This window comes from Cellulosimicrobium composti, from assembly GCF_009711085.1.
GTDB classification, from domain to species: domain Bacteria; phylum Actinomycetota; class Actinomycetes; order Actinomycetales; family Cellulomonadaceae; genus Cellulosimicrobium; species Cellulosimicrobium composti.
The window spans coordinates 1-89,354 of record NZ_WMKA01000014.1; the positions used below are offsets into that span (position 1 = coordinate 1).

General features: G+C 74.5%; 77 protein-coding genes and 1 pseudogene. 54 read left to right on the top strand and 24 right to left on the bottom strand.

Annotated elements, in window-relative coordinates:
- Positions 1-9 precede the first annotated feature (9 nt).
- The 4 genes from GJV82_RS08085 to GJV82_RS08100 form a co-directional block, all read right to left on the bottom strand.
- Positions 10-963 (bottom strand): carbohydrate kinase family protein, encoded by a 954-nt coding sequence (locus GJV82_RS08085; RefSeq protein WP_155098878.1) that lies wholly within the window; start codon positions 961-963, stop codon positions 10-12.
- Positions 960-1,241 (bottom strand): exodeoxyribonuclease VII small subunit, encoded by a 282-nt coding sequence (locus tag GJV82_RS08090; RefSeq protein WP_115942238.1) that lies wholly within the window; start codon positions 1,239-1,241, stop codon positions 960-962. The genes GJV82_RS08085 and GJV82_RS08090 overlap by 4 nt, the downstream gene beginning before the upstream one ends.
- 61 nt (positions 1,242-1,302) lie before the next feature.
- Entirely contained in the window at positions 1,303-2,628 is a 1,326-nt protein-coding gene (gene xseA, locus GJV82_RS08095; protein ID WP_318657419.1) for an exodeoxyribonuclease VII large subunit, read from the bottom strand.
- A 79-nt stretch (positions 2,629-2,707) separates the two neighbouring features.
- Positions 2,708-4,123, bottom strand: coding sequence for a polysaccharide deacetylase family protein (locus tag GJV82_RS08100; RefSeq protein WP_155098879.1), 1,416 nt, complete (start codon positions 4,121-4,123; stop codon positions 2,708-2,710).
- Between the two features lie 213 nt (positions 4,124-4,336).
- Between GJV82_RS08100 and GJV82_RS08105 the strand changes: the two genes are divergently transcribed.
- Positions 4,337-5,389, top strand: a complete 1,053-nt coding sequence (locus GJV82_RS08105; RefSeq protein ID WP_115942241.1) for a 4-hydroxy-3-methylbut-2-enyl diphosphate reductase — start codon at positions 4,337-4,339, stop codon at positions 5,387-5,389.
- Positions 5,390-5,432: 43 nt separating this feature from the next.
- Here GJV82_RS08105 and rmuC read toward each other — a convergent pair whose 3' ends face one another.
- Positions 5,433-6,929 (bottom strand): DNA recombination protein RmuC, encoded by a 1,497-nt coding sequence (rmuC, locus tag GJV82_RS08110; RefSeq protein ID WP_155098880.1) that lies wholly within the window; start codon positions 6,927-6,929, stop codon positions 5,433-5,435.
- A gap of 131 nt (positions 6,930-7,060) precedes the next feature.
- Here rmuC and GJV82_RS08115 point away from each other — a divergent pair, with 131 nt between their 5' ends.
- The 6 genes from GJV82_RS08115 to GJV82_RS08140 all read left to right on the top strand — a co-directional run bounded on the left by GJV82_RS08115 (position 7,061) and on the right by GJV82_RS08140 (position 15,631).
- Positions 7,061-7,933, top strand: a complete 873-nt coding sequence (locus GJV82_RS08115; protein ID WP_155098881.1) for an ABC transporter ATP-binding protein — start codon at positions 7,061-7,063, stop codon at positions 7,931-7,933.
- Positions 7,915-9,501 (top strand): hypothetical protein, encoded by a 1,587-nt coding sequence (locus tag GJV82_RS08120; protein ID WP_318657420.1) that lies wholly within the window; start codon positions 7,915-7,917, stop codon positions 9,499-9,501. Before GJV82_RS08115 ends, GJV82_RS08120 begins: the two co-directional genes overlap by 19 nt.
- A 51-nt stretch (positions 9,502-9,552) precedes the next feature.
- Complete coding sequence (gene ychF / locus GJV82_RS08125; protein ID WP_318657421.1) at positions 9,553-10,638, top strand: redox-regulated ATPase YchF; 1,086 nt, start codon at positions 9,553-9,555, stop codon at positions 10,636-10,638.
- A gap of 323 nt (positions 10,639-10,961) precedes the next feature.
- Entirely contained in the window at positions 10,962-12,818 is a 1,857-nt protein-coding gene (locus GJV82_RS08130) for an ABC transporter family substrate-binding protein (protein ID WP_024841108.1), read from the top strand.
- A gap of 249 nt (positions 12,819-13,067) precedes the next feature.
- Entirely contained in the window at positions 13,068-14,597 is a 1,530-nt protein-coding gene (locus tag GJV82_RS08135; RefSeq protein WP_155098882.1) for an ABC transporter permease, read from the top strand.
- On the top strand, positions 14,594-15,631 hold the full coding sequence (locus GJV82_RS08140; RefSeq protein ID WP_024841110.1) for an ABC transporter permease: 1,038 nt from the start codon (positions 14,594-14,596) through the stop codon (positions 15,629-15,631). Before GJV82_RS08135 ends, GJV82_RS08140 begins: the two co-directional genes overlap by 4 nt.
- Before the next feature lie 71 nt (positions 15,632-15,702).
- Here GJV82_RS08140 and GJV82_RS08145 read toward each other — a convergent pair whose 3' ends face one another.
- On the bottom strand, positions 15,703-16,281 hold the full coding sequence (locus GJV82_RS08145; protein WP_155098883.1) for a PH domain-containing protein: 579 nt from the start codon (positions 16,279-16,281) through the stop codon (positions 15,703-15,705).
- 65 nt (positions 16,282-16,346) lie between these two features.
- Here GJV82_RS08145 and GJV82_RS08150 point away from each other — a divergent pair, with 65 nt between their 5' ends.
- From GJV82_RS08150 to GJV82_RS08190, 9 genes are all read left to right on the top strand, one after another.
- Entirely contained in the window at positions 16,347-18,179 is a 1,833-nt protein-coding gene (locus GJV82_RS08150; RefSeq protein WP_318657422.1) for an ABC transporter ATP-binding protein, read from the top strand.
- A 130-nt stretch (positions 18,180-18,309) separates the two neighbouring features.
- Positions 18,310-20,094: a BCCT family transporter gene (locus GJV82_RS08155; protein ID WP_155098885.1), complete on the top strand. Its 1,785-nt coding sequence runs from the start codon at positions 18,310-18,312 to the stop codon at positions 20,092-20,094.
- A gap of 159 nt (positions 20,095-20,253) precedes the next feature.
- On the top strand, positions 20,254-22,164 hold the full coding sequence (gene typA, locus GJV82_RS08160) for a translational GTPase TypA (RefSeq protein WP_024841114.1): 1,911 nt from the start codon (positions 20,254-20,256) through the stop codon (positions 22,162-22,164).
- Between the two features lie 13 nt (positions 22,165-22,177).
- Entirely contained in the window at positions 22,178-23,182 is a 1,005-nt protein-coding gene (locus GJV82_RS08165; RefSeq protein ID WP_318657423.1) for a PIG-L family deacetylase, read from the top strand.
- Positions 23,183-23,192: 10 nt separating this feature from the next.
- Positions 23,193-23,639 (top strand): hypothetical protein, encoded by a 447-nt coding sequence (locus GJV82_RS08170; protein ID WP_196217208.1) that lies wholly within the window; start codon positions 23,193-23,195, stop codon positions 23,637-23,639.
- Positions 23,640-23,715: 76 nt separating this feature from the next.
- Positions 23,716-26,988, top strand: coding sequence for a VanW family protein (locus GJV82_RS19990; RefSeq protein WP_225873207.1), 3,273 nt, complete (start codon positions 23,716-23,718; stop codon positions 26,986-26,988).
- Positions 26,989-27,023: 35 nt separating this feature from the next.
- Positions 27,024-27,929: a hypothetical protein gene (locus GJV82_RS08180; RefSeq protein ID WP_155098886.1), complete on the top strand. Its 906-nt coding sequence runs from the start codon at positions 27,024-27,026 to the stop codon at positions 27,927-27,929.
- Positions 27,926-28,876 (top strand): prephenate dehydratase, encoded by a 951-nt coding sequence (locus GJV82_RS08185; protein WP_318657424.1) that lies wholly within the window; start codon positions 27,926-27,928, stop codon positions 28,874-28,876. Before GJV82_RS08180 ends, GJV82_RS08185 begins: the two co-directional genes overlap by 4 nt.
- Complete coding sequence (locus tag GJV82_RS08190) at positions 28,873-29,871, top strand: prephenate dehydrogenase (protein WP_318657425.1); 999 nt, start codon at positions 28,873-28,875, stop codon at positions 29,869-29,871. The genes GJV82_RS08185 and GJV82_RS08190 overlap by 4 nt, the downstream gene beginning before the upstream one ends.
- 40 nt (positions 29,872-29,911) lie before the next feature.
- Here GJV82_RS08190 and GJV82_RS08195 read toward each other — a convergent pair whose 3' ends face one another.
- Entirely contained in the window at positions 29,912-30,202 is a 291-nt protein-coding gene (locus GJV82_RS08195; RefSeq protein ID WP_024841121.1) for a putative acetyltransferase, read from the bottom strand.
- 157 nt (positions 30,203-30,359) lie between these two features.
- Between GJV82_RS08195 and fdxA the strand changes: the two genes are divergently transcribed.
- The 3 genes from fdxA to GJV82_RS08210 all read left to right on the top strand — a co-directional run bounded on the left by fdxA (position 30,360) and on the right by GJV82_RS08210 (position 33,252).
- Entirely contained in the window at positions 30,360-30,677 is a 318-nt protein-coding gene (gene fdxA, locus GJV82_RS08200) for a ferredoxin (protein ID WP_024841122.1), read from the top strand.
- A gap of 19 nt (positions 30,678-30,696) precedes the next feature.
- A complete protein-coding gene (gene dapC / locus GJV82_RS08205) occupies positions 30,697-31,827 on the top strand; it encodes a succinyldiaminopimelate transaminase (protein ID WP_318657426.1) in 1,131 nt (376 codons plus the stop codon).
- A 126-nt stretch (positions 31,828-31,953) separates the two neighbouring features.
- Entirely contained in the window at positions 31,954-33,252 is a 1,299-nt protein-coding gene (locus GJV82_RS08210) for a citrate synthase (RefSeq protein WP_024841124.1), read from the top strand.
- 137 nt (positions 33,253-33,389) lie between these two features.
- Here the strand turns inward: GJV82_RS08210 and GJV82_RS08215 are convergent, their stop codons facing one another.
- Together GJV82_RS08215 and dapD are read right to left on the bottom strand one after the other, a co-directional pair.
- Positions 33,390-34,370: a hypothetical protein gene (locus tag GJV82_RS08215; protein WP_155098888.1), complete on the bottom strand. Its 981-nt coding sequence runs from the start codon at positions 34,368-34,370 to the stop codon at positions 33,390-33,392.
- Positions 34,371-34,398: 28 nt separating this feature from the next.
- The gene (gene dapD / locus GJV82_RS08220) at positions 34,399-35,391 is read right to left on the bottom strand and encodes a 2,3,4,5-tetrahydropyridine-2,6-dicarboxylate N-succinyltransferase (protein WP_051471756.1); all 993 of its coding nucleotides are present in this window, start codon (positions 35,389-35,391) and stop codon (positions 34,399-34,401) included.
- Between the two features lie 36 nt (positions 35,392-35,427).
- Between dapD and dapE the strand changes: the two genes are divergently transcribed.
- The 6 genes from dapE to GJV82_RS08250 all read left to right on the top strand — a co-directional run bounded on the left by dapE (position 35,428) and on the right by GJV82_RS08250 (position 41,525).
- The gene (gene dapE / locus GJV82_RS08225; RefSeq protein ID WP_312028563.1) at positions 35,428-36,555 is read left to right on the top strand and encodes a succinyl-diaminopimelate desuccinylase; all 1,128 of its coding nucleotides are present in this window, start codon (positions 35,428-35,430) and stop codon (positions 36,553-36,555) included.
- 10 nt (positions 36,556-36,565) lie between these two features.
- The gene (locus GJV82_RS08230) at positions 36,566-37,405 is read left to right on the top strand and encodes an LOG family protein (protein ID WP_034604596.1); all 840 of its coding nucleotides are present in this window, start codon (positions 36,566-36,568) and stop codon (positions 37,403-37,405) included.
- A gap of 13 nt (positions 37,406-37,418) precedes the next feature.
- Positions 37,419-38,405: a dihydropteroate synthase gene (gene folP, locus GJV82_RS08235; protein WP_155098889.1), complete on the top strand. Its 987-nt coding sequence runs from the start codon at positions 37,419-37,421 to the stop codon at positions 38,403-38,405.
- The gene (locus GJV82_RS08240; RefSeq protein ID WP_155098890.1) at positions 38,402-39,610 is read left to right on the top strand and encodes a hypothetical protein; all 1,209 of its coding nucleotides are present in this window, start codon (positions 38,402-38,404) and stop codon (positions 39,608-39,610) included. The genes folP and GJV82_RS08240 overlap by 4 nt, the downstream gene beginning before the upstream one ends.
- Before the next feature lie 121 nt (positions 39,611-39,731).
- Positions 39,732-39,899 carry a DUF3117 domain-containing protein gene (locus GJV82_RS08245; RefSeq protein WP_064506638.1) on the top strand — a complete coding sequence of 56 codons (168 nt, stop codon included), beginning with the start codon at positions 39,732-39,734 and terminating at the stop codon, positions 39,897-39,899.
- Positions 39,900-41,525: a leucyl aminopeptidase family protein gene (locus GJV82_RS08250; RefSeq protein ID WP_155098891.1), complete on the top strand. Its 1,626-nt coding sequence runs from the start codon at positions 39,900-39,902 to the stop codon at positions 41,523-41,525. It begins immediately after the preceding gene.
- Positions 41,526-41,571: 46 nt separating this feature from the next.
- Here the strand turns inward: GJV82_RS08250 and GJV82_RS08255 are convergent, their stop codons facing one another.
- A complete protein-coding gene (locus GJV82_RS08255; RefSeq protein ID WP_179151516.1) occupies positions 41,572-42,225 on the bottom strand; it encodes an O-methyltransferase in 654 nt (217 codons plus the stop codon).
- A 195-nt stretch (positions 42,226-42,420) separates the two neighbouring features.
- Here GJV82_RS08255 and sigE point away from each other — a divergent pair, with 195 nt between their 5' ends.
- The 7 genes from sigE to GJV82_RS08290 all read left to right on the top strand — a co-directional run bounded on the left by sigE (position 42,421) and on the right by GJV82_RS08290 (position 48,740).
- Positions 42,421-43,044, top strand: coding sequence for an RNA polymerase sigma factor SigE (sigE, locus tag GJV82_RS08260; RefSeq protein WP_155098892.1), 624 nt, complete (start codon positions 42,421-42,423; stop codon positions 43,042-43,044).
- A complete protein-coding gene (locus GJV82_RS08265; RefSeq protein WP_318657428.1) occupies positions 43,041-44,009 on the top strand; it encodes a zf-HC2 domain-containing protein in 969 nt (322 codons plus the stop codon). The genes sigE and GJV82_RS08265 overlap by 4 nt, the downstream gene beginning before the upstream one ends.
- Positions 44,006-45,493 (top strand): trypsin-like peptidase domain-containing protein, encoded by a 1,488-nt coding sequence (locus GJV82_RS08270; protein WP_155098893.1) that lies wholly within the window; start codon positions 44,006-44,008, stop codon positions 45,491-45,493. Before GJV82_RS08265 ends, GJV82_RS08270 begins: the two co-directional genes overlap by 4 nt.
- Positions 45,494-45,502: 9 nt before the next feature.
- The gene (locus tag GJV82_RS08275; protein ID WP_024841136.1) at positions 45,503-45,850 is read left to right on the top strand and encodes a twin-arginine translocase TatA/TatE family subunit; all 348 of its coding nucleotides are present in this window, start codon (positions 45,503-45,505) and stop codon (positions 45,848-45,850) included.
- 76 nt (positions 45,851-45,926) lie between these two features.
- Positions 45,927-47,012: a tryptophan--tRNA ligase gene (trpS, locus tag GJV82_RS08280; RefSeq protein ID WP_024841137.1), complete on the top strand. Its 1,086-nt coding sequence runs from the start codon at positions 45,927-45,929 to the stop codon at positions 47,010-47,012.
- A complete protein-coding gene (locus GJV82_RS08285; RefSeq protein ID WP_318657429.1) occupies positions 47,009-47,572 on the top strand; it encodes a 2'-5' RNA ligase family protein in 564 nt (187 codons plus the stop codon). Before trpS ends, GJV82_RS08285 begins: the two co-directional genes overlap by 4 nt.
- A gap of 10 nt (positions 47,573-47,582) precedes the next feature.
- The gene (locus GJV82_RS08290; RefSeq protein ID WP_187308646.1) at positions 47,583-48,740 is read left to right on the top strand and encodes a YihY/virulence factor BrkB family protein; all 1,158 of its coding nucleotides are present in this window, start codon (positions 47,583-47,585) and stop codon (positions 48,738-48,740) included.
- A gap of 204 nt (positions 48,741-48,944) precedes the next feature.
- Here the strand turns inward: GJV82_RS08290 and GJV82_RS08295 are convergent, their stop codons facing one another.
- From GJV82_RS08295 to sdhC, 4 genes are all read right to left on the bottom strand, one after another.
- Positions 48,945-49,712: a succinate dehydrogenase iron-sulfur subunit gene (locus GJV82_RS08295; protein ID WP_024841140.1), complete on the bottom strand. Its 768-nt coding sequence runs from the start codon at positions 49,710-49,712 to the stop codon at positions 48,945-48,947.
- The gene (gene sdhA, locus GJV82_RS08300) at positions 49,712-51,544 is read right to left on the bottom strand and encodes a succinate dehydrogenase flavoprotein subunit (RefSeq protein ID WP_024841141.1); all 1,833 of its coding nucleotides are present in this window, start codon (positions 51,542-51,544) and stop codon (positions 49,712-49,714) included. Before sdhA ends, GJV82_RS08295 begins: the two co-directional genes overlap by 1 nt.
- A 65-nt stretch (positions 51,545-51,609) precedes the next feature.
- Positions 51,610-52,068: a succinate dehydrogenase hydrophobic membrane anchor subunit gene (locus GJV82_RS08305; protein WP_024841142.1), complete on the bottom strand. Its 459-nt coding sequence runs from the start codon at positions 52,066-52,068 to the stop codon at positions 51,610-51,612.
- Positions 52,068-52,451: a succinate dehydrogenase, cytochrome b556 subunit gene (gene sdhC / locus GJV82_RS08310; protein ID WP_081772373.1), complete on the bottom strand. Its 384-nt coding sequence runs from the start codon at positions 52,449-52,451 to the stop codon at positions 52,068-52,070. Before sdhC ends, GJV82_RS08305 begins: the two co-directional genes overlap by 1 nt.
- A gap of 234 nt (positions 52,452-52,685) precedes the next feature.
- Here sdhC and GJV82_RS08315 point away from each other — a divergent pair, with 234 nt between their 5' ends.
- The 13 genes from GJV82_RS08315 (at position 52,686) to GJV82_RS08375 (ending at position 65,806) form a co-directional block, all read left to right on the top strand.
- Positions 52,686-53,834 carry a mannose-1-phosphate guanylyltransferase gene (locus tag GJV82_RS08315; RefSeq protein ID WP_155098895.1) on the top strand — a complete coding sequence of 383 codons (1,149 nt, stop codon included), beginning with the start codon at positions 52,686-52,688 and terminating at the stop codon, positions 53,832-53,834.
- Entirely contained in the window at positions 53,831-55,030 is a 1,200-nt protein-coding gene (locus GJV82_RS08320) for an amidohydrolase (protein ID WP_024841145.1), read from the top strand. Before GJV82_RS08315 ends, GJV82_RS08320 begins: the two co-directional genes overlap by 4 nt.
- Before the next feature lie 227 nt (positions 55,031-55,257).
- A complete protein-coding gene (locus tag GJV82_RS08325; RefSeq protein WP_024841146.1) occupies positions 55,258-56,352 on the top strand; it encodes a BMP family lipoprotein in 1,095 nt (364 codons plus the stop codon).
- Positions 56,353-56,508: 156 nt separating this feature from the next.
- The gene (locus GJV82_RS08330; protein ID WP_024841147.1) at positions 56,509-58,143 is read left to right on the top strand and encodes an ABC transporter ATP-binding protein; all 1,635 of its coding nucleotides are present in this window, start codon (positions 56,509-56,511) and stop codon (positions 58,141-58,143) included.
- 11 nt (positions 58,144-58,154) lie between these two features.
- Positions 58,155-59,468, top strand: a complete 1,314-nt coding sequence (locus GJV82_RS08335; RefSeq protein ID WP_115943583.1) for an ABC transporter permease — start codon at positions 58,155-58,157, stop codon at positions 59,466-59,468.
- A complete protein-coding gene (locus tag GJV82_RS08340; RefSeq protein WP_115942257.1) occupies positions 59,465-60,760 on the top strand; it encodes an ABC transporter permease in 1,296 nt (431 codons plus the stop codon). Before GJV82_RS08335 ends, GJV82_RS08340 begins: the two co-directional genes overlap by 4 nt.
- A gap of 7 nt (positions 60,761-60,767) precedes the next feature.
- Entirely contained in the window at positions 60,768-61,232 is a 465-nt protein-coding gene (locus GJV82_RS08345) for a cytidine deaminase (RefSeq protein WP_115942258.1), read from the top strand.
- Positions 61,233-61,276: 44 nt separating this feature from the next.
- On the top strand, positions 61,277-62,611 hold the full coding sequence (locus GJV82_RS08350) for a thymidine phosphorylase (RefSeq protein ID WP_318657433.1): 1,335 nt from the start codon (positions 61,277-61,279) through the stop codon (positions 62,609-62,611).
- A complete protein-coding gene (locus tag GJV82_RS08355; RefSeq protein WP_312028562.1) occupies positions 62,601-63,044 on the top strand; it encodes a YidH family protein in 444 nt (147 codons plus the stop codon). Before GJV82_RS08350 ends, GJV82_RS08355 begins: the two co-directional genes overlap by 11 nt.
- Positions 63,041-63,388 (top strand): DUF202 domain-containing protein, encoded by a 348-nt coding sequence (locus GJV82_RS08360; protein ID WP_162289596.1) that lies wholly within the window; start codon positions 63,041-63,043, stop codon positions 63,386-63,388. The genes GJV82_RS08355 and GJV82_RS08360 overlap by 4 nt, the downstream gene beginning before the upstream one ends.
- Positions 63,385-64,341 (top strand): hypothetical protein, encoded by a 957-nt coding sequence (locus GJV82_RS08365; protein WP_155098898.1) that lies wholly within the window; start codon positions 63,385-63,387, stop codon positions 64,339-64,341. Before GJV82_RS08360 ends, GJV82_RS08365 begins: the two co-directional genes overlap by 4 nt.
- 43 nt (positions 64,342-64,384) lie before the next feature.
- On the top strand, positions 64,385-64,624 hold the full coding sequence (locus GJV82_RS08370) for a hypothetical protein (protein WP_024841155.1): 240 nt from the start codon (positions 64,385-64,387) through the stop codon (positions 64,622-64,624).
- A 51-nt stretch (positions 64,625-64,675) separates the two neighbouring features.
- A complete protein-coding gene (locus tag GJV82_RS08375) occupies positions 64,676-65,806 on the top strand; it encodes an adenosine deaminase (protein ID WP_024841156.1) in 1,131 nt (376 codons plus the stop codon).
- Positions 65,807-65,872: 66 nt separating this feature from the next.
- On the opposite strand, the gene GJV82_RS08380 is transcribed toward GJV82_RS08375, so the two are convergent.
- From GJV82_RS08380 to GJV82_RS08400, 5 genes are read right to left on the bottom strand one after another with little or no spacing between them, the layout of a single operon-like run.
- Positions 65,873-66,805: an aldehyde dehydrogenase family protein gene (locus GJV82_RS08380; protein WP_155098899.1), complete on the bottom strand. Its 933-nt coding sequence runs from the start codon at positions 66,803-66,805 to the stop codon at positions 65,873-65,875.
- Positions 66,805-68,277, bottom strand: a complete 1,473-nt coding sequence (locus tag GJV82_RS08385; protein WP_024841158.1) for an aldehyde dehydrogenase family protein — start codon at positions 68,275-68,277, stop codon at positions 66,805-66,807. Before GJV82_RS08385 ends, GJV82_RS08380 begins: the two co-directional genes overlap by 1 nt.
- Before the next feature lie 18 nt (positions 68,278-68,295).
- Positions 68,296-69,357 carry a deoxyribose-phosphate aldolase gene (gene deoC, locus GJV82_RS08390; protein ID WP_155098900.1) on the bottom strand — a complete coding sequence of 354 codons (1,062 nt, stop codon included), beginning with the start codon at positions 69,355-69,357 and terminating at the stop codon, positions 68,296-68,298.
- A 58-nt stretch (positions 69,358-69,415) separates the two neighbouring features.
- A complete protein-coding gene (locus tag GJV82_RS08395; RefSeq protein ID WP_155098901.1) occupies positions 69,416-71,263 on the bottom strand; it encodes a phospho-sugar mutase in 1,848 nt (615 codons plus the stop codon).
- Position 71,264: 1 nt separating this feature from the next.
- Positions 71,265-72,116: a purine-nucleoside phosphorylase gene (locus GJV82_RS08400; protein WP_155098902.1), complete on the bottom strand. Its 852-nt coding sequence runs from the start codon at positions 72,114-72,116 to the stop codon at positions 71,265-71,267.
- Between the two features lie 119 nt (positions 72,117-72,235).
- Between GJV82_RS08400 and GJV82_RS08405 the strand changes: the two genes are divergently transcribed.
- A complete protein-coding gene (locus GJV82_RS08405) occupies positions 72,236-73,687 on the top strand; it encodes an NAD(P)H-quinone dehydrogenase (RefSeq protein WP_024841163.1) in 1,452 nt (483 codons plus the stop codon).
- Positions 73,688-73,737: 50 nt separating this feature from the next.
- Here GJV82_RS08405 and GJV82_RS08410 read toward each other — a convergent pair whose 3' ends face one another.
- Together GJV82_RS08410 and GJV82_RS08415 are read right to left on the bottom strand one after the other, a co-directional pair.
- Positions 73,738-74,211, bottom strand: a complete 474-nt coding sequence (locus GJV82_RS08410; RefSeq protein WP_155098903.1) for a hypothetical protein — start codon at positions 74,209-74,211, stop codon at positions 73,738-73,740.
- A gap of 49 nt (positions 74,212-74,260) precedes the next feature.
- Complete coding sequence (locus GJV82_RS08415) at positions 74,261-76,354, bottom strand: endonuclease/exonuclease/phosphatase family protein (RefSeq protein WP_155098904.1); 2,094 nt, start codon at positions 76,352-76,354, stop codon at positions 74,261-74,263.
- Between the two features lie 138 nt (positions 76,355-76,492).
- Here GJV82_RS08415 and GJV82_RS08420 point away from each other — a divergent pair, with 138 nt between their 5' ends.
- The 8 genes from GJV82_RS08420 (at position 76,493) to GJV82_RS08455 (ending at position 87,563) form a co-directional block, all read left to right on the top strand.
- Positions 76,493-78,037 carry a CoA-acylating methylmalonate-semialdehyde dehydrogenase gene (locus tag GJV82_RS08420; protein WP_404812946.1) on the top strand — a complete coding sequence of 515 codons (1,545 nt, stop codon included), beginning with the start codon at positions 76,493-76,495 and terminating at the stop codon, positions 78,035-78,037.
- A gap of 25 nt (positions 78,038-78,062) precedes the next feature.
- Positions 78,063-79,466, top strand: coding sequence for an aspartate aminotransferase family protein (locus GJV82_RS08425; protein WP_155098905.1), 1,404 nt, complete (start codon positions 78,063-78,065; stop codon positions 79,464-79,466).
- Between the two features lie 58 nt (positions 79,467-79,524).
- Positions 79,525-80,361 (top strand): nitrilase-related carbon-nitrogen hydrolase, encoded by an 837-nt coding sequence (locus GJV82_RS08430; RefSeq protein ID WP_024841168.1) that lies wholly within the window; start codon positions 79,525-79,527, stop codon positions 80,359-80,361.
- A 40-nt stretch (positions 80,362-80,401) separates the two neighbouring features.
- Positions 80,402-81,838 (top strand): dihydropyrimidinase, encoded by a 1,437-nt coding sequence (hydA, locus tag GJV82_RS08435; protein WP_155098906.1) that lies wholly within the window; start codon positions 80,402-80,404, stop codon positions 81,836-81,838.
- Between the two features lie 9 nt (positions 81,839-81,847).
- Positions 81,848-82,918 carry a TIGR03842 family LLM class F420-dependent oxidoreductase gene (locus GJV82_RS08440; protein WP_318657430.1) on the top strand — a complete coding sequence of 357 codons (1,071 nt, stop codon included), beginning with the start codon at positions 81,848-81,850 and terminating at the stop codon, positions 82,916-82,918.
- A 166-nt stretch (positions 82,919-83,084) separates the two neighbouring features.
- Positions 83,085-84,314 (top strand): hypothetical protein, encoded by a 1,230-nt coding sequence (locus tag GJV82_RS08445; RefSeq protein ID WP_318657431.1) that lies wholly within the window; start codon positions 83,085-83,087, stop codon positions 84,312-84,314.
- A gap of 2 nt (positions 84,315-84,316) precedes the next feature.
- A complete protein-coding gene (locus GJV82_RS08450; protein ID WP_318657432.1) occupies positions 84,317-87,142 on the top strand; it encodes a multicopper oxidase domain-containing protein in 2,826 nt (941 codons plus the stop codon).
- Positions 87,143-87,230: 88 nt separating this feature from the next.
- Positions 87,231-87,563 carry a DUF2249 domain-containing protein gene (locus GJV82_RS08455; RefSeq protein WP_024841173.1) on the top strand — a complete coding sequence of 111 codons (333 nt, stop codon included), beginning with the start codon at positions 87,231-87,233 and terminating at the stop codon, positions 87,561-87,563.
- Positions 87,564-87,638: 75 nt separating this feature from the next.
- Here the strand turns inward: GJV82_RS08455 and narI are convergent, their stop codons facing one another.
- The 3 genes and pseudogenes from narI to narY all read right to left on the bottom strand — a co-directional run.
- Positions 87,639-88,373, bottom strand: coding sequence for a respiratory nitrate reductase subunit gamma (gene narI / locus GJV82_RS08460; protein WP_155098907.1), 735 nt, complete (start codon positions 88,371-88,373; stop codon positions 87,639-87,641).
- Positions 88,370-89,092 carry a nitrate reductase molybdenum cofactor assembly chaperone gene (gene narJ / locus GJV82_RS08465; RefSeq protein WP_155098908.1) on the bottom strand — a complete coding sequence of 241 codons (723 nt, stop codon included), beginning with the start codon at positions 89,090-89,092 and terminating at the stop codon, positions 88,370-88,372. Before narJ ends, narI begins: the two co-directional genes overlap by 4 nt.
- Positions 89,089-89,354: pseudogene (gene narY / locus GJV82_RS19405) on the bottom strand (nitrate reductase subunit beta); the annotation flags it as partial. The gene narJ and the pseudogene narY, both read right to left, overlap by 4 nt.

The window sequence follows — 89,354 nt, forward strand, 5'->3', positions numbered from 1 at the left end:
GCGCCCGGCTCAGGCGGGGGCGAGCTCCGCGCGGCGCGGCGGGTTGGCGCCGGCGCGCGAGACGGTGATCGCGGCGACGGCGACGCAGCGCTCGAGCAGCCCGGCGAGCGTCGCCGCGTCGATCGCGCGCAGCGCGTCGCGGCGGTCCGCCCCGAGCAGGCCCGCGTCCCACAGCCCGTCGAGGAGCGCGCCCATGAACGAGTCGCCCGCGCCCACGGTGTCCACGACCTCGACGCGCGGCGCCGTCACGCGCTGCTCGCCGGCGGCGGCGACCGCGACCGCGCCCTCGCCGCCGAGCGTCACGACGACGAGCGCCGGGCCCAGCGCGAGCCAGTCGCGCGCGACCGCGACCGGGTCCGCGCCCGGCACGAGCCACGCCACGTCCTCGTCGCTGACCTTGACGACGTCGGCGAGCGCGACGAGCGCCTCGATCCGGGACCTCGCGTCGACCGGGTCGCCCATGAGCGCGGGGCGCGCGTTGGGGTCGTAGGTGACGGTCGCGGTGTCGCGGGCGGTCGCGACGAGGGCGCGCACGTCCGACGCGCCGGGCTCCAGGACCGCTGCGATCGAGCCCGTGTGCACCGCGAGCGTCCCGGCGTCGGCGGCGGTGCCCGGCGGGACGCGCCACTCGAGGTCGAACTCGTACGTCGCCGCGCCGTGGGCGTCGAGGTGCGCGGTCGCGACGCTCGTGCGGTCGGCGCCGGTGCTGCCGGGCGCGAGCGTCACGGCGGAGTCGTCGAGCCAGGCCCGCACCGCGGCGCCGTGCGCGTCGTCGGCGACCCACGTCGCGAGGCGCGCGTCGCGACCGAGCCGGCCCAGGGTCAGCGCGACGTTCGCGAGGCTCCCGCCCGGGTGCTCGTCCACGCTGCCGTCGGCGCGGTGCACGACGTCGATCAGCGCCTCGCCGACCACGAGCACGTGCCCGGGTCGCGCGGTTCCGGTCGGGGCGGGGGTGGTGCTCATCGGTCGTCTCCGGTGGTCTCGTCGGGGGTGTCCGCGCTCACGTCCTGGGCGCGCGCGGCGTCGAGGCGGGCGCGCGCGCCGTCGAGCCACTCCTGGCAGCGCGCGGCGAGCGCCTCGCCGCGCTCCCAGAGCGCGAGCGACGCCTCGAGCGGCTCGCCGCCGGCCTCGAGCCGGGCGACGACCTGCACGAGCTCGTCGCGCGCCTGCTCGTAGGACAGCGTCGACACGTCGGGCGTGACAGCGTTGTCAAAGGAAGTCACGGCAGTATTCAACCCCATCTGTGCGTCGTGGTCGGACCCGTCGTCCGGCCGGTGGACGTCCCGCGGCGCCGCGCGCGGCTCACGAGGTCTCCCCGACCGGGCCGGGAGCGGGAGCGTCGGCGTCGTGCAGCGCGGTCACCGTCGCGTCGAGAGAGCCGTGCGCGAGGCGCACGCGGACCGCGTCGTCGGCCGCGACGTCGGCGGGGGAGCGCACCACGTGCCCGTCCGCGCGCTGCACGACGGCGTAGCCCCGCTCGAGCGTCGACGCGGGGGACAGCGCGCGCACCTGCGCCTCGAGGCGACCCACGTCGCCCGCGGCGCGCACGAGGCGCGCGTCGAGCGCGCGGCGCGCCCGGTCGCGCAGCGCGCCGACCCGCTCCGCGCGGTCGGCGAGCATGCCGTGCGGCGCGGCGAGCACGGGCCGCGACCGCACGGCGTCGAGGCCCGCCTGCTCGCGCGCGACGGTCCCCGCGATCGCCGCGCGCAGGCGCTGCCGGCTCTGGGCCACCCGCGCGCGCTCCTCGGCGACGTCCGGCACGACGCGCTTCGCGGCGGCCGTCGGCGTCGAGGCGCGGACGTCGGCCACGAGGTCGAGCAGCGGGCTGTCCGTCTCGTGCCCGATCGCGCTGACGAGCGGCGTGCGGCACGCGGCGGCCACCCGCACCAGCGCCTCGTTGGAGAACGGGAGGAGGTCCTCCACGGCGCCGCCGCCGCGCGCGACGACGATCACCTCGACGTCCGGGTCCGCGTCGAGCGCGCGGATCGCGTCGCTCACCTGCTGGACCGCGTGCGCCCCCTGGACGGCGACCTCGCGGATCTCGAACCGGACCCGGGGCCAGCGGGCCCGCGCGTTGACGACGACGTCGTGCTCGGCCTTGGACTCCCGGCCGCACACGAGGCCCACGACCTTCGGCAGGAACGGCAGCGGGCGCTTGCGCTCGGCGTCGAACAGACCCTCGGCGGCGAGCACGCGCTTGAGGTGCTCGATGCGCGCGAGCAGCTCGCCCACCCCGACCGGGCGGATCTCGCGCGCCTGGAGCTGGAGCTGGCCGCGCCGCGTCCAGTACACGGGCTTGGCGTGCACGACGACGTGCGCCCCCTCCTCGAGCGTCGCGCCGCGCAGCACGCGCGTCGCCGCGGACACCGGGAGCGACATGTCGAGGTCCGTGTCGCGCAGCGTGAGGAACGCGGTCGACGTGCCGGGGCGGCGGTTGAGCTGGACGACCTGCCCCTCGACCCACACCGGGGCCATGCGCTCGACGTACTGCTCGATCTTGCGCGCGAGGAGCCGCACGGGCCACGGGTGCTCCGCGCTCGTCTCGAGAGCGCGCGCCGGGAGCGGCCCGCGCTCGGCGGGCCGCACGGGACCGCCCGGGTCGTCGGGCAGCGGGAACGTCGCGGTCACGGGTCCAGCCTGCCCCACCCCACCCACGTCCACCCGCCGCACGCCGGCCGCCGGGGCGGGCTGCCGGTCCCGCCCGCGCTCAGGGGGTCGGCTCCGGGGCGAGGAGGTCGACGGTGACGAGCCGGTAGCCCTCGGCCCGCAGGTCGTCGATGATCCCGGGCACCGCGTCGACGGTCGCGGCGTGGATGTCGTGCATGAGCACGACGCTCCCGGCGCGCGCCCCCTCGACCGTGCGCCGCCTCGTCTCGGCGGCGTCGCGGGTCTTCCAGTCGAGCGTGTCGAGGTTCCAGAGCACGACCTGCAGGCCGGTCCGCGTCGCGACGGACCGCACGCGGTCGTCCACGTCGCCGTACGGCGGGCGCAGGATCGTCGGGGTCGTGCCCGACGCGCGCGCGATCGCGTCCTGCGTGCGCTCGAGCTCGTCGCGCACGGCGTCGTCGTCGAGCGTCGTGAGCTGCGGGTGGTCCCACGTGTGGTTGGCGAGCAGGTGCCCGGCCGCGGCGGTGTCGCGCACGACCTCGGGCCGCTTCTCGACGTTCTCGCCCACGAGGAAGAACGTCGCCGTGACGTGCTTCTCCGCGAGGATCTCCAGGAGGCGCGGCGTCTGCGTGCCGGGCCCGTCGTCGAACGTCAGGGCGACGCACCGCTCGACGGCGCAGTCGACGCCCGTGGCCCGGGCCGCGTCGCGGCGCTGCTCGAGGAGCAGCGCCAGCCGGTCGGCCCACACCGTCTCGGTCGTGGCGAGCACCGCGTCGTGCGCCGCGACGCTGCGCGCCACGGGGACGCCGCCCACGCCGGCGTCGAGCGCGGCCGCCGCCTCGTCCAGCGCCGCGGACAGCGCCGTGCGCGTGCCCTCGTCCGAGACCAGGCCCGCCGACTCGGTGAGGACCGGCCGGCCCTCCGCGACCGCCGTCTCCAGCGCGTCGAACGCCCACTCCTGCTGCGCGCGGGCGAGGTCGGTGGTCGTCGTCGCGACCGCGGCCGCCGCCGCGTCGAGCGCGTCGGCGGACGGGACCGACCCCGTGACCACCGCGACGTCGCGCGCCGGTCGCGAGGCCGGGAAGAAGGGGTTCGGCCGCGTGAGCGCCGCCACCGTCCGCTCCGCGAGGGGGTACTCGACGCGCGTCGTGCGCAGGTCGGCGGCGTCCCCCAGCGCCGCGGCGAGCGGGTCGCGCAGCGACGGGTCGTCCACCTGGCCCTCGCTCCCGGACAGCACCGCCGCGCCGACCGTCTCGGCGGCGACCAGCGCGCCGAGCCGCGGCCCGTAGCCGGCGACCGCCCGGGCCCGCGCGAGGTCGGCGTCGCGCGTCGCGTCCGCGACCTCCTCCTCGTAGGCGGCGACGGCGTCGAGCCACCGCTCGTGCTCCCACGCCCCGACGGCGAGCACGCCGCCGGCGAGCAGGACGAGCGCCGCCGGGACCGCCCACCACCACGCGCGAGGACGCCGGCGGGGCGACTCCGGCGGCGACGGGGCAGGGCCGGGGGAGTCGGTCATGCTGTCGATCTTGCGTGGCGCGGCGAGGCTCGGCGACCCGGCGCGCGCGGGGTCCCGGGTGAAGTCGCGCGACGTGCGGAGGGAGTGTGGACCCCTCGCGCGCGGGGCGTGACGACGCCGCGACCAGGCCGTGCGTGACCGGCCTCACCGGGGTCGGCGGGCGGGTGCTCGCCTAGACTCGGGGGCGTGACCGCTCACCCTGCCGGCCCGTCCGTGCGCCCGTCCGACCGCCCCGCCGCGACCCCGGCCGGCGAGGCGCCCCGCAAGCGCGTCCTGCTCGCGGCGCCGCGCGGCTACTGCGCGGGCGTGGACCGCGCCGTCGTCGCCGTCGAGAAGGCGCTCGAGCACTACGGCGCCCCGGTGTACGTGCGCAAGGAGATCGTGCACAACAAGTTCGTCGTCGAGACGCTCAGCGAGCGCGGCGCGGTCTTCGTCGACGAGACGGACGAGGTCCCCGAGGGCGCGCGCGTCGTGTTCTCCGCCCACGGCGTCTCGCCGGCGGTCAAGGCCGCCGCGGCGGCGCGCAACCTCGACACGATCGACGCCACGTGCCCGCTCGTGACGAAGGTGCACAAGGAGGCCGTCCGCTTCGCCAAGGACGACTACGACATCCTCCTCATCGGCCACACCGGGCACGAGGAGGTCGAGGGCACCGCCGGCGAGGCCCCGGACCACGTCCAGGTCGTCGACTCCCCGGACCACGTCGACGACGTCGTCGTGCGCGACCCGGACAAGGTCGTGTGGATCTCGCAGACCACGCTGTCGGTGGACGAGACCATGGAGACCGTGCGGCGCCTGCGCGAGCGGTTCCCGACCCTCCAGGACCCGCCGAGCGACGACATCTGCTACGCGACGCAGAACCGCCAGGTCGCGGTGAAGAAGCTCGCGCCCCAGGCCGACGTCGTCATCGTCGTGGGGTCCGCGAACTCGTCGAACTCGGTGCGCCTCGTCGAGGTCGCGCTCCAGGCCGGGGCCGGGGCGTCGTACCGCGTCGACCGCGCGAAGGAGATCGACCCCGCGTGGCTCGACGGCGCGACGACCGTCGGCGTGACGTCCGGCGCGTCGGTGCCCGAGATCCTCGTCGAGGACGTCGTTGCCTACCTCGCGGAGCGCGGGTTCGGCGAGGTCGAGGAGGTGCGCACCGCGACGGAGGACCTCATGTTCTCGCTGCCGCGCGAGCTGCGCGCCGACCTCAAGGCCTCCGGCTCCGAGGGCGGCCGTCCCGCCCGCGGGGGCCGCACCGCCCTGTCGGTCCAGCCCGTCTGACGGGTTCGGCCCCGGCCCGGAGCGACAGGGAGGCGCCCGCCGCTCAGGCGCTCGCCCCGCCCGCCGCGCCGCCCTCGCGGGGCTCGGCCCGCTCGTCGATCGCCACGACCGACTCGTTGACCGACGCCAGGAGCTCGGGCGCGCTGATCGCGCTGAGCCGCGGGTTCACCGTGGCCGGGCTCGCGAGCTCGTCGTCCACGACGTGCAGGTCGGCGAACCGGCGCGCGCTGACGAGGACGCGCGTCTCGAGCGAGCCCACCGTACGGTTGTAGGCGTCCGAGGCGTTCTGGAGCTGCCGCCCGAGCTTCGCGAGGTGCGACCCCATGACGGCCAGACGCCCGTGGAGCTCCTTGCCGAGCGTGAGCACCTGCTGGGCGTTCGTGGCCAGCGCGTCCTGGCGCCACGCGTAGGCGATCGTGCGCAGCATCGCGACCATCGTCATGGGCGTCGCGATCACGACGTTCTTCGACACGGCGTGCTCCAGCAGCGACGGGTCCTGCTCGACGGCGGCCGAGAGGAACGCCTCGGCGGGCACGAACATCACGACGAACTCCGGCGCGGGGGCGAACTGGTCCCAGTAGCGCTTCGCGCCGAGGTCGTCGACGTGCTTGCGCATGTGCCGGGCGTGCGCCGCGAGCCGGTCCGCGCGCACGGCCGGGTCGGTCGCGCCCTGCGCGTCGAGGTAGCCGAGGAAGGCGACCTTGGCGTCGACGACGACCTGCTTGCCCCCCGCGAGCCGCACCACCATGTCCGGGCGGAGCGCGCCGTCGTCGGTCGAGACCTGGTCCTGCTCCACGAAGTCGACGTGGGGGAGCATGCCCGCGGCCTCGACCACGCGCCGCAGCTGGAGCTCGCCCCACGCGCCCCGCACCTGCGACGAGCGCAGGGCCGTGACGAGCTGCGACGTCTCGGCGCGCAGCAGCTCCGAGGCGTCGCGCACCCCGCGCACCTGCTCCGCGAGGCTGCCGTGCGCGGCGAGCCGCGCGCGCTCGGCCTCGGCGACCTCGGCGCGCACCTTCTCGAGCGCCCCCGCGAGCGGCTCGACGAGGTGGCGCACGGCCTCCTCGCGGCGCGCGAGCTCGGCCGCGCCCTGCTCCTGGCTGCGGCGCAGGCGCTCCTCCGCCTGCACGAGGAACTGCTCCGTCCCCGCGGCCAGCACCTTGCGCGACAGCGCCTCGAACTGGGCCTCGAGGCGACGGTGGTCGCCCTGGATCTCCTCGACGCGGCGGTCCGCGGCGGCGCGGAGCTCGGCGAGCTGCTGCTCGTGGGTCGCGCGCGCGAGGTCGAGCCGCTCGTCCGCGCTGCGCTGCGCCGCGCCGAGCTGGCGCGCGAAGCCCTCGCGCTCGGCCTCGAGCCGCTCGGCGAGGCCCGCGGCCCGCGCCGCCTCCTGCTGCGCCTGGCCCAGGAGCTGGGTGAGCCGGCGGACCTCCGCCGCGGCGGCGTCGGGCGACGCGCGCCGCACGCCGAGCACGAGCGCGCTGCCGCCCACAAGCCCCAGCACGAGACCGACGGCGAAGAGCAACCACCCCGAGATGTCCATGGCCGCACCCTGCCACGGGGAACCGACACCCCCGCCGCGCGACACGGCGGCGCGGGGCGCGGTCGGCCCGCCGGAACACCTCGTGACAAAACGCACCACGCGCGGGCGCACGGCTCGGTTACGGTGACGCCATGGTCGATCCCGTCCCCGTCCCAGCCCCCGTGCCGTCCGGTGCGCCCGCTCCGGACCCGACCCTCCGGTCCGCCACGGCCCCCGGTCCGCAGCCCGGTCCGCCCGCGCCGCCGAACCCCGCCGCCGCGCTCTCGCTGCGCGGCCTGTGGAAGCGGTTCGGCCAGAAGATCGCGGTCGCCGGGATCGACCTGGACGTCCCGGCGGGCTCGTTCTACGGGCTCGTCGGACCCAACGGCGCCGGCAAGACGACGACGCTGTCCATGGCCACCGGGCTCCTGCGTCCCGACGCCGGCACCGCGCACGTGCACGGCACCGACCTGTGGGCCGACCCCGCCGCGGGCAAGCGCCAGCTCGGCGTGCTGCCCGACGGCGTCCGGCTGTTCGACCGGCTCACGGGCGCCCAGCTCGTCACGTACGCGGGCCTCCTGCGCGGCATGGACCGCGACACCGTGGCCGAGCGCACGGCCGAGCTCCTCGCCGCGCTCGACCTCGCGAAGGACGCGACGACGTTCGTCGTCGACTACTCCGCGGGCATGACGAAGAAGATCGCGCTCGCGACCGCGCTCATCCACGCCCCGCGCACGCTCGTCCTCGACGAGCCGTTCGAGGCCGTCGACCCCGTCTCCGCCGCGAACATCCGCGACATCCTCGCGGGCTACGTCGCGAGCGGGGGGACCGTCGTCGTGTCGTCGCACGTCATGGACCTCGTCCAGCGCATGTGCGACCACGTCGCCGTCGTCGCGGGCGGGCACGTCCTGGCCGCGGGGACCGTCGACGAGGTCCGCGGCGACCAGAGCCTCGAGGACCGGTTCGTCGAGCTCGTCGGCGGCCGCCAGAGCACGGAGGGCCTCGCGTGGTTGCGCAGTTCGTAAGGCTCAAGCTCACCCTCATGGGCAACGCGTTCCGCCGGAGCGTGTGGCAGACCATCGGGTTCGTCGTCGGCGCGCTCTACGGGCTGTTCGTCGTGGGGATGCTCGTCGTCGGCGCGATCGTGCTCGGCACGACCGACCCGGAGCTCGCGGGGACGGTCGTCGTCCTCGGCGGGGCGCTCGCGGTGCTCGGGTGGTGGGTGATCCCGCTCTTCGCGTTCGGCGTCGACGCGACGCTCGACCCCCAGCGCTTCGTCCTCTTCGGCATCCCGCAGCGCCGCCTGCTCGCCGGGCTCGCCGTCGCGGGCGTGGTCTCGGTCCCGGGCGTCGCGACCGCGCTCTCAGCGCTCGGCGCGTCGTTCGCGTGGTGGCGCACGCCCCTCGCGCTGCTGGCCGCGCTCGTCGGGGCGGTCGTCGCGGTCGCGCTGTGCGTCGTCGGCTCGCGCGCCACGACGACGGCGCTCGCGCCCCTGCTCGAGTCCCGCCGCTACCGCGAGGTCGTGACCGTCGCGGCCTTCGTGCCGCTCGTCCTCGTCGGCCCCGCGTTCGCGTGGCTCGGCGCGCAGCTCGGCGAGGGCCCCGTCGACGGCGAGGCCGTGGGCGGCATGCTGACGCGCCTCGCCGGCGTCGTCGCGTGGACGCCCTTCGGGGCGCCGTGGGGCCTGGGCGCCGCCGTGCACGACGGCGCGTGGGGCCTCGCGCTCGCACGGCTCGTCGTCGCGCTCGCGACCCTCGCGGTGGCGTGGGTCGTGTGGGACCGGGCGCTCGCCCGCGCGCTCGTCACCCCGCCCACGTCCGGGGGCGCCGGGCGGGCCAAGGGCCTCGGCTTCTTCTCGCGCTTCCCGGCCACGCCGACCGGCGCGGTCGCCGCGCGCACCGCGACCTACTGGCTGCGCGACCCGCGCTACTCCGGGTCCATCGCGGTCGTGCCGCTCATCCCCGTCGTCCTCCTCGTCGTCGGCGGGGGAGCGGGCTCCGAGATCTTCCTCGCCCTCGCGCCGTTCACGGCGTGGATCCTCGGGTTCTCCATCTCGGCCGACGTCGCGTACGACCACACGGCCTTCGCCCTGCACGTGTCGTCGGGCGTGCCCGGGCGCGCGGACCGCTGGGGACGCGCGCTCCCCGTGCTCGTCGCGGGCGGCGCGGTGACGGTCCTGTTCGCCGTGGTGTCCGTCGCGGTCGCGGGCCGCTGGGACCTGCTCCCGGCGATCCTCGGCGTCTCGGTCGGCGTGCTGCTCACCTCGACGGGCGTGTCGAGCGCGACGTCGGCGCGCCTGCTCTACCCGGTGCCCAAGCCGGGGGACAGCCCGTTCAAGCAGCCGCAGGGCGCCGCGATGGCGACGCTCGTCGCGCAGACGGTCGCGATGGTCCTCGTGCTCGCGCTGTCCCTGCCGTTCCTCGTGCCGGGTCTCGTCGCGGTCCTCGCCGACCTGCCGGTGGTCGGGTGGGTCACGCTCCTCGTGGGCGCGGTGGTCGGGGCCGTCGTCCTCGTCCTCGGCGTCCGGTGGGGCGCCCGCCGGTACGACCGCGGGGCGCCCGAGCTGCTCCAGCGCGTGCTGTCCTACGCCTGAGCCGCGGGGCCGGGGCCGCGCCGCGGCCCCGGCCCCGTAGACTCGGGCGACGTGGCTCTCACTATTGGCATCGTCGGCCTGCCCAACGTCGGCAAGTCCACCCTCTTCAACGCCCTGACGCGCAACCAGGTGCTCGCCGCGAACTACCCGTTCGCGACGATCGACCCGAACGTCGGCGTGGTGTCCCTCCCGGACCCGCGGCTCGACAAGCTCGCCGAGATCTTCGGCAGCCAGCGCATCCTGCCCGCGACCGTGTCCTTCGTCGACATCGCGGGCATCGTCAAGGGCGCGAGCGAGGGGGAGGGGCTCGGCAACAAGTTCCTCGCGAACATCCGCGAGGCCGACGCGATCTGCCAGGTGACGCGCGCGTTCTCCGACCCGGACGTCGTCCGCGTCGAGGGCTCGACGGACGCCGAGGGCGACATCGAGACCATCAGCACCGAGCTGATCCTCGCCGACCTCCAGACGCTCGAGAAGACGGTCCCCCGCCTCGAGAAGGAGGTCAAGATCAAGAAGGGCGACGCGGCCCTCCTGGACGCGGCCCAGAAGGCGCAGGCGATCCTCGAAGCCGGCACGACGCTCTTCCAGGGCGCGGCCGCGGCCGGGCTGGACCTCGCGGACGTCGCGAGCCTGCAGCTGCTCACGGCGAAGCCGTTCATCTACGTCTTCAACACCGACGACGCCGGCCTGGCCGACGAGGACATGCAGGCTCGCCTGCGCGCGCTCGTCGCACCCGCCCAGGCGATCTTCCTCGACGCGAAGTTCGAGTCCGAGCTCGTCGAGCTCGAGCCCGACGAGGCGAAGGAGATGCTCGCCGAGTCGGGGCAGGAGGAGGCGGGCCTCGACCAGCTCGCGCGCGTTGGCTTCGACACGCTCGGCCTCCAGACGTACCTCACCGCGGGGCCCAAGGAGGCCCGCGCATGGACCATCCGCAAGGGCTGGACCGCGCCGCAGGCGGCCGGGGTCATCCACACCGACTTCGAGCGCGGCTTCATCAAGGCCGAGGTCGTCTCGTTCGAGGACCTCGTCGAGACCGGCTCGGTCGCCGCCGCGCGCGCCGCGGGCAAGGCGCGGGTCGAGGGCAAGGACTACGTCATGGCCGACGGCGACGTGGTGGAGTTTCGCTTCAACGTCTGAGATCCAGGTCACAGCCCTGCGCCCGCCGCATCGTGAGACGCGGCGGGCGCGACGGCGTTCCCCGGGCGGAGGTTTCGCCCGTGTTTCCCGGGCGTCGCGGCGCGGAAACGTGTCCGTACCGGCCAGTATCAACTCGGTAACGATCGACCTCCGCAACCGGGCAAGGGGGAGATCCCTCGCAACTAGGTCTGTAGCGTGGGCTCAAACCGTGGTGGGCATGCCCGTCCACGCGCGCCGACACGATCCGGCCGCGCGGCGACGGGGCGGCCGGGGGGCGAACGACGCCTCGCCGTCCGCGCCCGCCATCCCTTGGAGGAGGAACATTGAAGATCAGGCGCACGAGTGCCGCGCTCGCCGTGACGGTCACGGGGGCACTGCTGTTCTCCGCGTGCAGCGGCACGTCGGGTGAGGGCGAGACCGACGGCGACGACGCGGGCATCAACACCGAGAGCGCGGTCACCGTCGCGTGGGAGGCTCCGCTCAACGAGCTGAACCTGAGCTCGGCGAACGGCAACGCGACCCAGAACGCGGTCATCAACTACATGCTGAACTCGGGCTTCAGCTACTACGACGCCGACCTGAACCTCGTCCAGGACGAGTCGTTCGGCACGTACGAGAAGGTCTCGGACGACCCGCTGACCATCAAGTACACGTTCGGCGACGACACGAAGTGGTCGGACGGCGTGCCGGTCGACGCGACCGAGCTCCTGCTCGACTGGGCCGGCCAGTCCGGCAAGTTCAACACCGTCGAGGCCGAGACGGACCCGGAGACGGGCGAGGTCATCAACCAGGACGAGGTGGACGCCGGTGTCTACTTCGACGGTTCGGACCCGGGCATCGCGCTGATCTCGCAGAACCCCGAGATCTCCGAGGACAACAAGTCGATCACGGTCGTCTACGACAAGCCGTTCGGTGACTGGGAGCTCAACTGGACGAACGAGTTCGTCCCGGCTCACGTCGTCGGCCAGCACGCGCTCGAGATCGAGGACCCGGAGGAGGCCAAGGCCGCCGTCCGCGACGCGATCCTCAACAACGACACGGCTGCGCTGTCGAAGATCTCGAAGTTCTGGAACGAGGGCTTCCAGTTCACGTCGCTCCCCGAGGACCCGTCGCTGTACGTGTCCAACGGCGCGTACGTGCTCGAGGACTACAAGGAGAACCAGTACCTCACCCTCAAGGCGAACCCGGACTTCACGGGCGAGCGCAAGGGCTCGGTCGACACCATCACGGTCCGCTACATCGACGACCCGATGGCCCAGGTCCAGGCGCTCGAGAACGGTGAGGTCGACCTCATCGGCCCGCAGGCGTCGGCCGACGTCCGCACCGCGCTCGAGGCGCTCGACGGCGTCGAGACCCACTCGGGCATCGAGGGCACGTTCGAGCACGTCGACCTGGTCTTCCAGAACAAGGGTCCGTTCGACCCGGCGACCTACGGCGGCGACGTGGAGAAGGCCAAGGCCGTCCGCCAGGCGTTCCTGCTGACGATCCCGCGCCAGACGATCGTCGACAACCTCATCAAGCCGCTCAACCCCGACGCCGAGGTCCGCAACTCGCAGATCCTCATCCCGGGTTCGCCGAACTACGACCAGATGGTCGAGGAGAACGGCTCGGTCGAGTACCCCGACGGTGGTGACATCGAGAAGGCGAAGCAGCTGCTCGCCGACGCTGGCGTCGCGACGCCGATCGACGTGCGCTTCGCGTACAACAACGAGAACACGCGCCGCGTGAACGAGCTCGCGCTCATCACCGACACCGCGTCGCAGGCCGGCTTCAACATCGTCGACACGGGCCGCCCGGCCGCCGAGTGGGGCACCCTGCTCGCGACCGGCCAGGACCAGTACGACGCGTCGCTGTTCGGCTGGCAGTCGACCTCGACCGCGGTCACCGAGTCGGACGCCAACTTCCGTTGGACGCCGAACCCGGGTGTCAACAACTACGGCCAGTACAACAACCCGGCCGTGGACGCCGCGCTCGACGAGCTCCAGGTCGCGACGGACCCGGAGGAGCAGTTCCAGCTCCAGCTCGAGGTCGAGAAGAACCTCTGGGCCGACGGCTTCGGCGTGACGATCTTCCAGTTCCCGGCCATCCAGGGCTGGGACGAGAACCTGAAGGGCGTCGAGTCGATCACGATCAGCCCGACGATCTTCCACGGGTTCTGGAACTGGACGTTCGAGGGCTGAGAGTCCTGAACACCGCCTGACGCGGCCCGTCGCCGCCCGAGAGGGCGGCGACGGACCCGTCCGGACGCAAGAGACCGGGGGTCTCGACGGCCCGTCCGTCGGGGCCCCCGGTCCTCGCGTGCTCCCGATCTCCGACGTCCCTCACCACGGCGTCCCGTGCCCCTCGGTTCACGATCACGCGAGACCCACGCGTAGAATCGACCGGCCCCAGACCCGGGGTCCCTACCGACCAGCGAGGTAAATCCTCCGATGTTCTCCTTCATCTCGCGACGTGTGCTGGCAGGGTTGGCGACCCTCCTCGTGTCCACGTTCGCGATGTACCTGCTCGTCGACGCCGCGATCCGGCCGTACATCTTCATGGATCTCGAGTCGAGCACGAAGCCCAACAAGGCGCAGCTCATCGCCCAGCGCACCGCCGAGCTCGACCTGGACACCCCGTCGGTGATCCGCTACTTCAAGTGGCTCGGCAGCTTCGTCACCGGTGACCTCGGGACGGCCTGGCAAAGTGGCCAGTCGGTCTCGACCCTCCTGCAGGGCGCCGTCATCTCGACCATCCAGCTCGTGGCCGCCGCGACCGTCCTCGCCGTGATCTTCGGTGTCATGGTGGGTATCGTCAGCGCGCTGCGCCAGTACAGCAGCTTCGACTACCTGACGATCTTCGTCTCGTTCGTGCTGTACTCGCTCCCGGCCTTCTGGGTCGCCGTCCTGCTCAAGCAGTGGGGCGCGATCGGCTTCAACGACTTCCTGCGCGACCCGAACCTCTCGCTCCTCGCCATCGCGATCATCGGCGTGGTGGTCGGCCTGTTCTGGTCGCTCGCCTTCGGGGGCACCGCGCGACGCCGTCTCACGGTGTTCGCCATGGGCTTCGCGGCGAGCGCGCTCGCCCTGCTCTACCTGCAGCTCTCGGGCTGGTGGGAGCGGCCGAACCTCGGCCCGGTCATCATCATCGTCACGGGGACCGCGCTCGCGTTCGCGATCACCGCGCTCGTGTCCGGCCTGAAGAACCGCCGCGCGCTCTACGCCTCGCTCAGCACGGTCGTGCTCGGCGTGATCGTCTACTACCCGATCCAGTCGGTGCTCCGCCAGGTCGACAACTGGTGGCTCGTGCTCGTCCTCGCCGTCGTCACCGTCGCGGTCGGCATCGGCGTCGGCTACGCGTGGGGTGGCCCCGACAAGGGCGTGTCGGCCCGCGCGGCCGCCATCACGGCGTTCCTCGTCGGGTCGATGATCTTCATCGACAAGGTGATGAAGGTCTGGCCCGCGTACTTCGGCGCGACGGCCATCAACGGCCGGCCCATCCCGACGATCGGCAACAGCACGCCGAACCTCGGCGGCAACTTCTGGGTGCAGGTCCTCGACCAGTACACCCACCTGCTGCTGCCGACCATCGCGCTCGTGCTCATCCAGTTCGCCGGGTACACGCGCTACTCGCGCGCGAGCATGCTCGAGGTCATGAGCCAGGACTACATCCGCACGGCGCGGGCCAAGGGCCTGCCGGAGCGGACGGTCATCATGCGGCACGGCTTCCGCAACACGCTCATCCCGCTGGCGACGATCGTCCCCATCGACGTCATCACGCTCCTCGGCGGCGCCATCATCACGGAGAAGGTCTTCGCCCGACCGGGCATGGGCCTGCTCTTCCTCAACTCGCTGCAACGAGGCGAGATCGACCCCGTCATGGCCTATCTCGTCATCGTCGCGGCCCTCGCCATCATCGCCAACATCGTGGCTGACCTCATCTACGCAGCCCTCGACCCGCGGATCCGGGTGAACGCATGAGCAACACACCGAACGACGCGTCGCAGAGCGGCGCGACCGAGAACCAGATCGAGCTGCTCGAGGTCGAGGGGCTGTCGCAGGGGCAGATCGTCCGCCGGCGCTTCTTCCACCACAAGGGCGCGGTCGTCGCGCTGATCTTCCTCGTCGGGATCGTCGCGCTGGCGATCACGTCCATCGGGATCGGCGGCTGGGACGGCTGGTACGCCTACAAGGCGTCGGGCCAGGGCTCCACGTACCCGCTCGTCGACGGGGGAGCGCCCTCGAGCCAGCACATCTTCGGCCAGGACGAGGCGGGCCGTGACGTGTTCGCGCGCGTCATGCAGGGCACGCAGACGTCGCTCCTCGTCGTCCTCGCGGTCGGCGTCATCGCGACCGTCGCGGGCGTCCTCTTCGGGGCGCTCTCCGGGTACTACCGCGGCGCCGTGGACTCGTGGCTCATGCGCTTCACGGACCTCATCATCACGATGCCGGTCATCGTCATCGGCGCGGTCCTCGCGCTCCTGTCGGGCGGCAGCAACGCGCTCATCCTCGGGGCGTTCCTCGGCCTCGTGCTGTGGCCCCCGCTCGCGCGTCTCGTGCGCGGTGAGTTCCTGTCCCTGCGCGAGCGCGAGTTCGTCGACGCGGCACGCGTCGCCGGCGCGAGCGACAGCCGGATCATCTTCAAGCACATGCTGCCCAACGCGGTCGGCGTGATCATCGTCAACGTCACGCTGCTCATGAGCTCGGCGATCCTCCTCGAGACCGCCCTGAGCTACCTGGGCGTGGGCATCCAGGCCCCGGCCACGTCGCTCGGCAAGCTCATCAGCGACTACCAGGAGGCGTTCGCGACGCGTCCGTGGCTGTTCTGGTGGCCCGGTCTGTTCATCGTCGCGATCGCGCTGTGCGTCAACTTCATCGGCGACGGCCTGCGCGACGCGTTCGACCCGCGCCAGAAGCGCATCCCCTCGGAGCGCAAGATGGCCCGCGCCCAGCGCGTCGCACGCCCCACGGCGACCGCCGCGCCGAGCGCGACCGGTGAGGCCGGGGCGAGCTGATGACCGCCGTCGTCGCCGTCCGCCCGGGAGGTCGTGCACCTCTCGGGCGGCACGGCGCGCCGCGGCCGCGGTCAGGCGGTGAGCGCGACGGCCGTCCCGACCACGAGGGCGCCCAGCACGGCGAGCTCCAGGACGTGCCACGTGGCGCGGGCGCCCGGTGCGCCCGGCACGGGGCGGTCGAGGTGTCCGGCGGCGGCGAGCAGCCCGTGGCGCTGCTCGACGGCCTCCGCGACGGCCTCGGCGCTCGCGCCGGCGACCACCTGGTCCTGGCCGGCCGTGCGCCGTCGGGAGCTGCGCAGCCAGCGGGCCGTGCCGCTCGACCGGGGCGCCGCCCAGGCGGTCACGCGACCGCCCGCGTAGCGCACCTCGAGCGAGTAGCGGGTCTCGACGCCCTCGTAGGCGGTCCACGGCACGCGGACCGTGCGGGTCACGTTGCGCACCTCGACGCCCCCGTCGGACACCTCGACGGCGGGACGCCAGAACAGCATCCAGACGAGGTACGTCACGAGCGCGGCGGGCAGCAGTGCGTCCACGACCGCGCGGACGTCCCCCGTCACGGCCGTGGTGACGCCCAGCGCGACGGCGACGACGCCCGTCGCCACCGTGAGCACTCGGCCGTACGTCGAACGGAAGACCAGCGTGGGACCCATGCGCCCATGCTCGCAGAGTCGCGGCGCCACGAGCGCCGGCTCCAGCAGGAAGGACACTGATCAGCGTGGCCATCGAGACGTCTCCCGCGGCCCCGGCCGCGCGCCAGGGCAGCCCCGTGCTGACCGTGCGCAACCTCGGCGTGGACTTCTACGTCGACAAGGCCTGGTACCCCGCGGCCTCGGACGTGAGCTACGACCTCCACTCCGGTGAGGTCCTCGCGATCGTCGGCGAGTCCGGCTCGGGCAAGTCCCAGTCGTCGCTCGCGCTGCTGGGCCTGCTCCCGCCCAACGGGCGCGCCCGCGGTTCCGCCAAGCTCGGCGACCGCGAGCTCATCGGCATGTCGCACGGCGGGCTCCGGCACGTCCGCGGCAAGGAGATCTCCATGATCTTCCAGGAGCCGATGACGGCGCTGAACCCCGTCTACACGGTGGGCTTCCAGATCGTCGAGACCATCCGGACGCACTTCAACGTCGGCCCCGCCGACGCGAAGAAGCGCGCCATCGAGCTCCTGCGGCTCGTCGAGATCCCCGAGCCGGAGCGCCGCTTCGACTCCTACCCGCACCAGCTCTCCGGCGGCCAGCGGCAGCGCGCGATGATCGCCCAGGCCCTCGCGTGCGACCCGAAGCTGCTCGTGGCCGACGAGCCGACGACCGCGCTCGACGTCACGGTCCAGGCCGAGATCCTCAAGCTCCTGCGCGACCTGCGCTACCGCGTCGACGCGGCGATCATCCTCATCACGCACGACATGGGCGTGGTCGCGGACATGGCCGACTCGATCATGGTGATGAAGGACGGTCAGGTCGTCGAGCGCGGCACGTCGGCCGAGATCTTCGGCCGCCCGCAGCACCCGTACACGGTCCGCCTGCTCGAGGCCGTCCCGCACCTCGGCTCCAAGCGCGGCACGACGACCGTCACGGACCGCGTGCCCGCGGGCGCGGCGACCCCGGAGCGGCCGCTCGTGCTCGACGCGCAGGACATGGTCATCGAGTACCCGGGCCGGCGCCGGCAGGCGGCGTTCCGGGCGGTCGACGAGGTGTCGCTCCAGATCCACCAGGGCGAGGTCGTCGGCCTGGTCGGAGAGTCCGGTTCCGGCAAGACGACGATCGGCCGTGCGGCCGTCGGCCTGCTCCCCGTCACGGCGGGCTCGCTGCGGATCGTCGGCACGGACATGGTCGGGGCCAAGCCCAAGGACCTCAAGCCGCTGCGCACCGAGGTCGGCATCGTGTTCCAGGACCCGGGCTCGTCGCTCAACCCGCGCCTGCCGATCGGCGAGTCGATCGGCGAGCCGCTCATGCTGCACAAGGGCGTGAAGGGCAAGGAGCTCAGCCGCGAGGTCGAGCGCCTGCTCGACCAGGTCGAGCTGCCGCGCGCGATGCGCAACCGCTACCCGCACGAGCTCTCGGGCGGTCAGCGGCAGCGCGTCGGCATCGCCCGCGCGCTGTCGCTCGAGCCGAAGCTGCTCGTCGCGGACGAGCCGACGTCGGCGCTCGACGTGTCGGTCCAGGCGAAGGTGCTCGACCTGTTCACCGACCTGCAGCGCGAGCACGGCTTCGCCTGCCTGTTCATCTCGCACGACCTCGCGGTCGTCGAGCTGCTCTCGGACCGCATCGCGGTCATGCACAAGGGCAAGCTCGTCGAGGTGGGGGAGACGGAGCAGATCGTCCACGCGCCCCGTCACCCGTACACGCAGCGTCTCCTCGCCGCGGTGCCGGTGCCGGACCCGGCGGCGCAGCGCGAGCGCCGCGCGGCGCGCGACGCCCTCCTCGAGGCGGCGGCGCGCGACATCGCGAACGACGAGCTGTCGTCCCTCGTGGACGAGGAGCGCGCGCTCGCCGAGTCGCGCGACGACATCGACCACGAGCGCAGCGCGCCGCCCACCGCGGGGGCCGGGTTCTGACCCTGCGCTGACCGCGGACGGCGAGCGAGCCTCACCCGCACCCGACCGGACGCCCCGGTGCCGCCTCGACGGAGGCCGGCACCGGGGCGTTCCGGTTGCCTGGTCCGACCACCGCCGGAAGCCTGGGCACATGACACGCGCGGAGGACGACGTTCCCGGGGCGGCGCACGACGGCGCGCCCGTCGAGGCACGAGTGCAGACGCAGGAGACCCCACCCGCGGCCGACGACCTCACCGGCCCCCGGACGGGGCGGCCCGACCCGCGGGTCTTCTACCCTGCGGCCGGCCTGATCCTGCTGTTCGTCCTGCTGACGATCCTCTTCACGGACACCGTGACGGCGGTCATGGAGACGCTGCAGCGCGACGTGATCGGCGTGTTCGGCTGGTACTACGTCATCGTCGTCGCGGGCTTCGTCGTGTTCGCCCTGTGGATGGGCATGAGCCGCTTCGGCGACATCGTGCTCGGCAAGGACGAGGACGAGCCGCTGTTCCGGCTGCCCGTCTGGTTCGCGATGCTCTTCGCGACCGGCATGGGCATCGGGCTCGTGTACTGGGGCGTGGCCGAGCCCCTGTCGCACTACGTGAACCCGAAGCCGGGCGTCGAGGGGAGCGACCCCGCGCTCGCGCAGGCCGCGATGGGCCAGAGCTATCTCCACTGGGGCGTGCACGCGTGGGCGATCTACGTCGTCGCGGGCCTCGCCCTCGCCTACGCGATCCACCGCAAGGGGCGGCCCGTGTCGATCCGCTGGGCGCTCGAGCCGCTCTTCGGCGACCGGGTCAAGGGTCGGCTGGGCGACGTCATCGACGTCGTCGCGGTGATCGGCACGGTGTTCGGCGTCGCGACCTCGCTGGGCTTCGGCGTCCTCCAGATCGCCGCGGGGCTCGGGTACCTCGACGTGGTGCAGCCGAGCACGGCGCTCGAGATCGGGCTCATCGCGGCCATCTCCGCGCTCGCGACGATCTCGGTGGTGTCCGGCCTCGGCCGGGGCATCAAGTGGCTGTCGAACGGCAACATGGTGCTCGCCGGCGTCGTCCTCGTGCTCGTGCTGGCGCTGGGCCCGACCCTGTTCCTCCTGCGCGAGTGGGTCCAGTCGCTCGGCTACTACGTGCAGAACATCGTGCGGATGTCGTTCGACACGACGGCGTTCCAGGGCGACGCCGGGCTCGAGTGGCAGTCGTCGTGGACGATCTTCTACTGGGGCTGGTGGATCTCCTGGGCTCCGTTCGTCGGCGTCTTCATCGCGCGCATCTCGCGGGGTCGCACGGTGCGCGAGTTCGTGCTCGGGACGCTGCTCGTCCCGACGATCGTCACGACGCTGTGGTTCTCGGTGTTCGGCGGCTCCGGGCTCTACCGCGAGCTCACCGAGCCGGGCAGCATGCTCGTGAACGGCAAGGTGGACACCGACACCGCCCTGTTCCAGCTCTTCGACGGGCTGCCGCTCGGGGCGCTGCTCTCCGTGGTGGGCATCGTCCTCATCGTGGTCTTCTTCGTGACGTCGTCGGACTCGGGCTCGCTCGTCGTGGACATGCTCGCGAGCGGCGGCAACCCGAACCCGCCGACGTGGAGCCGCATCTTCTGGGCGGGCACGTCGGGCCTGCTGGCCATCGCGCTCCTCCTGGCGGGCGGCCTCGAGGCGCTCCAGACGGCGGCGATCCTCATCGCGCTGCCGTTCTCGGTCGTGATGATCGGCATGGCCGTCGCGACGGTCCGGGCGCTGCGGGGCGAGCACGCGGCGATCGTGCGGGCCGAGCGGCGAGCGGCGCGCGCGGCGCTGACCGAGCACGTCACGACCCGCGTCACGGAGTCGATCTCGGAGCAGTGGGAGGAGCTCTACCCGGACCGGCCCGACCGCTGGCGCGCGCTCGTCCGGCGTCCGCGCAAGGGGACGCCGCCGGGCGGGCGCGGCCCGGGGTGACGCACGTCATGGTGGCGGCGAGCGGGACCCGGTAGGATAGCCGTGCCCGGGTGACGGCCCGTGCATCCGTGATGCCGCGGCGGGCCGACCCCCGCCGCCCCGCGCGCAGAGGTGGCCGGCCGTCGTCGCCCCTCGAACCCCACGAAATGAGAACCGTAGATGTCTGTGCGCTCCGACCTGCGCAACGTGGCGATCGTCGCCCACGTCGACCACGGCAAGACCACGCTCGTCGACGCGATGCTGCGCCAGTCCGGCGCCTTCTCCGCGCACCAGCACGTGGACGACCGCGTCATGGACTCCGGTGACCTCGAGCGCGAGAAGGGCATCACGATCCTCGCGAAGAACACCGCGGTCCGGTACGCCGGCCCCGCGGCCGCCGCGGTGGGGGAGCCCGACGGCATCACGATCAACGTCATCGACACGCCCGGCCACGCCGACTTCGGCGGCGAGGTCGAGCGCGGCCTGTCCATGGTCGACGGCGTCGTGCTCCTCGTCGACGCGAGCGAGGGCCCGCTCCCGCAGACCCGCTTCGTGCTGCGCAAGGCGCTCGCCGCGAAGCTGCCGGTGATCATCGTCGTCAACAAGGTCGACCGCCCGGACTCGCGGATCACCGAGGTCGTCGCCGAGGCGACCGACCTCCTCCTCGGCCTGGCGAGCGACCTCGCGGACGAGGTGCCGGACCTCGACCTCGACGCGATCCTCGACGTCCCGGTCGTCTACGCCTCCGCCAAGGCGGGGCGCGCGTCGCTCGACCAGCCGCTCGACGGCCAGCTCCCCTCGAACGAGGACCTCGAGCCGCTCTTCACGACGATCCTCGAGAAGATCCCGGCCCCGACGTACGACGAGGGCGCGCCGCTCCAGGCGCACGTGACGAACCTCGACGCCTCGCCGTTCCTCGGCCGCCTCGCGCTGCTGCGCATCTTCAACGGCGAGCTGCGCAAGGGCCAGGTCGTCGCGTGGGCGCGCCACGACGGCACCCTCCAGAACGTGAAGATCACCGAGCTCCTCGAGACGAAGGCGCTCGACCGCGTCCCCACGGACAAGGCCGGCCCCGGCGACATCGTCGCCGTCGCGGGCATCGCGGACATCACGATCGGCGAGACCCTCACCGACCCCGACGACCCGCGCCCGCTCCCGCTCATCACGGTCGACGACCCGGCGATCTCGATGACCATCGGGATCAACACGTCCCCGCTCGCGGGCAAGGGCGGCAAGGGCCACAAGGTCACGGCCCGCCAGGTCAAGGACCGGCTCGACGCCGAGCTCGTGGGCAACGTGTCGCTGCGCGTCCTGCCCACCGACCGCCCCGACGCGTGGGAGGTCCAGGGCCGCGGCGAGCTCGCGCTCGCGATCCTCGTCGAGCAGATGCGCCGCGAGGGCTTCGAGCTCACGGTCGGCAAGCCGCAGGTCGTCACGCGCACGATCGACGGCAAGACGCACGAGCCGATGGAGCGCATGACGATCGACGTGCCCGAGGAGTACCTCGGCGCCGTCACGCAGCTCCTCGCGCAGCGCAAGGGCCGCATGGAGACCATGTCGAACCACGGCACCGGCTGGATCCGCATGGAGTTCATGGTCCCGGCGCGCGGCCTCATCGGGTTCCGCACGCGCTTCCTCACCGAGACGCGCGGCACCGGCATCGCGTCGTCGATCTCCGAGGGCTACGAGCCGTGGGCGGGGCACATCGAGACCCGCACGACGGGCTCGCTCGTGGCCGACCGCGCCGGCAAGGTGACGCCGTTCGCGATGATCAACCTCCAGGAGCGCGGCTCGTTCTTCGTCGACCCCACGCAGGAGGTCTACGAGGGCATGATCGTCGGCGAGAACTCGCGCAACGAGGACATGGACGTGAACATCACCAAGGAGAAGAAGCTCACGAACATGCGGTCCTCGACGGCCGACAACTTCGAGAACCTCATCCCGCCGCGCCACCTCACGCTCGAGGAGTCCCTGGAGTTCGCGCGCGAGGACGAGTGCGTCGAGGTCACGCCCGAGGTCGTGCGCATCCGCAAGGTGATCCTCGACCAGACCGAGCGCGCCCGCGCGATCTCGCGCGCCAAGCGCGCCTGACACCCCGCCGCGGGTGACCGTGCCACCGGAGCAGCAGGCCGCCGTCGTGCCCGACGGCGGCCTGCTGGCCGTGCACGCGCACCCCGACGACGAGACGCTCGCCACGGGAGCGCTCCTCGCGACGTGGGCCCGCGCGGGCCTGCCCGTCACCGTGGTCACGTGCACGCGCGGCGAGCGCGGCGAGGTGATCGACACCCCGGCGCACCCGACGGGCGTCGCGCACCTCGAGGGTGACGGCCCCGCCCTCGCGGCCCACCGGGAGGGCGAGCTCGCCCGCGCGCTCGCCGCGCTCGGCGTCCGCGACCACGTCTTCCTCGACGCCGTCGCGCTCCCCGGGCACGACGGCGCCGTGCGGCCCCGGTACGAGGACTCCGGCATGGCGTGGGTCGCGCCGGGCGTCGCGGGCGGGGTCGCGACCGGGCAGCTCCCGCCCCGGGCGTTCGTGGGCGTCCCGCTCGACGAGGCCGCGGCGCGCCTGGCCGCCGTCGTGCGCGAGCGGCGTCCCGCCGTCGTCGCGACGTACGAGCCCGGGGGAGGCTACGGCCACCCCGACCACGTGCGCGCCCACGAGGTGACGGTCCGCGCGCTCGACCAGGTCGCGGCGGCGGGCGAGCCGGTCCCGGACCTGTGGCTGTCCGTCGCCCCCGAGAGCGCGGTCCGCGCCGCGCGGCGCGCGCTCGCCGAGGACGCGCAGGCGGCGGCGCTCCTCGCGGCGGACGAGCGGCTCACGCTGGCCGACCCGGACGAGGACCTGCCGCCGTTCGCGCGTCCCGACGCGACGCTCGGCACGCTACGGGTGGTGCCCGTCGCGCCTGTGCTCGAGGCGGTCCTCGCCGCGATGCGCGCGCACGCGACGCAGGTCCAGCACGCGACGGCCTCGACGGGTGGCGCCCCGGCGTCGCTCGGCTGGTACGCCCTGAGCAACGACGTGCTGGCCCCGCTGCCTTCACACGAGTTCTACGCTCCCTCCGGCGGCGCTCTCCCGGGCGCGCCCGCCCGGCCCAGGCCCACGCGTTAGCCTGGGGCCCGTGGAGATCGGAACGGGGCGGCTCGTGGGCCGCGGGGTGGCGTGCGCGCTCGTGGGCGTGCTCGTCGGTCTCGTCGGCACCGTCGCCCACCGCGCGCACGTGCTCGTGGACCTGCCCGGGGGTGTCGGCGCGGGCATCGTGCTCGCGCTCCTGGCCGTCCTCGCCGCGGGGATCCTCTCGCGTGCCTGGGGCGGGCTGGCCGGTCTCCTCGGTTTCGGCATCGGGTGGGTCGTCGTGGTGCAGCTCCTGTCCCTCGAGGGTCCCGGCGGCGACGTGCTCGTGCCCAGCGAGCCCGTGGGCTACGTGTGGATCTACGGCGGCCTCCTCGTCGTCGCGGCGGTCGCGTTCCTCCCGCGCTCGTGGTTCAGCGACCGGCCCGTCCGTCCGGCGCTCCACGGGCGTCCCACCAGGCACGACGGACCCGAGGACCCTCTCGCGTCCCGCTAGAATTCGCGGTGCGGATCCCCGCACACCCCTCGTCGTCGCGCGGACACCCGCGCGCCTTTCGTCACGGAGACAGTGGATGGGCCAGCCGACCGACCGAGACGCCGATCCCGACTCGCCCTCGACCGCCGAACCGGAGACCGCCGCGACCCGGCCGGGCCCCGACGGCGCCGCCGACGTGACCGGGACGCCGGTCGAGGACGCGCCCGACGCCGCGTCCGCCTCCCCGGTGACGGCCGCCCCGGACGAGGCGTCCGGTGACGTCGCCACCACGCCCGAGGCCCCGACGTCGGGACACGACGGCGCCCCGGCCGTCGCACGGGCCCCCGAGGAGAGCCCTGCGCCTGACGCCGCACAGCCGACCGCCGACGACGCGCCCCCCGCGCCGGGGACGGACGCGCCCGCCGCACCGGCCGACGCCGCACCGGCCGACGCGGCGCCGGCAGACGCGACGTCCGTCGGCGGCGGTCCCGTCGCCGCGAGCCCCGCCGCTGCAGCCGACGCGGCCCCCACCGCAGCGTCCGACGCGGCCCCCGCCGCAGCGTCCGACGCGACCCCCACCGTCGCGACTCCCGCCGCCGCGCCCGAGCCCACCGTCGGTGCTGTTCCCTCCGACGCGGCTCCCGCTGACGCGGCTCCTGCCGCCCCGGGGGCCGCCGCGTCGGGCAGCACGCCCGCGTCGGCGCCGCGCGACGGGGAGCCGACCACGGACGACCACGCCGCCCCGGCGACGCAGGCGACGCCCCGGCCCGCCACTGCGGAGGACGCGGCACCTGCCGACGCAGCGGTGTCCGCCGAGACCACCGCCGGAGCGCCCGCGTCCGACGAGCCTGCCGCGCCGGCGGGGACGGGCGGCGCGAGCGACTCGGTCCCGACGACCGGTGACGAGGCCGCGACGTCGTCCGTACCGACCACGCCTGCCCCGGCGAGCGTCACGGCGCCGACCCCTGCGACGGCGAACGAGTCCGCTCCGACCGCTCCGACCACTCCGGCCGCTCCGGCCGCTCCGACCACTGCGGCGAGCGGCGACGCTCCGACCGCCGCGGCGGCGAGCGGCACCGCCGCGTCCGCGCCGTCCGGGGCCGCGCAGGCCGCGGCCGACGAGGACGACGAGCCCTACGTGCCGCGCGTCTTCGCGTTCGACCCCGACGTGCCCGCGGTGCTCGTCCCGCCGCCCGGCGGTGAGCCGTCCGCTCCCGCTACGTCGTCCGGACCGGCCGAGCCGGCCGAGCCCGCCTCGGCCGCCGGTGACCGCACCGCCGTCGTGCCCGTGGTGCCGCCGCAGGACCAGCCCGCCGCCGCCCCGGCGACGCCCACGTCCGCCGGATCGGCGTCCGGACCTGCGGGGTCGGCGTCCGGACCCGCCGGGTCGGCGCCCGCGGAGCCACCCGCGGGGGAGCAGGGCGCCTCGGACGCGACGCAGGTGATCCCGCCGGTCGCGCCGTGGACCCGGCCCGAGCCCGTCGTGCGCACGTCGATCCGCCCGACCCCCGCGACGGACGCGCCCACCACGGCGACGCCCGCGTCCGCGGCGACCCCTGCGGAGCCGGCGTCGGGTGCCCCGGCGCAGCCCGCCGCGGCGTCCTCGCCGGTCGTCGGCTCCGTCGCGCTGCCCCCCGGGACGTTCGGCCCCGTGCCGCCCGACGAGTCGCGCCAGGAGTCGCCGTTCGAGGGCTTCGAGGAGGACGCCCCCCGGCGCGGCTGGGTCCGCGGCCTGCTGTGGACCGGCGTGGGCGTGCTCGTCCTCGGCGGCCTGTACACCGGGGCGCAGTGGTTCTTCTCGGACAAGGTGCCGAGCGGCACGAGCGTCGCGGGCGTCGACGTCGGCGGCCTGACGCGGACGGCCGCGCAGGAGCGCCTGGAGGCCGAGCTCGGCCCGCGCGCCGCCGAGCCCGTCACGCTCGCGGCGGGCGAGGCGAGCACGACGCTCGACCCGGCGACCGCCGGGCTGACCTTCGACGCCGCGGCGACGGCCGAGGAGCTCACGGCGTTCTCGATGAGCCCGGCGCGCCTGTGGCAGCACCTGTTCGGCGGGCAGGACGAGGCCCCGGTCGTCGCGGTGGACGACGCGGCGCTCGACGCGCAGGTCGAGACGCTGCGCGGGAGCCTCGAGATCGCGCCGGTCGACGGGACCGTGCAGTTCGTCGACGGTGCCCCGACGAGCACCCCTGCTGCGGACGGCTCGGCGCTCGTCGCGGACGAGGTGCCCGGCGTCATCACGTCGAGCTGGCTCGTCACCGAGGGCCCGGTCGAGCTGCCGACGGAGCCCGTCGAGCCGGCGATCACGCAGGACGAGACCGACGCGGCGCTCGCGCAGGCGCAGAAGGTCGTGTCCGCGCCGGTCGTCGTCTCGGTCGGCGGCCAGTCGCCCGAGCTGCCCCCCGAGGCGCTCGCCGCCGCGGCCTCGTTCCCGGCCACGGACGGGGTGCTCTCCCTGACGTTCGACGGCGCGGCGCTCGTGCAGGCGGTCGTCGACCGCACGAGCGACCTGCTCACGGCCGCCGACGACGCGCACTTCGTGTTCCGTGACGGCGCGCCCGTGATCGAGGGCGGCGCGCCCGGGACGACGATCGACCCCGAGGCGATCGCCGCGGCGGTCACGACGGCCGCGTCCGGCGACGAGCGCACGGCCACGGTCGAGCTCGTCGAGTCGGACCCTGAGCAGTCGGTCGCGGCCCTCGAGGCGCTGGGCGTCAAGGAGAAGGTCGCCGAGTTCTCGACGCCCGTCCCGAACGTGCCGGTGCGCACCGCGAACCTGCGGCGCGGCGCCGAGAAGGTCACGGGCACGCTCGTGAAGCCCGGCGAGACGTTCTCGCTCGTGGACACGCTGTCGCCGATCACCATCGAGGGCGGCTACTTCGCGGCGGGCATCGTCGAGAGCGGCCGGCACACCGAGGGCGTCGGCGGCGGTCTGTCGCAGATGGCGACGACCACGTACAACGCGGCGTTCTTCGCGGGGCTCGAGGACGTCGAGCACCGGCCGCACAGCTACTGGTTCGACCGGTACCCGGCCGGGCGCGAGGCGACGATCTTCGTCGGCTCGATCGACATGAAGTTCAAGAACGACACGCCCTACGGCGTCCTCATGCAGTCCTGGGTCGGCGGCGGGCAGCTGCACGTCGCGATCTGGAGCACGAAGTACTACGACGTCGAGACGTCGTCGAGCGGCAAGTCGAACGTGGTCCAGCCGACGACGGTCACGCACTCGGGAGCCGACTGCGCCCCCACGCCCGCGGGCAGCCCGGGCTTCTCCATCACGAACTACCGGAAGGTCTACCTCGAGGGCGAGCTCGTCAAGGACGAGTCGTACCGGTGGACCTACAAGCCGGACAACGCGGTCGTCTGCGAGTGAGCGACCCGGTCCGCACGACACACCACGGAGGTCCCATGCTCGGCCGCAGCGAACGGGAGTCGGGAGCGCAGGCGCTGCTCGCCGCGACGGCAGCGGGGTGGGTCGAGGGCGACCCCGCGGAGGCGGAGTCGCTCCTCGACCTCGGGTCGACGACGGCGACGCTGTCGACCGTCGCGAGCATCGACGGCCTCTCGGGCGTCGTGCACCTGGGCCACCCGGCGCAGCCGTCGCACGAGCTCGAGCGCGCGCTGCTCGCGGGCCCGCCGTCGCTCGTGCTCACGGGGGCGTCCGCGGTGCCGTCCCAGTGGGTGTGGGTCGGCCGCCCGACCGCGGCGCGCGACCTCACGGGCCACGTCGTGGTCGACGAGGCGGGGATGCGCGACCGCCGCCACGTGCTGCGGACCATGGGCGTCAGCCCGTCGCTCGTCCCGACGCGGACGACCCTGGAGGAGCGCGTCGCGCTCGCGGGACCGGACGGGAGCCTCGTCGTGGAGCGCTCGGTGGCCACGGGCACGCTCGCCGCGCTCGGGTACGCCGAGCTCGCGGGCAGCGAGCTGCTCGGCGAGGGCGCGCCGATCTGGTACGGGCTCCTCGAGAGCCGCGACACCCCGCCGCGTGCCGAGGGCGTGGCCCAGGTGTGGCTCGCGTTCGGCCCGCGCGACGACCACCGCGGGTCCCTGCAGGAGACGCTCGCGCTCGTGGCCCAGGCCGGGATCGACCTCCAGCACCTGCGCAGCCACCGCTCGCTGGCCGGTCCGCACATCTTCTTCTGCGCGTTCTCGTGCCCCGACGCGGGCACGCTCGACGCGCTCGTGGACGGCTTCGCCGAGCGCGGCGTCGCCCACCGTGTGCTCGCGGTCCTGCCGGGGCAGGACTTCGTCCCGGGCCCCGACGCGCTCGAGCCCCGATGGGCACCCGCCCCCGACCCCGCACGCGCGTGAGCGTCGTCGGGTACCTCGGCCCCGAGGGATCGTTCACCCACCAGGCGGCCGCCGCGTGGTCGGCCGCCCACGGGGACGACGCCCGGACCCTCGCGGCGCTCCCGACCGTCGCCGACGTCTTCGCGGGAGTCGCCGCAGGGGACGTCGCGCGCGGCGTCGTCGCGATCGAGAACACCGTCGAGGGCTACGTCGTCCCGTCGCTCGACGCGATCGTCGGCAGCGCGACGGTCGTCGCGGTCGACGAGGTCGTGCTCGACATCTCGTTCGACGCGTTCGTGCGGCCCGGGCACGGCGAGCTGACGGAGGTCGCAGCGCACCCGCACGGGCTCGCGCAGTGCCAGGGCTTCGTCCGCCGGGCCGGGCTGCGGCCCGTGCCCGCGTCGTCGAACGCCGCGGCGTGCCGCGACGCCGGTCCCCACCAGGTCGCGCTGGGCCCGACGATCTGCGGCGAGCTCTACGGGCTCGAGACCCTCGAGCGCGCCGTCGAGGACTTCGCGGGCGCGCGCACCCGGTTCCTCGTCCTCGCGCCGCGCGCGGAGGCGACCGGCGTCCTCGCGCGGGCGCGTGACGCGGGCGAGGCGCCGTGGCGCACGATGCTCGCGGTGACCCCGGTCGTCACCGGGCCGGGCGTCCTGGCGCGCATCACGCGGTCCTTCGGCGAGCGCGGCGTCAACATGTCGAGCCTCATCACGCGACCCCTCAAGGCCGTCGCGGGAACGTACGTGTTCGTGCTCACGGTCGACGGCGCCCCGTGGGACGCTCCCGTGCGCGCCGTGCTGGACGACCTCGTCCGGGCGGGTGACGCGCTGAAGACGCTCGGCGTCGTCCCGGCGCGCGGCGAGCTCGACGAGTCGGTCCACGCGGACGTCGACGCCGCGAACGTGCCCGTCGGGAGCGTCGACGCCTCGACCGGTGCCGCGGGCCTCGCCGAGGGGCTGCTGTGGTGACCGCGCCCGGCGCAGCGCCGACGCCGGGCCCGGTGCGCCGCGTCGGCGTCGTGGGCCTCGGGCTGGTCGGCGGGTCGGTCGCACGGCTGCTCCACGAGCAGGGCGTCGAGGTGACCGGGTACGACGCGACGGCCGCGACGCGCGCCGCGGCCCGGGCCGCGGGCCTGCGCGTCGCGGACGACGTCGCGGACGTGTGCGCGGGGGAGCCCGACGTCCTCGTGCTCGCGGTGCCGCTGCGGGCCATGCGGACCGTCGCGACCGAGGTCGCGCGGCACGTGCGCGGAGGGACCGTCGTGACGGACGTCGGCAGCGTCAAGGGTGCGGTGCGCGACGCGGTGACGAGCGCGGGCCTCGGCGCACGGTACGTGGGCGCGCACCCCATGGCCGGGACGGAGCACTCGGGCTTCGAGGCGTCCGACGCCGCGATGCTCGACGGCGCCCGGTGGGCCGTCACGGTCGACGGCACGACGACGCGCGAGGCGTTCGTCCGCGTCCTCGGCCTCGTCACGGGCCCGCTCGGCGGCACGGTGCACGTCCTCACCGACGACGTGCACGACGAGGCGACGGCGCTCATCAGCCACGTGCCGCACGTGCTCGCGACGGAGCTCCTGGGCGTCGTCGCGGACGCGCCGGTGCGCGACGTCGCGCTCGGGCTCGCCGCGGGCAGCTTCCGGGACGCGACCCGCGTCGGACGCACCGACCCGCGGCGCACCGAGGCGATGGTCACCGACAACGCGGCCTGGGTGGCGTCCGCGCTGCGGGTCGTCGTGCGCGACCTCGAGCAGCTCGTCCGGGCGCTCGAGACCAATGCGCCCGTGGGGGAGTTCTTCGACCGGCCCGAGCCCGTGCGAGCACCGGCGCCCGCCCCCGGCACCGGCGAGCGCCGCCGCGTCGAGCTCGACGACGCGGGCGCCTGGCGGTCGGCGCTCGCCGCGGCCGGGGCCCGGGGCGCGGTCGTCGTCGGCGTCGAGGACGGCGCGGTCGAGGTCGCCTGAGGCGGCGCGTCGGCGACCGCTCCCGGCCCGTGCGGTCGGGTCAGGCGGGGCGCCGCGGCGGGCGCGGCGGCACGGGCTTGCCGGCCACGATCGCGTCGAGCGGGACCACGACGAGGGGAGGGGCGTCGTCGTGCACCCCGTGACCCCGGTGCGGCGGCGCGCTGCCGCCCGCGTCCTCGCGCAGCACGAGCTCCGTGGCGGTCGTGCGCACGACGACCCCGATGACGTCGGTGAGCGGCTTGCCCGCGGCGGCCGCCTCGTCCTCGGGCAGGCGCCGGCGCACGACGACCCGCGTCCCGGGCGCCCACGAGGTCCACGGTGCGTCGGGCACGGGCGCTCCTCGCTGCGGGTGTGACGTTCGTCCACGGGCTGGTCAGGGATGGTCGGGGATCACCCGACCTGGGGGATACTAGTCCTGCATGCCCCTGTCGTGACCTGGCCCCTCCCCGGGCCGGGTCCGGACGAGCCAGCCAGAAAGGTACCCGGTCGTGACTTACGTGATCGCCCAGCCGTGCGTGGACGTCAAGGACAAGGCGTGCATCGAGGAGTGTCCTGTCGACTGCATCTACGAGGGCAAGCGGTCGCTGTACATCCACCCCGACGAGTGCGTCGACTGCGGCGCGTGCGAGCCCGTCTGCCCCGTGGAGGCCATCTACTACGAGGACGACGTGCCGACGGAGTGGAGCGACTACTACCGCGCCAACGTCGAGTTCTTCGACGACCTCGGCTCGCCCGGCGGCGCCGCGAAGATGGGTCTCATCGAGAAGGACGACCCGATGATCGCCGCCCTGCCGCCGCAGGCCTGAGACTCCCGCACCGCCACCCGTGGGACTCGCCGACCTCTCCGGCCTCGCCTACCCCTGGGACACCCTGACCCCGTACGCGGAGCGCGCCCGCGCGCACCCGCGGGGCATCGTGGACCTGTCGATCGGCACGCCCGTCGACCCGACGCCTGCCGTCGTGCGCGACGCGCTCGCCGCGGCGTCCGACGCCCACGGCTACCCGACGACGCACGGCACGCCCGCCCTGCGGGAGGCCGTCGCCGCGTGGTTCGCGCGCCGCCGCGGCGTGCCGGGCCTCGACCCGGACGCCGTGCTCCCCACCGTCGGGAGCAAGGAGCTCGTCGGCCTCCTGCCGTCGCTCCTGCGCCTCGGCCCGGGGGACGTCGTCGTGCACCCGTGCACGGCCTACCCCACGTACGACGTGGGCGCGCGCCTCGCCGGCGCGACGCCCCTCGCGACGGACGACGTCGACGCGTGGGCGGGGCGTGACGACGTGCGGCTCGTCTGGGTCAACTCGCCGAGCAACCCGACCGGCCGCGTGCTCGACGCCGCGCACCTCGCGCGCGTCGTCGCCGCGGCCCGCGAGATCGGCGCGGTCGTCGCGAGCGACGAGTGCTACGCCGAGCTCGCGTGGGATGCCCCTTACGCGGCGGACGGCGTGCCGAGCCTGCTCGACCCGGCGGTGTCGGGCGGGTCGCACGAGAGGCTCCTCGTCACGTACTCCCTGTCGAAGCAGTCGAGCATGGCCGGGTACCGCGCCGCGTTCGTGGCGGGCGACCCGGCGCTGGTCGCCGACCTGCTCGCGACGCGCAAGCACCTCGGCATGATCGTGCCCGCGCCCGTCCAGGCCGCGATGGTCGCGGCCCTGACCGACGACGCGCACGTCGCCGCCCAGCGCGAGGTCTACGCGCGCCGTCGCGAGGTCCTCGTCGAGGCGCTCGGAGCGGCAGGCCTCCAGATCGACCACTCGGAGGCCGGGCTGTACCTGTGGACGCGCCCCGCGGGCGACCACGACGGCGACTGCTGGCGCACCGTGTCCGACCTCGCCGACCTGGGCATACTGGTCGGACCGGGTGCGTTCTACGGACCGGAGGGTGCGGGGCACGTGCGCGTCGCGCTCACGGCGACGGACGAGCGCGTCCACGAGGCCGCCGCGAGACTCTCCGGAGCCTGAACTCTGACGTGATCTGCCTCACACCTGCGGGCGGTTCTCGTGACGGTTCAGGATTGGTCACGTGCGGGTGAAGCGGGGTACGGTCGACCGCGCGGCAACGGCGCGAGCAGCAGCAGGAAGGGAACCATGACCACCACTCAGCAGGCGAAGGTCCGCCTCCTCGTCGACGACCAGGCGCAGGACCTGCCCGTGGTCGCGGCGACGGAGGGCAACGACGGCATCGTCGTGTCCTCCTTGCTCAAGTCGACCGGCCTGGTGACGGTCGACCCCGGGTTCATGAACACCGCCTCGTGCGAGTCGAGCATCACCTACATCGACGGTGAGGCCGGCATCCTGCGGTACCGCGGGTACCCCATCGAGCAGCTCGCCGAGCAGTCGAGCTTCCTCGAGGTCGCGTACCTGCTCATCCACGGCGAGCTCCCGGACGCCCCGACCCTCGACGCCTTCGTCGAGCGCGTCAACCGCCACACGCTCGTGCACGAGGACTTCCGCACGTTCATGGGCACGTTCCCGCGGGGCGCGCACCCCATGGCCGTGCTGTCGTCCGCGATCAACGCGCTGTCGACGTTCTACCCCGAGTCGCTCGACCCGTTCGACGACGAGACGGTCGAGCTCGCGACGGTCCTGCTCCTCGCGAAGACGCGCACCATCACGTCGTACCTGCACCGCCGCCGCGTGGGCGAGCCGCTGCTGTACCCCGACTACTCGCGCGGCTACGTCGACGACTTCCTGCGCATGACGTTCGCGACGCCGTACCAGCAGTACGAGGCCGACCCGGTCGTCGTCGACGCGCTCGACAAGCTGCTCATCCTCCACGCGGACCACGAGCAGAACTGCTCGACCTCCACGGTCCGCGTCGTCGGCTCCTCGCACGCCAACCTCTACGCGTCCGTCGCCGCCGGCGTCAACGCACTCTCCGGCCCGCTGCACGGCGGCGCGAACGAGTCGGTGCTGACGATGCTCGACAAGATCGCTGGCGCCGAGTACGACGTCGACACCTTCATGAAGAAGGTGAAGAACAAGGAGGACGGCGTCCGCCTCATGGGCTTCGGCCACCGGGTCTACAAGAACTACGACCCGCGCGCGGCCATCGTGAAGAAGTCCGCCGACGCCGTGCTCTCGACCCTCGGCAAGAAGGACCAGCTCCTCGACATCGCCATGGGCCTCGAGGAGATCGCGCTCAACGACGACTACTTCATCGAGCGCAAGCTCTACCCGAACGTCGACTTCTACACGGGCCTCATCTACAAGGCCATGGGCTTCTCGCCCGCGATGTTCACGCCGCTCTTCGCGCTGGGCCGCATGCCCGGCTGGATCGCGCAGTGGCGCGAGATGATGAAGGACCCGCAGACCAAGATCGGCCGCCCCCGCCAGGTCTACGTCGGCGAGACCGAGCGCGACTACGTCCCGGTCGCCGACCGCTGACACCCGCTTCCCCGGACGCCGCGTCGCTCACCCCTCGGTGAGCGACGCGGCGTCCGTCGTCGTGGCGACCGTGTGCCGGGCCGGGTGCGTCGACGGTCCCCGTGGTGGTCGCCGTGGTGCCACCGCGTCGCCCAGGCTCAGTCGGCGGGGTCGGGCGCGGCGACCTGGACGCGGACGCGGCCGGGGTCGAGCGGGGTGGACGTCTCGGGGTCGAGCGTGACCCAGGTGGAGTCGTCGCGGGACCAGCGGCGGTCGGCGACGTCGACGGCGACGACGTTCGTCGCGTCGGCGGTCGCGACGGCCCACTGGGCGACGGCCCACGCGGCGCGGGCCGGGCCGTCGTCCTCGCCCGCGCCGGGAAGGCCGGTCGTGTCGACGGCGACGGTGCTGGTGTCGCCGTCGACCGGCGCGACGCGGGCGCCGTCGCCGAGGTCGCGCGCGAGGCGGTCCCGGAACGGCTGCGTGGGCGGGGTGTCGGCGTCGAGCTCGGTCGCGGCGACGGGCGCGAGGTCGCACGTGAGCGACGCGGGGGACCACCCGGTGAGCGCGGACGCCCACGCGCGCGACCGGGGCTCGTGCTGGGCGTAGGCGTCGGGGAACGCGGACCGCTGGACGGTCTGCGCGGCGACGGTGACCTCCATGGCCTCGTAGCCGTCGACGGTCTCGAGGACGTCGTAGAACGCGTTGGTCGAGTAGACGGGGTCCATGATCTGCTCGACGCTGCCCCAGCCCTGCGAGGGACGCTGCTGGAAGAGTCCGACGGAGTCGCGGTCGCCGTAGTCGATGTTGACGAGCCGGGACTCCTGGAGCGCGGTCGCGAGCCCGATGGTCGCGGCGCGGGCAGGGAACCCGCGCCGCACGGCGGTGCCGGCGACGAGGGCGGCGTTGTCGGCCTGCGTCACGGACAGGTACCAGGTGCGGCCGTCCGCGGTGGCGGCGCACCGTTCGGCGACGGGTGTCTCGTCGTCGAGGCGGTTGAGCGCGACGACGACGGCACCCGTCCCCACCGCGGCCACCACGAGGAGGGTGACCGCGGCGCGGAGGGGGCGTCGGCGTCGGGCCCGGGCACGACCGGCGTCGGGCACGTCCCGCGGTCGCGGGTCGGGGGTGCTGGTCATGCCGGGGCCGTGGTGCTCGTGCGGGGGTTCAGTTCGCGTGCAGCGCGGCGTTGAGCTCGACGCCCGCGCCGGTGCGCGAGACCGCCTCGACCCCGCCCGTGAGGGAGTTGCGCCGGAAGAGGATGCCGGAACGGCCCGCGAGGTCGCGCGCCTTGACGACGAGCGGGGCGCCCGCGTCGTCGGTCTGCCCGACGACGGTCACCTTGGTCCCGGCGGTGACGTACAGGCCGGACTCGACGACGCAGTCGTCACCGAGCGGGATGCCGAGGCCGGCGTTGGCCCCGAGGAGGGAGCGCCGGCCGACGGAGATGACCTCGCGGCCGCCGCCGGAGAGCGTGCCCATGATGGACGCGCCGCCGCCGACGTCGGACCCGTCGCCGACCACGACGCCCGCGGAGATGCGGCCCTCGACCATCGAGGTGCCGAGCGTGCCCGCGTTGAAGTTGACGAAGCCCTCGTGCATCACGGTCGTGCCGGGGGCGAGGTGCGCGCCGAGGCGCACGCGGTCGGCGTCGGCGATGCGGACGCCCGAGGGGACGACGTAGTCGACCATGCGAGGGAACTTGTCCACGCCGTACACGGTGACGGGCTGCCCGGTGGCGCGCAGGCGCAGCCGCGTCTCCTCGAAGCCGTCGACGGCGCACGCGCCGTGGTTGGTCCACACGACGTTGGCGAGGACGCCGAAGAGCCCGTCGAGGTTGAGCCCGTGCGGCACGACGAGGCGGTGGGACAGCAGGTGCAGGCGCAGGTACGCGTCGGCGGTGTCCGCGGGCGCGGCGTCGAGGTCGATCTCGGTGCGCACGACGACGACGTCGACGCCGCGTACCTCGTCGCGCTCGGTGAGGGCGTCGAGCGAGGCGGGGGCGGTCGGGTCGGCCGGCGCGGTGCCGAGGGCCGGGGAGGGGTACCAGACGTCGAGGGTCGTGCCGTCGTCGGCGACGGTCGCCAGGCCGAAGCCCCACGCCGTCCGCGGCTCGGAGGCGGCCGCCGTGGCGGCGGTCGCGGGGGTCGCAGAAGTCATGCGCACCACCCTATCCGCCGCCGGTAGGGTGCTGGCGTGACCTCTCCTGTCCGCGGTACCACGCCCGTGCTCGACCTCGACGGCGACCTCGTCGCGCTCTTCCGCGCGGTGTGCGACGTCCCGTCCGTGAGCGGGACGGAGGGGGCGCTCGCCGACGCGGTCGAGGCCGCGCTGCGCGCGTACCCGCACCTGGAGGTCGTGCGCGACGGCGACGCGGTCGTCGCGCGCACGACGCTCGGGCGCGACCGGCGCGTCGTGGTCGCGGGCCACCTGGACACGGTGCCGCTCACCGACCCGCCGAACCTGCCGACGCGCGTCGTGGGGGAGGGCGCGCACGCGGAGGTGTGGGGCCGGGGCACGGTCGACATGAAGGGCGGCGTGGCGGTCGCCCTGGCGCTCGCAGCCGAGCTCGACGCACCCGCGCAGGACGTCACCTGGGTGTTCTACGACAACGAGGAGGTCGCGGCCGACCTCAACGGCCTCGGGCGGCTCGCCCGCACCCGCCCGGACCTGCTGGAGGCGGACTTCGCGGTGCTCGGCGAGCCGACGTCCGCCGGCCTGGAGGGCGGGTGCAACGGCACGCTGCGCGCGGAGGTGCGCGTGCCGGGCGTCGCGGCGCACTCCGCGCGCGCGTGGACGGGGCACAACGCGATCCACGCGGCGCACGAGGTGCTCGACCGCCTCGCCGCGTACGTCCCGCAGGAGATCGAGGTCGACGGGCTCGTGTACCGCGAGGGCATGAACGCGGTCGGGATCCGCGGGGGGATCGCGGGCAACGTCGTCCCGGACGAGTGCGTGGTCACGGTCAACTTCCGGTTCGCGCCGTCGCGCACGGTCGCGCAGGCCGAGGCGCACGTGCGCGAGCTGTTCGACGGCTTCGAGGTCGTGCTCGCGGACGCGGCGCCGGGCGCCCGTCCCGGCCTCGACGACCCGCTCGCGGCCGACTTCGCGGCGGCGGTGCTGGGCGTGACGGGCGGGGCCCCGGCCCCGAAGTACGGCTGGACCGACGTCGCGCGGTTCGCGGAGCTGGGCGTCCCGGCCGTGAACTTCGGCCCCGGCGACCCGCTGCTCGCGCACAAGGACGACGAGCGGTGCCCCGTGGGCCAGCTCGCGCTGTGCCGCGACGCGTTGCGTGCGTGGCTCACCGCCGCCCCCGCGGCATAGGCTCGTGACCATGAGCGACACGGTGCGTGACCAGCCAGGTTCCGACGACGGCGTGCCCCAGGCCGGGACCGGGTACCGCAAGGGGCCGGTCCTCCTGCGCGGCGACCAGATCCCGCGCCAGACGACGGACCAGCGCCTGCTCGACTCGCGGGGGAGCGCCGACTGGGTGCACTCCGACCCGTGGCGCGTCATGCGGATCCAGAGCGAGTTCGTCGAGGGTTTCGGCGCGCTCGCGGAGGTCGGTCCGGCGGTGTCCGTGTTCGGGTCCGCGCGCACGAAGCCGGACCACCCGGACTACGCGCTCGCCGAGGACGTCGGCCGGCGGCTCGTCGACGAGGGCTTCGCGGTCATCACGGGCGGCGGCCCGGGCATCATGGAGGCGGCGAACAAGGGGGCGTCCGAGGCAGGCGGCCTGTCCGTGGGCCTCGGGATCGAGCTGCCCTTCGAGCAGGGCATGAACCGGTACGTCAACCTCGGCGTGAACTTCCGTTACTTCTTCGCGCGCAAGACGATGTTCGTCAAGTACGCCCAGGGCTTCGTCGTCCTGCCGGGCGGGTTCGGGACGTTCGACGAGCTGTTCGAGGCGCTCACGCTCGTCCAGACGCACAAGATCACGGAGTTCCCGGTCGCGCTCGTGGGCACCGACTACTGGAGCGGCCTGATCGACTGGGCGCGCGACGCCGTCGTGGGGCGCGGCATGATCAGCGCGCACGACCTCGACCTCGTCCACCTGTGCGACGACCCCGCCGAAGCCGTCGAGTACGTGTGCGCGCGGGGCGCGGAGCTGCGCGCCGAGGAGCTCGAGGCCACCGAGGAGCTCGCGCGCTCCCAGGCCGGCGACGCGAGCTGACGGACGCGTCGCGATGGCCTCGCCCGGGCCCGGCGCGTCCGGTGCGCCGACCGACGAGCACCCCGACGACGTGGCCGTGCCGCTGCCGCCGCTCGGCGTGCCGCCCCGCGGCACGTCGCTCGTCCTGCGCGGGAGGGTCCTCGACCGTCCGGCGGTGATGGCGATCGTCAACCGCACGGACGACTCGTTCTACGCCGGCGCCCGCCAGCTCGACGACCGGGCCGCTCTCGCCGCGGTCGAGCGCGCGGCGACCGAGGGCGCCGAGATCCTCGACGTGGGCGGCGTGCGCGCCGGCGTCGGCCCCGAGGTCACGCCCGTGGAAGAGGTCCGGCGCGTCGTGCCGTTCGTCGAGCGCGTGCGCGCCGAGTTCCCCGACCTGCTCGTGAGCGTCGACACGTGGCGTGCCGAGGTCGCGCACGAGGCGGCGCTCGCGGGCGCCGACCTGATCAACGACACGTGGGCGGGCCACGACCCTCACCTCGTCGAGGTCGCGGGGCAGCACGGGGTGGGGGTCGTGTGCTCCCACACCGGGGGCGCGCGGCCCCGCACCGACCCGTACCGCGTCGCCTACCCGGCGCGCCCCGGCGCGGCCGACCCGCGCGACGGCGTCGTGCAGGACGTCGTGGCGACGGTGCGCACCGCGGCGGAGCGCGCGGTCGCGTGCGGTGTCCCGCGGGCGTCGGTCCTCGTGGACCCGACGCACGACTTCGGCAAGAACACGTGGCACTCGCTGCACCTCCTGCGCCGCACGGAGGTGCTCGCCGGGCTGGGCTTCCCGCTGCTCATGGCGCTGTCGCGCAAGGACTTCGTGGGCGAGACGCTCGACCTGCCCGCGGACGAGCGGCTCGAGGGCACGCTCGCCGCGACGGCGGTCGCGGCGTGGCTCGGCGCGCGCGTGTTCCGGGCGCACGACGTCGCGGCGACCCGCCGCGTGCTCGACCTCGTCGCCGCGGTCCGGGACGAGGCCGCGCCCGCGGCCGCGGTCCGGGGCCTCGCGTGACGACGTCGCTCGCCGCTGCGTCGCGCGCGCGGCTCGCGCGCCCCACGACCTGGCCCTGGTGGACGCAGGTCCTCGCGGTCTACGCCCTCGCGCGCGGCGTGAGCGCCGGGATCCTCCTCGTCGTCGCGCGCGCCCAGGAGGCGAACCTCTGGACGGACGCGGCGCCGTCGTACACGGCGTACGTGGCGCGCATGTGGGACGCGAGCTGGTACGAGCAGATCTACGCGAGCGGCTACCCCGACACGCTCCCCGTCGGCGCCGACGGCGCCGTGCAGCAGAACGTCTGGGCGTTCTTCCCGCTCTTCCCCGCGCTCGTGCGCGCGCTCGACGCCGTCACGGGCCTCGGGTGGGACGTGCTCGCCCCGACGGTCGCGCTCGTGTGCGGCGCCGGGGCCGCGCTCGTGATCCACCGCCTCGTCGCCACCGCCGGTGCGGCGGCCGTCGCGCGGCGGCCGGGCCTCCCGCTCGCGACCGTCCTGCTCGTGAGCGTCTTCCCGTCGAGCCCCGTGCTGCAGGTCGCCTACACGGAGTCCCTCGCGCTGCTCCTCGTGGCGGCCGCGCTGCTGCTGCTCGCGCGGCGCCGCTACGGGTGGGCCGCGCTCGTGATCGTCCTGCTCGGCCTCTCGCGCGCCGTCGCGCTGCCGATGGCCGCGGTCGTGGTGTGGCACGGGGTCGTGCGGTGGCGCCGGGGCGGGCTCGCCGCCGCCGACGCCGCGCGGCTCGGCGCGCTGCTCGTCGCGTCCCTCGCCGCCGGGCTCGTGTGGCCGTGGCTGTGCACCGTCGTCACGGGCGTGCACCAGGGGTACTTCCGCACGCAGGAGGCGTGGCGCGGCGGCGCGGAGGTCGTGCCGTTCGTCCCGTGGGTGGACGTGTCGCGGTGGCTCGCGGGCGACGCCGGCCCGTGGCTCCTGGTGCTCGTCCTCCTCGCCGCGGCCGCGCTCGTCCTCAACCCCGTCGCGGCGCGGCTGGGCCCCGAGATGCACGCGTGGTCCGGCGCGTACCTCGCGTACCTCGTCGCCGCCGTCCAGCCGGGGACGTCGCTCGTGCGGTTCCTCCTCCTGGCGTTCCCGCTCGCCGCGGTCACCGCGGGGTGGACGCGCTCGCGCGCGTGGCTCGGCGCGGTCGTCGTGGCGTCCGTCGCGGGCCAGGCGTGGTGGGTCTGGTCGCTGTGGCGCCTCGTCCCGCCGTCGGGCTGGCCGCCGTGACCGGCACGCCCGAGATGTCGGCAGTCGTGAACTAGACTGTTCCCCGGGCGTCGTCCGAGGTCGGACGCCCCTCCTCGCGCGTGCGGGGTGGACTCGGGACAACGGAAATGGAGAGCCATCGATGGCTGCGATGAAGCCGCGGACGGGTGACGGACCGCTGGAGGTCACCAAGGAGGGGCGAGGCATCGTCATGCGGGTCCCGCTCGAGGGTGGTGGACGCCTGGTGGTCGAGCTCAACGCGACCGAGGCCAGCGAGCTGGGTGAGGCGCTCCAGGCCGTGGTGGGCTGATTGCCCGCACGTGACCGCCGGAACCCCGGCACCCCGACGCCCGGCCGCACGCCGCCCGAGGTGGTCGGCGCCCGGGGCCGGCTGAGCGACGCCGCCCTCCTCGACGACGCGCAGGTCGACGCCGTCGTGGTCGCCGTCGCGCCGCCCCGCGAGGCGGACGACGGGCTCCAGCCGCGGTCCGGCACGATCGACGCGACGCTGCGGTACGGCGTCGACCTCGCCGAGCTCGCCGAGCGTGCGGGCGGGCCCGGCTTCCGCGGCGCGTCGGGGGAGGTCGCGCGGGTCGACCTGCCGCGCGTGCACGCCGGCTCGACGACCCGGCTGCCCTGGGCGGGCCTGCCGCCACGCCTCCTGCTGCTCGGCGTCGGGTCGGGCACCGCGCTCGACCTGCGGCGCGCGGGCGCGGCCCTCGCGCGCGTGTCTCGTGGTCTCGATCGGGTCGTGAGCGCCGCGACGGCGGACGCCGGTCCCGAGGGCGTCCGCGCCTTCGTCGAGGGCTACCAGCTCGCCGCGTACACCCAGCCCCGGCGCACCGCCGCCGAGAAGGGCGCGGACGCCGAGGCGCCCGCCGCGCAGCTCGTCCTGCTCACGCCCGAGGACCAGCCGGACGTCACGCCGTCGGTCGAGGCCGCGAGCCGTGCCGTGGAGGCCACCTGGCTCGTCCGCGACCTCGCCAACACGCCGTCCGACGTCAAGGACCCGGCGTGGTTCGCCGACCGCGCGGCGGAGCTCGCCGACGGCCTGGGGCTCGACGTCACCGTGCGCGGGCCGGCAGAGCTCGAGCGCGAGGGCTTCGGCGCGATCCGCGCGGTGGGCGGCGGGTCCGCCCGGCCGCCCCGGCTCGTGACGCTCACCTACGACCCCGTCGACCACGGCGTCGTCGCGCCCGGCACGGCCGCCCGGCACGTCGTCGTCGTCGGCAAGGGCATCACGTACGACACGGGCGGGCTGTCCATCAAGCCGCGCGAGGCGATGGTGCCCATGAAGACCGACATGGCGGGGGCCGCCGTGGCGCTCGCCGTCGTGCTCGGCGCCGCCCGCGCGCGCTCGGACCGGCGCGTCACCGCGGTGCTCCCGCTCGCGGAGAACCACGTGGGCGCGGCGTCGTACCGCCCCGGGGACGTGGTGCGCACGTGGTCGGGCCGGACGGTCGAGGTCGCCAACACCGACGCCGAGGGTCGCCTCGTGCTCGCCGACGCGATCGGGTACGCGGTGCGCGACCTCGCACCGGACGTCCTCGTCGACGTCGCGACGCTCACAGGCGCGGCGACGCTCGGTCTCGGCCGCGGGCACGCCGCGCTCTTCGCCACGGACGACGACGTCGCCGGGACGATCGAGGAGGCCGCGGCGACCACGGGCGAGCGCGTGTGGCGCATGCCGCTCGTCGAGGACTACGCGGGCGCGCTGCGCTCCGAGGTCGCCGACCTCCGGCACGTCCCGGCGGAGAACCCGGGTGGGGGCGCGATCACGGCTGCGCTGTTCCTGCGCGAGTTCGCGGGTGACGTCCCGTGGGCGCACCTCGACGTGGCCGGTCCCGCGCGCGCGACGGCGGACCGCCACGAGGTCGTGACGGGCGCGACGGGGTTCGGCGCACGGCTCCTGCTCGAGGCGCTCGGCACTCTCTGAGCCGCGGCGCGACCCCTGTGCCGCTCGGGGGAGGGACGCGCCCGGGTCAGCGCCGCACGGCGAGCAGGAGCCCGTCGCCGCTCGGCAGGAGCGCCGGGAGCACGCGCTCGTCCGACCGCAGCGACCGGCCGACCTCACGGACGATCGTCGTCACCTCGTCGCGGCGCGCCGGGTCGGCGACCCGGTCGTGCGAGAGGGCGCCGTCCACGGCGAGGACACCGCCGGGCCGCAGCAGACGCAGGCCCTGCTCGACGTACTCCGGGTAGCTGTGCTTGTCCGCGCCCACGAGCACGAGGTCGTACGCGCCGTCGGTCAGGCGGGGGAGGACCTCGCTCGCGCGGCCCGGGATCGTCCGGGTGCGTGCGGACGGCACGCCCTCCTCGGCGAACGCCTCCTTCGCGGCGCGCTGGTGCTCGACCTCGACGTCGATCGTCGTGAGCACGCCGTCGGCGGGCATGCCGCGCAGGAGCCAGATCGACGCCACGCCCGTGCCGGTGCCGATCTCGACGACGGCGCGCGCCGCCAGCGACGCGGCGAGCACCTGGAGCACGGCGCCGACGCCCGGCAGGACGGCGGGGCAGCCGAGCTCGGCGGCGCGGTCGCGCGCACGCAGGAGCACCTCGTCCTCGGGGACGAACTCCTCGCTGTACACCCAGCTCGCCGCCTTGGCGCTGCGGTGGGTGCCGACGTCGCTGGTGATCGCTGCCTCCTGGTGGTCCCTCGTGCGGTGCGCCCGCGGGTGCGGACCGGGCGTGCTGTCTCGGATCGTACCCGCCACCCCCGACGCCGGCCCGTTCCCGCGCCGCCGCGGGTGTGCGTGCGCCGTGGACGTCGCGCGGACGTCCGGCGGGGGAGAGGGGAACACCACCGGGGTGCCGGGCGTTCTTCTGGGACGATGGACCACGTGGACGACGCAGGACCAGGCAGCAGCACGCACGGCACGGACGAGGGCGCGTGGGTCGCGCCGTCGTGGGACGCGATCGTCCGCGAGCACTCCGCGCGGGTCTACCGGCTCGCCTACCGCCTGACGGGAAACCGGCACGACGCCGAGGACCTCACGCAGGAGACGTTCGTCCGGGTGTTCCGCTCGCTGTCGAGCTACACGCCCGGGACGTTCGAGGGCTGGCTCCACCGGATCACGACCAACCTCTTCCTCGACCAGGTGCGTCGCAAGCAGCGCATCCGCATGGAGGCGATGGGCGACGACGACGGGCAGTACCCGGCGCGCGTCGAGGCCCAGCCGGAGCGCGGGTTCGAGCACACGCACCTCGACCACGACGTGCAGCGCGCGCTCGACGCGCTCTCGCCCGAGTACCGCGCGGCCGTCGTCCTGTGCGACATCGAGGGCCTGTCCTACGAGGAGATCGCCGTCACGCTGGGCATCAAGCTCGGCACGGTCCGCTCGCGGATCCACCGCGCGCGCTCGCAGCTGCGCGCCGCGCTCCCGCACCGCGACCCCGCCGACCGTCCCGCGTCGGACGGCGCCCCGACGCCCGTGGCCGCCCGGGGGGTGGCGTGACGCACCTCGGGTCCCGGCTCTCCGCCCTCGTCGACGGGCAGCTCTCGCCCGCCGAGGCGGAGCGCGCGCTCGAGCACGTGGCCGCGTGCGCGCGCTGCGCGGCCGAGCTGTCCGCGGCGCGCGCCGCGCGGCGCGCCCTGAGCTCGGCCGGACCGGTCGAGCCCGCCCCCGACCTCGCCGCCCGCTTGCTCGCGCTGTCCGCGCAGATCCCCCCGAGCGAGGGCGACCCGCTGCGGTCCGCGCCCGTCGCGGTCGACCCCTGGTCCCAGCCCGTGCCGCTGCCGCGCGGGGAGTGGAGCGGCGAGGTGCGCCGCGGGTCCGTGCGGCGGCGCGTCGCCGGGCTCGTCGTCGCCGGGGTGGGGGTCGCGGCCGTCGGGCTCTTCGCGCTCGGCGAGAGCCCGCTCGTCACGCCCGACCTGCACCGCAGCGACCCTCTGCGCGTGCTCGCTCAGGCGACGCCCCGCACGACCGGTGCGCATGTCGTCGGCGGCGCGCGCACCGAGCCGGCCGGTGAGCCCGGGACGGGCCCCGTCGCCGTCGAGGACGCGGGGGCCGTCCTCGAAGCGCTCGACGACCAGGGGTGGACGTGCCCGACGGCGCTCCCGCCCGGGTTCGAGCTCGTCGACGTGCGCGACGACGCCGCGCGGCACCTCCTCGAGCTCGACCTCGCCGCCCCGGACGGCGAGGCGGTCGTGCGCGAGCAGGCCGGGCTGCTCGACGCCTCGGCGCTCGCGGGCGCCGAGACGTGGGACGTGGACGGGCGACGCGTCCACGTGCTGTCCGACGAGCCGTGGCACGTCGTGTGGCAGTCGGGCGACACCGTGATCGACGTCGTCGCGGACACCGAGCAGGAGACGGTCGCCGCCCTCGTGGCGGCCTTCCCGGCGCGTGACTACGATGCCGGGGTCCCGGCGCGCATCTCCCGGGGCTGGACGACGATGACAGGAGCGCTCGGCACCTCATGACCGACCCCCGCACCGGCGGCCCGGAGCACCCCGACGCGCGCGAGGCGGCGCCCAACCCGTTCGCGCCCCCGTCGACGTACCGCAGCGTCTCGCCCGTCCCGCCGTCGACTCCGGCGGGACCCGGGCCCGTCCCGCCACCGCCCGTCGTGGGGCCGGGCCCCGGCTCCACGTCGGCCTCCCCGGGCGCTCCTGCGCCCGGCACGGGCGCGACGGCCACGCCGGGCGTCGAGCCGGCGCCGGCCGCGTCGGGGCCGACGCCCCCGGCCGACCCCTGGGAGACGCTGCGTGCGTTCGGCGAGCCCGAGCCGCCGACCGCCCCGGACCGACCCGGCGGCTCGGTCGACCCGACCCTCGTCGCCGCGCCGGGCGCCGCCTCGCGCGGTGCGGGGCGTCGAGGGATCCGTCCGGCGGCGGTCGCGGGCGTCGCCGCGCTCGCGCTCGTCGCGGGCGGGGTCGGCGGCGTCGCCGCGGACCGGCTCCTCGACGACCGCGCGCCCGGCGCGTTCACGTCGTCGCTGCCGCCCGCGAGCGTCGAGCCGGGCGCCGACCGTCCGGCCGGGTCCGTCGCGGACATCGCCGCGAGCGTGCTCCCGAGCGTCGTCTCGCTCCAGGTCCGCGGCGCGGAGGGGGTCGCGACGGGCTCGGGCTTCGTGCTGCGCGAGGACGGGTACATCCTCACCAACAACCACGTCGTCGCCGGGGCGGCCGACGGGGGCGAGGTCGTCGTGCTGTTCTCCGACGGGCACGAGAGCCCCGCAGAGCTCGTGGGCCGCACGGTCGACTACGACCTCGCGGTCGTCAAGGTCGAGGACTCCGGACTCACGCCGCTCGCGCTCGGGGACTCCGACGACGTGGTCGTGGGCGACCCCGTGGTCGCCGTCGGCGCGCCGCTGGGGCTCAACGGCACCGTGACCACCGGCATCATCAGCGCCCTCAACCGGCCGGTCCAGGCGGGCGCGGCCGCCGAGACCGCGTTCATCAACGCGATCCAGACCGACGCGGCCATCAACCCCGGCAACTCGGGCGGCCCGCTCGTCAACGGGCGCGGGGAGGTCGTGGGCATCAACTCGGCGATCGCGCAGCCGCCCGGGAGCACCGCGGCCACGGGGAGCATCGGTCTCGGCTTCGCCATCCCGTCCAACCAGGCGAGGCGCACCGCCGAGCAGCTCATCGCGGACGGCGTCGCGACCTACCCCGTGATCGGCGTGCTCCTCGACCAGCGCTACCAGGGCGAGGGCGTCCAGGTCTCGACCGACTCGCAGCAGGGCACGCCCGCCGTGACGCCCGACGGCCCGGCCGACGCGGCCGGCATCCGCCCCGGGGACGTCATCCTGTCGATCGACGGGCGGCCCGTCACGGAGTCCGACGAGCTCATCGTCGCGATCCGCGCGAAGGCCCCCGGCGACGCCGTGACGCTGCGCGTGCGGACGGGGGACCGGGAGCGCGACGTGCGCGTCGTCCTCGACGAGGCCACGAGCGAGTAGTCTGTCCGCGTGTTCGGGATCAACGGAGCAGAGTTCATCGTGCTCCTCGTCGTGGCGGTCGTCGTCATCGGTCCCGAGCGCCTGCCCCGGTACGCCGAGCAGCTCGGCTCGTTCGTGCGCTCCGCGCGCGGGTACCTCCAGGACGCGAAGGCCCGGGTCGACGCCGAGATCGGCGAGGAGATCGCGGACGTCGACTGGTCCAAGCTCGACCCGCGCCAGTACGACCCGCGCCGCATCGTCCGTGAGGCGCTCCTCGACGACGAGCCGGTGCGCGAGCGCGTCGCCCCGCCGCCGCCCCGTGCGCCCTCCGCGGCGCCCCTGGACGGCCCCGCGCCGTTCGACGACGAGGCGACCTGAGCCGCGCCGCTCCCGCTCGGGGGCGGAAGGCGATTCGTTCCGGCGCGGCACCACCTGTCAGAATGGGGCAATGTCCATGGAGGCGACGCACATCGGTTCGGCACCGGTCCCGGTGACCACGCAGGAGGCCGGAGCACCGGCCGGCACCCGCCCACGGATCCTCTCGGGCATGCAGCCCACCGAGGACTCCCTGCAGCTCGGGAACTACATCGGCGCGCTGCGCCAGTGGGTCGCCCTCCAGGACTCCTACGACGCGCTGTACTGCGTGGTCGACCTCCACGCGCTCACCGTCAACCCCGACCCCGAGCGTCTGCGCGAGCGCACGCGCCGCACCGCCGCGCAGTACCTCGCGGGCGGCGTCGACCCGGAGCGGTCGGCCCTGTTCGTCCAGTCCCACGTGCCGCAGCACGCCGAGCTGTCGTGGGTGCTGTCGTGCCAGACGGGCTTCGGCGAGGCCGGGCGCATGACCCAGTTCAAGGACAAGTCCGCCAAGCAGGGTGCCGACGGCACGACGGTCGGCCTGTTCACCTACCCGGTCCTCATGGCGGCGGACATCCTCCTGTACGACGCGGCGCTCGTGCCCGTCGGGGAGGACCAGCGCCAGCACCTCGAGCTCACGCGCGACCTGGCGGTGCGCCTCAACACGCGCTTCGGCGAGGGGACGGCGGTCGTGCCGGAGGCGCACATCGTGCGGTCCGTGGCCAAGATCTACGACCTGCAGGAGCCGACGGCGAAGATGAGCAAGTCGTCGTCCAACGGCAAGGGCGTCATCTGGCTGCTGGAGGACCCGAAGGTCGCCGCGAAGCGGATCCGCTCGGCCGCGACCGACTCGGACACGGAGATCCGGTACGACCCGGTCGCCAAGCCGGGCGTCTCGAACCTCCTCACCATCTACTCCGCGCTCACGGGGCGCGACGTCGAGGCCATCGCCGCCGAGTACGACGGCCAGGGCTACGGCCGGCTCAAGGTCGACCTCGCGGACGTCGTGGTCGACTTCCTCGTGCCGTTCCAGGAGCGCGCGAACGCCTACCTCGCGGACCCGGCCGAGCTCGACGCCGTCCTCGCGCGCGGCGCGCAGAAGGCCCGCGAGATCGCCGCGGGCACCCTCGCCCGGATCTACGACCGCGTCGGTCTCCTGCCCGTCGGAGGGCCGGCGGCGTGAACCTCCCGGAGCGTGGTCCGGACCAGGTCCGGATCGGCATCGCGATCGAGGTGCCCGAGCCGTTCGCGACGCAGCTCCAGGACGCGCGCGCCCGGTTCGGGGACCCGCTCGCGCGCTCGATCCCGCCCCACGTCACGCTCCTCGGCCCTACGGTGCTCGACCCGTCCGAGCTGGACGCCGCGCGGGCCCACCTCGCCGCGGTCGCCGCGACGGCGGCGCCGTTCCAGGTCCACCTGCGGGGGAGCGCGACCTTCCGGCCGATCTCGCCCGTCGTCTTCATCCAGGTGGTCGAGGGCATCGCCGAGTGCGAGCACCTGGAGCGCACCATCCGGACCGGCCCGCTCGCCCAGGAGCTGCGGTTCAACTACCACCCGCACGTGACCGTCGCGCACGAGGTGCCCGACGCCGCGCTCGACGCCGCGTTCGACGAGATGGCCACGTACGAGGCCCGGTTCGAGGTCGCCGGTTTCTCGCTCTACGAGCACGGCGACGACGGGGTCTGGCGGCCCGAGCAGGTCTTCCCGCTCACCGCGGATGCCGGGACGGCGACCGGCTCGTAGGGTGCGGGGCGTGACGACGCCCGGAACCACGCCCCGCGGCGTCCTCGCGCGCACGAGGGACCGCGCGCACGCGCTCCTGGAGTGGTGGAAGGACAGCCGCCCGGGCCGCGCGACCTACCGCTACCTCTACTCCCGCGGGGCGCTGCTGTGCGGCGGGATCGCGTACTCGGCCCTCTTCTCGCTCTTCGCCGCCCTGGCGATCGGCTACACCGTGTTCGTGCGCGTGCTCGGCGGGCGGCGCGAGCTCATGGACGCCGTCTTCGCGGAGATCAACGACCTCGTCCCGGGGCTCATCGCCGTCGACGGCGCCTCGGGCGTCATCTCGCCCGACGAGCTCGTGCTCACGTCGGGACTCAGCGTCACGAGCGTCGTGGCCGGTGTGGTCCTGCTGTTCTCCGTGATGTCGTTCATGTACCACCTGCGCGGCGCCGTGCGGACGATGTTCGGGGTGAGCGACGTCGGCCAGAGCGCCCTGCTCGCCCGACTCCGCGCGCTCCTGGGGTTCTTCCTGCTCGCCCTGAGCATGCTCGTCTCCGCCGTCGCGGGGATCGCGGTGACGACGCTCGGGAACCGGGTCATGTCCTGGATCGGCCTCGCGGGCGGCCCGGCCGTCCTCGTGACGGGCGCCGGCGTGCTCGTCAGCGTGCTGCTCGACGTCCTCGTGGTGGTGGTCGTCGTCCGGCTGCTCGCGGGGGTGCACCCGCGTCGTCGGGACCTGCTGATCGGGGCGGGCGCGGCGGCGGCGGGCTTCGCCGTCCTGCGCTACCTCGGGTCCACGTTCGTCGCGAACAGCGCCAGCAGGAACGCGCTGCTCGCGTCGTTCGCGGTGCTCGCGACCCTGCTGATCCTCGTGAACCTCACCGCGCGCGTCCTCCTCCTCGCGTGCGCCTGGATGGCCGACCCGCCGCGACCGCCGAGCCCGCCGGGACACGAGAAGGGCGCCCGCCACGCGCGCGACGGCCGCCCCGAGCTCCCCGTCGTCGACGGCGCGCACCCGGGGGACGCCCGTCACACCCGCACGGCACGCCACGCCGCGGGCGAGGGAGGTCCCGGGGCGGGAGCGGCGCCGTCGGCCGAGGAGCGCCTGCGCGCCGGTCACGGGTCAGGGCGACCCTGGAGTCCTGTCGTCCGCGGCGTGCGTCGCGCCCGTCTGCCGCGCGGCACCTGACGGCACGTCCGGCGAGGTCGGCACGTCCTCGCGAGGTCGGCCCTCGCACGCGAGGTCGGCAGCCCGGACCGCCGATCGCGGACGAAACTGCCGATGTCAGCACGCTCAGATCGGTCCCATGCCCCGGAGACGACGCAGGGCGCCGACCGGGTGGTCGGCGCCCTACGTGCGGGTCTGCGGTACCGCTCGACGTGCGGCGCGGCGTCAGAAGGCGCGCGTGATCATCGCGCGCTTGACCTCCTGGATCGCCTTCGTGACCTCGATGCCGCGCGGGCAGGCCTCGGTGCAGTTGAAGGTCGTGCGGCAGCGCCACACGCCCTCCTTGTCGTTGAGGATCTCCAGGCGCTGCGTGGCGCCCTCGTCGCGGCTGTCGAAGATGAAGCGGTGCGCGTTGACGATCGCGGCCGGGCCGAAGTACTGGCCGTCGGTCCAGAACACCGGGCAGGACGACGTGCACGCGGCGCACAGGATGCACTTGGTCGTGTCGTCGAACCGCTCGCGCTGCTCTGCGGACTGCAGACGCTCCTTGCTCGGCTCGTTCCCGGTGGTGATGAGGAACGGCATGATCTCGCGATAGGAGGCGAAGAACGGCTCCATGTCCACGACGAGGTCCTTGACCACGGGCAGGCCCTTGATCGGCTCGACCGTGATCGGCTTGTCGGGGTTGACGTCCTTGAGGAGCGTCTTGCACGCGAGCCGGTTGCGACCGTTGATGCGCATCGCGTCCGAGCCGCACACGCCGTGCGCGCACGAGCGGCGGAACGTCAGCGAGCCGTCGTGCTCCCACTTGATCTTGTGCAGGGCGTCGAGCACGCGGTCCGTGCCGTGCGCGAGGACGGTGAACTCGTCCCAGTACGCCTCCTCGCCGTGCTCCGACTCGGGGGAGAAGCGGCGGATGCGGAGCGTGACCTCGAACGACGGGATCTCGCCGGCCTTGGCCTCGGTGGCGGGGCTCTCGAGTGTGGCAGTCATCAGTACTTCCGCTCCATGGGCTCGTACCGGGTCTGGGTGACGGGCTTGGAGCCCAGGGCGACCTTGTAGCCGTCGAACTCCTCGACGTGGTCGAAGTAGCCGGCGACGTGGCCGTCGGCGACGTCGCTCGCGGACGTCGGGCGGCGGTAGGCCATCGTGTGCAGCATGTAGTTGGCGTCGTCGCGGTCGGGGTAGTCCTCGCGGTAGTGGCCGCCGCGGGACTCCTTGCGGTTGATGGCCGCGACGACGGTCACCTCGGCGATGTCGAGGAGGAACCCGAGCTCGATCGCCTCGAGCAGGTCGGTGTTGAACATCCGGCCCTTGTCCTGGACCGAGACGTTCTTGTACCGCTTCTGCAGCTCGCGGATGTCCGACAGCGCCTGGTTGAGCGACTCGCCCGTGCGGAACACCTGCGCGTTGGCGTCCATGGTCTCCTGGAGCGCCTTGCGCACGTCGGCCACGCGCTCGCCGTCGGGGCGGTTGCGCATCTCCTCGAGCTGGGCGATCACCGCCGCCGCGGGGTTCTCGGGGAGGTCCGTGAACGACGCCGTCGCGGCGTACGCGGCGGCCGTGCGGCCCGCGCGCTTGCCGAAGACGTTGATGTCGAGCAGCGAGTTGGTGCCCAGGCGGTTCGAGCCGTGGACGCTCACGCACGCGACCTCGCCGGCCGCGTACAGGCCCTTGACGACGTGGCTGCTGTCGCGCAGCACCTCGGCGTCGACGTTGGTGGGGATGCCGCCCATCGCGTAGTGCGCGGTGGGGTACACCGGGACGGGCTCGGTGTAGGGCTCGATGCCGAGGTAGGTGCGCGCGAACTCGGTGATGTCGGGCAGCTTCGCGTCGATGTGCGCGGGCTCGAGGTGCGTGAGGTCGAGCAGGACGTAGTCCTTGTTCGGCCCGGCGCCGCGGCCCTCGCGCACCTCGTTCGCCATCGAGCGCGCGACGATGTCGCGCGGCGCGAGGTCCTTGATGGTGGGGGCGTAGCGCTCCATGAAGCGCTCGCCGTCCGCGTTGCGCAGGATCCCGCCCTCGCCGCGGGCGGCCTCCGACAGGAGGATGCCGAGGCCCGCGAGGCCCGTCGGGTGGAACTGGAAGAACTCCATGTCCTCCAGCGGCAGGCCGCGGCGGTACGCCAGGGCCATGCCGTCGCCCGTGAGGGTGTGGGCGTTGGACGTCGTCTTGAAGATCTTGCCCGCGCCGCCGGTCGCGAAGATGATCGCCTTCGCCTGGAAGACGTGGATCTCGCCGGTCGCCAGGTCGTACGCGACGACGCCGGTCGCGGTGACCGTCTCGTCGTCGGGGATCTCGCCCGCCGCGAGGTCGTGGTCCGTGATGAGGTCGAGGACGTAGAACTCGTTGAAGAACTCGACGTCCTGCTTGACGCACTGCTGGTAGAGCGTCTGCAGGATCATGTGGCCGGTACGGTCCGCGGCGTAGCACGAGCGGCGCACCGCGGCCTCGCCGTGGTTGCGGGTGTGCCCGCCGAACCGGCGCTGGTCGATCCGGCCCTCGGGCGTGCGGTTGAACGGCAGGCCCATGCGCTCGAGGTCGAGCACCGCGTCGATGGCCTCCTTGGCCATGATCTCCGCGGCGTCCTGGTCGACGAGGTAGTCGCCGCCCTTGACCGTGTCGAACGTGTGCCACTCCCAGTTGTCCTCCTCCACGTTCGCGAGGGCGGCGCACATGCCGCCCTGCGCGGCGCCCGTGTGCGAGCGCGTGGGGTAGAGCTTGGAGATGACGGCCGTGCGGACCTTGCTGGACGACTCCAGCGCCGCGCGCATCCCGGCGCCGCCTGCGCCGACGATGACGACGTCGTACTGATGGGTTTGCATCGGGGTCGATGCCTCCTGGGAGAGAGCCGGGTGGAGCGAGAAGACGGGCGAGGGGTGGGCGGTGCTCAGGCCGTGCAGAACGACGCGAGCAGCTCGGCCGGCGCGTTCGCGGGGCACGGGTCGAACGTGAAGATCACGAGCGTGCCGAGCACCGTGACGATCGTGAACGCGAGGTACAGCGCGAGCTTGAGGACGAGGCGCGTGCCGTCGCGCTCGGCGTAGTCGTTGATGATCGTCCGCACGCCGTTCGTGCCGTGGAACATCGCGAGCCACAGCATGAGCAGGTCCCAGATCTGCCAGAACGGCGAGGCCCACTTGCCGGCGACGAAGCCGAAGTCGATCGCGTGCACGCCCTCGCCGACCATGAGGTTGACGAAGAGGTGCCCGAAGATGAGGACGACCAGCACGACGCCCGAGGCGCGCATGAAGATCCAGCTGTACAGCTCGTAGTTGCTGCGCGTGGCCTTGCGGCGCTTGTACGGGTCGCGCGGGTTCGCGACCTCGACCGTGGGTGCGGCGGCCATCAGTGCCCCCCTCCGAAGACGTTCATGAGGTGACGCGGCAGGAAGCCCGCCATCGTCACGACGAACAGGCCGACGACGATCCAGAGCATCGTGCGCTGGTACCGCGGGCCCTTGGCCCAGAAGTCCACCAGGATGATGCGGATGCCGTTGAACGCGTGGAAGACGATCGCGGCGACGAGGCCCGCCTCGCCCAGGCCCATGATCGGCGTCTGGTACGTGCCGATGACGGCGTTGTACGCCTCGGGCGACACCCGTACCAGCGCCGTGTCGAGCACGTGGACGAGCAGGAAGAAGAAGATGAGCACGCCGGTCACGCGATGCGCGACCCACGACCACATGCCTTCACGGCCGCGGTAGAGCGTGCCAGCTGGTGCACTGGGCACTTTGGGGGCCTCCTGTGGCGAGATCAGGGGGAGATGTCACGTTCCGGACGTGGCCCGGAACTCCCTCAGTCCGGACCGCGGGACCGTCGTCGGCATCGGTCTCTGGGCTTCCACCATAGTGACATCGGCGTCATGATGCGGACCGCCGACAGCGGTGGAACGGCCCTGCGCGGGGCGTTTGTGACTGATCCCACAGCCCGCGGGGGAACTGTCCGGCTCACTATGCTGGCACCCATGGCCTCCTCGCCTCTCCCTCCGTCCGCCGCGGCCGCGTCGCCGATCCCCGGCTTCCACGCCGTCGTCCCGGCGGGAGGCGCGGGCACGCGGCTGTGGCCGCTCTCCCGGGCGGGGTCGCCCAAGTTCCTCCTCGACCTCACGGGCTCCGGCCGGTCGCTGCTCCAGGCGACGGTCGACCGGCTCGTCCCGCTCGCCGGCGAGCAGGGCGTCGTCCTCGTCACGGGCGACCGGCACGTCGCCGCGGCGCGCACGCAGCTCCCGGGTCTCCCGGCCGCGAACGTGCTCGCCGAACCGTCCCCGCGCGACTCCATGGCGGCGATCGGGCTCGCGGCCGCCGTCCTCGAGGAGCGGCACGGCGACGTCGTCGTCGGGTCGTTCGCGGCCGACCAGGTCATCACGGGGCGCGACGCGTTCGAGCGGTCCGTGCGCGAGGCGGTCGAGGCCGCGCGCGCCGGGTACGTCGTGACGATCGGCATCGCGGCGTCGCGGCCGTCGACGGCGTTCGGGTACGTGCACAGCGGGGACCCCCTCGGCGTCGCGGGCGCACCGACCGCGCAGCACGTGCGCGGCTTCACGGAGAAGCCCGACGCCGCGACCGCGCAGCGCTACCTCGCGTCGGGGGAGTACCGCTGGAACGCGGGCATGTTCATCGTGCGCTCGTCGGTGCTGCTCGGCCACCTCGCGGACCAGCGCCCCGAGCTGCACGACGGCCTGCGCGCGATCGCGGCGGCCTGGGACGGGCCCGACCGGGACCGGGTGCTCGCCGAGCGCTGGCCCGCGCTGGAGAGGATCGCGATCGACCACGCCGTGGCCGAGCCCGTCGCCGCGGTGGGCGGGGTCGCCGTCGTGCCCGGCACGTTCGGCTGGGACGACGTGGGGGACTTCAACTCGCTCGCCGCGCTCCTGCCGTCGGTCGACGGCGCGGGCTCGAAGGTCCTCGGCGACACCGGCCGGGTCGTGCGCCGGGAGAGCGCCGGGTCGGTCGTCGTCCCGGCGAGCGACCGCGTCGTCACGGTCCTGGGCCTCGACGACGTCGTCGTGGTCGACACCCCGGACGCCCTGCTCGTCACGACGCGGGCCCGCGCGCAGCAGGTGAAGTCGATGGTCGACACGGTGCGCGAGCTCGGGATGGACGAGCTCCTGTGAGCGCCGACGTGACCGTCGCCGCCCGCATCGGCGCCGCCGCGGCCCGCCACGTGGAGGAGGTCGTGGCCGTGCGCCGCGACCTCCACGCCCACCCCGAGGTGTCGCGCGCCGAGACGCGCACGACCGCGCTGCTCGCCGAGCGACTGCGCGCCGAGGGGCTCGAGCCCCGGCTCCTGCCGGGCACCGGGCTCGTGTGCGACCTCGGCCCCGAGCCCGGCGCGTCGGGCCGCGGGCGCGTCGCGCTGCGGGCGGACCTCGACGCGCTGCCGTTGCAGGACAGGTGCGACCTCCCGTGGGCCTCGACCGTCCCGGGCGTCGCGCACGCGTGCGGCCACGACGTGCACACGGCGGTCGTGCTGGGCGCGGGCCTGGTCCTCGCCGACCTCCACGCGCAGGGCGAGCTGGGGCGGGGCGTGCGCCTCGTGTTCCAGCCCGCGGAGGAGGTCCAGCCGGGCGGGTCGCTCGACGTGCTCGCGGCCGGGGCGATGGACGGCGTCGACGAGATCTACGCGGTGCACTGCGACCCCAAGGTCGACGTGGGGCGGATCGGCACGCGCATCGGGCCGATCACGTCGGCGTCCGACGAGGTGTCGGTGACGATCGCGTCCCCGGGCGGGCACACGTCGCGCCCGCACCTCACGGGCGACGTCGTGTACGCGCTGGGCCAGGTCATCACGCAGGTGCCCGCGGTGTTGGGCCGCCGGCTGGACCCGCGCTCGGGCGTGAACCTCACGTGGGGAGCGGTGCACGCGGGCTCGGCCCACAACGCGATCCCCAGCACGGGCACGGTGCGCGGCACCCTGCGCTGCCTCGACGTGCGCGCGTGGGAGTTCGCCGGGCAGGTGCTGCACGACGCGGTGGAGCAGGTCGTGGCGCCGTACGAGGTCGAGGTGACCGTGCACCACACGCGCGGCGTGCCGCCCGTGGAGAACGACGAGCGGTGCACCGGCCTGCTGGAGGCGGCCGCGCGCGACGTGCTCGGTCCCGACTCCGTCGTGCTCACCGAGCAGTCGCTCGGCGGGGAGGACTTCGCGTGGTACCTGACCAAGGTGCCGGGCGCGATGGCGCGCCTGGGCACGCGCACGCCCGGCGGGCGCAGCTACGACATCCACCAGGGGGACCTGCAGGTGGACGAGCGCGCGATCGACGCGGGCATGCGGCTCCTGGCGCGCGTCGCCGCCGGTCACGGCGGGTGAAGCGGTCCCGACCCGTGGACAGGGGTGTGTCACGCCTCAGACGCAAAGTGACGCTTGCATAACGAAGCGCCCGCGTTACCGGCAAGTAACGTGCGCGACCCTTCGGGCTGATTAGTGTTCGGTCCTATAGAGGCCGACGGACCGGTCCTCCCGTGCAACGGCGCTCGGGAGGGCCCAGGGGTCCTTTCCCTGCGCGGCCCTGCTACGAGAACGACAGGAGCTATCAGGTGAAGAGAGCGACTCAGGTCACCGCGCTCGCGGCCGTCGCCGCGCTCGCGCTGGCCGCGTGCGGCGCCGCGCCCGAGGACGACGAGACCACCGGCGGCGGCGAGGACACCGCGGGCGGCAACTCCGACTTCTCGGCGTGCATGGTGTCGGACGCCGGCGGGTTCGACGACCAGTCCTTCAACCAGGCCGGGTTCGAGGGCCTGGAGCAGGCGGAGTCCGAGCTGGGGATCACGGCCGTCGAGGTCGAGTCCTCCGCGGACACGGACTACGCGCCCAACATCGACAACCTGGTTCAGCAGGGCTGCAACCTCGTCATCGGCGTCGGCTTCCTCCTCGAGGACCCGATCCAGGCCGCGGCCGAGGCGAACCCCGACACCAACTTCGCCCTCATCGACTCGTCGTTCTCCGACGCGGACTTCAACCCGGTCGAGATCGACAACGCGAAGCCGATCCTCTTCAACACGGCCGAGGCCGCGTTCCTCGCCGGCTACCTCGCCGCGGGCATGAGCGAGACGGGCACGGTCGCCACGTTCGGCGGCATCCAGATCCCGTCGGTCGCCATCTTCATGGACGGCTTCGTGGACGGCGTCGCGAAGTACAACGAGGACAACGGCACCGAGGTCAAGGTCCTCGGCTGGGACAAGGAGGCCCAGACGGGCTCCTTCACCGGTGACTTCGAGAACCAGGCCAACGGCCAGAACCTCGCCCAGGGCTTCATCGACCAGGGCGCCGACATCATCATGCCGGTCGCCGGCCCGGTCGGTCTCGGTGCGGCTGCCGCCGCGCAGGGCGCCGGTGCCAAGATCATCTGGGTCGACTCGGACGGCTTCCTCACCACCGAGTACGGGGACATCATCCTCACCTCGGTCATGAAGCAGATCGGCCCGGCGGTCTTCGACACCGTGAGCGAGTCGGTCGAGGGCAACTTCACGAACGAGCCGTACGTCGGCACGCTCGAGAACGAGGGCGTCGGCCTGGCCCCGTTCCACGACTTCGAGGACGCGGTGCCGGCCGAGCTGCAGGACATGCTCGCCCAGTACCAGGAGCAGATCATCGCCGGGGACCTGGTCGTGGAGTCGACCAACACCCCGTGACGACCCGCTGAGACCGTCGGTCCCCGCGCCCGGTGCGGGCGAGGGACCGGCGGGACGGTGGCCCGGGCGACCCTGCCCGGGCCACCGTCGTCATGAGGCGCCGACGCGACGGAAGTACGGTTCGATGGAGTTCCCTGTTCTCAGAGAGGCCGGCCGGTGAAGCTGGAGCTGCGCGGGATCACGAAGGTGTTCGGGTCCCTGGTCGCGAACGACCACATCGACCTGGTGATCGAGCCAGGCGAGATCCACGCCCTGCTGGGCGAGAACGGCGCGGGCAAGAGCACGCTCATGAACGTGCTGTACGGCCTGTACGACCCGGACGACGGCGAGATCCTGGTCGACGACCAGCCGGTCGCGTTCACCGGGCCGGGCGACGCCATGGCGGCGGGCATCGGCATGGTCCACCAGCACTTCATGCTCGTCCCGGTCTTCACCGTGGCCGAGAACGTCGCGCTCGGCCACGAGCCCGTCAAGGGCGGGGGCCTGATCGACGCGCGCCGCGCCCGGAGCCTCGTGCGCGAGATCTCCGACCGCTTCGGGTTCGAGGTCGACCCCGACGCGATGGTCGAGGACATCCCCGTGGGCGTCCAGCAGCGCGTGGAGATCATCAAGGCGCTGTCGCGCGACGCGCGCGTGCTCATCCTCGACGAGCCGACCGCCGTCCTCACGCCGCAGGAGACGGACGAGCTGATCGCGATCATGCGCCAGCTCAAGGAGGCGGGGACGTCGATCGTCTTCATCACCCACAAGCTGCGCGAGGTCCGCGCCGTCGCGGACCGCATCACCGTCATCCGGCGCGGCAAGGTGGTCGGCACGGCGGACCCGAGCGCGAGCGAGACGGAGCTCGCGTCCCTCATGGTGGGTCGCTCGGTCTCCCTGGGCGTGGACAAGGAGCCGGCCCGGCCCGGCGACGCGACGTTCCGCGTCACGGACCTCACGGTCATGGACGACCTCGGGACGCCGGTCGTCGACCGCGTGAGCCTCGACGTCGCACGCGGCGAGATCCTCGTCGTCGCGGGCGTGCAGGGCAACGGGCAGACGGAGCTCACCGAGACGATCGTGGGCCTGCGCAAGCCGGTGGCGGGCTCGATCACGCTCGACGACACCGAGCTCGTGGGCCGCGGCGTCGCGGACGTCCTCGCGGCGGGTGTCGGGTACGTGCCCGAGGACCGCAGCACGGACGGCATCGTGGGCACGTTCTCCGTGGAGGAGAACCTCGTGCTCGACCTGTTCGACCGCGTGCCCTACTCGCGCGGCGGAGCGCTCAACAAGGGCGCGATCCGCGACAACGCGGAGCAGCGCGTCGTGGAGTTCGACGTGCGCACCCAGAACGTGCAGGTCCCCGCGGGCACGCTCTCGGGCGGCAACCAGCAGAAGGTCGTGCTCGCGCGCGAGATGTCCCGGCCGTTGCGCCTGCTCATCGCGTCGCAGCCGACGCGCGGCCTCGACGTGGGCTCCATCGAGTTCGTGCACCAGCGCATCGTGGCGGAGCGCGACAACGGCACGCCCGTGATCATCGTGTCCACCGAGCTCGACGAGGTGCTCGCGCTCGCCGACCGCATCGCGGTGATGTACCGCGGTCGCGTCGTCGGCGTCGTCCCGGGGGACACCGACCGGGACGTCCTCGGCCTCATGATGGCCGGGGTGCCGCTCGACGAGGCCGTCGCGCAGGCCGCGGAGCACCACACGACGCTCGGCGAGGCAGACATCGAGGCGGACGACGCGCCGTCGGGCACCGCGGCGGACCGCGTCCCCGCGACCGAGGACGCCCGCGAGGAGGAGATCCAGTGACCCAGCAGGCCATGCCGGACGACGCCGGCACGCCGGTCGTGCCGCCGACCGCCGCGCCTCCCAGCCACACGGAGCAGGCGACGGAGCCGCCCGCGGGCCAGACGATCCTGCGGCAGATGCTGGAGAGCAGCTGGCTCGTGTCGCTGCTCGCGATCGTCGCGGCCCTCGTGCTCGGCGGCGTCCTCATCGCCGCGGCCGACCCCGAGGTCCAGCAGGCGGCGACGTACCTCTTCGCGCGGCCGTCGGACTTCTTCGAGGCCGTGTGGAGCGCCGTCTTCGGCGCCTACAGCGCCCTCTTCCAGGGCGCGGTCGTCAACTTCTCCGCCCCCGACCTGCAGCGCGCGCTGCGGCCGCTGACCGAGACCATGACGGTGTCGACGCCGCTCATCCTCGCCGGTCTCGGCCTCGGCATCGGCTTCCGGGCGGGCCTGTTCAACATCGGTGCGCAGGGCCAGATCATCCTCGGCGGCATCTTCGCCGGGTTCATCGGGTTCACGTTCTCGCTCCCGCCGGGGCTGCACCTGCTCCTCGCGGTGCTCGGCGCCGCGCTCGGCGGCGCGATCTGGGCCAGCATCGCGGGCGTCCTCAAGGCGCGCACCGGCGCGCACGAGGTGATCGTCACGATCATGCTCAACAACATCGCGGTGTACCTCGTGGCGTACCTGCTCACGACGACCGCGTTCCAGCGCCCGGGCAGCAGCAACCCGATCAGCCCGCCGATCCCCGGCTCGGCGACCTTCCCGCTCGTGCTCGGCCAGGGCTTCCGCCTCCACCTGGGCTTCCTGCTCGCGCTGCTCGCCGCGGTGGGCGTGTGGTGGCTCATGGAGCGCTCGACGCTCGGCTTCCGCTTCCGGGCGGTCGGCGAGAACCCGCACGCCGCGCGGACGGCCGGCATCTCGGTCGCGTGGGTGACGGTCTGGGTCATGGCGATCGCGGGCGCGCTCGCCGGCCTGGGCGGCGCCGCGCAGGTGCTCGGGACGGAGAAGGTGCTCACGGCCGGCGTCGCGGCGAGCTTCGGGTTCGACGCGATCACGGTCGCCCTGCTCGGTCGTTCGCGGCCGCTCGGGACGGTCCTCGCTGGCCTGCTGTTCGGCGCGCTGCGGGCCGGCGGCTTCGCGATGCAGGCCCGCACGGGCACGCCGATCGACATCGTGCTCGTCGTCCAGTCCCTCATCGTGCTGTTCATCGCCGCCCCGCCGCTCGTGCGCGCGATCTTCCGGCTCCCGACACCGGGCGGCCCGACGCGCGCGGAGCGCCACGCCGCGCGCCGCCGGGCGCGCGCGACGTCCTCGACCACCCCGACGACGCAGGAGGCGGGAGCATGAGCACCGCGACCACCACGGCTCCCGCGGCCCCGGCCGCCCCGCGCGCCGCGAAGCCGCTCCCGCCGATCAGCTGGCGCGCCCCGATCGCCTACGCGGTCATCGGGCTGCTCTCGCTCGTGTTCTTCGCGCTGCTGCCCGCGGGCGGGCAGCAGACGACGTTCCGCCTCTCGACCGCGAACGACTTCTTCCAGATCGAGCCGATCACGGTCAGCTCGACGGGCGCGGCCCTCTTCCTGTCGATCCTCGCGCTGCTGCTCGCGGGCCTGTCCTTCTGGGCGGCGCGCGACCGGCGCAAGGTCGGCATCTGGCTGCCCATCGTGTTCGGCGTCCTCGTCGTCTTCGCGTTCCTGTCCTGGGCCGGCGCGGGCAAGGCCGCGATCCCGCTCACGGGACTCCTGCAGGGCTCGCTGTTCCTCGCCGTGCCGCTCGTGTTCGGCGCGCTCTCGGGCGTGCTGTGCGAGCGCGTCGGCATCATCAACATCGCGATCGAGGGCCAGCTCCTCGCGGGCGCGTTCCTCGCGGCCGTCGTCGCGTCGCTCACGTCGTCCGCGTACGCGGGCCTCGTGGCGGCGCCGATCGCGGGCGCGCTCGTGGGCGTCCTGCTCGTGATCTTCTCGGTCAAGTACTGGGTGAACCAGATCATCGTCGGCGTCGTGCTCAACGTGCTGGTCGTGGGCGTGACGAGCTACCTGTACTCGACGGTGCTCACCGAGGACCCGGGGACGTGGAACACGCGCACGCCGCTGCCCGTCCTCGAGATCCCGGTGCTGTCGCAGATCCCCGTGGTCGGCCCGGTGCTGTTCCGCCAGACGCTGCTCGTCTACATCATGTACGTCGTCGTGGCGCTCCTGCAGGTGTTCCTGTTCCGCTCGCGCTGGGGCCTGCGCCTGCGCGCGGTGGGCGAGCACCCCAAGGCGGCGGACACCGTCGGCATCAAGGTCAACGCGACGCGCGTGCGCAACACGATCCTCGGCGGCGCGGTCGCCGGCCTCGGCGGCGCGTTCTTCACCGTCGCGGCGGGCCTCGCGTTCGGCAAGGAGATGACGGGCGGCAAGGGCTTCATCGCCCTGGCGGCGATGATCCTCGGGCGCTGGAACCCGGTGGGCGCGCTCGTCGCGGCGCTCCTGTTCGGGTTCTCCGACAACCTCCAGACCGTGCTCGGCATCGTCGGGACGCCGATCCCGAGCCAGATCATGCTCATGACGCCGTACGTCGTGACGATCTTCGCCGTCGCCGGCCTCGTCGGGCGCGTGCGCCCGCCCGCCGCCGAGGGCATCCCCTACGTGAAGTGAGGACCGCATGACGCACGTGCACGACGGCGGAGCCCGGCCGGGCGAGGGGACGGGCCCCGGCGGGCCCGCCGCCGGGCCGGCGGTCGACTGGGACGCGCTGCGCGCCGCGGCGCGCGACATCATGACGCGCGCGTACGCGCCGTACTCGGGCTTCCCCGTGGGGGCGGCCGCGATCGCGGACGACGGCCGGGTGCTCGTCGGGTGCAACGTCGAGAACGCCGCCTACGGCGTGACGCTGTGCGCCGAGTGCTCGCTCGTGAGCGCGCTCGTCGGCTCGGGCGGTGGCCGTCTCGTGGCGTTCGCGTGCGTGGACCGCAACGGGGAGACGCTCATGCCGTGCGGGCGCTGCCGCCAGCTCCTGTGGGAGCACGGGGGACCCGACCTGCTGGTCGACACCGTGCGTGGTATCAAGACGATGAGGGACGTGCTGCCCGACGCCTTCGGGCCCGAGGATCTGGAGGAGCGCCCGTGACCAGCGACGACGCGGACCGGCAGGACGGGACCGAGAACGAGGACGTGCCGGGCGACGCGGACCGTGCCGAGGGGGAGGGCCCCGCGCCCGAGCCGTTCGACGCCGTCGACGTCATCCGGACCAAGCGGGACGGACAGCGGCTCGAGCCGGCCCAGATCGACTGGGTGATCGACGCCTACACGCGCGGCGTCGTCGCCGAGGAGCAGATGGCCGCGCTCGCGATGGCGATCTACCTCAACGGCATGGACCGCACCGAGATCGGCCGCTGGACCCAGGCGATGATCGCGTCCGGCGAGCGCATGGACTTCTCCGGGCTCTCGCGCCCGACGGCGGACAAGCACTCGACCGGGGGGGTGGGCGACAAGATCACCCTGCCGCTCGCGCCGCTCGTCGCGGTGTACGGCGTCGCGGTGCCGCAGCTCTCGGGCCGCGGCCTGGGTCACACCGGCGGCACGCTCGACAAGCTCGAGGCGATCCCCGGCTGGCGCGCGGCGCTGACGAACGAGCAGATGATGAACGCGCTCGAGCACGTGGGCGCCGTGATCTGCCAGGCGGGCTCGGGCCTCGCGCCCGCGGACCGCCTTCTGTACGCACTGCGCGACGTGACGGGGACGGTCGAGTCGATCCCGCTCATCGCGAGCTCGATCATGAGCAAGAAGATCGCCGAGGGTACGGGCGCGCTCGTCCTGGACGTGAAGGTCGGCTCCGGCGCGTTCATGAAGGAGCTCGACTCGGCGCGCGAGCTCGCGCGCACGATGGTGGACCTCGGGAGCGACGCGGGCGTGCGGACCGTGGCGCTGCTCACCGACATGTCCACGCCGCTCGGGCTCACCGCGGGCAACGCGCTCGAGGTGCGCGAGTCCGTCGAGGTGATGAAGGGCGAGGGGCCGCAGGACGTCGTCGACCTCACGGTCGCGCTCGCGCTCGAGATGCTCGCCGGCGCGGGCCGTCCGCAGGACGAGGACGACGTGCGGCACGCGCTCGTCGGCGGTCGTGCCCTCGACAAGTGGCGCGAGATGATCGCCGAGCAGGGCGGCGACTCGCGCGCGCCGCTGCCCGTGGCGCGCGAGCGCGAGCACGTCGTCGCGGACCGCGACGGCGTGCTGGAGCGTCTCGACGCGTACGCCGTCGGTGTCGCCGCGTGGCGGCTCGGCGCTGGCCGCGCGCGCAAGGAGGACCCGGTGCAGGCCGGCGCGGGCGTCGAGCTGTTCGCCAAGCCCGGCGACGTCGTGCGCAAGGGGCAGCACCTCATGACGCTCCACACCGACACGCCCGAGCGCTTCGAGCGTGCCGTGCAGGCGCTCGAGGGCGGGTGGTCGATCGCGGCGCCCGGCACCGTCGTCGAGCGTCGCCCCGTCGTCCTCGACCGTGTCGACTGAGCGCGGGACCGGGGTGGCGGCGGACGACCAGGGCGCCGCGGAGGGCGCCGGCCAGCGTCCCGACACACGGCGACCCCGGTCCGTCTACGGGGTCGGGACGGAGCCGGACGCCCGGTTCAGCCTCGCGAACGAGCGGACGGCGCTCGCGTGGGTGCGCACCGGACTCGGGCTCGTCGCGGGTGGCGTCGCGCTGACGTCGTTCGCGACGTTCGCCGGGATGCCCGGCGTCCTCGACGTCGTCGCGGGCGTCGCGTGCCTCGTCGGCGCGTGCTTCGCGGGGTACGCGCTCGTGTCGTGGCGGCGCAACGAGCGTGCGCTGCGGCTGCGCGAGCCGCTGCCCGCCCCGAGCGGGCTGCCGGTGCTCGTGACCGGGGTCGTCGTGCTCGCGGTGCTCCTCGCCGGGTACGCCGTCGGATCGGCGACCTGGCCGTGACCACGGACCCCGGTCCCGCTGCCGGGCCGCCGCCCCGCGACGAGGGGCTGCAGCCCGAGCGCACCGCCCTGTCGTGGCAGCGCACGGTCCTCGGCGTGGTGCTGGGGTCGCTGGTGCTCGCGGGCGCAGGGCTGCGCGCGGGCTCCACGGTCACGGTGTGCGCGGCGGCCGCCGTCGGCGTCCTCGCGCTCGTGCCCGCGGTCCTGCGGGCCCCGTCGGGCGGGCTCCCCGGCGACGGGCGGCTCCACTCGTTCGCGTTCCTCGTGCGCGTGGTCGCGCTCGTCGTCGCGCTCGCGCTCGTGGGCGCGGTGTGGGCGTTCGGGCGCGGTGCGGGCGCCGCATGAGCCTCCGGGACGTGCTCGGCGCGCTGCGGATCACGGACGTGGCGCGGCTCGGCCCCGCGCGCGGGCTGCCTGCCCCACCGCCCGCGGGGGCCTACGTGCCCGACGCCGACCCGCGGCACGCGCTCGACCTCGCGCGCCGCGCGGGGCACCCGGAGCAGCGCGTCGAGGCGCTCGCCCGGACGCTCCGCGCGCTCGACCCGGCGGCCCGCCGTGCCGTCGTCGACCCGCTGGGCCGTCTCGCGCCGTCGGGCGGGCACGACGACGCCCCGCGCGTCCGGGCGCTCGAGCTCGGCGGGGCGCGCGCCCGGCAGACCGACGGCACGACGTGCTGCTCGGCCGTCCTCGGCCTGCTCGCCGCCGCGGGCGACCCGGTCCTCGCGCTCTGGCTCACGACCGGGCTGCGGCCCGGCGGGACCACCCCGCCGCGGAGCACGCTCGCGCAGAGCACGGCCCGCTTCCGGGCGCTGCAGCAGGCGGTCAAGCGGCGCACCAACGCGCGCTCGCTCGGCCCGCTGCCGTGGCCCGCGGCGCTCGGGACGCCGCCCTGGGGCGCCGCGCGCGTCGCGCGCCACGCGGACGTCCGCTTCGTCGAGCGCACGGTCGCCGGGGGAGAGGACGCCGACGGCGGCCCCGTGCTCCGTGCGGCGCTCGTCGCCGCGGCGCGCGGCGTGCCCGTGCCGCTCTTCACCGGCGGCGACCTCGCGCACGGGATCGCGACCGCCGTCCCGCGGCACGTCGTCCTGCTCACGCGCGCCGACCCGCAGGCGCGGCGCTGCACCGTCTACGAGCCGTCGTCGGGCACGCTGCACGACCTCCCGGCCGCCGCCCTCCACGAAGCAGTCCGGGTGCCCGTGGCGCGCCGCGCGCTCGGGGGCTGGCCGCACGTGTGCTGGGCGCTCCTGCCCGCGGGCCGGGCTGGCGAGAGCGCTCGCCCCGACGCAGGATGGGCGTAGCCGCCACGACCGTGGTGCGCCGACCGTCAGGTGAGGAGACGCGATGAGCACCGTGCCCGGGAACGACGCATGGCGAGACGCCGGACTCGCCGAGCCGGACGACGAGGTCGTGAGCCTCGTCGAGGAGGTCGAGGACCCGGGCCCGGGCGTCGAGGACACCGAGCACGAGATCGACGAGTACACGCCCCGCACCCCGCGCCCCGACCTCGAGGGCGAGGCGAACGAGGCCGACGTCGTCGAGCAGGCGTCGACCGTGCCCACCGACGACGACGACTACGCCTGACCGCGCGGCCCTCGGCGCGAACGCGCGCGTACCGGCCGGTACCGTGAGCGCATGACCACCGAGAACGCCCCCCTGACGGTCGACGTCATCCGCTCGTTGCCCAAGGTCGTGCTGCACGACCACCTCGACGGCGGTCTGCGCCCCGCGACCGTCCTCGAGCTCGCCGCCGACGTGGGGCACCAGCTCCCGGCGGACGACGCCGAGTCGCTCGGGGCGTGGTTCGCCGAGTCCGCCGACTCCGGCTCGCTCGTGCGCTACCTCGAGACCTTCGACCACACCATCGCGGTCATGCAGACCCCCGCCGCGCTGGCCCGCGTGGCGCGCGAGGCCGTGCTCGACCTCGCGCGCGACGGCGTCGTGTACGCCGAGCAGCGCTGGGCGCCCGAGCAGCACCTCCAGCGCGGCCTCACGCTCCAGGAGACCGTCGACGCCGTGCAGGCCGGCATCGAGCAGGGCGTCGCCGAGGCGGCGGCCGAGGGCCGCACCATCCGCGTCGGTCAGCTCGTCACCGCGATGCGCCACGCCGACCGCTGGCAGGAGATCGCCGAGCTCGCCGTCGCGAACCGTGCGAACGGCGTCGTCGGGTTCGACATCGCGGGCGCCGAGGACGGCTTCCCGCCCTCGCGCCACGCGGAGATCTGGCGCTACCTGGCGGAGAACGACTTCCCCGTGACGATCCACGCGGGCGAGGCCGCGGGCCCCGGGTCGATCGCCGAGGCGGTGCACCTCGGGCAGGCGAGCCGCATCGGGCACGGCGTGCGGATCGTCGAGGACATCACGTTCGACCCCGAGTTCCCCCACAGTGCCGAGGGCGAGTCCGGCACCGCCGCGCTCGGGCTCCTCGCGCACTGGGTCCGGGACCACCAGATCCCGCTCGAGCTGTGCCCGTCCTCGAACGTGCAGACGGGCGCGGCGGCGTCAATCGCCGCGCACCCGATCACGCGCCTCAAGGAGCTCGATTTCGCCGTCACGCTCAACACCGACAACCGGCTCATGTCGCGCACGACGATGACGCAGGAGATGGCCCTGCTCGTCGAGCACGCGGGGTGGACGGTCGACGACCTCGCCGACGTCACGATGACCGCCGCGTGGAGCGCGTTCGTCCACCACGACGAGCGCCGCGCGCTCGTCGACGACGTGATCCTCCCGGGGTTCCAGGAGGTCCAGGGCGCGCAGCTCTGACCGACCGGTCGGAGCACACGACGACGGTGCCGTGATCGAGGCGATCACGGCACCGTCGTCGTGCGGTCAGACGCCCTTCGGGTGCCAGACGGTCTTGGTCTCGGTGAACGCGAGGATGCGCTGCGGGCGCGGGGCCTCGGTCCAGTCCGGCTCGGCGTCCTCGCCACGGCGGCCCGGGGCGGGTCGCAGGACGCGCTTCACCGAGTCGGCCGCGGCGGCCTCGACCTCGCCCCACGTGACGCCCTCGGCGCCCACGGCACCCGCGAGGTCGATCGCGTTGACGTCGAGGTGCGACGCGAGCGGGGGAGCGAGCTCCTTGGTGAAGCCCGTGAGGACGTTGACCACGCCACCGGGGACGTCCGACGTGGCGAGCACCTCGGACAGCGTCACGGCCGGGATCGGCCGCCGCTCGCTGGCCACGACGATCACGGAGTTACCCGTGACGAGCGGCGGGACGATCGTCGAGACGAGGCCCAGCAGCGACGAGCGCTGCGGGGCGAGCACCACGACGACGCCCGTCGGCTCGGGCGACGACAGGTTGAAGTACGGGCCCGCGACGGGGTTGGCCGAGCCGGCGACCTGCGCGACCTTGTCGGTCCAGCCCGCGTACCAGACCCAGCGGTCGATCGCCTCGGAGACCGCGAGCTCGGCCTGGCGGACGGGCAGGCCCTCGCCCGCGGCGACCTCGGCGACGAACTGCTCGCGGCGCCCCTCGAGCATCTCCGCCACGCGGTAGAGCACCTGGCCGCGGTTGTACGCCGTCGCGCCCGCCCACGTCGCCTGCGCCGCGCGCGCCGCGACCACGGCCTCGCGCGCGTCCTTGCGCGAGCCCTGGGCGACGTTCGCGAGGAACCGGCCCTTGGCGTCCGTCACCTCGTACGTGCGGCCCGACTCGCTGCGGGGGAACTTCCCGCCCACGTAGAGCTTGTACGTCTTGCGCACGCCCAGGCGCTCGGGCGCGGTGCGCGTCGTCGTGAGCGCCTTCGTCGTGCGGGCCATCAGTACGTGCTCCCCTCGATCAGGTAGGGCGCCAGGCCGTGCCGGCCGCCCTCGCGTCCGTAGCCGGACTCCTTGTAGCCGCCGAACGGGCTGGTCGGGTCGAACCGGTTGAAGGTGTTGGACCACACGACGCCCGCGCGCAGCTGGTCCGCCATCCAGAGGATGCGCGACCCCTTCTCCGTCCAGATCCCCGCGGAGAGGCCGTACGGGATGTTGTTCGCCTTGGCGACCGCCTCGGCGGGCGTGCGGAACGTCAGGACGCTGAGCACCGGCCCGAAGATCTCCTCGCGTGCGATGCGGTGCGCGGCGGAGACGCCCGTGAAGAGCGTCGGGGCGAACCAGTATCCCGACGACGGGAGCTCGCAGTCCGGGCTCCAGCGCGTCGCGCCCTCGGCCGTGCCGGCGTCGGCGAGCTCGGTGATGCGCGCGAGCTGCTGCGGCGAGTTGATCGCGCCGACGTCGGTGTTCTTGTCCATCGGGTCGCCCACGCGCAGCGTGCCGAGCCGCGCCTTGAGTCGCTCCACGAGCTCCTCGGCGATCGTCTCCTGGACGAGGAGGCGCGAGCCGGCGCAGCACACCTGGCCCTGGTTGAAGAAGATGCCGTTGACGATGCCCTCGATCGCCTGGTCGACCGGCGCGTCGTCGAACACGATGTTCGCGGCCTTGCCGCCGAGCTCGAGCGTCGCGTGCTTGCGCGTGCCCGCGATCTCCTTCGCGATGCGCTTGCCGACGGCGGTCGAGCCGGTGAACGCGATCTTGTCCACGTCCGGGTGGTTGACCAGGGCCGAGCCCGTGGCGCGCGCGCCCGTGACGATGTTGACGACGCCGGGCGGCAGCTCGGCCTGGCGCAGCAGGTCCGCGAAGAGCAGCGCCGTGAGCGGCGTCGTCTCGGCGGGCTTGAGCACGACCGTGTTGCCCGTCGCGAGCGCGGGCGCGATCTTCCACGCGAGCATGAGCAGCGGGAAGTTCCACGGGATGACCTGCGCGGCGACGCCGTGCGGTCGCGGGTCCGGCCCGTACCCGGCGTGCTCGAGCTTGTCGGCCCAGCCCGCGTAGTAGAAGAAGTGCGCGGCGGCCGTCGGGACGTCGACGTCGCGCGACTCCCGGATCGGCTTGCCGTTGTCGAGGGTCTCGAGCACCGCGAACTCGCGCGAGCGCTCGGCGAGCAGGCGCGCGATGCGGAAGAGGTACTTGGCGCGCTCGCGGCCCGGCATGGGTCCCCACACCTTCTCCTGCGCGCGGCGCGCGGCGCGGACGGCGCGGTCCACGTCCTCCTCGGTCGCCTCCGCGACCTCGGCGAGGACCTCCTCGGTGGCGGGGTTGACGGTCTTGAACGAGCCGGAGTCCGACGCGGGCGTGAACTCGCCGTCGACGAACAGGCCGTACGACGACGCGATGTCGACGACGGAGCGCGACTCGGGGGCCGGCGCGTACTCGAACGGCGAGCCGGCCGTGCTGGCTGTGGTGGTCATGGTGTCCTTCAGTCCCGCTCAGTCGACGGTCACGTAGTCGGGGCCCCAGTAGGTGCCGGTGGCGAGCTTGTTGCGCTGCATGAGCACGTCGTTGAGCAGCGACGACGCCCCGAACCGGAACCAGTCGGGGTCGAGCCAGTCGGCGCCCGCGGTCTCGTTGACCGCGACGAGGTACTTGATGGCGTCCTTCGACGTGCGGATGCCGCCCGCGGGCTTGACCCCGATCGGCACGCCCGTCAGCGCGCGGAAGTCGCGCACGGCCTCGAGCATGACGATCGTCACCGGGAGCGTCGCCGCGGGCGAGATCTTGCCGGTGCTCGTCTTGATGAAGTCGGCCCCCGCGAGCATCGCGAGCCAGGACGCGCGGCGCACGTTGTCGTACGTGGCGAGCTCGCCCGTCTCGAGGATGACCTTGAGGTGCGCGTGGCGCCCGTTCGCCCGGCACTCCTCGCGCACCGCGACGATGTCCTCGTACACCTGGGAGTAGCGACCCGAGAGGAACGCGCCGCGGTCGATGACCATGTCGATCTCGTCCGCGCCGGCCTCGACGGCGTCGCGCGTGTCCGCGAGGCGCACCGCACGGCTCGCGCGCCCGGAGGGGAACGCGGTCGAGACGGCGGCGACCTTGACGCCCGTCCCGGCGAGCGCCTCCACGGCGACGGGGACGAGGTCGTTGTACACGCACACGGCGGCAGCGGAGGGGCAGGTCGGGTCCGCGGGCTCGGGGCGCACGGCCTTCGCGGCGAGCGCGCGCACCTTCCCGGGCGTGTCCGCGCCCTCGAGCGTCGTGAGGTCGACCATGCGGATGATCGTGTCGAGCGCCCAGGCCTTCGAGGTCGTCTTGATCGACCGCGTGCTCAGCGCCGCCGCGCGGCCGTCCGCGCCGACCTTGTCGACGCCCGGGAGCCCGTGGAGGTAGCGCCGCCAGGCGGTGTCGTCGAGGCTGGCGGACCCGGTCACGGAGCGCGCGAGATCGGCGATCTCGGAGGCGGACCGGTCGGCGGCGCCCGGGGTCGCCGGCGCCGTCCCGGTGCCCGCCCGGCCGGTCTCGGCGACCGACGTCGGTGTCGTTGTGCTCATCGCACCAGGTTACCCGTCGGTACGGCTCGCGGCGGGCCGCCGCGAGCCGTACCAGAGGTCACAGCCCGAGCGCCCTCTGCATGTCCGCCTTCACGCGGTCGAGGCGAGCCCGTGCGGCGGCGCGGGCCGCGGTGAGGTCGTCGTGGGACGCGTCGGGGGCGACGGGCAGCACGACCTCGAGGTAGCACTTCACCTTCGGCTCGGTCCCGCTCGGGCGCACGATGACGCGCGTGCCGTCCGCCGTGAGGATGCGCACGCCGTCGGTGGGCGGCAGGCCGTCCAGGCCGGCCGACAGGTCGGCGACGTCCGAGACGCCGGCCCCCGCGAGCGTGCGCGGGGGAGCGGCCCTCAGGTGCGTCATCGTCTCGCCGATGCGGTCGAGGTCGGTGAACCGCGCGGAGAGCTGATCGCTCACGTGGAGGCCGTGCTGGCGTGCCAGGTCGTCGAGCGCGTCGACGAGCGTGCGGCCCTCCGCCTTGAGCCGGTTCGCGAGCTGCGCGACGAGCAGCGCGGCGCTGATGCCGTCCTTGTCGCGCACGTGCGCGGGGTCGACGCAGTAGCCGAGCGCCTCCTCGTAGCCGAACACCAGGCCGTCGACACGGGAGATCCACTTGAAGCCGGTGAGCGTCGTGGCGAAGCCGAGCCCGTGCGCGGCCGCGATCTTCCCGAGCAGTCGCGAGGACACCACCGAGCACGCGAGGACGCCCTGACCGCCGGAGGCCGCGACCCGGCGCGCGACGTCGTCGCCGAGGAGCGCGCCCACCTCGTCGCCGTGCAGCATGCGCCACCCGTTCGAGCGCGCGGTCTCCGCACCCTGGTAGGTGCCGACGCGCGGGTCGAACACCGCGACGGCGCACCGGTCGGCGTCGGGGTCGTTGGCGAGCACGACGTCCGCGCCCGCGTCCTGCGCGACGGCGAGCGCGAGGTCCATCGCGCCGGGCTCCTCCGGGTTGGGGAACGCCACGGACGGGAAGTCGGGGTTCGGGTCGAGCTGCTCCTCGACCGGCACGACGGTCGTGAAGCCCGCGTCGCGCAGCACGTGCGCGACCGTCTCGCCGCCCACGCCGTGCAGCGCGGTGGTGACGACCTTGAGACGCCGGGGCGCGCCGTCGGACAGCGCGAGGACCGAGCGCACGTACGCGTCGACGACGTCGTGACCCAGGACGGTCCAGCCCGAGCCCGCGCGGGGCACCGCGCGCGCGGGCCCGACGGCGGCGATGGCGGCGGCGATCCGTGCGTCGTAGGGCGGCACGATCTGGGCGCCCTGGCCCGAGTCGGTGACGACGCGGCCGCCGAGGTAGACCTTGTACCCGTTGTCGGCCGGGGGGTTGTGGCTCGCGGTGACCATGACGCCCGCGTCCGCGCCGAGCCGTCGCACCGCGAACGCGAGGACCGGCGTCGGCAGGGCCGACGGGAGCACGAGGACCTCGACGCCCGCCGCGGTGAGCACCGCCGCGCTGTCGACGGCGAACGTCCGCGAGCGGTGCCGCGCGTCGAAGCCGACGACGACGCGCGGGCGCGACGCCCCGCCCGCGCCCGCGGGCCCGAGCGTGTCGAGCAGGAACGTGCCGAGACCGGCCGCCGCGCGGATCACGACCGCGCGGTTCATGCGGTGCGGGCCGGCCGCCATGCGACCGCGCAGTCCCGCGGTGCCGAACTCCAGGGGCCCGGAGAACCGGTCCTGGAGCTCGGCGAGCGCCGACGCGCGCACGTCGTGCTGGCGCGGGTCGGACGAGTCGGCGAGGTCGAGCAGACGCCGCAGCTCGTCCTGGTCGTCCGCGTCGACGTCGTCGTCGATCCACGCCGCGACGCGTTCGAGGAAGGCGGAGCGGTCGGTCCCGGGGTCGAAGGCGGGGTCGTCCGCGGCGTCCGCCGCGTCCCGGTAGCCCGTCGTGCGGTCGGTCATGTCACACCAGCTTCGCGATGTCGGCCAGGAGTGCGCTGATCCGGGGCCCCGCGGCCTGGCCGGCCTCGATGACCTCGGCGTGGGAGAGCGGCGTCGGGCTGATGCCCGCGGCGAGGTTCGTCACGAGCGAGACGCCGAGCACCTCGAGACCGCAGTGGCGTGCCGCGATCGCCTCGAGCGTCGTCGACATGCCGACGAGGTCCGCCCCGAGGATCCCCGCCATGCGGACCTCGGCGGGGGTCTCGTAGTGCGGGCCCGGGAACTGCGCGTAGACGCCCTCCGGGAGGGTCGGGTCGACGCGGTGCGCGAGCTCGCGCAGCCGCGGCGAGTAGACGTCGGTGAGGTCGACGAACGTCGGCCCCTCGAGCGGGCTGCGCCCGGTGAGGTTGATGTGGTCGGAGAGCAGCACGGGAGTGCCCGCGCCCCACTCCTGGTTGAGCCCGCCGCACCCGTTCGTGAGGATCACCGTCTCGGCGCCGGTGGCCGCGGCCGTGCGCACCCCGTGCACGACGGCGCGCACCCCCTTGCCCTCGTACAGGTGCGTGCGGGAGCCGAGCACGAGCGCGTGCCGCACGGAGCCGTCGGCGCGCTCGACGCGGATCGAGCGCGTCACCGACAGGTGGCCCGCGACCGCGGGCGCCGAGAACCCGGGGATCTCGTGCGTCGGGACCTCCGCGACGACCTCGCCCAGGAGCTCCGCGGCGCCGCCCCAGCCCGAGCCGAGCACGAGGGCCATGTCGTGCCCGTCGACCCCGGTGGCCTGCGCGATGTGGTCGGCCGCGGCCCGGGCCACGAGGAACGGGTCGGTCGCGGGGTCGTCGAGCGGGGGTGTGCTCGCAGGCGTCGTCGTCATGGTCGCAAGGCTAGTCCGTCCGGGGAGGCGTGACGCGGCGAGCGGAGCGCCCGCCGCACGCCCCTGACCGGCCCGGGCGTCTCGCATGCTGACACCGCAAGGCGCGTCGGCCTGACAGAATGTCCGGCGTGACGCACGCGAGCATCGACCACCAGGCCACCCGCATCGTCGTCCTCGGAGGTGGGCCCGGCGGCTACGAGGCCGCTCTCGTCGCCCGCCGGCTCGGCGCCGACGTCACGGTCGTCGAGCGGCAGGGCCTCGGCGGCGCGGCGGTCCTCACGGACGTCGTCCCGTCCAAGACCCTCATCGCCACGGCGGACTGGATGACCATCGCCGAGCGCGCCGCCGAGCTCGGCATCCGCCTGCCTGTCGACACCGCGAAGGCGCAGCACCCCGCGATGCGACGCCACATCGTCGACCTGGAGGCCGTGAACTCGCGCGTCATGGCGCTCGCGGCCGCGCAGTCGGCGGACATCCACGCGCGCCTCGAGCGCGAGGGCGTGCGCGTCGTGCTCGGCGAGGGTCGGCTCGACGGCCCCGAGAGGGTCGTGGTCGACGCGCCCGACGGCGGCGACGGCCCGCTCGTGCTCGACGCGGACGTGATCCTCCTCGCCGTCGGCGCGACGCCCCGCGTCCTGCCGACCGCGCAGCCGGACGGCGAGCGCATCCTCACGTGGACGCAGCTCTACAACCTGTCCGAGCTGCCGGAGCGGCTCGTCGTCGTCGGCTCGGGCGTCACGGGCGCCGAGTTCGCGGGCGCGTACAACGCGCTGGGCTCGGACGTCGTCCTCGTGTCGAGCCGCGACCGCGTCCTGCCGGGCGAGGACGCCGACGCGGCGGAGCTGCTCGAGGGCGTGTTCCGCTCGCGCGGGATGACCGTCATGTCGCGCTCGCGCGCCGAGTCCGCCGAGCGCACCGCGGACGGCGTGCGCGTGACGCTCGCCGACGGCCGGGTCGTCGAGGGCTCCCACGTGCTCATCGCGGTGGGCGCCGTCCCCTCCACGAGCGGCATCGGGCTGGAGGAGGCGGGCGTGCGGCTCACGCCGAGCGGTCACGTCGAGGTCGACAAGGTGTCGCGCACGTCCGTGCGCGGCGTGTACGCCGCGGGCGACTGCACGGGCGTGCTGCCGCTCGCGTCGGTGGCGGCGATGCAGGGGCGCGTCGCGATGTCGCACGCGCTCGGCGACGCCGTGACGCCGATCAAGCTGCGGACCGTCGCGGCCAACATCTTCACCGCGCCCGAGATCGCGACCGTCGGGTACAGCGAGGAGCGGCTCAAGGCGCAGAACAGCAAGTACGTCACGACGATGCTCCCGCTGGCGCGCAACCCGCGCGCGAAGATGCTCGGCATGCGCGACGGCTTCGTCAAGCTGTTCGCGCACCCCGAGGCGGGGGTCGTGCTGGGCGGGGTCGTCGTCGCGCCGCGCGCGAGCGAGCTCGTGTTCCCCATCACGCTCGCCGTGTCGCACCGGCTCACGGTCGACGACGTCGCGTCCGCCTTCACGGTCTACCCGTCGCTCTCGGGGTCGATCGCGGAGGTCGCGCGCATGCTCCACCAGCACGAGAGCTGAGCGCGGGCGCGCAGCCCGGCTCGTCGGGCGAGGGCCGCGCGACCGGATCGTCAGAGGCGGCCGTCGAGCCGCAGGCTCCCGTCGGCGTACGCGAGCTCGGTGAGCTGGAACCCGGGGAACGTGTGCTCGAGGACGCCGCCGAGCAGCGCCTGCACGTCGACCGCGACGCGCAGCTCGGGCAGCACGCGCACGGCCTGCGGCGGCAGCCCGCGCGACCGCAGCGCGCGCTGGACGGGGGCCTCGGCGAAGCCGAGGAGCTTGTGCGCGGGCAGCCCGGCCGCGTTCGCCTCGACCGCGAGGACCGCCGTGCCCGCCACGACGGACTCGACGTGGAGCGTCGCGCGCACGACCGGCACGAGGCGCGCGGCGAGCCGCAGCGCCGACGGCGGGTCCGGGACCTCGCGCAGGTCGGCGACGACGCGCACGTCGTCCCCCTCGCCGGTCACCGAGCGCACGAACGGCGGCAGCCCGCCCGTCGCGCGCGCGATCTCGACGGCCTCGGTCACGGTCAGCTCGATGCGCACCCGTCGACCCTAACCCTGCCCCGCGGCGCGGCGGGGGCGGGGACCGCGGTCAGTCTCGGGCGCGGATCTCGGCGAGCAGCGGCCGGTGGTCGGACGCCGTCACGTCGAACACCGCGAACGAGCGGAACGTCACGGTGTCCGAGCCGAACACCCAGTCGATGCGGTGCGCGGGGGCGACGGCGGGCGAGGTGAGGGCGTCGGGGTCGCCCGCGACGTCCTGCCCGCTCTCGAGGCCGTGCTCCTCGACGAGCGCGATCTCGTCCCAGCCCGGCTCGGCGTTGAGGTCGCCCGCGAGCACCGTCGCGCCCTCGACGGGCTCCTCGGCGAAGAGCGCCGCGAGCTGGTCGAGCCGCGTCGGCGTGCTCTCCTCACGGTGCTGCAGGTGCACGGACGTCACGCGCACGGGCACGCCCGCCGCGTCGACCGTGGCGGACACCGCGGAGCGCTCCTGCGGCCCGGCGCCGTACGGCAGCGCGTGGCGGGCGACGTCGGCGAGGTCGCCGCGCAGCGGGTCCCAGAGGATCGCGTTGCCGAACTGCCGGTCGGCCGCGGGCACGAAGACGACGCGCATGCCCGTCGCACGCGCGAGGTACGTCGCGATGTCCGCGCCGCCGCCGAGCACCCACCCGCGCGAGACCTCCTGGAGGGTCACGACGTCGGCCCCCGACTCGTCGATCGTGGCGACCATCTCGTCGAGCCGCACCGACGGGTCGGCGCTCACGCCGTAGTGCAGGTTCCAGTCGAGGACCCGCAGCTCGCCGACGGGGTAGTCGGCCACGGCCGACGTCGTGGTGGGCACGTGCGCCTGCGACGTGCCGACGAGCGCGAGCACGGCGACCACCGCGGCGAGGACCGCGGCCGCCCCGAGCCCCGGGGTGCGCGAGGTCGCGGGGGCGGCCTCCAGGGTGCCGCGCGCGCGGAGCCCGGCGACGACGGCGGGCACCGCGAGCGCGACCGCGGCGGCGACCGGCACGAGCGTGTGCGGGACGGGCAGCGGCACGTCGTACTCGAGCTGGTACCCGAGCAGCGGCACGACCGTCGTCAGCCCGGCGACGCTCGCGGCGCCCGCGAGCCGGAGCCAGGTGAGCGGGCGCGCGGGCCGCGTGAGCGCGAGCGCGACGGTGCGCGCCGCGGCGGGGGCGAGGAGCACGAGGAGGACGAGGAGCGCCCGGCCCCCGACGGTCCCGGGGCCGTCGGTGCGGGGCACGGCGAGGAACACGACCGCGACGCCCACGACGAGCAGCGCGGGGGCCGCCCACGGCGAGCCCGGTCGGGACGCGCGGCCCGCCCACGGCACGAGCCACGCGGTGAGCGCGGCGGCGACCGCCACGCCGGCGACGGCGAACGGCAGGGCGACGCCCGCCTGCGACGCCGCGAACGCCGGGTTGGCGAGCGCCTGCACGGCGAGCGCGAGGAACGGTCCGAGCACCCACAGCCCGCGCGCGCCGGGGAGGGCGGCGCGGCCGCGGAGCAGCCACGCGCACGTCCCGGCGGCACCCGTGACGGCGACCGTCACGACCCAGCCCGCGACGTCGGCGCGCCAGTAGGCGTCCCACGTCCCGAGCACGGTGCTCAGCGCCGCGGCGAGCAGGGCGCCGAGCGTGACGCCGAGCGCGACGCGCGAGCCGCGCGCGAGCACGACGCCCGTGCGGGAGGGGGCCGCGTCCGCGTCGGGGCCCGTCTCGTGCGCGCCCGGGTCCGCGCCCGCAGCGGTCTCGCGGCCGGCTCCGCTCACGAACGCGGCGACGAGCACGAGCACGCCGACGCCGAGCGCGACGGAGGCCAGGCCCACGCCGTACCGGACGAGCCCGAGGTCCACGCCCGCGACGATCGCCGCGCCGAGGCCCTGGACCGCGAGCCGGGCCACGACGAGCGACGCGACCGCGAGCAGCACGACCTTGCCCGTGAGCTCGAGGCGGGCCGCGATCATCACGACGAGCACGCCCGGCGCCGCGTACGTCGCGAGCGCCGTGAGCGCCACGGTGACGACGCCCGCCGTGAACGCGTGGTCGAGCAGGGGACCGCTCGACCGGACGAGCTCGACGACGACGGCCGTGACGGTCGCCAGGAGGACGAGGGGGACGAGGTCGCGGCGGTCGGGCCGGGTGGCGGACCGGGGCGACGCGGGCTGCGCTGCGCTCACGAGGGCAGACGCTACCGGGCGGTCGGTGTGATCCGCACCACACGATCGGGTCTTCCGTGCCAGACTGAGGGATCGGCTGCGACGGCGCGCCACCACCTCGGCGCGCGAGGAGGCGAGGACGTGGAGACGACCGCGGACATCGACCGGCACGCGGCGGGCGCGGACGGCGCCCCGACCGCGACGGGCAGCGAGCGCATCGGGCACTGGGTCGCGGGCGGCGTGCGCGACCGCGCCGAGCGGTACGGTCCCGTGCACGACCCGTCGACCGGCGCGGTCACGGGACAGGTGGCGCTCGCCTCCGCGGCGGACGTCGACGCCGCGGTCGCGGCGGCGCGCGACGCGTTCCCCGCGTGGCGCGCGACGAGCGTGTCGCGTCGCGTCGAGATCCTCTTCGCGTTCCACCAGCTCCTCGTCGAGCACAGGGACGAGATCGCCGCGGCCGTGAGCGCCGAGCACGGCAAGGTGCTGTCGGACGCCGCCGGCGAGGTGGCCCGCGCGCTCGAGTGCGTCGAGTTCGCGTGCGGGATCGGCCAGCTCCTCAAGGGCGGGTACACCGAGCAGGCGTCGTCGGGCGTGGACGTGCACGAGGTCAAGCAGCCGCTCGGCGTGGTCGCGGGCATCACGCCGTTCAACTTCCCGGCCATGGTGCCGCTGTGGATGATCCCCAACGCGATCGCGTGCGGGAACACGTTCGTGCTCAAGCCGAGCGAGCGCGACCCGTCGGCGTCGCTCGTCGTCGCGCGCCTGCTCCAGGAGGCGGGCGTCCCGGACGGCGTCGTCAACGTCGTGCAGGGCGACCGCGTCGCGGTCGAGCGCCTGCTCGAGCACCCCGACGTCGAGGCGGTGAGCTTCGTCGGCTCGACGCCCGTCGCGCGCCACGTGTACGAGACGGCGACGCGCCACGGCAAGCGCGTGCAGGCGCTCGGCGGCGCGAAGAACCACATGGTCGTCCTGCCCGACGCCGACGTGGACGTCGCGGCGGACGCGGCGGTCTCCGCGGCGTACGGGTCGGCCGGCGAGCGCTGCATGGCCGTGTCCGTGCTCGTCGCGGTGGGCGCCGTGGCCGACCCCCTCGTCGAGGCGATCCGCGAGCGCGTCGCGCGCCTCGTCGTCGGGCCGGGCTCCGACCCCGCGTCGCAGATGGGGCCGCTCATCACGGCCGAGCACCGCGACCGCGTCGCGGCGCGCGTGGGCACCGCCGCCGAGGAGGGCGCGACGCTCGTCGTCGACGGCCGCGAGGTCCCCGACGGCGCACCCGACCTGGGGCAGGGCTTCTTCCTGCGCCCCACGCTCGTCGACCACGTGCGCCCGGAGCACACGGTGTACCGCGAGGAGATCTTCGGGCCCGTGCTGTCCGTCGTGCGCGCGCAGACGTACGACGAGGCCCTCGGGCTCGTCAACGACAACCCGTACGGCAACGGCGCCGCGATCTTCACGCGCGACGGCGGCGCGGCGCGCGCGTTCGAGGTCGACGCCCGGGCCGGGATGATCGGCGTCAACGTCCCCATCCCCGTGCCCGTCGGCTACTACTCGTTCGGCGGCTTGAAGAGCTCGCTGTTCGGCGACCTGCACGTCTACGGGCCCGAGAGCGTGCAGTTCTACACGCGCACGAAGGTCGTCACGACGCGCTGGCCCGACCCGTCCACGGCGGGCGTCGACCTCGGCTTCCCGCGGACGCGGTGACGGCAGCGCGGAGCGGAGGACGCCGATGACCACGGACCAGGAGGCGAGGGGACGGGCCGCCGAGCGGTCGCGCACGCGCGCCGACGACCGGTACGTCTTCCACTCGTGGTCCGCGCAGGACGCGATCGACCCGCTGCCCGTCGCGGGCGGCGAGGGCGCGTGGTTCTGGGACGAGGACGGCAACCGCTACCTCGACTTCGCGTCCCAGCTCGTCAACCTCAACCTCGGCCACCAGCACCCCCGCCTCGTCGCGGCGCTCCAGGCCCAGGCCGGGCGGCTCGCGACCGTCGGCCCGACGTTCGCCAACGACGTGCGCGGCGAGCTCGCCCGGCTGATCGCGGAGCGCGCGCCCGGTGCGGCCGCGGCCGGCGCGGACGGCGACCGCCGCTGGCGCGTGTTCTTCACCAACGGCGGCGCGGACGCCGTCGAGAACGCGGTGCGGCTCGCGCGCCTGCACACCGGCCGGGCCAAGGTCCTCTCGGCGTACCGCTCGTACCACGGCAACACCACGACGGCGATCTCCCTCACGGGCGACCCGCGCCGCTGGCCCAACGAGGTCTCGCCCGACCCGCACGTGCGCCACTTCCTCGGCCCGTACACGTACCGCTCCGCGTTCGGGGCGCGCGACGACGCGGAGGAGGGCGAGCGCGCCCTCGCCCACCTGCGGGAGGTCGTGCAGCTCGAGGGCCCCGGGACGATCGCCGCGATCCTGCTCGAGACCATCGTCGGGACGAACGGCGTGCTGGTCCCGCCCGACGGTTACCTCGCGGGCGTGCGCGCGCTGTGCGACGAGCACGGCATCCTGCTCGTCACCGACGAGGTCATGGTCGGCTTCGGCCGGGTCGGCGAGTGGTTCGCCGTGAACCGGTGGGGCGTCGTGCCCGACCTCGTGACCTTCGCCAAGGGCGTGAACTCCGGCTACGTGCCGCTCGGCGGCGTCGTCGTCGGCGAGCACGTCGCGCGCACGTTCGACGACCGGGTCTTCCCCGGCGGGCTCACGTACTCCGGCCACCCGCTCGCGTGCGCGGTCGGGGTCGAGTCGGTCCGCACGTTCGAGGACGAGCGCATCCTCGACCGGGTGCGGACCCTCGGCGCCGACGTCGTCGGGCCCCGGCTGCGCGAGATCGCGGACCGGCACCCCAGCGTCGGTGAGGTGCGCGGCCTCGGGTTCTTCTGGGCGGTCGAGCTCGTGCGCGACCGCGCGACGCGCGAGCCGCTCGTCCCGTTCAACGCGAGCGGGGCCGCCGCCGCGCCCATGGGCGCCGTCGTCGCGGCCGTCAAGGAGCGGGGCGTGTGGCCGTTCGTGCACTTCAACCGCCTGCACGTCGCCCCGCCGCTCGTCACGTCCGCCGAGGACCTGGAGCACGGGCTCGCCGCGATCGACGCGGCGCTCGACGTCGCCGACGGGTACGCCGGGGTGGCCACGTGACGGCCCGGCGACGCCGCACCGAGCGGGACCGACCCGCACCCACGTCCGAGGAGGGCTCATGACCACCGTGCGTGCCGCGCTCACCCAGGTCCGCTGGACGGGTGACAAGGAGTCGATGATCGACGTCCACGAGAAGCACCTGCGCGACGCCGCCGACCAGGGCGCGCGGCTCGTGTGCTTCCAGGAGCTGTTCTACGGGCCGTACTTCTGCCAGGTGCAGGACGCGGCCTACTACGCCTACGCCGAGTCCGTCCCCGGGCCCACGGTCGAGCGGTTCTCGGCGCTCGCGGCCGAGCTGGGGACCGTCGTCGTGCTGCCCGTCTACGAGGAGGAGCAGCCCGGCGTGCTCTACAACACGGCGGCGGTCATCGACGCCGACGGGCGCTACCTCGGCAAGTACCGCAAGACGCACATCCCGCACGTGCGTGGGTTCTGGGAGAAGTTCTACTTCCGCCCCGGCAACTTGGGCTACCCGGTGTTCGACACCGCCGTCGGGCGCGTGGGCGTCTACATCTGCTACGACCGGCACTTCCCCGAGGGGTGGCGCGCGCTCGGGCTGAACGGCGCGGAGATCGTGCTCAACCCGAGCGCGACGAGCCGCGGGCTCTCCAACTACCTGTGGAGGCTCGAGCAGCCGGCGGCGGCGGTGGCCAACGAGTACTACGTCGGCGCGATCAACCGCGTGGGTGTCGAGGACCTGGGCGACGACGACTTCTACGGCACGTCGTACTTCGTCGACCCCGAGGGCGCGTTCGTCGGCGACACCGGCGACGACCACGAGGAGGAGCTGATCGTGCGCGACCTCGACATGGACCTGCTGCGCGTGGTGCGCGACCGGTGGCAGTTCTACCGGGACCGGCGCCCCGACGCGTACGACGACCTCACCCGGCCGTGAGCGGACCGCGCGGCACCGGACCTCGAAGGGAGACCACGCGATGGCGCACACGCTGATCCGGGGCGGGACCGTCGTCGGGCCGACGGGCTCGGCGCCCGCCGACGTGCTCGTGGACGGCGAGCAGGTCGCCGCGCTGCTGCGGCCGGGGGACACGAGCCTCGGCGCCGACCTCGCCGCGACCGCCGAGCGCGTCGTCGACGCGACGGGCAAGTACGTGATCCCGGGCGCGGTCGACTGCCACACGCACATGGAGCTGCCGTTCGGCGGGACGAACGCGTCGGACACGTTCGAGACGGGGACGCGCGCCGCGGCCTGGGGCGGCACGACGACGATCGTCGACTTCGCCGTCCAGCGCACCGGCGAGCGCGTCCAGGACGGGCTCGCCGCGTGGCACGCGAAGGCGGACGGCAGGTGCGCGATCGACTACGGGTTCCACCAGATCCTCGGGGGCGTCGACGACGACTCGCTCAAGGCCATGGACGAGCTCGTGGCGGAGGGGATCACGAGCTTCAAGCTCTTCATGGCGTACCCGGGCGTGTTCTACAGCGACGACGGGCAGATCCTGCGCGCGATGCAGAAGGCACGCGACAACGGGTCGGTGATCATGATGCACGCGGAGAACGGCATCGCGATCGACGTGCTCGTGCGCGAGGCCCTCGACCGCGGGGACACCGCGCCGTACTTCCACGGCACCACGCGGCCGTGGGAGACCGAGGAGGAGGCGACGCACCGCGCTATCATGCTCGCGCGCCTCACCGGCGCGCCGCTGTACGTGGTCCACATGTCCGCGAAGCAGGCCGTCGCGACGCTCGCCGAGGCGCGCGACGAGGGCTGGAACGTGTTCGGCGAGACGTGCCCGCAGTACCTGTACCTCTCGCTCGAGGAGCAGCTCGGCGCGCGCAGCGACGAGTGGGGCGACTTCGAGGGCGCCAAGTGGGTGTGCTCGACGCCGCTGCGCTCGCGCGCCGAGGGCCACCAGGACGAGCTGTGGCGGTACCTGCGCACGGGCGACCTGTCGGTCGTGAGCACCGACCACTGCCCGTTCTGCATGAAGGAGCAGAAGGAGCTCGGCCGCGGCGACTTCTCGAAGATCCCCAACGGCATCGGCGGGGTCGAGCACCGGCTGAACCTGCTCTACCAGGGCGTCGTCGACGGGCGCATCACGCGCGAGCGATGGGTCGAGCTGTGCTGCACGACGCCGGCGCGCATGTTCGGCCTCGACGGCCGCAAGGGCGTGCTCGCCCCGGGCGCCGACGCCGACGTCGTCGTGTACGACCCGGCCGGCCGCACGTCGATCGGGTACGAGGCGACGCACCACATGAACATGGACCACTCCGCGTGGGAGGGGTTCGAGGTCGACGGGCACGTCGACGTCGTCATGTCGCGCGGACGCGTCGTCGTCGAGGACGGCACGTACCACGGCAGCCCCGGGCACGGGCGCTTCCTGCGCCGCGGGCTGTCGGCGTACCTGCGGTGAGGAGGGCACGTGGACCTCGGGGTGGTGCTGCAGAACGACCCGCCCGCGTGGCGGGTCGTCGACCTCGCGCGCCAGGCGGAGACGTACGGCTTCTCGCACGTGTGGACGTTCGACTCGCACCTGCTCTGGGAGGAGCCGTTCGTCGTCTACTCCCAGATCCTCGCCGCGACGCACCGCGTCACGGTCGGGCCCATGGTGACCAACCCCGCGACGCGCGACGTCACGGTCACGGCGTCGCTCTTCGCGACGCTCAACGAGATGTTCGGCAACCGGACGATCTGCGGCATCGGGCGCGGCGACTCCGCGGTCCGCGTCATCAACGGCCGCCCCGTCACGCTCGCCCAGCTCCGCGAGGCGATCGGCGTGATCCGCGGCCTCGCGTCCGGGCAGGCGGTCGAGTACCGGGGCTCGACCCTGCGCCTCCCGTGGAACCCCGACTCGCGGCTGCCCGTGTGGGTCGCGGCGTACGGGCCCAAGGCGCTCGCCCTCACGGGCGAGGTGGGCGACGGCTTCATCCTCCAGCTCGCCGACCCCGACGTCGTCGCGTGGTCGATCGCCGCTGTCCGGTCCGCGGCCGAGCGCGCGGGCCGCGACCCGGACGCGGTGCGCGTCTGCGTCGCCGCGCCCGCGTACGTGACGAGCACCGCGCCGTCGAACGGGGAGTCCGGTCGCCGGGCGCTCGCGCACGCCTACGACCAGTGCCGCTGGTTCGGCGGGATGGTCGGCAACCACGTCGCGGAGATCGTCGCGCGCTACGGTCCCGGCGGCGCCGAGGAGAGCGCGGGCGTGACCATCCCGCACGCGCTCACCGACTTCGTCGCCGGCCGCGACGGCTACGACTACAACGAGCACGGGCGCGCGGGGAACACGCACACCGCGTTCGTCACCGACGAGATCGTCGACCGGTTCTGCGTCGTCGGCCCGCCCGAGCGGCACGTCGAGCGCCTGCGCGAGCTCGCCGCGCTCGGGGTCGACCAGTTCGCCCTCTACCTGCAGCACGACGCGAAGGACGAGACGCTGCGCGCGTACGGCGAGACGATCGGCCCGGCGGTACGCGGAGCCGTGCGCACGCGCGAGTGACGGACGGGGGCCGGCCCCGCTGCGTCCGGGCGGGTCCGACGCGGCCCCGGGCGCGGAGGGCCCACGTGACCGAGCCCACGTGACGCCGCGCCCGTGCGGGACCTTCGGCCCTGTCCGGCGGGGCGCGGGCATTCCTACGGTCGGGACCGTGGAAAACCCTCGGGGCGTGACGAGCCGGACCCCGTTCCGCGCGCTGCTCGTCCTGCCCGCCGGCGTCGCGCTGCTCACCGGGCTCGCGACCGGGCTCGCCCTGCTCGGGCTGCCGTCCCCGGTCCCCGCCGAGCGCGTCCAGGACGCGCACGGCCTGCTCATGGTGCTCGGGTTCGTCGGCACGCTCGTCACGCTCGAGCGCACGGTCGCCGCACGACACCCGGCCGCCTACCTCGCACCCGCCGCGCTCGGGCTCGGCGCCCTCGCCCTGCTCTCGCCCGCGCCGCGCGCGCTCGGCCAGGGGCTGCTCGTCGCCGGAACGCTCGGGCTGGTCGCGATCTACGCGGCGCTCTGGCGGCGCCAGCCCGCGACCGCGGCCGCGGTCCAGGCCGCGGGCGCCGTGCTCGCGGTCGGGGGAGCGGCGCTGTGGGCCGCGGGCGTCGCCGTGCCGGACCTCCTGCCGTGGCTCGTCGGGTTCGTCGCGTGGACCGTGCTCGGCGAGCGCGTCGAGCTCGCGCGGCTGGAGATCGACGACCGGACCGAGCGCGGCGTCCTCGCCGGGGCGCTGGTCTTCGTCGGCGCCGCATGCCTCGCGCTGCTCGCCCCTGCGTCCGGGTACGCGCTCGCCGGGGCGGCGCTCGCGGCGTCGGCCGTCGTGCTGGCGCGGCGCGACGTCGCACGGCGGACCGTCCGCGCCTCGGGGCTGCCGCGGTTCGCGGCCGCGGCGATGCTCGCGGGCTACGCGTGGCTCGCCGTCGCGGGAGCGGCCTGGCTGCTCGTCGCCGCCGGCGCCGGACCGGCCGGACTCGGCCCAGAAACGACGCTGCGCTCCGGCACGACGTACGACGCCGTCGTGCACGCCGTGTTCCTCGGCTTCGGGCTGTCGATGATCATGGCGCACGCGCCCCTGATCCTCCCGGCCGTGCTGCGCCGCCCGCTCCCGTACCGCGCCGCGATGTGGGCGCCGCTCGTGCTCCTCCACGCGACGCTCGCGGTGCGGGTCGCGGGGGACCTCGCGGGGGCGGGGCCCGCCGCCGTGGCGGCCGTCCGCGTCGGCGGAGCGGGCAACGTCGTCGCGGTGCTCGGTTTCGTCGGGGTCGCGCTGTGGTCCGCGCTGGGCGGGGAGCGCGCGGCCCGGCGCTCGCGCGCGGACGGGCGCCTCGACCCCGCCGCCTCGGGGGACCGGTCCGCGGCCCCTTCCGACCACGGCGTTCCCGCCGTGCTGCCGATCGCTCCCGGACGGTGACCGTGCCCGCCTCGCCCCAGCGCCCGCCGCTCCTGTCGGCCCGCCCCGCCGGACCGCTCCCGGGCACCCAGAAGGTCGGCAGCACCGGCCGGAACCTGTGGCTGCACGCGCTCGTCCTCGCCTGGTTCGTCGCCGAGGCGGTGCTCGTCGTCGTGCACCGGTTCGTGCCCGAGGCCGTATGGCTCATGGTCCACGTGCTCATGCTCGGCGCGGTGAGCACCGCGATCCTCGTGTGGAGCCAGCACTTCGCGGACACGATGCTGCGTCGGCAGGCGCCCGGGGGCCGTCCGCTGCACGTCGCGCGGCTCGCGGCGCACACCGTCGGCGCGCTGCTCGTCCTCGCGGGGCTGCTCACCGAGGCGTGGGCGCTCGTCGTCGCGGGCGGCGTCCTCGTCGCCGCAGGCGCGCTCACGCACGCGGCCGTCCTCGCGCTGCAGGCCCGCGGTGCGCTCCCGTCGCGGTTCGGGGGCCTCGTGCGCTACTACGTGGCCGCGGCGGTGTGCCTGCCCGTGGGCGTGACGTTCGGCGTCCTCATGGCCCGCGGCGGCGCCGGGACCGCGGCGTACGGCCGCGGCTACGTCGCGCACGTGACCCTCAACGTGCTCGGGTGGGTCGGGCTCACGGTCCTCGGGACGCTCGTGCTGCTGTGGCCCACCGTGCTGCGCACACGTATCGAGCCCGGCGCCGACGCCGCGGCCCGGCGCGCGCTGCCCGTCCTCCTGGCGGGGATCCTCGTCGTCCTCGCGGCGTGCGCGACCGGGTGGCTGCCGCTCGTCGCCGTGGGGGCGGCGGTCGTGCTGGTCGGCACGGGCACGGTCGTGCGGCACCTCGTGGCGCAGGGCCGCGCGGCCCAGCGCGGGGCGTGGGGGTTCGCGGCCTGGAGCCTCGCGGCGTCGGTCGCGTGGTTCGCGGGGAGCGTCGCGGCGTTCGGCGTCCGGGTCGCGGCCGCGCCGTCGTGGGCCGCGGCGCAGGACGCGGTCGGCGGGCTGCTCGCGCCCTTCGTCGTCGGGTTCGCGGCCCAGGTGCTGCTCGGGGCGCTCACCTACCTCGTGCCCGTGGTGCTCGGCGGGGGCCCGGCGCGCCGGCGGCGCACCGAGGCGGTCGTCGGCGCGGGCGGGCTGTACCGCGTGGTCGTGGCGAACGGCGGACTCGCGCTCTGCCTGCTGCCGCTGCCGTCGTGGGTGCGGGTCGCGCTCTCGCTCGTCGTGTTCGGCACGTTCCTGGCGTTCCTCGTCCTCACGGGCCGGGCCGTCGTCGTCGCGCGCCGCGAGACCCCTGCGGCGGTGGGGACCGAGGCCGCGCCGCCGTCGGGCACGGCCCGCGACGACGCGGCGCGCGCGGTCGCGGCGCGTCGGGACGCGCAGGCACGACGGCCGCGTGCCGGGGCGGTGACCGCGGCCGTGGCGACGCTCGCGCTCGCCGTCGTGGGCGGCGTGGCCGCGGACCCGGTCGCCGCCGGGGTCGGGTCGGGCGGGACGTCCGGCGCGGCGACCAGCACGGCCGCGGGCGGCACGACCGTCGTCGCGACCGGCCGCACCACGACCGTCGAGGTCGAGGCGGCCGACATGCGGTTCGTCCCGGACGTGATCCCCGTGCCCGCGGGCGACCGGCTCGTCGTCGAGCTGACGAACACCGACGACGACGTGCACGACCTCGTGCTCGCCGACGGCTCGACGACGGGTCGCGTCGCGCCGGGCGAGACCGTGACGCTCGACGTGGGCGTCGTGGTCGGCGACCTCGACGGCTGGTGCTCCGTGGCCGGCCACCGGCTCATGGGCATGACGCTCACGGTCGACGTCGGTGACGTCGGTGACGTCGGTGACGGCGGTGACGGCGGTGACGGCGGTGACGGCGGTGACGGGGGGACGTCCGCGGCCGGCGCGCCCTCCGCGGGCGCGCACGCGGGCCACGGGACGACGGGCGAGCGGTCGCTCGGCGCGTCCGACGCCGACCTGATGGGCGGGCCGGGCGACGGGTTCGTCGCGCGCGACGCGGCGCTCGCGCCCGCGGAGACCGACCCGGCCGGCGACCCGGTGGTGCACCGGCGCACGCTCACGGTGACCGAGGCGGTGCAGGAGGTCGCGCCGGGCGTCGAGCAGACGGTCTGGACGTTCGACGGGACCGCGCCCGGGCCGGTGCTGCGCGGGAAGGTCGGCGACGTCTTCGAGATCACGCTCGTCAACGACGGGACGATCGGGCACTCCGTGGACTTCCACGCCGGAGCGCTCGCGCCCGACGAGCCGATGCGCACCATCGCGCCGGGCGAGTCGCTGACCTACCGCTTCACGGCCACGCGGGCCGGGATCTGGATGTACCACTGCTCGACCATGCCCATGTCGCTGCACATCGCGAACGGCATGCTCGGTGCGGTGATCGTCGACCCGCCGGACCTCGCGCCCGTCGACCGGGAGTACGTCGTCGTGCAGTCCGAGCTCTACCTCGGCGCCCCGGGCGCGTCCGCGGACGACGCGAAGGTCGCCGCCGCGGAGCCCGACCTCCTCGCGTTCAACGGCTACGCGAACCAGTACCGGTACGACCCGCTCGCGGCCCGCGTCGGCGAGCGCGTGCGCGTGTGGGTGCTCGACGCCGGGCCGAACCGCCCGAGCGCGTTCCACGTCGTCGGCGGGCAGTTCGACACGGTGTTCCACGAGGGCGCGTACGCGCTCCCCGCCGGGACGTCGGGCGGCAGCCAGGTGCTCGGCCTGCTGCCCGCCCAGGGCGGGTTCGTCGAGCTCGCCTTCCCCGAGGCCGGGACCTACCCGTTCGTCACGCACGCCATGTCCGACGCCGAGCGTGGCGCCGCGGGCGCGTTCGCCGTGACGCCCTGACCGGCGCCCGCCGGCGCGGTCGTCCGCGCCCCCGGCCCGCAGACCCAGCACCCCACCCGGCGCTCGCGCCACGACCAGGAGGACCAGCATGGCCGCAGAACCGATCGAGATCACCGAGCCCCCGCAGCACGGGGCCGCGCACGAGGACGCGCACACGTGCGCGTGCGCGCACGACGACGCCGAGATCGTGCTCGACGTCCGCACGATCCCGCACGCCGTGCGCCACGGCGTCGTCTTCGGCGCGCTCGAGGCGCTCGCGCCCGGGGACGGGCTCGTGCTCGTCGCGCCGCACGACCCGCTCCCGCTGCTCGCGCAGCTCGAGGGCCGCGAGCCCGGGGCGTTCGACCGCGAGTACCTCTCGCGCGAGGCGAGCGAGGTGAGCATCCGCCTCACGCGCCGGCCGGTGCCCACCCAGGGCTGAGCCCTGGTCGACGGCGGTCCGCGCACGACGACGCCCGGCGGCACGGGGAAGGCCGCCGGGCGTCGTCGCGCCGTGTCAGGGTGCCGTCGGGGGCTCCCAGCCGCGGCGCGGGGCGCGTCCCGGCGCCGTCGTGGCCCGGCGCCGGTAGACGACGTACGGGCGCGTGAGGTAGCCGAGCGGCGCGGAGAACACGTGCACGAGGCGCGTGAACGGCCACAGCGCGAACAGCGCCATGCCGCACAGGACGTGGACCCGGAACGCGAGCGGGACGTCCGCCATCAGCGACGGGTCCGGCTGGAACGTGAGCAGCGAGCGGACCCACGGCGAGATCGACCCGCGGTAGTCGTACCCGGCGCCGAGGACCTGGTGCTGCACCGTCGCGAGCGTGCCGAACCCGATCGCCGCGCCGAGCACGACGTACAGGAGCTTGTCCGTGCGGGTCGTCACGCGGAACACCGCGCCCGAGAGGCGGCGCCGCAGCACGAGGATCACGAGCCCCGCGACGGTGAGGACCGCCGCGAACGTCCCCGCGACGGTCGCGACGAGGTGGTAGGCGTGCTCGTCGACGCCGACCGCCTCGAGCCACGGGCGCGGCACGAGGATGCCCACCACGTGCCCGCCGATCACCATGAGGATGCCGACGTGGAAGAGCGGCGAGCCGAGGCGCAGCCAGCGGTTCTCGTAGAGCTGCGACGAGCGCGTGGTCCAGCCGAACTGGTCGTGGCGGTACCGCCACACGTGGCCGACGACGAACACCGCCGCCACCGCGTACGGGACGGCCACCCACAGCAGGACGTCGAGCGGGCTCATCGTCGGGTCTCCTCGGTCAGGCTCGGGATCGTGGCGAACGGCGTGAGGTGGGACAGGTCGCTCAGGCCGACGAGCTCGGTGGGCGGTCCCGCGGCGACCAGGTCGCGGAAGCGTGCCGCGGTCGCGGACTGCATCGCGGGCAGCGTCGCGACGAGCGCCGCGACGACGTGCGCCCACGGGCTGCGCAGGGTCTCGAGCGCGGCGCGCAGCACCTCGATGCCGTCGCGGTGCGCGTCGAGCACGACGCCGGCGATCTCGCCGTCCGTGCGCGCGGAGAGCTCGAGCACCGTCGGCAGGTGGTCGGGCAGCTCCGAGCCGTCCGTCTCCCAGCCCGCGGCGCGGAACGCCTCGACGAACGTCACGAGCGCGGCGCCGCGCTTCCGGGTGTCCCCGGCCGCGTAGTACGACAGGTAGAGCGAGCACCGCCGCTTGAGGTCGAACGTCGTGACGTACGCGGCCTGGAGCTCGCCGAGCGACAGCGGCGCCGTCGCGTCGAGGAACGCGCGCAACGGCCGACGCACGCCGGGGGACAGCCCCGCGACGACGTCCTCGACGTCCGCGCGGTGGGCGACGGTCTGCGCGGTGGGGTAGTCGAGCAGGAGCGAGATGACGGTGTGCGCGGCGCGGCGCTCGGCGTCGGGCAGCGGACCGGACGACTCCGCACCAGGTCCCGCCGCGTCGGCCGACGCGCGCTCCCGCGACCGGGTCGCGCGGCTCATGCGGCACCGCCCGACGGCTCGGGGCCGTCCGCGCGTCGCGGCGGCGGGAAGAGCCCGCCCGGCGCGCCGTTGCCGTCCCAGTTCAGGAGGTTGACCCGGCCCGACGTGGACGGCGTGTACGGGCTCGCGGCGCGCTCCTCCGCGCCGACCGCGTGGAAGGACTCGCCGGTCGTCGGCCCCGCGCCCCCCATCCCCGGTCCGCCGTCGTAGTCGAGGGAGCAGGAGAGCTCGTCGAGCTCGCGGGCGATCTCGGTGTGGGCGG

What these genes read in the sequence shown, in the direction of transcription:
- GJV82_RS08385 (WP_024841158.1), bottom strand. Translation starts at nt 68,277, where the DNA reads ATGACCACCACAGCCAGCACGGCCGGCTCGCCGTTCGAGTACGCGCCG.
- GJV82_RS08395 (WP_155098901.1), bottom strand. Translation starts at nt 71,263, where the DNA reads ATGACCGACCGCACGACGGGCTACCGGGACGCGGCGGACGCCGCGGAC.
- GJV82_RS08115 (WP_155098881.1), top strand. Translation starts at nt 7,061, where the DNA reads ATGGTCGATCCCGTCCCCGTCCCAGCCCCCGTGCCGTCCGGTGCGCCC.
- GJV82_RS08140 (WP_024841110.1), top strand. Translation starts at nt 14,594, where the DNA reads ATGAGCAACACACCGAACGACGCGTCGCAGAGCGGCGCGACCGAGAAC.
- narI (WP_155098907.1), bottom strand. Translation starts at nt 88,373, where the DNA reads ATGAGCCCGCTCGACGTCCTGCTGTGGGTGGCCGTCCCGTACGCGGTG.
- GJV82_RS08305 (WP_024841142.1), bottom strand. Translation starts at nt 52,068, where the DNA reads ATGGCCGCCGCACCCACGGTCGAGGTCGCGAACCCGCGCGACCCGTAC.
- GJV82_RS08365 (WP_155098898.1), top strand. Translation starts at nt 63,385, where the DNA reads ATGAGCCTCCGGGACGTGCTCGGCGCGCTGCGGATCACGGACGTGGCG.
- sdhA (WP_024841141.1), bottom strand. Translation starts at nt 51,544, where the DNA reads ATGCAAACCCATCAGTACGACGTCGTCATCGTCGGCGCAGGCGGCGCC.
- dapD (WP_051471756.1), bottom strand. Translation starts at nt 35,391, where the DNA reads ATGACTTCTGCGACCCCCGCGACCGCCGCCACGGCGGCCGCCTCCGAG.
- GJV82_RS19990 (WP_225873207.1), top strand. Translation starts at nt 23,716, where the DNA reads ATGGGCCAGCCGACCGACCGAGACGCCGATCCCGACTCGCCCTCGACC.
- GJV82_RS08135 (WP_155098882.1), top strand. Translation starts at nt 13,068, where the DNA reads ATGTTCTCCTTCATCTCGCGACGTGTGCTGGCAGGGTTGGCGACCCTC.
- GJV82_RS08145 (WP_155098883.1), bottom strand. Translation starts at nt 16,281, where the DNA reads ATGGGTCCCACGCTGGTCTTCCGTTCGACGTACGGCCGAGTGCTCACG.
- GJV82_RS08455 (WP_024841173.1), top strand. Translation starts at nt 87,231, where the DNA reads ATGGCCGCAGAACCGATCGAGATCACCGAGCCCCCGCAGCACGGGGCC.
- GJV82_RS08405 (WP_024841163.1), top strand. Translation starts at nt 72,236, where the DNA reads ATGTCCGGCGTGACGCACGCGAGCATCGACCACCAGGCCACCCGCATC.
- GJV82_RS08180 (WP_155098886.1), top strand. Translation starts at nt 27,024, where the DNA reads ATGCTCGGCCGCAGCGAACGGGAGTCGGGAGCGCAGGCGCTGCTCGCC.
- GJV82_RS08315 (WP_155098895.1), top strand. Translation starts at nt 52,686, where the DNA reads ATGGCCTCCTCGCCTCTCCCTCCGTCCGCCGCGGCCGCGTCGCCGATC.
- GJV82_RS08210 (WP_024841124.1), top strand. Translation starts at nt 31,954, where the DNA reads ATGACCACCACTCAGCAGGCGAAGGTCCGCCTCCTCGTCGACGACCAG.
- deoC (WP_155098900.1), bottom strand. Translation starts at nt 69,357, where the DNA reads ATGAGCACAACGACACCGACGTCGGTCGCCGAGACCGGCCGGGCGGGC.
- GJV82_RS08090 (WP_115942238.1), bottom strand. Translation starts at nt 1,241, where the DNA reads ATGGGGTTGAATACTGCCGTGACTTCCTTTGACAACGCTGTCACGCCC.
- hydA (WP_155098906.1), top strand. Translation starts at nt 80,402, where the DNA reads ATGGCGCACACGCTGATCCGGGGCGGGACCGTCGTCGGGCCGACGGGC.
- GJV82_RS08100 (WP_155098879.1), bottom strand. Translation starts at nt 4,123, where the DNA reads ATGACCGACTCCCCCGGCCCTGCCCCGTCGCCGCCGGAGTCGCCCCGC.
- sigE (WP_155098892.1), top strand. Translation starts at nt 42,421, where the DNA reads ATGGACCACGTGGACGACGCAGGACCAGGCAGCAGCACGCACGGCACG.
- folP (WP_155098889.1), top strand. Translation starts at nt 37,419, where the DNA reads ATGGCCTCGCCCGGGCCCGGCGCGTCCGGTGCGCCGACCGACGAGCAC.
- GJV82_RS08370 (WP_024841155.1), top strand. Translation starts at nt 64,385, where the DNA reads ATGAGCACCGTGCCCGGGAACGACGCATGGCGAGACGCCGGACTCGCC.
- GJV82_RS08155 (WP_155098885.1), top strand. Translation starts at nt 18,310, where the DNA reads ATGACACGCGCGGAGGACGACGTTCCCGGGGCGGCGCACGACGGCGCG.
- trpS (WP_024841137.1), top strand. Translation starts at nt 45,927, where the DNA reads ATGGAGGCGACGCACATCGGTTCGGCACCGGTCCCGGTGACCACGCAG.
- GJV82_RS08335 (WP_115943583.1), top strand. Translation starts at nt 58,155, where the DNA reads ATGCCGGACGACGCCGGCACGCCGGTCGTGCCGCCGACCGCCGCGCCT.
- GJV82_RS08215 (WP_155098888.1), bottom strand. Translation starts at nt 34,370, where the DNA reads ATGACCAGCACCCCCGACCCGCGACCGCGGGACGTGCCCGACGCCGGT.
- GJV82_RS08085 (WP_155098878.1), bottom strand. Translation starts at nt 963, where the DNA reads ATGAGCACCACCCCCGCCCCGACCGGAACCGCGCGACCCGGGCACGTG.
- GJV82_RS08270 (WP_155098893.1), top strand. Translation starts at nt 44,006, where the DNA reads ATGACCGACCCCCGCACCGGCGGCCCGGAGCACCCCGACGCGCGCGAG.
- GJV82_RS08380 (WP_155098899.1), bottom strand. Translation starts at nt 66,805, where the DNA reads ATGGCCCGCACGACGAAGGCGCTCACGACGACGCGCACCGCGCCCGAG.
- GJV82_RS08245 (WP_064506638.1), top strand. Translation starts at nt 39,732, where the DNA reads ATGGCTGCGATGAAGCCGCGGACGGGTGACGGACCGCTGGAGGTCACC.
- GJV82_RS08425 (WP_155098905.1), top strand. Translation starts at nt 78,063, where the DNA reads ATGACCACGGACCAGGAGGCGAGGGGACGGGCCGCCGAGCGGTCGCGC.
- GJV82_RS08375 (WP_024841156.1), top strand. Translation starts at nt 64,676, where the DNA reads ATGACCACCGAGAACGCCCCCCTGACGGTCGACGTCATCCGCTCGTTG.
- GJV82_RS08430 (WP_024841168.1), top strand. Translation starts at nt 79,525, where the DNA reads ATGACCACCGTGCGTGCCGCGCTCACCCAGGTCCGCTGGACGGGTGAC.
- GJV82_RS08230 (WP_034604596.1), top strand. Translation starts at nt 36,566, where the DNA reads ATGAGCGACACGGTGCGTGACCAGCCAGGTTCCGACGACGGCGTGCCC.
- GJV82_RS08400 (WP_155098902.1), bottom strand. Translation starts at nt 72,116, where the DNA reads ATGACGACGACGCCTGCGAGCACACCCCCGCTCGACGACCCCGCGACC.
- GJV82_RS08295 (WP_024841140.1), bottom strand. Translation starts at nt 49,712, where the DNA reads ATGACTGCCACACTCGAGAGCCCCGCCACCGAGGCCAAGGCCGGCGAG.
- GJV82_RS08340 (WP_115942257.1), top strand. Translation starts at nt 59,465, where the DNA reads ATGAGCACCGCGACCACCACGGCTCCCGCGGCCCCGGCCGCCCCGCGC.
- rmuC (WP_155098880.1), bottom strand. Translation starts at nt 6,929, where the DNA reads ATGGACATCTCGGGGTGGTTGCTCTTCGCCGTCGGTCTCGTGCTGGGG.
- narJ (WP_155098908.1), bottom strand. Translation starts at nt 89,092, where the DNA reads ATGAGCCGCGCGACCCGGTCGCGGGAGCGCGCGTCGGCCGACGCGGCG.
- typA (WP_024841114.1), top strand. Translation starts at nt 20,254, where the DNA reads ATGTCTGTGCGCTCCGACCTGCGCAACGTGGCGATCGTCGCCCACGTC.
- GJV82_RS08345 (WP_115942258.1), top strand. Translation starts at nt 60,768, where the DNA reads ATGACGCACGTGCACGACGGCGGAGCCCGGCCGGGCGAGGGGACGGGC.